Genomic DNA, 113596 nt, shown 5'->3' with positions numbered 1-113596 from the left:
CTCCACGTCCTGCAGGTCGGCAATCTGCAGCGGCTGGCCGTTGATGCTCAGATGGCCTTCGCGCAGCTGCACATGATCACCGGCCACTGCAGCCACGCGCTTGATCAGGCGGGTGCCGTCGGCCGGTGAATCGAACACCGCCACTTCACCGCGCTGCGGAACGCCGGTCGACATCAGTTCCTTGCCGGTGAACGGCAGGCGCAGGCCATAGGCGCGCATGTCCACCACCACCCGATCGCCGGGCTGCAGGGTCGGCTGCATCGAGCCGCTGGGCACCACGTAGTGGTTGGCGAGGGTATCGCGGGCGGCGGCGAGCAGGCCAAGCATCACCAGCAGCGGCAGCGCCTCCTTCTTCAGCCAGGCCAGCGCGCGTTCGGAAAAGGGAGGACGGGCAACAGCATCCATGACAGGCTCCGGGTGGTTGGTAGCGGTATCAGACCACATGCGGGCGCAGGAGGTTCCCGCGCCTGGAACCTGTAGAGCCGAGCCCATGCTCGGCTTGCTCTTGTAGCGTCGAGCTTGCTCGACTGAGGCGCAGAGCAGTCGAGCAAGCTCGACTCTACGTAACGGCAGCCGAGCATGGGCTCGGCTCTACAATACGGGTTACGCAGGTTTTACGCGCCGGCCCGGCCGCGGGCATCGCACCTTTACGGGCAGCACGCGCATCGTGTGCCCACCGCGCCACAGGGCGCATTCCGCAAGGTGTTGTATGACCCTCCTGGTGATCCGCCACGCGTCTTCGTCGGCGCCGCGCCCGCAGCTGCCGGCGCAGCTGAGCGGCCATCGCGTGCTGTGCAGCGACTGCGCCAGCCTGTCCGAAGTGCGCCAGTGCCTGTGCCAGCCGCAGGCGCGCTCGGCCGACTGGGTACTGCTGGATGTCGGCGCCGCCGACGAGGCGCAATGGCAGGCCGAAGGTGGCGCGCTGCAGGCGGCGCTGGAACGGCTGCCGGCGCAGTACATCGAGCTGCAGGCCCCCAGCGAGCCCGGCCTGGATGCGCGCCTGCGCCTGCAGCATGGCCCCGCCGCGGTGGTGGTGGACCAGCGCAGCCAGCAGGCCGGGTATCCATTGTCGCTGGCCATTGTCGGCCGCCGTCTGGCACAGGAGGGCTGAGCCATGTCGATCTTCATCATCCGTGGCCCGGAAGCGGCCGGTGCCCTGATCCGCACCGCGATGCCGCTGCCGGCACCGGTCCTGAAGTCACTGGTGCATCGCGCGATCGACGCCGGTACCAGCGTGGCGATCCGTGCCTGTGGTTCGGAACAGGAACTGCTGGACGCGCTGCGCGTGGCTGACCACAGCCGCGGCGAGGTGACCCTGCTGGATCCGGGTGCGTGTGCCAACAGCCTGCGCCTGCAGCGCCTGCTGCCGTACCTGCACAACGCCTACGTGGAAGTGCATGACGACGGCGCGGTGGCCGAGCCGTGCCTGCCGGCGGGTGTCGGTCAGCGGCTGGGCATCGCTGCTGGGTATGGCGCGCAGAGTTATGTGCTGGCGCTGGATATCGCGCTGGATCACCTGGGCCTGGCCGAGCAGGCGAACCGGGTGCACGTGGGGACGTAAGCCGCTTGTGTAGAGTCGAGCTTGCTCGACTGGCTTTTCGTGGAAAGACCGTCGAGCAAGCTCGACGCTACACAAAGAAAAACGGCGGGGTTCCCCCCGCCGTTTTCGCTTTCTTATTTCAGCCCGCGGAACTTCAGCAGCGGTTCCACCGACGGGTCCTTGCCGCGGAAATCGCGGTACAGGGTCGACAGCTCCACGCTGTTGCCGCGCGAGAGGATCTTGTCGCGGAACTCCTGGCCATTGGCCGCCGTCAGGCCACCGTGTTCGGTGAACCACTGGTAGGCGTCATGGTCCAGCACTTCGGCCCAGAAGTAGGCGTAGTAACCGGCCGAGTAACCACCACCCCAGATGTGGTCGAAGTAGGTGGTGCGGTAACGCGGCGGCACCTGCGGCAGGTCGACCTTGAACTTCTTCAGCGCACTGGCTTCAAAGGCGCCGACATCCTGCAGCGGCGCATCGGCCTTCTGCGTATGCCAGGCCAGGTCCAGCAGCGCGGCCGACAGGTACTCGGTGGTCGCATAACCCTGGTTGAAGCTGCGTGCCTTGAGGATCTTGTCGACCAGTTCCTGCGGCATCGCCTCGCCGGTCTTGTAGTGCTTGGCGTAGTTGGCGAACACCTTCGGATCCAGCGCCCAGTGCTCGTTGAACTGCGACGGGAACTCGACGAAATCACGCGAGGTGGCGGTACCGGCGATCGACGGGTACTTCACGTTCGAGAACATGCCGTGCAGCGCATGGCCGAACTCATGGAACATCGTGGTCACGTCGTCGAAGCTGATCAGCGCAGGCTGGCCGGTGGCCGGCTTGGTGAAGTTGCAGACGTTGTAGACCACCGGCTTGGCACCGGTCAGGCCGTCCTGCTCGACGAACACGTCCATCCAGGCGCCGCCGGACTTGCTGTCACGCTTGAAGTAGTCGGTGTAGAACAGGGCCAGCGAGGTGCCGTCCTTGTCGAACACTTCATACACCTTCATGTCCGGGTTGTAGGTCGGAATGTCGGTACGCGGCTTGAAGGTGATGCCGTACAGCTGGGTAGCGGCGTAGAAGACGCCGTTCTGCAGCACGTTGTCCAGTTCGAAGTACGGCTTGATCTGCGACTCGTCCAGATCGTACTTGGCCTTGCGGACCTGCTCAGCGTAGAAGTCCCAGTCCGAAGCAGCGACCTGGAAACCACCCTTCTGCGCGTCGATCACCTTCTGGATCTCGCCGGCCTCTGCGCGGGCCTTGGCGGTGGCGGCCGGCACGGTGTCGGTCAGCAGCTTGAGCGCGGCAGCCGGGGTCTTGGCCATCTGGTCGCCCAGCTGGTAGTCGGCGAAGGTGTCAAAGCCGAGCAGCTTGGCCTTCTGCGCACGCAGCTGGGCCAGGCGCTGCACGGTCTGCCGGGTGTCGTTGGCATCGCCACGCTCGGCGCGGGTTTCCGAAGCCTTCAGCACGGCGGCACGCTGGTCGCGGTCGCTCAGCGAGCCGAGCACCGGCTGCTGGGTGGTGTTCTGCAGCGGCAGCAGGAACTTGCCATCCAGCTTGCGGTCCTTGGCGGCGTTGGCGGCGTTGTTGATCGCGTCCTCGTCCAGGCCGGCCAGCTTGGCCTTGTCGTCGACAACGACGGCCGCAGCGGCGGTGGCGGCCACCAGGCGGGTATGGAACTGGGTGGAAAGGGTGGTCTCTTCCACGTTGAGCTTGCGCAGACTCGCCTTGTCGGCATCGGACAGCTGCGCACCGGCGCGCACCAGGCCGTCGTAGTAGTGCTCGACCAGGCGCTTCTGCACCGGGTCCAGCTCCAGCGTGTCACGCTGGTCGTACAGCGACTTCACGCGCGCGAACAGCTTCGGATCGAGGTTGATCTCGTCCTGGTGCGCGGCCAGCTTCGGCGCCACGTCTTCCTGGATCTTCTGGCGCGCATCGTTGGTATCGGCCTGGACCAGGCCGAAGAAGATGCGCGACACGCGGTTCAGCGTCTCGCCGCTGCGCTCCATCGCCACGATGGTGTTGTCGAAGGTGGCCGGCTCGCTGCTGTCAGCGATCTTGCGCACGTCGGCCAGGTGCTGGCGCATGCCTTCCTCGAACGCCGGCAGGTAGTCGCTGTCCTTGATCTTGTCGAACTGCGGCGCCTGGAACGGCAGCGTGCTGGCGCTCAGCAGCGGATTGGTGGAGGCTTCGGCCGGCTGCTGGGCCGGGGCTTTCTGGGCATCGGACACGGGGGTGGACTCCTTGCCGGAACAGGCCGCCAGCGCCAGGCTGATGGCGGCGGCCAGGACTACGGTACGCGACATGTAAAACACTCCTTGGGCAGACGGTACGGGATACCAGCCCTCCACCCTACTCCTGTCGCGCTCGCCCGGCATGTGCCGGACGTGGCGTCTATGCGGCGGCCTGCGGCCGGCTCAGACCGTACCGCGGGTCTTGCCGATCCAGGGCCGGTAGAACTCGCGGATGGCGGCCATGTCGGCGGCGTCATCGCCGGTCGGCGTGAACAGCGGGCCGATGCCGATGGTCTTCTCCGGGTAGTGGAAATACGCGGCCAGGATCGGCACGTCGGCCATCCGCGCGATCTTCAGGAAGCCGGCCTTCCAGTCCTTCACGGCCTTGCGGGTCCCCTCGGGCGTGATGGCGAACCACATCTTCTCGTTGTTGCGCAGCAGGTCCACCGCCTGGCCCACCGTCCCCTGCGGCGAGCTGCGGTCCAGCGGGATCACGCCCAGCTTGTGCAGCAGCGGGCCGAGCGGCCACCAGAACAGCGATGCCTTGCCCAGCACCTTCACCTTCATGCCCAGCGCGATCTTCGCGGCCATGCCCCACAGGCCGTCCCAGTTGGACGAATGCGGGGCGATGATGAAGACCAGCCTGGGGATGTCAGGCAGGGTACCGGTCACCTTCCAGCCGCCCATGCGCAGGGTGCAGCGCGCCAGCCAGCGCAGGAAGGCGTTGGGTTTGACCTGCGGCATCTGCGGCGGCACGGCCGGCAGCAACGAAGTCGGGTTGTTCAAGCAATCACTCCCAGTCACGTGATGAGCGCCCGCGCTTGATCTGCGCGCGCCCGCGTTTGGCGTCCAGACGACGCAGTTTCGACCCGAGGGTCGGCTTGGTGGCCTTGCGCGGCTTGGGCACGCTCAGCCCGGCCTGGATGAAGGCCGCCAGCCGATCGCGCGCATCCTCGCGATTGCGATCCTGGGTCCGGAAACGTTGCGCGTCGATGACCAGCACGCCTTCGCCGGTCATGCGCCGGTCACGCCGCGCCAGCAGGCGCGCGCGCAACGGTTCGGGCAACGAGGGCGAGTTGGCCACATCGAAACGTAGTTCCACCGCGGTGGAGACCTTGTTGACGTTCTGGCCACCGGCGCCACTGGCACGCACGAACCGCTCGACGATCTCGCCGTCGGGGATTTCAAGCTGCGCGCTGATGGTGACCGGTCCACTGCCCATCCGCGCATTGTAGCGGCAGCCACGCACCGGAGTGCGGCATCGCGCCCCGTATGCCGCCGATCAGGTACCGAACACGCCGCCTTCGCCTTGGCTGCGGGTATGCTGGCCGTCCCATGTACTGCAGGAAGCCCCGCATGACCCGCACCGCACCCGCCCTGCCGTCCCTGCTGCGCCGCGCCGCCCTGCTGCTGGCGCTGGCCGTGGCCAGCGTTCCGGCCCTGGCCGCGCCGCCGACCGATGGCGACATCAACCGCCTGCTGTCGGCGTCACGCGCGCAGAGCATGATCGACACCATGCTGCCGCAGATCGAGGCGATGCAGCAGCAGCAGTTCCAGCAGGTAGCCGCACAGCGCCAGCTCAATGCCCAGCAGCAGGAACAGCTGAAGCGGATCCAGGCGCGGACCAGCCAGACCCTGCGCCAGGCCCTGTCGTGGCAGCAGCTGCGGCCGATGTACGTGGACCTGTACAAAAAGACCTTCAGCAAGGAAGACGTGCTGGCGATGGCCGAGTTCTACGAGAGCGCGGCCGGCCAGAGCCTGCTGGACAAGACCCCGGCGCTGATGCAGAACGTGATGGTCGCGATCCAGGCGCGCATGCAGCCGCTGTTTGCGGACCTGCAGAAGGATCTGGAAGCGATCGTCAACGAGCCGGAAAAGAAATGAGGTAGTGCCGGCCGCTGGCCGGCTCCCCATTACATCTGGAATCACGCAGATGCCGGCCAGTGGCCGGCACTACCGTCAATCGGTATCCACCTGCCAACCGAACAGGTCCAGCGCCTTCTGGAACCCGCCGTCCAACGGCGCACGCACGTCCACCGTGCCACCGTCCGGATGCGGGAAGCGCAGGCGCTCGGCGTGCAGCAGCATGCGGTGCACGCCCTGCATGCGGAAGATGCGGTTGTGGCGGCCATCGCCGTGGCTGGTGTCGCCGATCATGTGATGCGAGAGGTGCTTGAGGTGCCGGCGGATCTGCCGGAAGCGTCCGGTCTGCGGCTGGCAGCGCAGCAGTGCGTAGCGCGAGCTGGTGAATTCACCGACCGGCACCGACAGCTCGCCGGTGGCCAGGCGCTGGAAGTCGGTGATCGCCGGCTTTTTCACCGGCTTGCCCGGGCCGCCGTCCAGATCATGATCGACCTGCCAGGTGAGCTCGGCCGGCCAGCCCCGGCAGATCGTCAGGTAGTCCTTCAGCACTTCGCCGCCCATCAGGGCCTTGCCCAGCGCACTGGCGGTATCGCGGTCGAAGGCCAGCAGCAGGCAGCCACTGGTGGCCCGGTCCAGGCGATGCACGAGGAAGATCGGGCGGCCCAGCTGCTCGCGCAGGCGGTCGGCCAGGAAGTCGTCTTCGCCACGGGCCAGCTTGCTGTCGTGGACCATCAGCCCGGCAGGCTTGTTGACCACGGCCAGGCGCTCATCCAGGTGCAGCAGCTGCAGGGGCGGGGTGTCGGTCTCGACCGCGGCGAGGGTATCGGGTTCGGTGCTCACGGCAGGATTATCGGGGCTGGGCACTGAATGGGGTAGAGCCGGCCGCTGGCCGGCTGTCTCCGGGCAGTCGGATGGCTGCGGTTGCCGACCAGCGGCCGGCAACCGCGTGCCAACCAAGGTTGGCACCTACCTGTAGAGCGGTCAGGCGCTGCGCACGGCCAGCAGCTCGCCATTGCCCACCGGCACCAGGCTGGTGCTGAAGTCCGGATCAGCGTCCAGCAGCACGCGCAGCGGTTGCATCTCTTCCGCATGCGAGGTGGCGTTGTCCACCACCAGCAGGCCACCGGGACGCAGCACGCGGCGCATCTGCGGCCACCAGCCGGCGTACTGCCCGCGGTCCGAATCGAGGAACAGCAGGTCGATGCAGGCATCGGCGGCCTGCGCCAGCCAGAGCCCGGCATCGCCATGGACCAGGCTGATGCGATCACCCAGGCCACTCCGTGCAAACGTGGCTCGCGCCATCGCCACCTTGTCGTCGGCGTACTCCAGCGTGGTCACGTGGCCGTCGATGGCTGTGGCTGCCTCGGCCAGCCACAGCGTGGAATAGCCGTTGGACGTACCGATTTCCAGCACCCGGCGAGCGTTGCCGAAGCGCACCAGCACCGACAGGAATTCACCGGTGTCGGGCGTGATGTTGAGCATGCGTCGGCCGCGCTCGCTTTCGCGTGCGTCGTTGTCGGCGCCGAAGCGGATCAGTTCGTCCTTGAGTGCCTGCAGCATGGGGCCTACTTCCACCACGCGCGCAGCAGCGCCACTGCGCCGACCGCACCGGACAGCCAGCTCCACGCCGGCACGTCGCCCCAGTACCAGCCCGGCGGCTGCAGCACATACATCAGTGCAGCGATGGCCAGCAGGCCGACACCGGTGATCGCGCCGACCGCATGCTTCTGCAGGCGCTGCACGCTGGCATCCAGTGCGGCCAGGTCGCGCGAACGCATCGACAGTTCGTGGCGGCCTTCCACCTGCTGGGTCAGCCAGGCGTGCACCAGGCGCGGCATGTCCGGCGCATGGGTCATGATTTCCGGCAGGCGCTTGCCGATCTCGCGTACCACCCGGCGCGGGCTGTAACGTTCGCGCAGGATCCTTGCCAGCACTGGCTTGGCCACCGCCCAGATGTCGATCTGCGGGTCGAGCTGGCGGCCGACGCCTTCGATGTTCAGCAGGGTCTTCTGCAGCAGGATCAGCTGCGGCTGCAGGGTCAGCTGGTAACGCTGGGCCACGCGGAACAGCTTCATCAGCACTTCGGCCAGCGAGATCTGCGACAGCGGCCGGGTGAAGTACGGCTCGCACACCGAACGCACGGCGGCCTCGAGGTCATCGATGCGCACGTTGTCCGGCATCCAGCGCGCCTGCACGTGCAGTTCGGCGATGCGGCGGTAATCGCGGTTGAAGATGGCCATGAAGTTCTCGGCCAGGTAGTACTGATCTTCCTGCGAGAGCTGGCCCATGATGCCGAAGTCCAGCGCGATGAAACGCGGGTTGGCGCGGCGCGCCGGATCGGTGTCGACCCAGATGTTGCCGGCGTGCGCATCGGCGTGGAAGAAGTTGTCGCGGAACACCTGGGTGTAGAACACCCGCACGCCCTTGGCGGCCAGCGCCTTGCGGTCGATGCCGGCCTTGTCCAGTGCGGCGATGTCATCGGACGGGATGCCCCACACGCGTTCCAGGGTCAGTGCCCGCTCGGCGGTGTGGCTCCAGATCACTTCCGGCACGTACAGATCGTCGCTGTTTTCCCAGAAGCGGCGCAGCACGCTGGCATTGGCGCCTTCGCGCTGCAGGTCCAGCTCGGCAGCCAGGGTGTTCTCGACTTCGGCCACCACTTCGCGCGGGCGGATCTTGTCGGCGCGCGGGTGGGTGCGCTCGACCAGGGCAGCCAGCGAATTGAGCAACGCGATATCGGCGTCGATCTGCTTCTCGATGCCCGGGCGCAGCACCTTGACCACCACCTGGCGGCCATCGGCCAGCGTGGCTGCGTGCACCTGCGCGATCGAGGCCGAGGCCAGCGGTTCGGTATCGAAGCTGGCGAAGGCCTCGCTGACCGGCAGGCCCAGCGCTTCCTCGACGATGCGACGCGCGGTCTCACCATCGAACGGCTTGACCCGGTCCTGCAGCAGGGTCAGTTCATTGGCCACATCCGGCGGCACCAGGTCGCGGCGGGTGGACAGGATCTGGCCGAACTTGACGAAGATCGGGCCCAGATCCTGCAGTGCCAGGCGCAGGCGTGCACCGCGCGACTGAGCAGCGATGTCGGCCGAGGCGCGCGGCACGAACGGCTTGGCCAGGCGCAGCCAGCGCTCGGCGGGAGTGCCCTGCAACAGGTCGTCGAGGCGGTAACGCAGGATCACCCGGCCGATGCGGCTGGCACGCAGCACGGCCTTCATGCGGCACCCCGCAGACGCTGCACACGGGCACCGAGGCGTTCGACGTCATCGCGCAGCACGTCCACATCGTCGTGGAAGGCATCCAGCTCGGCGCGCGGCACCACGTCACGCGATTCCTCGGTGATGAACTCGGCGGCGCTGTGGGCCAGGTCGATCGCGCCCTGGCGCGCATGCTGCAGGGCGCTGCGCAGGGTGTTGGCCACCTGCACGCCCAGCACTTCGCCGAACACGCTGACGAACGGCTGCTGCCAGTCAGGATCGAAGCCCTTGGCCAGCTGCTGCAGGCGACGCGCCAGTTCGGCATCACCGGCCACGCGCACGCGACCCTTGCCGTTGTTGTCGCCGCGCCGTGCGTTGGCCAGCAGCGGCAGCTGCGCCAGCACGCCGGCCAGGCTGCTGCGCACGGCCAGGTCGGCTTCCTGCGCGTCCACCGGGCCGACCCGCAGTGCATCACCGTCGACGCTGATGCGCATGGCCAGCGACGGCGCTTCCAGGGTCAGGTCGATGTGCCGGCCGTCGAGGCTGGCCAGTGCATGGCGGGTATCCGGATCCAGCGCCAGCGCGCGGTTCAGGGCGATCTGCAGGGCGCGGCCAGCGACCGGCTTGAGGGACTTGAGCAGGGAGAGAGCCATGTGCGCATTCTACCTGCGTGGGTGGGGGGCTTGGGCCGGGCTGCCGCCCGGCACCCGCAGATGCAACAGCAACGGCAACGGCAACAGCCGAAGCAACAGCGGGCATTCCGTGGGTAGGCGGGATGGGGCCGGTTGCGGGGGCCGCTGCAAGTCCCCCTCCGGGGCCCGGCCCAGCCGCTGGCGGCTGTGCGTTCGGGCGCTTGCGAAGCAGTGCTTCGCAAGCAAAGCGCCCTCACCCATGTAAGCTCGGTCGCCGCATGCTCGTGTGCGCTGTCCTGCGCACACGGCAAGACCGGGGTTGGGCGTCCTGCCCAACCCGCCCGAGGCATGCCTCGGGCCCATGCGGCTCACGCCCCCGCAACCGGACCCACCCCGCCTTCGACAGGTTCCTGCGATCTGCCGGAACGACTGGGGTCGGATCCCGTTGCTGCGCAACGGGCTCTGACCCAATGCTGATGGCATCTCGCGTTGGTGGATGCCGACCTTGGTCGGCGCTGGATTTCCGGGGGTGCCAACCAGGGTTGGCCGCTACTCGAGCCGGCCGTCAGGCGGTTCATCTGTGCCTCACCTGTGCGGCAATGGAAGGTTCATGCTGTACGGCCACGCAACGCACAGGACATCGCAACACCATGGCACGGACCCGGGTCGGCATCATCTTCGGGGGCAAGTCCTCCGAGCACGAAGTTTCGCTGCAGTCGGCGAAGAACATCCTCGATGCGCTTGATCGCGAGCGCTTCGAGCCGGTGCTGGTCGGTATCGACAAGCAGGGCCAGTGGCATCTGAGCCAGCCGGATACCTTCCTGATCAATGCCGATGATCCGTCGCGCATCGCGCTGCATCGGTCCGGTACGTCGCTGGCGGTGCGCCCGGGTGTGGAACAGGCACAGCTGCAGCCCTCCGATGCGGCCAGCGCGCTGGGCCAGATCGATGTGGTGCTACCAATCGTGCACGGGCCGCTGGGCGAGGACGGTGCGCTGCAGGGGCTGCTGCGCATGGCCAACCTGCCTTTCGTCGGTTCTCCGGTACTGGGCTCGGCGGTGGCGATGGACAAGGACGTGACCAAGCGCCTGTTGCGCGACGCTGGCCTGCAGGTGGCGCCGTGGCTGTGCATCCGACGTCACCAGGCCGCTGACGTCGATGTCGATGCGGTGATCGCGCAGCTCGGCCTGCCGCTGTTCGTGAAGCCGGCAAACCAGGGTTCGTCGGTGGGTGTGAGCAAGGTCAAGGATGCAGCGGGCTTCGCCGCGGCACTGGCATTGGCGCTGCGCTACGACCACAAGGTGCTGGTCGAATCGGCGGTGGTCGGCCGTGAGATCGAGTGCGCGGTGCTGGGCAACGAACAGCCGCAGGCCAGCCTGTGCGGCGAGGTGGTGGTGCACGACGAGTTCTACGCCTACGACACCAAGTACATCAACGAGGATGGCGCCGAGGTGGTCGTGCCGGCGGATATCGATGCTGCAACCCAGGCGCGTATCCAGCAGATCGCGCTGCGGGCCTACCAGGCGCTGGAGTGTGCGGGCATGGCGCGCGTGGATGTGTTCCTCACCGCAGACGGCGAGATCGTCATCAACGAGGTCAACACGCTGCCGGGCTTCACCCGCATCAGCATGTACCCGAAGCTGTGGGGCGCCAGCGGTGTGGACTACACCACGCTGATCACGCGCCTGATCGAACTGGCGCTGGAGCGCCATGAAGCTGATCGCGGATTGCACAGCGCCGTGTAGGGGCGCTCTGTGTCTCTGTAGAGTCGAGCATGGCTCGACGCTACAAAAAGGGCGTGCCGGCCAGCGGCCGGCACTACCCTGCGGTCTTCTAGCCGCGCTTGCGGAACATCGAAATCACTGCCAGTACCAGGAACACAACGAACAGGATCCAGGCGATGTTGCTGGCGGCACCGGCGATGCCGGAGAAGCCGAGCACGGCAGCGATGATGGCGATGACGAAGAAAATAACGGCGTAATGCAGCATGGTGCTCCTCGCAGATGTCCGGGCCGTTGGATGGCGTGGGTCCATCCTCCCGATCTGGCGGTGTGCAACCAGTGATGGCGACCTATGCGGCAGATGAAGCCTTCAGCCTGCGCAGCCCTTCTTCAATGCTGACCTGCGGCACGTAGCCGAAGTCACGGCGCGCCGGCTCCATGCTGTACCAGTGCGGCGTGCACAGCTGCTCGGCCAGGAAGCGGGTCAGCGGCGGCTCGCCACGCAGGCGCAGCAGCGGCCACAGCCGCTCGCAGACCGCACCGATGCGATAAGCGGTCTTGAAGCTGATCGCCTTGTCCACCGTTGGTGCCCCCACCGCGGACAGCAGCTTGTTGACCAGCTCGCGCATGGGCAGCGGTTCGCCGTTGGAAATGAAGTAGGCCTTGCCCGCACACGCGGCACCCGGTGCCAACGCTTCGAAGGCGAGGAAATGCGCGAGCGCGGCGTTGTCGATGTAAGTGGTATCCACCTTGTTGTTGCCATCGCCCACCAGACGCAGGCGGCCCTGCCGCGCACGTTCTGCCAGGCGTGGCACCAGTTGCTGATCGCCCGGGCCCCAGATCAGGCGCGGGCGCAGCGCCACCGTCGCCAACGAGGCGTCATTGGCCGCCAGCACGCGCTGTTCGGCAATCGCCTTGGTCGCCGCATACGGTGCCTGGAAATCCTCGCCGTACGGCACCTCATCAGCCCCCAGGCCTTCCACCGGGTGGGTCGCGCGGTGGGTCACGCTGGGCGTGGAGGTGTAGACCAGCCGGCTGATGCCGTGCGCGCGGCAGGCGGCGATCACGTTGTCGGTGCCGACCACGTTGGCCTGGTGGTAGCTGTCATAGCTGCCCCAGGCGCCGGCCTTGGCGCCGTTATGGAACACCGCATCGACGCCGGCCACTGCATGCAGCACGGCCTGCGCATCGGCCAGATCGCCACGGATCTGGCCCACGCCCATGGCCTGCAGTTCCGGGTAGTGGCTGCGGTTGAACGCCAGCACCTGGTGGCCACGTTCGACCAGCCCACGGCACAGCGCCTGGCCAAGGAAACCACCACCACCGGTGACCAGGATCTTCATGCGCGCTTCTCCAGTTCGGCGCTGGCCCAGACGGCGAGCTTCTCGCGGCCGATCTTGGCGTTGTGACGGATATCGACGGGGAACGCGGGGTGCATCAGTACGTGCTGCAGGTTCGCCTCGGGCAATCGCAGGGTGGCCTGGGCGCGCAGCGCCTCGCGCAACGCCGGGCTGTCGCTCTGGCCACGCTGCAGTTCCACGCACAGCACCGGCACCTGCGCACCCGCCGGGCCAACGCCAACCAGTGCCGTGCGCGCCACACCCGGCACGGTGTTGAACACCGGCTCCACCTGTTCGGTGTACAGCGGCCCCTGTGCGGTTTCCACGCGATGGGTCTTGCGGCCGCAGAACCACAGGCGGCCCTGCGCATCGAAGTAGCCCACGTCACCCATGCGATGCACCACGCGCGTGCTGCCATCGGCCAGCGTCTCGCGGATCTTCGCCGCCGCGGTGGCCTGCGGGCGGTTGAAGTAACTGTCGGTAGCGGTCGGTCCGGCCACGGTGATCTCGCCCACCTCGCCGGTGGCCAGCACGCGCGCCTGCGACCAGTCGGCCAACGGTGCGTCATCGATGGCGATGATGCGCACCTCATTCGGTTCAACCACGCTGCCCACGCAGGTACCGGCACCGGCCTCGGTGGCGGCACGGGTGCGCTCCAGCTCGCGGCCTTCCACCACCGCCACCGGCAGGCACTCGGTGGCGCCGTACGGGGTCCAGAACTGCGCATCGGCCGGCAACAGGCTGCGGATGGTGGCGACCACATCCGGCGGCACCGGCGCACCGGCCGAGGTCACCCGGGTCACCGTCGGCAACGGCCGGCCGTGACGGGCCAGCACCCGCATCAGCGCAGGCGAGCCAAACAGTTGGGTCACGCCGAAACGCTGGATGGCATCGTGCAGGCGTGCCGGGTCGGCCTGTGCCGGCCGGGTCGGGTCCATGTCCGGGATCACCGAGGTCAGGCCCAGCGCCGGGTCGAACAAGGCAAACGGCGGGAAGGTCGGCAGGTCCACCCCGCCCGCTTCCATGCCAAAGGCACTGCCCAGCAGCTGGATCTGGCCGACGAAATGACGGTGGCGGTAGACCACGCCCTTGGGCACGCCGGTGGAGCCGCTGGTGAACAGGATCGCGGCCATGTCCTCGCCATCGGTGGCGGCCAGCATCGCCCCCCCGTTGGCACCGGCGCGCTCCAGCGCGGCCAGCGTGGTCCCGCCCCAGCCGAGGCGGCGGCCGACGGTGACCAGGCGGGTCGCCGAGGGCGCCCAGCGCAGCGCCAACCGCGCCACGTGTGCCAGCGGAATGCCAATGAAAGCCTCCGGCTGCGCCTCATCCAGGCACTGCTTCAGCGCGCGTTTGTCGATGCCCGGGTCGACCAGCACCGGCACCGCACCCAGTTTGAACAGGGCAAACATCAACAGGAAGAACTCCGGCGACGGCCGCACCATCACCACCGTGCGCACCCCGCGACCGATCCCGTAGCCTGCCAGGCCAGCCGCCATGGCGTCGCTGCGGGCGTCCAGCTGGCGGTAATCCAGGGTCACGTCGTAGGCGGCCATGCCGTTGCCGGCGCCACGGCGGCCCGGGCAGCGGATGGCGATCTGGTCGGGCCGTTCACGCGCCAGTTCAGGCAAACGGGCGGCAATATTGCAGGGTCGGTTCATCCGTTCATTGTCGCCGCTTACGGAATTTCTTGCGCGGCGGCCAACTTCGTGGAAAATCCGCACCCTCGTTCCTGATTCCGACTGCCGCCCGAGGCGGCTTGCCCATGCAACATCCCTGCATGACCTGCGGCGCCTGCTGCACCCAATACCGCGTGGCCTTCCACTGGATGGAATCAGACGAGGTCACCCCCGGCGGCGTACCGCACCAGCTGACCGAGGTGCTGGACCCGCATCGCCTGTGCATGCGCGGCACCCACTCCAAGCCGGTACGCTGCGTGGCGCTGGATGCGCAGATCGGCGTGTATTCACGCTGCACCATCCACCCCAACCGGCCCAGTGTGTGCCGTGAGGTGGATGCGTCGTGGGAGTACGGCAAGGCCAGCCCGCAATGCGACAAGGCGCGCATCGCCTATGGCCTGGATCCGTTGACCCTGGCCGACTGGCGCTGGCGCGACGAAGCGGGCAACGACGACGACCACCCGGACGACAACGGCAACAGCCCGTCACCGCAGGCGCCGATCGCGGCGTAGTGGTAGTGCCGGCCGCTGGCCGGCAACCTCATGAACCCGGCGCGCATTGCGCGCTTGCCGGCCAGCGGCCGGCACTACCGGGAACCGATCAGATCGGGTTCTTGTCCAGGAACGCGCGGATTTCCGGCACCAGCACTTCGTGCTTGTCTTCCAGCACGTAATGCCCGGCGTCCTCGAAGGCATGCACCTGGGCCTGCGGCAGCGCAGCCTGGAAGCCCTTCAGGAAGTGGTGGTCGAACACGAAGTCGCGCAGGCCCCAGCCGAGGAAGGCCGGGCGGTCCGCGAACGACGGCAGCGCTTTGCCGGCACGCTCCAGCAGCGACCAGGCCTTGTCGGCCGGCGACAGCGGGATGTCCTGCATGAAACGGATGGTGCTGATGCGGTTGGCGTAGCTGTTGTACGGCGACACGTAGGCGCGGCGCACGTCGGCCGGCATCTTCCGCTCCACGCCCAGCCACGAGGCACCGGACGAGAACGCGTTGAAGGTGCGGATGATCCACTCGCCGATCTTCCAGTGGCGGCCCAGCGCGATCTGCCACGGCATCGTCTTCGCCGCCGGCATCGGGAACGCGGCGGTGTTGAGCACCACCAGGCGCTTCACCTGGTCGTGGTGCGACAGCGCCCAGCCGAAGCCGATCATGCCGCCCCAGTCGTGCACGGCCAGGGTCACCGGACCGGTGATGCCCAGGTGCTTCAGCAGCGCGTCGAGATCGTCCACGCGCGACTGCAGCGTGTACTCGTAGCGGCTGTCATCGGGCTTGTCCGACAGGCCCATGCCGATGTGATCCGGCACGATGCAGCGGTACGTGTCCGACAGGCCGGCCACCAGCGTGCGCCAGTAATAGCTCCACGACGGGTTGCCGTGCACCATCACCACCACTTCGCCATCGCGCGGGCCTTCGTCGAGATAGTTCATCGACAGGCCGGGGCGGACCTCGAAGCGCTGCGGGTGGGCGGGGTAACCGGGAAGCTGGGACATCGAATCGCACCTGTAGAAAGGGCCGGTAGAACCGGCCCCTGGACACTTGGAAAAATCATCGCTGCCCATCGTGCAGCAGGTCAGCGGTGACTTTGTTACCAGACCACTTCAGCCATCGAGCAGTTCAGGCCCGAGCCAATGCCCAGAAGCGCGATGCGATCGCCCTTCTTCAGCTTGCCCAGCTGCTTGAGCTTGCTCAGCACGATCGGCACCGAGGCCGGGCCGATGTTGCCGTGCTCGCCGAAGATGGTCATGACCTTCTTCGGGTCGATGCCGAAGTTCTTGATGAACGCAGCAGTGTGCGGCTGGCTGACCTGGTGGATCACGAACTGGTCCAGCTCTTCCACGGCCCAGCCCAAGGCGATCTTGGCCGCGGTGAAGGTCTTCTGGGCCAGCTTGATGCCTTCGATCAGCAGCAGGCGGGTGTCGGTGACCATGCGGTCCAGGTTGCCCAGGCACAGCTGGTTCCACTCGGTGGCCGAGCGGGTCACGCCACCCTTGTAGCGCGGGGCGTCCGGTACCAGTTCCGAGCGCGCCATCACCATCGCGGCGGCGCCCGAACCCGTGGTCAGGGCGGCCAGCTCGTTGCGGAAGTCGTCGGCGGTGACGTCCGGGGCGGTCATCCGCTCCAGGGTCTTCTCGTACACCAGGTTGGCGGTCTCGCCATCCACCACCAGCGCGTAGTCGATGTCGCCGCGCTCGATCATGCGCGCCGCGATATCCATGCCGTTGATGAAGGCCAGGCAGGCATTGGCGACGTCGAAGGTCATGCACTCGTCGCTGACGCCGAGGTTGCCCGACACGATGGAGGCGGTGGACGGCTCCAGGTAGTCGCGGCTGACCGAGGTGTTGACCAGCAGGCCAACCTGCGTTGCATCGATGCCCGCGTCTTCCAGCGCCTTGCGGCCGGCCATGGTGGCGGCATCGGACGCAAGCACGCCGTTGTCCCACAGGCGGCGGGCATGGATGCCGGCGATATCGCCGAGCACGTCGGTGCGGATACCGAGGCGATCCAACGTCGGCTGCAGCCGCTCGTTGATTTCCTTGGTCGTCAGCGTGTGCGGCGCATCAACGTGTGCCAGGCCGGCGATCGAGACATTCTTGAAGAGCATCGAGGTTAGCGCCAAGGCTCAGGCAAAAGGGGGCGCTATTCTATAACCCCCGGGGCCTTCACCGCATCTTTACGAATTCAGGCTTGGCCGTATGGTGAAGCGTTCAGCGCGGCGGGCACTGGAAAGCGGCGAAGCGCTGGCTGCCATCGGCCGGAGCGGCGGCAGCCTGTACGGCGTTGGCGCCTGCGCTCGGGGCCTCGTTGCGGGCCAGGGTTTCCAGCTCTTCCTGCACACGCAGCGGGTTGCGGTTGTAGAAGCCGACCTTGCTCTTCACGGTGACCACCACCTCGCCCTTGGCGATGCAGCCAGCGGGAACCGGGCCTGCCGGCAGCACGCGGGTCGCCTTGCCGGCCGGTTCGATCGGCACCCAGGTACAGGCGGTGACGGTGAGCAGCAGGGAGGAAAGCAGCAGAACGCGCATGGGCAGATCCTGGAAGGGTATGGGGGGATTCTGCCTGAACAGCCTGAATCGGGGGTAGCCGGTGGGTGGGGTCAGATCCCCCGCAGGGGAGCCTGACCCCGCCTTCGGGTCACGGAGTTGCCGACCAGCGGCCGGCACTACCACGGCAAGGTTGCCGGCCAGCGGCCGGCACTACCAGAGCAAGGTTGCCGGCCAGCGGCCGGCACTACCAGAGCAAGGTTGCCGGCCAGCGGCCGGCACTACCTGGGGAGGCCTGCCCGCGGGGGCGGGCAGGCGCATCCCTCATTTCTTGACCGGGTTGCCTTCGGCGTCGATCACCGTCACCTCGCCCAGGTTCAGCGCACGCACGGCCGCTTCGGTCTGCTTGAGATCACCCACCACCACCCAGGTCAGCGCCTGTGGCTTGATCTCGGCGGCGGCCTGCTGCACCTGCGCCGGGGTCATCGCCTCGATCTCGGCCTTGCGGCGCAGCACGTAGTCATCCGGGCGCTTGAACTGCACGATCGAACCGATGGTCGACGCCACCGCGCTGGCGGTCTCGTAGGCACCGGGCAGGCTCAGGGTCTGGATGTTGCGGATGCGGTTGACCTCGGCGGCGGTGGCCGGCTTGCTGCCGTCGGCGAACGCGGCGATTTCCTTGCGCATTTCCGCCATCGCCGGGCCGGTCTTGTCGATCTGCACCGGCGCGCTGGCCATCCACGGGCGCTGGCCCACCGAATTGATCGCGCTGCTGCGCGCACCATACGACCAGTGCTTGTCCTCACGCAGGTTCATGTTCAGGCGCGAGGTGAAGTCGCCACCGATCACGCCGTTGGCGATATCGAAGCGGGTCGAGCTGGTGGCGCTGGACGGCGCGACCACCTGGCCGGCGAACAGGTTGGCCTGCACCGCGCCCGGCTGGTCGATCAGGAACACACGCGGGCCCTTCGGCAATGCGACGTCGGTCGCCGCCTTCACCTGCGGAGCATCGCCGGCAGCCTTCCAGTCGCCCAGCTGCTTGTCCAGCAGCGGCACGATTTCCGCCAGCGTGGTATCACCGACCACGATCAGGGTGCCGTTCTGCGGGCGCAGCCAGTCGTGGTGGAAATCAACCAGATCTTCGCGGGTCAGGCCGCTGATCGCCGCCTCATCGCCACTGCCGGTGAACGGAATGGCATACGGGTGGCCCTTGCCATACAGCAGTGGCGGCAGCACGCGCATCGCCACCGCACCCGGGTTGACCTTCTCCTGCTGGATGCCGGCGATCCAGGTCGCCTTGACCCGGTCGATCTCACCCTGCTCGAAGCGCGGCTCGCGCAGCAGGTCGCGGTACAGCGCCAGCGACGGTGCCAGGTTTTCCTTCAGTGCCGACAGGTCCACGCTCATCGAGTCCAGGCCGGCCGAGGCATCCAGGCTGGCGCCCAGCGCATCGGCAGCATCGGCGAAGGCCAGCGAGCCGAGCTTGCCGGCGCCTTCGGTCATCAGGCTCATGGTGAAGTTGGCGGTGCCCGGCTTGCGGCCCTGGTCGGCGCTGAAGCCACCCGGGAACTGGTAGCTGAACTGCACCACCGGAATCTCGTGGCGCTCGGCCAGGATCACCTGGGTGCCGTTCTTCAGCGTGGCGCGCTGCAGCGCCGGGAACTTCAGCTGCGGGAACTCGCGGGTCTGCGGTACGCCGGCCTTGCGGTCGACCTGCTCGGGCAGCGTGCTGTACTTGGGATCCACCGCAGGAACGTTGAACGGCTTCGGCGCCTGGCTCGGGTCTTCCTTCAGCGCCACACGCTCACCCGGTGCGATCACCAGGGTGTGGCTGCCCTTGTCCAGCCACTGCGCACCCAGCCGGCTCAGATCAGCGGCACTGGCCTTCTCGATGTTGGCCAGCGAGGTGCGGAAGCAGCCCGGGTCGCCGGTGAACACCGCGCACTCGGCCAGTGCGTCGGCCTTGCCACCAAAGCCGCCGATGCGCTCGATGCCGCGGATGAAGCCGGCGCGGGCACCGGTCTTGGCGCGCTCCAGCTCGGCCGCGGTCGGGCCCTGCTTGATCAGGCGGTCCAGTTCCTCGTCGATGATCTTCTCGACCTTGGCCGGGTCCTGGCCCTGCTTGACCGTCGCCATGATCACGAAGTTCGAACCCAGCTGCGAGGTCGAAAGGCCCGAGGCGATGCTGTCCACCAGTTTGTCCTGGTGCTGCAGGCGCTGGCTCAGGCGCGAGGACTTGGCGCCGCCCAGGACCTGCGCGAACAGCTGCAGCTGATCGACATCGGTGGTGCCGACCTGCGGCACGTTCCAGGCGCGGTAGATGCGCGCCTGCGGCACCTTGTCGGTCATCGTCTCGCGCGTGTCGGCGCTGCGCTTGGCCACGTTCACTGCCGGCTGCGCCATGGTCGGGCCGGCCGGGATGCTGCCGAAGTACTTGCCGACCTTTTCCTTGGCAGTGGCCAGGTCGATGTCGCCGGCCAGCACCAGCACCGCATTGTTCGGGCCGTACCAGGTGCGGAACCAGGTCTTCACGTCATCCAGCGACGCCGCGTTCAGATCGTTCATCGAACCGATCACGCCGTGGTGATACGGGTGGCCTACCGGGTACAGCGCCTTGTTGAGCTGGTCCCAGGCCTGACCGTACGGCTGGTTCTCGCCCTGGCGCTTCTCGTTCTGCACCACGCCACGCTGCTCGTCCAGCGCCGCCTGGTCGATCGCACCGACCAGATGGCCCATGCGGTCCGACTCCATCCACAGCGCCATGTCCAGCGCGGTGGTGGGCACGTTCTCGAAGTAGTTGGTGCGGTCGGTATTGGTGGTGCCGTTCTGGTTGGTGGCACCGACCTGCTTGAACGGTTCGAAGAATTCGCCGTCGTGGTTTTCGCTGCCCTGGAACATCAGGTGTTCGAACAGGTGCGCGAAGCCGGTACGGCCTGCCGGTTCGTCCTTGCTGCCCACGTGGTACCAGACGTTGACGGCGACGATCGGCGCCTTGCGATCGGTATGCACGATCACGCGCAGGCCGTTGGGCAGGGTGAACTGCTCATACGGGATATCGACCTTGGCCGGTGCGGTCGGCTTGGCCGCCAGCGCATGGGAAGGCACAAGCGTGCCCAGGGCGGTGCTGAGGGCGACGGCCAGCAGTGCAGCGCGCGGGCGAAGGGCGAGAGACATATCCGGATCCTTGGTCACATAGGTGAACCCCGATCCTAGCCTGCGCACGCAGCGGCAGGAATCGGCCAGCAGTCACTGGGGGTGTTTGCCCCTGTGCCCCATCCGCAGCGCCGATCTGCGCTGCCTGACCGGTCACAAGCGCCCGCCAGGACCGTCCGGACAGTGTCCGCAGCACATCGAATGGACAGGTGTCCGCCTACCGGACACTTCTCGACCGAACAAAAACTCTTGCAAATCAACAACTAAAAGTTGGCACGGGGATTGCTTGGTACTTCCTGCGCCAGGAAGGGCTTCAGATGAAAGCTGACTGAAGACTGAACAAATGCAGGAAACCGAAAATTTTCCTTGCAAGCCCAGAATCGGTGTACTACATTACTACCACACCACTGATCACCAACACTAAACAGGCCCCGTCATGAACGCCAAGACCATTGCCATCGCCATCGCACTGATCGCCGGCACCGCGGTTGTTTCGTCGGTGCAGGCCTCCGAATCCATCCAGACCCTGGCCACCGTGCAGGTCCGCCCGGCCGCCGACCAGCTGGCCCAGCAGGCCTGGGAACAGGCCAGCGGCATCCCGACCCTGGCCACCGTGGAAGTGCGCCCGAGCGCCGACCAGCTGGCCGAGCGCAATGGCTACGTTGCCGCCCCGGTTGCTGCCGCGATGCCGATCACCACCCTGGCCTCGGTGGAAGTGCGCCCGAGCCTGGAACAGCGCGTCGCCCTGGCCGCCGAAATGGAAGCCCAGCGCTACGCCGCCACCCTGGCTGCTGCCGCCACCAACGTCGCCAACTCGGTCATCGTCAACCTGCCGGCCCTGCAGGTGCGCCCGAGCGCCGCCGACCTGCAGGCCCTGGCCACCGAAACCGCCCAGGTCCTGCTGCGCCCGTAAGCGGTGCCGCCCTGCCCAGCGCAGGGCGTGCGCCGTAAAGGCGGCGGTCGTCGCAGGTACACTGCGCCGATGAATGCCGCGCCCCAGTTCCATGTGATCCTGTTCCAACCGGAAATCCCGCCCAACACGGGCAATGTGATCCGGCTCTGCGCCAACACCGGCGCGCAGCTGCACCTGGTCGAGCCGCTCGGCTTCGCACTGGAAGACAAGCAGCTCAAGCGCGCCGGCCTGGACTACCACGAGTACTCGCGCCTGCAGGTCCACCCCGACCTGGACACCGCGCTGGCGCGGATCGCACCGAAGCGCTTGTTCGCACTGAGTACCCGGGCCAGCGTGCGCTACGACAGCGTGGCGTTTGAAGATGGTGATGCCTTCCTGTTCGGCCCGGAAAGCCGCGGCCTGCCGCAGGACGTGCTCGATGCCTTGCCCGATGGCCGCCGCCTGCGCCTGCCGATGCGGCCGGACAACCGCAGCCTCAATCTTTCCAACACCGTCGCCGTGGTGATGTATGAAGCGTGGCGGCAGCACGGGTTTGCCGGCGGGGCGTAACGCCACGCGTCTCTCTTCTGCCCAATTGCTGTGGCGGGCGCATGCGTTCATGGGCGTTACTTTTCTTTCCGCGCGGAAAGAAAAGTAACCAAAAGAAACGCGCCGCCATCCGCGAGCCGGTGCTGCGCACCGGTACCCTGCGCTCCTCGGCCCGCCGGGGGACGCCGCGGAACTCGCTGCGCTCAGACACCCGCGCCTCTTCGCCCCCGCCGGACCCGCGGTGCTCGGCTCGCTTCAAGGCGGACCCAACAGCCGCTCAGTAGATCCACGCCATGCGTGGATATCTTCCGCCTGGATCAATCAGGAGCGGGCGCCATCGCGTTGCCTGGAATGCGTACGATTGCCCGCAGAAGGAAACTCCAGACCATCAATATCAGCATGCGTGCCGCACAAGCCCAAGCCCATTGCCGTCGGGTCGATCCCGCCGGATGAGATTCTCAGCACACCTGCATGTTGCTCGATAGCCACTGTGCCTAGTTCGGACTGATGAATCAGCTTTCCGCCTTCTGGCTTCATATACAGCACGAAGGAGCAGACGTGCTGCATCGCCTGGGTACTGTGCAGCTCAACCCTATAGCCCAGTGATTCTTCGACAATCGACAGGCTGTCCCTGAACCCATCGCGGCAACTGCGCCCGCTGCCCGGTTCGGTACACAGATCGCTCGCCTGCGAATAGCTGCCTGTCCATGCCCCATGATCGCTGTCGCCTGCCCACGCCATCTGCAGCACGGAGGCTTGAAGAAGCAGCGAGAGACACAGCAGCCTTACAGCGGGATTGTTCTTCATTCAGCTTGCATCTCCGGATAGGCGTCTCATTTCGCCCACCCTACTCGGCAACGCCGGCCAGCGGCCGGCACTACCGGTGCACTCAGAACGCGTTGATGCCGGTCAGTTCGCGGCCGATCACCAGCTGGTGCACGGTCTCGGTGCCTTCATAGGTGATCACCGATTCCAGGTTCAGCGCGTGCCGGATCGCCACGTGCTCGGTGGTGATACCAGCGCCGCCCAGCAGATCGCGACACTCGCGGGCGATGTCGATGGCCATGCGGCAGTTGTTCCACTTGGCCAGGCTGACCTGCTGCGGCTGCAGCTGGCCGGCTTCCTTCAGGCGGCCCAGCTGCAGCGCCAACAGCTGCGCGGTGGTGATGCGGCGGGCCATTTCGGCCAGCTTGATCTGCGCACTCTGCGTGGCGGCCAGCGGGCGTCCGAACAGCACGCGCTCCTTGGCATAGCCCAGTGCTTCATCCAGGCAGGCAATGGCGGCACCGATCGGGCCCCAGCTGATGCCGTAGCGGGCCTGGGTCAGGCAACCCAGCGGCCCCTTCAGGCCCTTCACGTTCGGCAGGCGGTGGCTGTCGGGCACGCGCACGTCATCGAAGAACAGCGCGCCGGTCAGCGATGCACGCAGGCTCATCTTGTGCTTGATCTCCTGCGTAGTGAAGCCGGCCATGCCCTTTTCCAGCACGAAGCCCTGGATGCCGTCCTCGGTCTGCGCCCAGACGATGGCCAGGTCGGCCACCGGGCCGCTGGTGATCCACATCTTGCTGCCGCTGATGCGCCAGTCGCTGCCGTCACGCACCGCGCGGGTCTTCATGCTGGCCGGATCGGAACCGCCGTGCGCCTCGGTCAGGCCGAAGCAGCCAATCAGTTCGCCGCGCGCCATCGCCGGCAGCCACTGCTGGCGCTGTTCCTCGCTTCCGTAGGCATAGATCGGGTACATGCACAGCGAGCTCTGCACCGAGACGAAGCTGCGCAGGCCTGAATCGCCGCGCTCCAGCTCCTGGCAGATCAGGCCATAGCTGACCGCACCCAGGTCGCCGCCGCCGTACTCGGCTGGCAGGGTCGCGCCCAGCAGGCCCAGCGAGGCGATCTCCGGCACCAGTTCAGATGGGAAGCGGGCCTGGTCAAAGGCATCGCCGATGATCGGCAGCACGCGCTCGTTGGTGAAGCGGGCGACGCTCTCCTGCACCGCGCGCTCTTCCTCGTTGAGCAGGGAACGGACATCGAACAGATCGTACGGATGCAAAGCCATGGCACTCACGCGCAGTCAGGACCCGGCCATTGTCGGTCATCCGGGCAGAGCGTGCCGACCAAGGTCGGCACCCACCAGAGCGACGGCCCTACGCTGCAATGCAGCAATCCAGGTGTGAACATCGGCGATCTAGCTCGATCACGCGCGGCCCGGTACCCTGACACATTCAAACAACCGTTTCGCTCGTGGCTGCACGCGCGATTCCCAGGCACCGCCGGTGGCCCCGATGCCGGCCCTACCCACGAGTCATGCAATCGATGAGCGCTGAAGCCAACGCCCTGCCCCCGCGTGAAGTAATGGAGTTCGACGTGGTGATCGTCGGCGCCGGCCCCGCCGGCCTGGCCACCGCGATCCGCCTGCGCCAGCGCGCGATCGAAGCCGGCCGCGAACTGTCGGTGTGCGTGCTGGAAAAAGGCTCCGAGCCGGGCGCGCACGTGCTGTCCGGTGCGGTGATGGATCCGCGTGCGCTGACCGAGCTGTTCCCGGACTGGGCCCAGCGCGGCGCACCGCTGAAGCAGAAGGTCACCCGCGACGAATTCCTGTTCCTCAGCGAAACCGGCGCACGCAGCACGCCCAACGCGCTGCTGCCGGAGTGCTTCCACAACGAAGGCAACTACATCATCAGCCTGGGCGAAGTGACCCGCTGGCTGGCGCAGCAGGCCGAGGCGCTGGAAGTGGCGATCTTCCCGGGCTTTGCCGCCGCCGAAGTGCTGTATGGCGACAACGGTGAAGTGATCGGCGTAGCGACCGGCGACATGGGCATCGAGAAGGACGGCAGCATCGGCCCGGCCTTCGAGCGCGGCATGGCGCTGCACGCCAGGTACACGATCTTCGCCGAAGGCGCACGCGGCCACCTCGGCCGCCAGCTGATCGCGCGCTACAAGCTGGACGAAGGCAAGGACCCGCAGGCCTACGGCATCGGCATCAAGGAACTGTGGCAGATCGACCCGGCCAAGCATGAGCCGGGCCTGGTGGTGCACGCCGCCGGCTGGCCGCTGGACAGCGACACCTACGGTGGTGCGTTTCTGTACCACGCCGACGGCGGCAAGGTCGCCATCGGTTATGTGGTTGGCCTGGACTACAGGAACCCGTGGCTGAGCCCGTTCGAAGAGTTCCAGCGCTTCAAGACCCACCCGTCCATCCGCAAGCACCTGGAAGGCGGCACCCGCATCGGTTACGGCGCGCGTGCGATCACCGCCGGCGGCCTGCTGTCGCTGCCGAAGACGGTGTTCCCGGGTGGCGCGCTGGTCGGCTGCGAGGCCGGCTACCTCAACGCCAGCCGCATCAAGGGCAGCCATGCCGCGATCAAGACCGGCATGCTGTGCGCCGATGCCGCGTTCGACGCGCTGGCCGCCGACCGCCAGCACGATGAACTGAGCGCCTACCCGAAGGCGTTCGAAGCCAGCTGGCTGTTCACCGAACTGCAGCAGGCCAAGAACTTCAAGCAGTGGTTCAAGAAGGGCCAGACCGTGGCCACGCTGATGACCGGCGTGGAGCAGTGGCTGCTGCCGAAGCTGGGCGTGCGCAATCCGCCGTGGACCCTGCACCGCACGCAGCCGGATCACGTCTGCCTGGAGCCGGCGGCCAAGCACACCCGCATCGCCTACCCGAAGCCGGATGGCGTGCTGACCTTCGACCGTCTCAGCTCGGTGTTCCTCAGCAGCACCAACCACGACGAGAACCAGCCCAGCCACCTGACGCTGAAGGACCCCAGCATTCCGGTGAAGGTGAACCTGGCCGAGTACGCCGGCCCGGAAGCCCGCTACTGCCCGGCGGGTGTGTACGAGTTCGTCGGTGAAGCCGATAACGCGCGCCTGCAGATCAACGCGCAGAACTGCGTGCACTGCAAGACCTGCGACATCAAGGACCCGACCCAGAACATCGTCTGGGTGACCCCGCAGGGCGGTGGCGGCCCGAACTATTCGGGCATGTGATTGCTCCGGGCTGCGACCGCGTGTCGCAGCCCACCTGCCCCGCTGCGTCGCTATCCTGCCCGCCCATGCGTGCTTTCCGCCTGCTCATCACCATTGCTTTGACCCTGGCGGCCACGGCCTGCCAGCGCCCGCCTGCGGCACCGGCCACGCCGGAACAGGCGCAGCAGCAGGCCATGCAGCGCGCGTTCGAGCTGTGTGCCGGCTGCCACACCGTGCAACCTGGTGGCATCCACCGCTTCGGACCCAATCTGCACGGCGTGATCGGCCGCCGCGCTGGCAGCCTGCCGGACTATGGCTATTCCGACGGCATGCGCCGCGCCGATATCACCTGGACCGCGCAGACCCTGGATGCGTTCCTGCAGTCGCCCACCCACGTGGTGCCCGGCACGCGCATGTACAACGCCTTCCCCAGCGCCGAACGCCGCGCACTGGTGATCGCCTACCTGCAGCAGCAGTCGGCTCAGTGAGCCAGGCGCTGCAGCTGTCGCTGCAGCCGTGCCACAAATTCCGCCACTGCCGCGAACAACGGCGCCACATCGGTTTCCGCCGCATCCTGCAGACGCTCCACCAGCGCATTGGCCTGCCCGGCCAGCACTGTCGCTCCCACCGCGCCCAACCCACCGGCCTGGCGATGCAGGTGCAGTGCGGCCGCCTCGCGATCTCCAGCCTGCAGCGCGTGCTTCACGGCGGCAAGATCGCCTTCGCTGGCCTGCAACAGGCTGTCGCGCAGCTGCTCGGCCACCGCACGCGAGCCGAAGCGCCGCTGCAGGCTGTCCAGATCGGGCAGCGTCCCACCATCGTCGGCAGCGGACCCGGCCTGCGGCTCCTCGAACGACTGTCCCTGCGCCTGCGGCAACCAGCGCAGCAGTGCGGTGCGCAGCGTGGCCAGTGACAGCGGTTTGGCCAGCACTTCGTCCATGCCGGCCTCGCGGCAGCGCCGTGCATCGTCATCCAGCACGCTGGCGGTCAGCGCCAGCACGGTCAGCCGCGGCTGGCCGTTGCGGCCCTCGCGTTCGCGCAGCAGGCGGGTGAAACCGAAGCCATCGAGCACCGGCATCCGGCAGTCGGTGATCACCAGATCGAAACTCTCCGACGACAGCCGATCCAAGCCCTGCTGGCCGTCACCGACCATCACATGCGGCACCCCCAGCTGCTGCAGTCGCCAGGCCATCATCGCCTGGTTGGTCGGGTGGTCTTCGATCACCAGCACCCGCGCCTGGCGCAACGCCTGCGGCAGCAGCGAGGCCTGTTCCTGCTCGGCGACCAGCGCTTCCACATCACCGCTGCCGGCTTCCACCAGCGACAGCCGCACCTCGGCGAGGGTCCCTTCGCCCAGCGTGCTGTGCAGCTCCAGCTCGCCGTCCATCATCTGCACCAGGCGCTGGCAGATGCTCAGGCCCAGGCCGGTACCCCCATGGTCGCGCTGGATGTAGGCACCAGCCTGGGTAAACGGCGCAAACAGGTGCTGCAGCTGTTCCGGCGCGATGCCGATACCGGTGTCGGTGACGCTCAGGCACAGCGGCTGGCTGCCGTCTTCGGCGGTCGGCCCCAGCACGTCCAGCTGCAGCCGCACTTCGCCGCGCACGGTGAACTTGATGGCGTTGCTGAGCAGGTTGAACACGATCTGGCGCAGGCGCACGCCATCCACTTCGTGCGCGGCCGCCAGCTGCGGGTCGATCTGCACGTGCAGGTCCAGCCCACGTGCACTGGCCTGCGCCGACAACAACCGGCACACGCTTTCCAGCAATGGCCGCAGCGGCTGCGGCACCGGTTCCAGGCGCAGCGCGCCGGCCTCCAGCCGCGAGTAGTCAAGAATATCGTCGAGGATCTGCCGCAGCATCTGCGCCGAATCCTCGATCACCCCGAGGATGCGCTGCTGCTCGGCATCCAGCGGCGAATGCGCCAGCACTTCCAGCATGCCCAGCACGCCACTCATCGGCGTTCGGATTTCATGGCTCATGGTCGCCAGGAAACGCGACTTCGCCTCCGCCGCCTGTTCGGCGTCAGCCTTGGCCGCAGTCAGGGCCTCGGCCTGTGCACGCGCCTCGCTGACATCCACCCAGTATCCACTCCAGGTGACCACGCCCGCTTCCGCCGCATAGGGATGGGCCTGGCTGCGCACCCAGCGCGCGCCGGTGCCTTCAGGTCGCAGCCGGAACTCGAGAACAAGCGGTGCGAACTGGCGCGCCGCCTGCTCGACCGCATGCAGGATGTGCTCGCGGTCGTCTTCCTCGATGCGCTCCAGCAGGCACATTGCATCCTGTTCGGCCTGCTGCCGGCTGATCCCGAACAACGCCTGCAGGTCACCGGCAATGAACGGGAAGCTGAGGGTTCCGTCTGCCGCGCGGCGAGCCTGATAGACCACGGCGGGCAGGTTGTCGGTGACTTCGGCCAGGCGCTGTTCCAGGTGACGCCGTCCGGCCACCTCGCGGCGCAGCCGCCAATGCCCGATGGCGTGCACCAGCAGCGCGGTGAGCAGCACCAGCAGCAGCGGCACGCCCCAGCGCATCGCGCTGTTCCAGTCCAGGCCGTTGCGGTACTCGACGGCCAGCCAGTCCCCGCGCAGGGCCTCGCGCTTGCGCGGCGTCATCTGCAGCAGCAGGCGGTCGAAGGTGGTGGCCAGGGCGGCATGGCGGCGCTCAACCGCCAGCACCAGCTGATCGTTGAAACCTGCCGGTGCCGCCACCTGCAGGCGCCCCGGGAAGCGGTTGCGCAGCAGATGGTCAACCAGTGCCAGGTTGCCTACGTAGGCATCGGCGTCGCCATTGATCAGGCGCTGCAGGGCCTGTTCCGCGCTGCGTGCCGCGATGATCCGCGCCTGCGGCGCCTGCTGCAGCACATAGCCACGCACACGTTCCGGATCAGACAGCAGCACCCGCTTGCCCTGCAGGTCGGACAGGCCCAGCAACGCCGGGCTGTCACGCCGGCTGACGATCACGTTCGGCACGCTGATGAAGGGCTGGCTGAACACCCAGTCCGGGCCCAGGTAGCGAGAATCGGCAGGAATGCCCATCACCGCCTGCAGCTCGCCGCGACGCGCTTTCTCGCGCACCTCGTACCAGTCATGGCTGTTTTCCACCTGCAGGTTGGCGCCAGCCTGCAGCAGGCGCCGCAGGTATTCGCTGGCCAGGCCACTGGGGTTGCCATCCTGGTCCGCGAACGACAGCGGCGCCGCGTTCGGCGCGAAGCCGATCTTCAACGGCTGCTCCAATACCCGTTTTTCGGCCTGGCTCAACGCCAGCTGTGCCGATGCCGACCACTGCGGAGGTGGCAGCCAGCGCTGCACCAGCGCATCGCGCTGGGCCTGGCTGGTCGCAGCCAGTGCCAGGTCCAATGCTTCGGCCAACGGCTGCTTGCTGTTGGGAACACCGAAGTGCAGCCGTTCGGGCGGCAGATCGCTGGGGCGCAGCAGCACGACCCCCTGCAGGTCCTCGCGTGCGATCAGTTCGGTGGCCACGTAGGCATTGCCGATGTAAACGTCTGCCTTGTCGTCTCTGACCATCTCCAGCGCCGCCAACGAGCTGTTTGCGACAAGCTGTCGTGCCCGGGGAAAGCGCGCCCGCACCTGCGGGCCGGTCAGGAAGTCCTGCTCGATCACCACCCGCAGTCCATCCAGGTCGGGGATGTCGGAGGCACGCAGGTCATCCGGGCGTCCCACCAGGGCCAGCGCTGCCTCGCCATAGGCGGCGGTATAGACCATGCAGCGGGTGCGGTCGGCACTGAGACCGACATTCATCACTACATCGATCTCGCCACGACATGCCGCATCCAGCACGGATGTCCAGTCGGGATAGCGCCGCGCCTCCACCTTCACGCCCAGCTGACGGGCGAGAAGCGACAGATAATCCGGGCCCAGGCCGACCTGCTGGCCATCACGGAGGGACTCGAACGGCGGCCAGCCACTGTCATACTGGCCCACGACGATGCTCGGATGCGCGGCAAGGTACTCGCGCTGCAGCGGGCTGAGCGGCAACAGCCCAGGCACCGCCTGTGCCAGCGCCGCAGGCAGCACCAGCACGGCCAGCAGCAGGACCAGCCCGCGAACAGCCCAGCTACGCATCGGCGTTGATCTCCTAGAATCTGCCAGGAACCGCGATGGTCGCGGTCCGGCGTGCCCGGTGGCCATACTAGAGCATGAGCTTGCGCATCATCATCGCAGACGACCACCCGGTGGTCCGTATCGGTACCCGTGCCGTCATCGAATCGAGCGGGGTGGGCCGCGTGGTCGGCGAAGCCGACAGCGCGCAGGCGCTGATGGCCCTGCTCGGCAGCCAGCCCTGTGACCTGCTGGTCACCGACTACTCCATGCCGGGCAGTCCCCAGGCCGACGGCTTCGCCATGATCGGCATGATCCGCCGCCGTCATCCCGACCTGCCGGTGCTGATGCTCAGTGTCTCCAACAACCTGGCGATCCTGCGCATGGTGCTCGACAGCGGCGTGCTCGGCCTGGTCGACAAGAGTTCGTCGATGGACGAACTGCCACAGGCCATCCAGGCGGTCTACCGGGGCCAGCCCTACATCAGCCGCAGCCTGCGCGAGCGGGTCGAGGCCGCTGGCAGCTGGCGCATGCGCGAGGGCGACGGCAAGCCACTGTCGCCACGCGAGGTGGAGGTGCTGCGGCTGCTGGGCACCGGCATGACCGTGAAGGAAATCTCGCTGCAGCTGCACAAGAGCGTCAGTACCATCAGCCGGCAGAAGGGTGACGCCATGCTCAAACTGGGCCTCAAGGGCGACGCCGAGCTGTTCGATTACCTGCGCGACGGCAAGATCTGAGAGCCAGATCACACAAGAAGGGCAGCTGCCACCGCCCTCTTTGACCGGCCGCCGATCTGTGCCAAGATGGTACGGCATGAGTTCTCAATGCGAGGTCGAAGGAATCGACCGGCTCATGTCCTCGCTCCCGTCCCTGGTGGACGTGGCGCGGTTTCCTGCCGGCCGTCTGGCCCGGCAACGCTGACCATGGAGAGGCGCATGCATCATCCCCCCAAGCTACGTTGGACCCTGCCGTTGCGGCCTCTGCGCGCATTCGCGGCGTGCCTGCTCGTCTCTCTTTCCGCTGCCGCCTGCAGCGCCGCCGATCCGGCCCCCTCGTCCTCCCAGCCCGGCGCCCCTGCGCAGGCTGCCAATGCGCCCCGACAGGATGTTGCCCCGATGCAGACCCCCACCCCCGATGCCGCCGCCACCCCGCCCGACGCGCCGACCGTGATGTATTTCACCTACCAGGTGGACGGCGATGGCGCGACCTCCTATGAGGTCCAGAACGGCAGCGTGGCGACCTTCTGGTTCGGCCACACCTTCACTCTCGATGGCACCACGTACTACACGGGTTTCTCCTGGGATACCCGCGAGCACTACGGCAAGCCGGGCGAGCAGACGCCGGCCGGTCCGGATGACCGCGCCAACCTTGCCGAGGCCACCTTCGTGCTGGCCGGCACCGACGCCAGGAAGCCATGGAAGTTCCGTGGCCAGGAATGGACCATCGGCGCACTGGGCGCGTACGACAAGGCCGACGATGTCGATACCCGGCGCAAGCCGCTTGAACATCGCACGGCCGATGGTCGCCTGCTGCTGGCGGTGCCGACCAGCAGCTTCGACCGCGGCATCAGCAGCACCGGCTATGCGCTGCTGCTGTTCAACCCCAGGCGCAGCGAAGACGACGTGGACAGCAAGGTCTGGCGCTATGTCGGTTCAGTGCGCACGGGTGAGGACAACAGTGCCGCCTGCGACGACGGCAACGTGATGCCCTGCACCGACAGCGATGGCGAACTGGCCTTCGCTGCCGACGGCAACGGCCTGCCGCGACTGACCGTGACCTTCAAGGGCACCACCATCGAAGGCCCCGGCAAGACCCGCGCACTGGGTGCCGGCGACGCCGTGCACTACACCTTCGACAGCGCGACCCAGCAGTACGTCGCGCCCTGATAGCACCCGCCACGCGCGGGTTCCCTGTTGACCGACATGTTCTTGACTCACGGATGAGTCCGGTTGGCGATTCGCGGCACGCGCCGCTCCATCAACCCCGAGGAAAACGTCATGGCACAGCATGACTACAGCAGAAAGGAAGTCCTGGACATCGTCGAGCAGGTCGCCAGGCAGAAGGGCATCCCTGTGGATGACTTCATGCGCTTCGCGCACATCGAGACCGGCGGCACCTTCAACGAGCGCGCCCACAACACCTCATCCGGCGCCAAGGGCCTGTTCCAGTTCGTGCCCGGCTCCGCGCGCCAGTACCACCTGACCGGCCACGAGTTCGACCCCACCCGCAACACCGAAGCGGCCGCACAGATGTACCAGGACAACCTGGACTCGATGGCACGCCGCAACGAGCGCACCGGTAATCCCTACCTGTCCGGCGGTGAGGCCCCGACTGGCCTGGACCTGTACCTGGCCCACCAGCAGGGCAGCGCCGGCTATGGCTCGGTACAGACCGCGATTGCCACCGGCACCTTCGGCGTGGTCCGCAACAGCCACGGCGACGAGATCAACATGCGCCGCAACGTGCTGAACCAGATCGGCTCCGACGCGAAGGCGCTGACCGGCCACACCCTGGCCGAGATGCGCGGGATGAACGACGGCGACCTGGCGCGGACGTTCTCCAGCTATTACATCCACAAGTACGCAGCGATCAGCATTCCGGAAAAGAACATCGAACCGCAGGCGGTAGTGCAGGGCCAGGGCCAGACCCCGGCAGCACCTGCGCAGGCCAGCGCAGCCGTGGCGGCGGGTGCAGCCACGCTGGCGGCAACCGCAACGGCAGCTGCCACACCGAAGCCAGGCATTGAACTGCAGGCCGCCTACGAGGCCGGCGTGAAGTACGACGACGTCAAGTACGCCATCAACATTCCGGGCCACGCGCTGTACGTACCGGGCAAGACCGGCAAGAACGTGGAGCAGGGTTACATCGACTGTTCCGGCTGGGTCGGCACGCTGCAGAACCGGACCATGGACGAGATCAACCAGAAGGCCGGGCACGCGGTGTTCAGCAAGGCTGATCGCATCGACCTGGGCAACCTCGGTTCCGGTGGGATCGTGCGCAAGGCGTTCGACCAGTCCGGCGTGCTGCTGGACCGCGACGCGATCCTGAAGCCCGATGCGCTGAAGGAAGGCATGATCATCGGCCTGGATACGGCCAGGACCCGCCATGAGCACTGGAACGGCATCGACCACATCGTGATGGTGGTGCGCGACCCCAACACCGACAAGCTGCTGATCAGCCAGTCCACCGGCAGCAAGGGCGTGCACACCATGCCGGTCGAGGACTACCTCAAGCAGGTGAAGGACCACCCGAACTGGAAGCTGTACGCCTCCGATCCGCTGTCCAAGGCGCGCGACCTGCTGGAAAACCGCACCCAGTCGCACGAGCAGAGCCAGGGCAAGCCTGCGCCCGAGCACAAGGCCGCTGCCACGCCGCACGCCGAACTGTACAAGCAGGGCGCGCACAGCGAGGGCGTGCGCAAGGTGCAGGAGCAGCTGGGCCACCTGGGCTACGTCGGCGCCGACGGCAAGCCGCTGGTCGAAGATGGCCGCTTCGGCCGCAACACCGACACGGCAGTGCGCCAGCTGCAGAAGGACAACGGCCTGGTGGTCGACGGCATTGTCGGGGCGAAGACCCTGGAGGCAATCAAGGACGCACGCGAACGGCCGTTGCTGAACGACGAGCGGCACCCGCGCAATCCGTTGTTCATCCAGGCCAGCAAGGGTCTGGAACTGCTGCCGGCCGGGACCTTCAAGGACCGCCACGCGCTGGAAAGCGCTGCTGCGGCATTGACCAAGGAGGCGCATGCCGCCGGCCTGCAGCGCATCGACTCGGTGGTGCCCAGCCCGAACGGTGAGCGCCTGTTCGCCGTGCAGGGCACCATCGGCGACCCCGCCGCCAGCCGCGTGGCGGTGGAGACCCGTGCCGCCAGCGAGCAGAGCCTGGCGCTCAGCAGCGGTGCCGTGCAGGGCGCGCCGAACGTGCTGCATCAGCAGCAGGACGCCCAGCAGGAGCAGGCCCGGCAGGCGCAGAAGGCGATGGGCGTCTAAGCCCGCGGCGCCTTGGGAGAGAAGGGAGGGCCACGTCCGCGTGGCCTTTTCCCTTTCTGCCAGCTGAGCGGCCGGGGCCGCTTTCAGCCTTGCTTCATGCCGCCTGCCGCTAGATGAATGCGCAAGCCGCACGGTGGACCAGGCAATGTTCCGGCAATGTTGGAACGCCAGCGTGGACATCACGGCAGCCGGGGCGCCCCGCGCCCTCCCTGCCCAGCGTGGCATGCACCTCACAGGAGAACGAACATGCTCAGTACTTCCGCACTCAGCTTCCGTGGTCTGGCGATGGCCCTGGCACTGGTGGCCGGTGTCGCCGTGGTCAGCGATGCCAGCGCGATGTCGAGGAAGGACAAGCGCACCCTGGTCGGCGCCGTGGTCGGTGGCGTGGCCGGCAACCTGCTCTCCAACGGTGATCCCGCTGCCACTGTCGGCGGTGCCGTGGCCGGCGGCGCGATCGGCAACCTGACCACATCTGACCGCCGCGACCGTCGTTACTACGACAATCGCCGTTACGACAACCGCTACGATCGCCGTTACGACCGTGGCTACTACCGCAGCGGCTACTACGACCGCGGTGACGACCGTCGCTGGCAGCGCGAGCGCTACTACGACAACCGCTACTACCACGACCGCGGCCGCCATCGCGGCTGGTAATCCGGCGCGGCGGTACCGCCGATGACGATGTGACGACGGGCGGGTCGATGACCCGCCCGTTTGCGTTGCGGGCGGCCATGGCGTTGAATGCGCAGCCTTGGATGTGACTTTCCCCATTGGGGCTGCGGCATGACTTCTTCTTCCCACCGGGTGCAGGGCCTCAACAACGACGAGGTCGCTGCCGACTGGCCGCCGATCAGCACCGCAGACCTCGCGTGGCTGCGCCAGCGCTTTCCGCAGCTGGATGCGGGCAGCCAGCCGCACTGGCACAGTCCTCGACCGTTGTCGGCCGCCGCCATCGTCAATGGCACGCGCGCACCGGTGTTCATCAAGCGCCACCACCACAGCGTTCGCAGCGCCGCCTGCCTGGAAGAAGAACACCACTTCATCGCCCATCTCGCTGCCGCCGGCGTACCGGTGGTGCAGGTGCTGGCGGCAGCCGATGGCCACACCGCAGTCGAGCACGGCGAATGGACCTTCGAGCTGCATGCCGTGGGCGTGGGCGAGGACCTGTACCGCGATGCCGTGTCGTGGTCGTTGCTGACCGATGTCGCGCAGGCCCGCGAAGCCGGCCGCATGCTGGCCCGGTTGCACCGTGCCGCCGCCAGCTATCACGCGCCACAGCGCAGTACCCATCTGCTGGTCGCGCGCGACGATCTGATCCGCGCCGACGATCCCATCGCCGCGATCAAAGCCGAACTGCCCACACGACCGGGGCTGGCCCGCTATCTCGCGCGCATTCCGTGGGAAGCGCAGCTGCAGCGCGACGTGCTGCCGTGGCATGCCGGCCTGGCCGAGCGCCTGCGCGACGAGCCACGGCTGTGGGCGCACAACGACTGGCATGTCTCCAACCTGCTGTGGCGCGACGGGCAGGTCAGCACCGTGCTGGATTTCGGCCTGGCTTCGCCCACCAGCGCACTGTTTGACCTCGCCACCGCGATCGAGCGCAACGCAGTGGCGTGGCTGGAACTGGAGCGCGGCATGGAGGCGGTGCGCATCGATATCGCACTGGCCCTGCTCGACGGCTACCGCGAGGTGCTGCCGTTGTCGGCGGCACGCGTGCACCTGCTGGCCGAACTGCTGCCGATGGTCCATTTCGACTTCGCACTGTCCGAAGTGGAGTACTTCGAAGGCATCACTGGCTCCACCGCAAACGCGGATGTGGCGTGGCAGCCGTTCATGCTGGGGCATCCGGCGTGGTTCCACAGCGCGCCGGGACAGGCACTGCTGCAGGCGTTGCACGCGGCAGCCTGAAGGGCACCGGCTCGCAAATCCGTACCATTTGTAGTGAAATGGTCACCTGAAGCGGGGGTGCCTGGATCTGCCAGGCTGAGAGAGTCCCTTGGAACCTGATCCGGTTTGCACCGGCGTAGGGAGCTTTGAGCCGCAGCCACACCCCCGTCATGGGCCGGTGCACCTGCGCGCCGTCGCTTCGTCTCCCTTGTTGTCCGAAGACGAACCGAATGAACCGCTGCCTGCGCCCCACCCTGCTCTCCCTCGCCCTCTGCGCCGCCTTGCCGCTGCATGCCAGCGAGGCCGACGCTGCCACCGATGCGGCTGCCACCGGCGCCGAGCGCTCGCCCACCGAACTGGCGGCAGTGCGCGTGCAGGCCGGCAAACCCAAGGCCGATACCTCACGCGTGAACGCCTTCGGTGGTGGGTCCTGGAAGGACACCCCGGCCTCGGTGAACGTGCTCGAGCGCAACTACCTCGACCGCCGGCAGGTGCGTTCGCTGTCCGAGCTGGCCAGCAACGATGCCTCGCTGGGCGATGCGTATGCGCCGGTGGGCTACTACCAGAACATCGCCATCCGCGGTTTCGCGCTGGACGCCGCCACCGGCTACCGCTTCAACGGCCTGTCCATCGCCGGCGAACAGCGCCTGGCGCTGGAGAACGTGCAGTCGGTTGAGATCCTCAAGGGTGAAGCCGGCCTGGCCGCGGGTGTGATGGCGCCCGGCGGGATCATCAACTACATCGGCAAGCGCCCGGCCGAAGTGCGCACCGCCACGCTCGGTACCGACTCGGAAGGCTCGCGCTACGTCGCCGTCGATGTCGGCCACTGGATCACCCCGCGTTTCGGCCTGCGCCTGAATGCCGCATGGGATTCCAGCAATTCCTACGTCGAGCACGCCGATGGCCGTCGCAACTTCTACTCGCTGGCCGCCGACTGGCTGATCGGCGAGCGCGGCAAGCTGGAAGTGGATGCCAACTACCAGACCAGTTCGCAGCGTTCGGTGTCGGGCTACCAGCTGCTGGGCGCGCGCGAGCTGCCGCACGGCGTGGATCGCGAATTCCTGCTCGGCTACCAGCCCTGGCAGCGCCCGGTGGATATCGCCAGCACCAACATCACCGCCCTGCACACCTACGACTTCAACGATACCTGGCAGTCGCGCGTCTCGGTCGGCCACAGCCGCTCGGTCATCGATGACAACGTCGCCTTCGCCTACGGCTGCTACTACGCCGCGCAGTGCGCCGATGGCAGCGTGCCGGGCAACTACTTCGCGCCCAATGGCGACTACGACGTCTACGACTACCGCAGCCCGGACGACACCCGCCGCAACCAGCAGGCCCGTGCCGAGCTGCGCGGCCGCTTCGAGACCGGCAGCGTCGGCCATGAGTTGACCATCGGTGCCGACTACTTCCGCCGCACGGTAGACAAGCGCCCGAGCGTCAACGAGTACGTCGGCACCAGCAACATCCACGACGCACAGGTGCCGGTGTTCGCGCCGTCGCCGAAGATGCCAGGGCCGTCCGCACGACGCCTGGACAGCCGCCAGACCGCGTTCTTCGCGCTGGACCGGATGAGCTTCGGTGATGACTGGCAGTGGCTGGCCGGTGGCCGCTTCGTGCGCCTGGACGAGCACGCCTACGACAAGCGTGGAAACCCGCAGCGGCACAGCCGCCTGTCGCGCTTCCTGCCGCAGACCGCGGTGGTGTGGAAGGCCACCGACCAGCTCAACGCCTATGCCAGCTACGTGCGCGGCATTTCACTGGGCCAGGAAGCGCCGTTCTGGACCAGCAACGCCGACACCTTCCTGCCGTCGGTGCAGTCGCGGCAGCTGGAAGTGGGCGTGAAGTACGTGCCGGTCGAGGCGCTGACGCTGGGCGCAGCCGTGTTCCGCATCTCGCAGCCCTACCAGTACGCCAAGCCGGACAGCAGCGACGTCGGCTACACCTTCGTCGAGGAAGGCACGCAGACCCACACCGGCCTGGAGCTGACCGCCAACGGCCAGCTGACCGACGCACTGCAGATCGTAGCCAGTGCCAGCGTGCTGCAGGCGCGCGCGCGCGACACCGGCACCCCGGCCTATGCAGGCAATCAGCTGGTGAACGTGCCGAAGGTGCGCGCCAGCGTGCACGTGGCCTATGCGCTGCCGTTCGTGCAGGGCCTGGATGTGACCGGCGGCTGGCGCTATGCCGGTGCCAACGTTGCCCGCGCCGACGGTGGCGTGCGCGCACCGGACTACTCGGTGTTCGACGCTGGCCTGCGTTTCCAGCATCGCCTGCACGAGCGCGCGGTGACCTGGAACCTGTCGGTGGACAACGTGTTCAACCGCTTCTACTGGCGCGATACCGGCAGCAGCGGCGGTGACTACTACCTGTTCCCCGGCGCACCGCGACAGGCCCGCCTGTCGGTGACGTTCGCGCTGTGAGCGGCGTCATGCTCGAGTGGACCGCCGCGCTGTGCAGCATCCTCGGCGTCTGGCTGATGGCCAAGCGCCGGCTGGTGGCGTGGCCGGTCGGCCTGCTGTCGGTGACGCTGTACGGGCTGGTCTTCGCCGAGGCCAAGCTGTACTCGGACACCCTGCTGCAGGTCGCCTTCGGTGGCTTCCTGGTCTACGGCTGGCTCAACTGGCGGCAGCACGCCGCCGACGAGGGCAGCGTCCGCATCGTGCCACTGGCGCGCGGCAAGCTGCTGCGCGACCTGGCCATCGGCCTGTGTGGTGGCGTCGCGCTGGGTGCGGCCATGCACACCTTCACCGATGCCGCACTGCCCTGGCTGGATGCCATGCTGACCGCGCTGAGCCTGGTCGGCCAGTGGTGGCAGGCGCGCCGCCACGTGGCCTGCTGGTGGGTGTGGATCGCGGTGGACGTGGTGTACGTGGGTGCCTACCTGTTCAAGTCGCTGCACGTGACCGCAGCGCTGTACGTGTTCTTCCTCGGCCTGGCCGTGTTCGGGCTGCGCGCATGGAGCGCAGCTGCGCGTGAACCGCAGGTGGCAACGCAGTAGAGCCACGCCGTGCGTGGCCGGGGTTTACCGGTTGTCGCCAACCTTGGTTGGCACACGCCTGCCGACCAAGGTCGGCATCTACCAGGCCCATCCACGCATGGCGTGGATCTACTGCACCCGCAAGATCAGTAGCGCCACGCCATGCGTGGCTGGGGGCCTACCGGTAGTCGCCAACCTTGGTTGGCGTGCGCGTGCCGACCAAGGTCGGCATCTACCAGGCGCATCCACGCATGGCGTGGATCTACTGGGTAAGCAGCAGGCCCAGCCGCAGCGGCTGGCGCATATCGGCTGGTGGCGCGGCCTGCAACGGCGCGGACTGCAATGTCGCGCGCAGGTCGGCGTCGATCTGGGCGTCGCCCAGGCTGTCGAATTCGAGTTTCGAAATGCGGCCATCCGCCGCGATCCACACGCTCACCGGCAACGGCGTCGGTGCATCAGGGTGTGCCTGCAGCCATTCCAGCACGCGCTGCGCCTGCGGGTTCTGCTCCTGCTGCAGGCGCTGCTGCAACTGGCCGCCCACGGCGGCGGCATAGGCCATCCAGTGTGCGGGAGCCTCCTGCGCGGAAACGCTGGCACTACCAAGTGCGAGCGCACCGAACAATGCGGCCAACGGCCGCCACCAGCGGCGCACGCCGGTCCTGTTTCCTGCCATGGCCATCGCCCGTCTCCTGCGCCTCCATCCAACGGCTGATGGTCGGCGCGGTAGATGACAGGCAGATGGCGGTCGGCACTGCCCGGCGCGCTCAATCGCCCAGGTCGGCCAGCACCTTGCGCGAGGGCGCGAAGAAGGTCACGCCGGTGGTGGCGGTGGAGAAGTCGAGAATGCGGTCATGCAGCGGCGCGGGATTGCCGATGAACATGCGCTCGAGCATCTTTTCGATCACCCACAGGCGGCGCGTGTAGCCGATGAAGTAGGTACCGTACTCGCCACGCCCCGGGTTGGCGAACGGCATGTTGTCACGCAGGATCTCGTGCTCGCCGTCGGCGTCTTCGATGGTGCACAGGGTCTTGTGCGATTTCTGTGCATCGGCCGGTGCATCGTCCAGCTCGATGTTGTCGTGCTTGGTGCGGCCGATGATCGCTTCCTGCGCCTCGGTCTTCTGCGCGCGCCAGGCATCAAGATTGTGCAGGTACTTCTGCACCACGACGTAGCTGCCACCGGCATGCTCCGGATCTTCATCGCCCACGATGGTGGCTTCCGGCAACGACAGCCCTTCCGGATTGGCGGTGCCGTCGACGAAGTCGAGCAGGTCACGGCCATCGAAATAACGGAAGCCGGCCACATCATCGACCGTTTCCACCGCATCGCCGAACGCCATCAGCAGGTTGCGCTCGAATGCCACGATCAGGTCCATGGTGCGCGCACGGATGTGGTACAGCAGGTCGCCCGGCGTGGACACCGCGGTGTGGGTCGCGCCCTTGATCTCGCGGAACGGCGCCAGCTCACGCGGCGGGGTGGTACCCACCAGCGGCTGCCACACGCGGTGGCCAATGGCCACGTTGCAGGTGAAGGTGCGCTCGATCTCGCGGATGGCGGTGTTCTTGATCAGGTCGTCGGTGCTGGCCAGCACCTCGCGCGCCTTGGCGATCGACGCCTCGTCATCCTTCACTTTCAGCACCAGGAACGCCGCCGAATGGGTGAGCGGCGCGGTGATCTGCTGCGGCTCGTTGTCGAGCGTGTGGTTGAGGGCGGTGATCGGTGCGGGCTGGGAGTTCACGGCGGTTCCTGCTGGCTTGAGGCGGGCGCATCGCGCGTGGCGATGTGCGGGCGATCATAACGGAACCGCCTGACCGGGGACGGAGCGGTTCTCGTTCCGTCCACCGGCGAAGGTACGAAGACCTCAATCCATATCACTCCAGACCGCCAGCTCGTAGCCATCCAGATCGCGGAAGTGGAAGCGACGGCCACCGGGGAAGGCGAACACCGCCTGCACCACCTCGCCACCGGCGGCGACCACGCGCTGCTGTGCATCCGCCAGGTCCGTGCAGTAGAGGATCACCAGCGGCCCCCCGTGGGCACGCACCGCCGCGTCGGCCACGAAGCCACCTTTCAGACGGCCGTCGTCGAACTCGGTGTAGGCCGGGCCATAGTCGGTGAAGCGCCAACCGAACACCTCGCCGTAGAAGCGCGTGCTACGGTCAATGTCGGCGACGTTGAATTCGATGTTATCGATGCGGCGTTCGGCATCGTGGGGCGCGGCAGGATTCATGGCGAGGCTCCGTGGTGGGAGCCCAGCATCGATCAATGCAGCACAGTGGTCTTGAACAAAACGGCCATCATTGTCCCCACTCCAGGCGCAGCTCGCTGGCGGTCATGCCCGCCAGTTCACGCGCCTCGCGGCTGAGATGGGCCTGGTCGGCATAGCCGGCATCAGCGGCCAGCATCGCCAACGAATGCAGTGGCAGCGCGCGGCTATGGCGAAGAAAGCGTTGCAGGCGCAGGATGCGCTCCAGCGTCTTGGCGCCGTAGCCGAACTGCGACTGGCTGAAACGCCGCAGGCTGCGCGGGCTCAGGCCCAAGTGCGCCGCCAGCGTATCCAGCGTGGCGTGACCCCCGGCGAGCGCCTGGAACAGGACATGTGCACGCTGCGCCGGGGTGTCGAGTGCGGCCGCGCCCATATGCTGCTGCAGGCAGTACGCCATCCGCTGCAGGCGCTGCGCAGGCGCGGTGTCACCGATGGAAGCCGCAGCTTTCTTCGCCCACGTGCCCTTCAGATCGGCCAGTGGCACCGCCTGGCCGATGATCTCGGCCAAGGGCAGGCCAAGCGCGGCCAATGCCTGGCCAGGTCGGAAGCGTGCCCCCAGTACCTGTGCACCGGGTGCCAGTGCCGGATGTGCAGCCACCCGATCCGGGCCGACCACGAACAGCCCGCCGTCGCGCCAGAGGATATCCACGCAGCCATCGGGCAATACGGTGATGTGCCCATCGGCATCGGCAGGGAGCTGGCTCTGCCACAGCTGGCCGAAGTGGCCGCGCAGCGGCGCAGGCGCCAGATGCTCCTGGTAGGTCGTGCCGGTGCCTGCAAGAGAGGAAGGGTCGCCCATGCCGCATTGTGGCGCCACGGGGCCCATAAAAGTGAAGCCCGGCGCGAGGCCGGGCTTCGGTTGGCGTGTGGGAGAGAGAGAGAGTCACACGCCAGCACAACACGCACTAACGACAGGCGTTTGTTACCAGGTGAAGCGCGGGCCCACGAACCACTCGCGGTCGCCGGCCTTGGCCAGCTTCACTTCGCCACTCAGGCCCCAGTTCTGGTTGAACTTGGCGGTGGCGCCGACACGGCCATAGAACTCGCCGTCCGGGTTGATGCCGTGCTTCTTGCTGAAATCTTCGTAGCCGGCCATCACGTAGCCTTCCACGTACGGGTTGAACGCGGTGCGCACGCCCACTTCGGTGGAGTAGCCGTTGAAGTCCAGGCCGCGCTTCTCGTCGTACTTCTGGTACGCAACACGGGCCACCAGGTCGGTGTTCGGTGCGATGCCGTAGTTGTAGCCGACACCCAGGCGCCACTGGTCGACGTCATTCTTGAACTTGTCGGTTTCCTGGGCGCTGTAGTCGCCAAAGACGTGGAAGTTCGGGTGCACCGCAACGGAACCCTTCACCTTCCAGCCATCGGCGTCGCCGCCCTTGGCATCGGTGTTCACGTAGCCGCCTTCAACGTAGTTGTACGACAGGCCATCGGTTGCCGATGCAGCGAACGGCAGAGCAGCCAGAAGACCCAGGGCAAGCAGCGAATTCTTGTTCATCGGGACACACCTTTAATTATTTTGGTTTCGTCGACCGCCTCCCGGGAAGGGGGAGAGAGAGGAGGCGGTCGACAGGTGTGAATTATCCGTTAGGGGGTCTAATCAACCCTGAATATTGAACTGACTGGTGTATAAATAAGGCTGGCGTTCAGGGAACTCCGCATGGCATTGCTGTTAGACGAGCAACCATAGGTTTGCATTTTTGCTGGACCTATGGTTGCCCGATGGCTGAAAACCTATGGTTGCATTGGCTCGGGGGAAGGGCTGGCGTCCGCCGCTCATTTGCCCTCGTGGCGAGACGGGGGACCATTCCTGATGCCGGTCCGAACTTCTAGATTCTTAACAAATGGGAGCCCCCCACAGGTGGCCTGTGAGATATCGGGGCTATGGAGTCGGACGAAGCATTAGGCTCAGGTAGTTGCCCAAGGGGCAGTAGCAGCCGACATCTCTAGAGTAACGTCCGCTAGGGATCGGACACTGTCGTCCCGCTGATGGCTGCTTCCGGCCATCAGCAGACCGTTGCTCCTTCGCGAATCCAAAAACAAGCACACGCTACGAGGGATCCGCCCAGGTCTCACTCCCGATACTATCCCTTGACCAAACGCAAGTTGGCCCTCCTCGCAGCGGGCTCAGCCATTCTCGGCGCTCCACCCTTCAGTGCGTTGAGCATCAGCCCAAACGTAAGCTCGTTAATCTCGTCAGAAAAGATCGCTAGCTGTTGGGCAACATCCGCTTTCGACAAGCCTTCTTCGCGAAGTGCTCCGAATACCTTTTCAAGCACTAATGATTTCTCGTGCGGCACACCTTCAGGCTCCGACTTGCGGTAGCCCGCTTGCGCCAGCTGGATGCAAAGCGTGCGGTAGGTCCAGTCAGTTGTCAGGCCAAGGGCATGCATCCGGTAGTTCAGCGCTGCCAAGGAGACTGCCCAATGCTTCTTGTGCCGGATGAGACTCGATAGCGTAGGGGCACGCGGCGCCATGGCAAGCACGCTCGCCCGCGGCATGAGAAAAGCGGACGCAAACGCATTTGCCTCGCGCTCTAGGTCGGGACCATGGGGTTGGGCATGTTGGTGCAGCACCAGGTGGCCCAGCTCATGCGCGGCATCAAACCGGCAGTGTTCGGCCGACTTGAACGTATTGAGGAAGACGTAGGGCCGACCGCCACTCCACATCGAAAAGGCATCCACTTCCTTGGCATCGATTGCCAGGGAATAGACCCGGATGCCCTTGGATTCCAGCAGGGCAATCATGTTCTTGACCGGCAACTCGCCGATGCCCCAGTGAGCGCGCAACATTTCTGCCGCCGTCTCCGGGGTCTGGGAAGAAGACGATGTCGGATAGGCTTCTGGCTCTTGAGCGTGTTTGTGCACGCTAACGGGACGACTGTCCCCTCCCTCGCGCCCCAAATCCGGAACGTCAGGGTCTGGCAGGGCGAACCGCGCCTCAATCCATTCGTTCAACAGCAAGGCAACAGCGCCCGCACCAAGCGCGGTGTCGCGCTGGCTGGCTGTCATCTTCGAAAGCGAACGGAAACTCGCCACATCGGGGTGAGGAACTTCCGGGTCCACACCAAAGAAAAAGGCTTCGGGGAACCGAAGCGCTTCCGAAAGCTTTCTAAGCGTATTGGCCTCTGGCTCTTGGGAGCCCGTCTCGTAGTTGGAGACGGATTTCTCTGTTACCCCAATTTTTTCGGCCAACTCACGCTTTTTCATTCCTCGCCGTTTGCGGGCGAGGGTAAGCCGTAAAGCATTGAACATAGCAACCTCGTCACGCTTTCCGGCGGATCTCAATGTCGATGTCAGGACCACCCGGCTCGAGGATTTCCGTCAGGTCATCGTCAAACGGAATGCTACCGAGCACGATGCGTTCCGACCACGAAGTGATCTTGCCGTCATTACCGATTTCAGCCGGCAATGAAAGTTCAAAGCGGATCTCACCCTTGGACGTATCCGTGTGGTGCATCAAGATCCACGTCTGGTTGCCCTCGGCGTCGTCCTTGATCTCTTGCATGAACTCTTCGAAGAGCACCATCTGACGATTCGCCTCGATGGCCTCAACGGTGTTGCGACCCTTCTTCGAACGGTTCGACGGATGGGCATACGGGTTGCCCGTCCCCTGGTCTCCCGAGGCCACGGCGATAGCCAGGTCCAACGACTCGTTCACGGTCACCGGGAAGCTGCCGACATCCTGCCGGATCCAGTCCAGCGGCCTCAGCTGGTCCCTCAGGGCGGCAACGACCTCGCCCCACATGACCAAGCCCGGGAAGTTACGGGGGTGGTTAGGGGTCAATCGGGTGCGCTGCAAGTGTCCCTGATAGATGGCTTCGCGGAGCGCCACCTCGGTGACCCCCAACTGTTCCAGGCGACTGGCGATTTCTTCGGGAGCGTCGTAAAGGATGTTTGGGAGCATCGGGGTCTGCCTCAGGGGGACTTCCGATAATCCTCCCTCATTTGAGGAGGAAAAACAAGAAGTTTGTACAGTGCGCGGACCAGCACCCTGCCATGCTCCCATCGAACCCATCCTCCACACCAAGTAGGCCCAATTCAGGCGCGAGTGGCATAGCGAGAAGCGCCATAAATCTATGATACTCACCGTTTTCCGGCTTGAGCCTATCTAATCCATGAACGTGGAGCCTGACACAGCGCTGCAACTTCTCAGGGCGTTCTCCCGAATCGAGTTTGCCCTCAAGCAAATCCCAGAGTTCGTCAATGGCGCCGTCGGGGAAAAGCCGGACACGCAGTGGTCAGCGTTCTACGTCCATGTGCGCCGGCACATCCAGAATCAACTATCACAGGAAAACAAGGATCTTCTTTTGGGCGGCGGCCCCAATGACCCGCCCCCGATGAAAATGCAGATCAGCGCACAGCGCCGTATCGAGTTCGTGGATGCCCCGTTGGGTGACGGGCCTGAGGGCGATCGTTTAATGGATGCTGCTCGCCGGGTGCGCAACAACCTCGTGCATGGCGGCAAGGAGCATGATCGGCAACAGCGATACGCAGGCCATGACGATAAGCTGGCACGCGCCGCCATTGATGTCATGTTTTTGGCCATGGCATCGCATCCCGAAGTGTCCCAGCTCGCCTTTTACGACTGATGGCGGCGCTCGACCTTTCCCAGCCTGCTACGTGGCCCGGCGAGCTGCGCGAGGTCCTCAATGAGTTGCGCCCGGTGTTCCGCTCGTGGGAGTTGGACCTAGCCGACCGCGCCGCGCCCGCGTTCGATGCAGCTATCCGCACGCTTGGCGAAGCTCTCATGCCACATGCCATGCGTGGTTACCACTTCACCCGCTTGACCGAAGAAGAAGCGGGGCACATTCGTGAAAACGGGCTGGAGGTGCTCAGCCCCGGGCTGCTGGAAAGACGCATTGCGGCCCAAGTCACGCGAGGCGAGCTTGCCGAAGATCATGCGCAACGTTTGCTTGCGAACAACCAAGTGCGCGATCGCAACAGGTCCGGCAAGGCGTGGTTCTGCTTTTACCCAGCGCACGAAGCGCGAGAGTATGGCGTTCGCTCCCTGCTCGGGCACTGGGGCGGTGAAGCACTCTACAACTTCAACGCCGAAGACCCGAAGCTTGGCCGTGTTCTTAAATCCTTGGGAAGCCCTGCACTGGTTGAAGCGGTAGTGCCTGTGGCGTTCCTTTCCACGACGAATGGCTTGGCAAAAGCCGTTGCACGACTTGACCTCATTCACCAAGGCGTCAGGTCAAGTGAGTATCCGGACAAGTTTGAGGACTACTCCACACAAGCCTTGGAAGCCTCCATGGTGCGTCGCGTTGTGCTCCATCCTGGCAGCGAGTTCCTTGAGCTCACCCAGTGCCAACAATGGTATGAGCCGTTGACCTAGGACCAGGCGGGTCATCAGACCCGCCCCCTGACCGCAATCGAAGTCGTGCCAGTGCCGGCAACGATAAGGTGATCGAGTACCTGGCAGTCGATACGGAGGCGGTTCTTGACTGCGGCCCGACCGCGTTCCCGGACCGTCTCGGGGTCATTGCCAATGACGCGCCGCTGGAGCGCGTCTTCTCTTTCGATCCGGTACGGTTTGTCAGATGGCCCCTGCCGGGTGCGCAAGATACTTACCCGGGCCCAAGACTTTTGACCCAGCCTACCCTCGATAGATCTTCCTAATCCCCTAACCCGCCGGCGTCCGCTTCCGGCCAAAACCGGACACCTTGGCCGACCACGCCTGAAGCAACGTTGATCGGAGCGGGCTTGAGCGAGGCGTCCCTCGACAGCCAAGCCTTAATTGGAGCGGGCTCCAGCCCCGCAACTCAGGGTCTCGACAACCCAACTTGGATACGACTATTCTTCCTTCCATGTCCGCCTTCTCGGCCCGCCACCGTCGACTCATCCGGTTCAGCATTTTCGTGCTGATGCTGTTGAGCGTTGTTGTTCGGCCGATTGTGATCCAGCAGGGCGAGCTCCACACTGCTGAGCACGACATCGCTGCAACAGCGGAGCACGGACACTCACACGCCCCGGGAAATGGCGACAACGTAGATCCGAAGCATGCATCAGGCGTCCACAGCGTCCTTCACCAGGCCGACGTGAGCTTTGCCGGCATGCTGGTTTCCTCGAATCTGAACCTGGCTACGGTTCCGCCGGCATCTTTGTTGCCCGGCCTGCACTCCGTTGATGAGCCCTCTGGTCATCGCGGCTCACCTTTTAGACCTCCGATCATCTGACGACTCCTGCCGCGCTGTAGCGGCCTGAGCGCGCTGTCCACCAAGTGGTGGCCGGCAGCGCGTCGTCATGACCATTTGTCGGAGATTTTCCGTGAAATTACGTAGTTTGTGGGCGCTGGCTATTGCCGGCGCCTGCGGTGTGGCCGTGCCTGGCCACGCCGCTGAAGTGCTGCGCCTGGAGGATGCGGTTGCCCGTGCCCTAGGCACCCATCCCAGCGTGCAGGCAGACGCTGCTCAACTAGAAGCTGTCAGAAGCCGCGCGGGCCGGGATGCATTGCCTACGCCGCTCGTGCTGGGCGGCGAGCTTGAAAACGTGGCTGGCTCAGGGGGCCTGAGCGGCCTGGACGCCGCCGAATCCACCTTCCGCATCTCTAAGGTCCTGGAACTGGGTGGGAAGCGGGCAGCACGCCAAGCGCTCGGTGGCGCGGAGGTGGACGCCGCCCGAAGCGAAGCGGACGTCACCCGTATCGCTATCGCCACCTTGGCTGCGGGGCGCTTCGTCGATGTGCTGGCCGCCCAGGAGCATGTCGAGCACGCCGAAGAGCGCATCAAGATGGCCCAAGCCATGCGCCGTGAAGTGGCCCGCTGGGTAGCGGCCGCCCGCAATCCGGACTCGGACCTGAGATCTGCCGAGATTGCTCTGCTCGATGCCGAGTTGAAGCGGGAGCAGGCGTTGCAGGCGTTGGAAGGCGCGCGGATGTCGCTGGCGGCCACGTGGGGGGCGCCGAGCCCGGACTTCAGTTCGGTTGCCGGGGATACCGGAGTCCTTCCCCCTCTGGATGATTTCGATCATCTGAGCCTACGCCTCGCCACGACACCACAGCAGCGGACCATGGAGGCCCAGGCCGGGGTTCTGGGTGCAAGAAGGGAGATCGCCCGGGCCAGCGCCAAGCCGGATGTCAGCGTTGGCCTCGGCATTCGCCGACTGGAAGCCACCAAAGACAGCGGCCTGGTGATGTCCATCTCTGTCCCGTTGGGGAGCCGGCGGCGATCGGACTTCTCCGTCGCCGAAGCGGATTACGAGCTGACCTCGCTCAAGTACAGGCGCGAGGCGCAGATGCTGGAGATGCGTCAAGAGCTGTTTGGCATCTACCAGCAGCTCAAGCAAACGCAGTCCGAAGTGGAGTCGGTGCGCCAGCGCCAGTTGCCAAAGGCCCAGCAGGCCTTTGATCAGAGCCGCAGGGGCTTTGAGGAAGGTCGCTTCTCCTTCCTGGTACTCAGCCAAGCGCAGCAGCGGCTCTTCGACCTTCGCGAACGGGAAGTCGAATCCGCCGCGCGCTATCTCCGTCTCCTGGTCGAGGCCGACCGCCTCACCGCTTCTGCCTTGGACATCCGCCCATGAACCGATACGTATTCCTGATCCTGCTTCCGTTCGCCCTGGCTGCATGTGGCGGCAACGAACCGTCGCAGGGAGACAAGCCTGAAGCCACTGCTGCGGCCGCAGGCGACTACGAACGAGGGCCGCATCGCGGGCGCATGCTTCGCGACGGCGACTTCGCCCTTGAAGTGACTGTTTACGAAACCAATACCCCGCCGCAGTTCCGACTGTATGCCTATCGCAACGACAAGCCGCTGGCACCTGGCGAAGTCAAAGCGACGATGCAACTCAAGCGACTGGACGGCGAAGTCAACAACTTCAGCTTTGTTCCAGAGAACGATTACCTGGTGGGCAACGGGGAGGTGGTTGAACCGCACTCCTTTGACGTCAAAGCCGATGCAGTGGTGGGTGGGAAGAACTACACCTGGGCCTACGCCTCGTACGAAGGTCGCACAACCATAGATCCGAAAGCCGCTGCCGACGCAGGTGTCGTGGTTGAGTCCGCCGAACCAGGGGTCATCCGGGACACTGTCTCGCTTATGGGCAACGTCGCGGTCGACACCGGTCGCTTTGCTGCGGTGAAGGGACGCTTCCCGGGCGTGGTCCGCAGTGTGGCGGTCGAGATGGGACAACGCGTCTCGGCCGGTCAGACGCTGGCCACGGTGGAGGGCAATGACAGCATGCGGACCTACTCCGTAACGTCGCCCTTCAGTGGCGTGGTGCTCGCACGCAACACGGCGGTAGGAGATGTCGCTGCCGACAACACGTTGTTCGAGATTGCTGACCTTTCTGAGGTCTGGGTGGATTTGCGTGCGCTGGGAAGCGACGCCGAGCGCCTGTCCCCGGGCCAAGCGGTGACCATCCGTTCGGCAACAGGTGGTTTGGAAACAACGGGAAAGCTGCAGGGCATCCTGCCGCTGGCCAGCGCGGGCCAGACCGTGGTGGCACGCGTGGCCCTTGCCAACAGTGAAGGCAAGTGGCGACCAGGAATGGCCGTATCCGCCGATGTCGTCATCGCGGAAACGGAGGTTCCTTTAACCGTAAAAGAATCGGGCCTTCAGCGTTTCCGGGACTTCACCGTTGTGTTCGCCCAAGTGGGCGACAGCTATGAGGTGCGGATGCTTGAACTGGGTAGGCGCGATGGCGAGCGCGTGGAGGTTCTGAAAGGGCTTAAGCCGGGAACCCGGTACGCCTCCGAACAGAGCTACCTGATTCGTGCCGACATCGAAAAGTCCGGCGCAAGCCACGACCACTAAGGACGCCCCATGCTAGAGCGAATCATTCGCGCGTCCATCGCGCACAGATGGCTTGTGCTCGTTCTGGTCCTGGCCTTCTCAGGCCTTGGGATCTGGAACTACAGCAAGCTTCCCATCGACGCCGTTCCTGACATCACCAATGTCCAGGTGCAGATCAACACCGAAGCTCCCGGCTACTCACCGCTGGAGGCCGAGCAACGGGTCACGTTCCCCGTCGAAACAGCGTTAGCCGGGTTGGCAAAGCTGGAATACACCCGTTCCATCTCACGCTACGGCCTGTCTCAGGTCACGGTGGTGTTTGAAGATGGCACGGACATCTACTTCGCCCGTCAACAGGTCGCAGAGCGGCTTCAGCAAGCGGCATCCCAATTGCCCGAGGGACTCAAGCCCAGCCTTGGACCGGTAGCGACCGGCCTGGGCGAGATCTTCATGTACACCGTGGAAGCTGAGCCGGGTGCTGAGGAGACGTGGACGCCGATGGCGCTTCGTACGCTGCAGGACTGGGTGGTCCGACCGCAGATGCGCCACTTGAAGGGCGTAACGGAGGTCAACACCGTCGGGGGCTATGTCCGCCAGTTCCACATCACGCCGGACCCGAAGAAGCTCCAAGCCTACGGACTGACGTTGCAGGACGTGCTGGAAGCCGTGGCACGCAGCAACGCCAACGTAGGCGCCGGCTACATCGAGAAGAGCGGTGAGCAGTACCTGGTCCGCGTGCCGGGCCAGGTGGCCGACATGGCGGGCTTGCGCAAGATCGTTGTGGCCAACCGTGATGGCATGCCATTGCGCGTTGGCGATCTGGCGGACGTCGTGGAAGGCACCGAGCTTCGCACGGGTGCGGCAACCAAGGATGGCAAGGAAGTGGTCCTTGGCACGGCATTCATGCTCATCGGTGAAAACAGCAGGGACGTGGCTCAGCGAACCGCCGCCAAGCTCAAGGACATCGATGCCACCCTGCCTGACGGCGTGCGGGCGCATCCCGTCTACGACAGAACCGAACTGGTGGACCGGACCATCGAGACGGTGAAGAAGAACCTTCTCGAAGGCGCCCTGCTCGTCATCGCGGTCCTCTTCCTGCTTCTGGGCAATCTTCGTGCGGCGCTGATCACTGCGGCGGTCATTCCATTGACGATGCTGCTGACGATCACAGGCATGGTCCAGAATCGTGTCTCCGCAAATCTGATGAGCCTGGGTGCACTTGATTTTGGCTTGATCGTCGATGGGGCGGTCATCATCGTGGAGAACTGCCTGCGCCGCTTTGGCGAGCGGCAACATCTTCTGGGCCGTCTGTTGACCCGCGAAGAACGATTCTCCTTGGCGGCAAGTGCCAGTGCAGAAGTGATCAAGCCAAGCCTGTTCGGCCTTTTCATCATCGCGGCGGTCTACATCCCGATCTTTGCCCTCTCCGGCGTGGAAGGGAAGATGTTCCACCCGATGGCGCTTACCGTGGTCATCGCGCTTACCGGTGCCATGGCATTGTCCCTGACATTCGTGCCGGCCGCTGTGGCTCAGTTTGTAACGGGGAAGGTTTCGGAGAAGGAAACCAAGGCCATGCGCGGGGTCACCAAGTTGTATGGCCCGATGCTTGAGCGAGCTGTCAACGCACGCAAGGTCGTGGTGGCCTCGGCCGCAGTTCTCACAGTCCTGGCGGGCCTGCTTGCAAGCCGCCTCGGCACTGAGTTCATTCCGAACCTGGATGAGGGCGATATCGCACTGCACGCGCTCCGAATTCCCGGGACCAGCCTGACCCAGGCGATCGGAATGCAACGTCAGCTCGAAGCGGCAATCAAGCAGTTCCCGGAGGTGGACGAAGTCGTCGCCAAAATCGGTACGGCCGAGGTGGCTACCGATCCCATGCCCCCCTCCGTAGCCGACACCTTCATCATGCTCAAAGATCGGGATCAATGGCCCGATCCGCGCAAGCCGAAGGCGCAGCTTGTTGCCGAGCTCGAGAAAGTGGTTCGTGCCATTCCTGGCAACAACTACGAGTTTACGCAGCCGGTGCAGATGCGGATGAACGAGCTCATTGCAGGCGTTCGGGCTGAGGTTGCCGTCAAGCTCTACGGCGACGACCTGGGGCAGCTGGCAACCATCGGCGCTCAGGTGGAGGACGTTGCCAGTGGAATCAAGGGAGCGGCCGACGTGAAACTTGAGCAGATCACCGGTCTGCCGTTGATGACGATCACGCCCGACCTGGACGCACTTGCACGATACGGTGTAGCCATCGACGACGTGCAGAAGACCATCTCGGTGGCGCTGGGAGGTGAATCGGCCGGCCAGGTGTTCGAAGGCGATCGCCGCTTCGATATCGTGGTTCGTCTGCCGGAGAACCTGCGGCAGGACATCGGAACACTGGCGTCACTACCTGTTGCCGTCGCGCCGGGGGCCAGCACGGCCCAAGAACGTAGCTTCGTGCCCTTGGGCCAGTTGGCCAAGGTGGAGATCGCGCCCGGTCCCAACCAGATCAGCCGCGAGAATGGCAAACGCAGGGTGGTAATCACCAGCAATGTGCGCGGACGCGATCTGGGGTCCTTTGTCGAAGAATTGCGCAGCAAGGTCGGACAAGAAGTCCAGCTGCCCGAGGGCTACTGGATCGAGTACGGCGGCACATTTGAGCAGTTGATCTCGGCAAGCAAGCGCCTGTCCATCGTCGTGCCGGTGGTGCTGGTGATGATCTTCGGTTTGCTGTTCATGGCCTTCGGCTCGGGCAAGGATGCCGCCATCGTCTTCAGTGGCGTGCCGCTCGCACTGACCGGGGGCGTGGTGGCGCTGTGGCTGCGCGACATTCCCTTGTCGATTTCCGCAGGCGTGGGCTTCATCGCGCTTTCGGGCGTTGCCGTGCTCAACGGCTTGGTGATGATCAGCTTCATCAAGAACCTGCGGGAAGAAGGCATGCCCCTGCATCGCGCCGTCACCGAAGGTGCTCTTACCCGCCTTCGGCCGGTCTTGATGACGGCCTTGGTGGCGAGCCTGGGCTTCCTTCCCATGGCCCTGAACGTCGGTGCTGGCGCGGAAGTTCAGCGCCCGCTCGCAACCGTGGTGATCGGCGGAATCATCTCTTCAACGCTGCTGACACTGCTCGTGCTGCCGGCGCTCTATCGACTGATCCACCGCGAAAAACCTGATCTGGAAAGTCGCTCCCCATGAATCATCCATCTCCTTTCCGCACAAGGAACTCGTCTTTGACTTCCCCCACCAAGCCCTTTGCATGGCTTTCGATGCTTGCCGCAGTCCTCCTGCCGTTTGCGGCGTTCGCGCACGGCGTCAGCGAGGGCGACCAGGCCTTCCTTGAAGAAAGCACAGGTAGGCAACTGATCGCGTTCACCTACCTCGGCGCCAAGCACATGGTGACTGGATACGACCACCTTCTGTTCCTGTTCGGGGTGATCTTCTTCCTTTACCGCATGCGGGACGTGAGCATCTACGTCACCTTGTTCGCCATTGGTCACAGCACGACGCTGCTGCTCGGCGTGCTCGGCGGCTTTCACGTCAACGCCTATCTGGTCGACGCGATCATCGGCCTGTCGGTGGTCTACAAGGCCTTGGACAACATGGGCGCGTTCAAGCGGTGGTTCGGTGTGCAACCCAACACCAAGATTGCGGTCCTTGTCTTCGGCTTCTTCCACGGCTTCGGCCTGGCCACGAAGCTCCAGGACTTCTCGCTATCGCCGGACGGGCTGGTCGCCAACATGCTTGCGTTCAACGTGGGCGTTGAGCTCGGCCAACTGCTAGCGCTTGCCGGCATCCTGATTGTGATGGGCTTCTGGCGCCGACTGCCGTCCTTCAACCGTCAGGCCTACGGCGTGAACACCATCTTGATGATGGCCGGCTTCGTGCTCATCGGCATGCAGCTCACCGGCTACTTCGTTTCCTGATTTCTGACCGAGAACCATTATGTCGATCACCACCAATCAACCGCTCCCCACCACTGGCCGCCTGCTGAAGTCGACCCTTCTTGCCGCCGCCATTGCCGGCGCGCTTCTCATCACCGCCGTCCTGCCGGCGGAGTATGGCATTGATCCCACAGGGATCGGCCGGGCGCTGGGCTTGACTGCTTTGGCGGACGGCGGAAGCACCGCCATCGACCCGGCCACGCCGACGTCCTCGACAGCATCGGGCGCAGAGGCCACCTTGGCGGAGAAGGCCGCGGCCGCGTTCGGGGCGAACAAAGGGCAATCGCTTGATCCAGACGCGGTATCGCTCACCAACGGTGAGCTTCGCCAGGACGCGATGACGATCACGCTGGAGCCGGGCAAGGGAAAAGAGGTCAAGTCCCACATGGTTGCTGGCGCCGGAATGCTGTTCCGCTGGAAGGCAACCGGGGACGTGGCAGTCGATATGCACGGCGAGCGCCCCGACGTGAAGGGCGCATGGACCAGCTACGCCGTCGAAGGTGCGCAGCGGGAGGCACGCGGCACCTTCGTCGCGCCATTTGAGGGAACTCATGGGTGGTACTGGCAGAACCGAAGCGACAAGCCGGTGACCGTGAGCATCGAACTTATTGGCTACCAAGCCGACATCTATCAGCCGTAACACCCCGGCACTTTGCCGACCCAAACCGAGGAGAAACAACATGAAAGCTCATACCGCAGTAGTCGCCGGCCTGCTTCTCAGCATGTCCTTTTTCACCACGGCGTCCGCCCATGATCCGGCCCTTCATGCGAATCCAGCCCCCACGGCTGCCCCCAAGGCCAAGCCGACGACCTGCGAACAGCTTGCGGACCGTTCGAAGTTCAAGGTGGACCTAAATGATGCCCAGACCAAAGCGCTGAAGGAACGTTGCGAAGCGCAGGCAGCGTCGAAGAAGAAGTAAATCCAATCGCGTTTAGCGAACGACCCCGCCATGCCGGCGGGGTCGTCACCCCGACCCGAACAATGGTGGGCGTACACTCCGCCGGTCTGCCGCCTCTGTCCTGAAACCGGACAGAGGGGGCACACGGGTTGATTCCGTCAGAACGTTGATACCAGGACAATCCCATGCTCGAAGTACTGAGTCACCCGACGTTTCGCCGCCTGTTTGGTGCGCAGATAGTCGCCCTGGTCGGAACCGGCTTGGCAACTGTCGCCCTTGCCCTCCTGGCCTACGACCTGGCGGGCGCCCAGGCGGGGGCGGTGCTGGGCACCGCACTGGCCATCAAGATGGTCGTGTACGTGACCTTGGCACCCGTTTCAGGAGCGTTGGTCCCAGCACGACTGCGCAAGCGGGTGCTGATCGCACTCGACCTGGTTCGCGCAGCTGTGGCGGTCTGTCTGCCCTTCGTCACCGAGATCTGGCAGGTGTATGTCCTTATCGCTGTGCTGCAGTCTGCGTCGGCATGCTTCACGCCGCTGTTTCAATCCACCATTCCCGAAATTCTTAAAGAAGAGCGCGATTACACCCGCGCGCTCTCACTTTCCCGATTGGCATATGACCTTGAGAGCCTGCTGAGCCCGGCGCTTGCTGCCGCGCTGCTGACGATCATCAGCTTCCACGGGCTGTTCGCTGGTACGTCGGTAGGTTTCATCCTCTCGGCGGTGCTCGTCGCTTCCACCACGTTCCCCGCCCTCGCTGCAGTCACCTCCAAGGATGGTCCCTATGCGCGAGCCATCCGTGGAATGCGAATCTACCTTCGCACCCCGCGATTGCAGGGCCTGCTTGCATTGAACCTCTGTGCCGCAGCCGGCGGCGCGATGGTGTTCGTCAATACTGTGGTCATGGTCCGCACCGTTCTGGGCGGGGCTGAGGAACAGGTTGCGTGGGCGCTGGCGGCCTTCGGCGGCGGCTCCATGCTGGTAGCGCTTCTTCTTCCGAGAGTTCTGGACCGCATTTCGGACCGAACAGTGATGCTGACTGCAGGACTGTTCATGTCAGCTGTCCTGGTCACCTTCCTCGGCATTTGGTTTGCCCTGAAGGGAAATCTTGGATGGGCGGCGGTCATTCCGACGTGGACGCTGTTGGGCATGGCGTATGCCGGTCTGGTTACGCCCGGTGGACGGCTGCTGCGACGTTCGGCTGAGTCCGCCGATCTGCCATTCCTCTTCGCCGCCCAATTTTCCCTATCGCACGTTTGCTGGCTGATTGCATATCCGCTGGCCGGCTGGGTTGGTGCCCGCTACGGCCTGCATGTTGCCTTGGCCGCCTTGGGGATTCTGGCTGCACTCGGTCTGGTCGCCGCGTGGCGCAGATGGCCGGCGCACGATCCTGAGGAGATAGCGCATCAGCACGAACATCTTGCTGAGGACGACCCGCACCTCTTGGCACACCGCGACGCGGATGGCACGCACCGCCACCGGTTTGTCATCGATCAACTTCACACGCGCTGGCCAGGCTGACCAAGGCACCAGGCGGGCGGCGAGCACGGAGCCGCCTACTTGCGAGTTTGATCGCAGACGTACATGTCCATGTCGACGTCATATCGACACGCGCGCCCACATTCGTAAGAGCCTACATCCTCCGACCCAGGCACTGGAGGCTTGTCTCTGAGGGCAGCTACTGCAGCTGCCTGGCAACGTTCGAAGGTGTCGTAGTCGCCATAAACGGCGTGTCGGACTTCCTGAGTAGATGCGTCCGGCGGATAGACAAAAGCAGTCCAGCGCCCTTGGGATCCGCTGCAGGACACTGCGGCTAGGGCGACGCCGATGGCAACGGTTATGCGGCCCATCTCCATGGCCCAGATCCTAGCACCGCGGCCATCGTGGCCGTGACGTTTCGCCTATTCAGGTTTGCAAGCTGCTTTTCTGCGTACCGCAATGTCCGCTATCGGCCCAAAGCGGACATCCGCCCTACCCCCGATAAATCTTCCTAACCGCTCGGCGACCGCGCGCTCCGACATGGCGTCAATAGTCAATTTGCAACGCTCGTGAAATTTCACTCCCTACACGATGGCAAGAGATGGCTACGCTTGCGTCGTGGGAGGCTACCAGGCGCCTCTCCGGGCTCTAGGACGCTCGGCTGCGCAAACGCTTAGCCTTCAGCATAGCCATTGGACTAACGGTCGGGACCGGGACGAGAAAAGTCAGCTGTTCTTCCAAGCCCAACGCTTTAAGGGTGGAGATCAGCGTGTGGACCGTTGATCCTTGCCCGCTCTCCAGTTGCACCAATGCTCTGCGAGAGATCCCTGCTTTGTCGGCCAACGCCGCTTGCGAAACGTTGGCCAGAAGGCGGCGCGCCCTGATCCGCTTTCCTAGGGCCTCGGCAATTTCCTCAGGGGACTGGATCGGCATGTGACTCATTTGCGCGCAAATGTGCTCATTAGTGGTGACTTCTTCCGTTGTGCGCGGAAAAGCGCGCAACTCTGGCACTTCCATAACTCATCGTAATGACCTGAAATCTCCCGCAGAATAGAATTCTAGATAGAGAGATCCTACATACCTGCAGGTGTCATGCGCACAACTGGCACCAGACTGTGCTCAATTGCTGGGAAACATCATTGCCGCGGTCGGACCAACAAAGATGTTCGGCGTTGGCGTTCTGGAGCAACTGATCGTCGTCAGTCAGCGGCAGCTACGTTGCGCGAACCGCTCGGAACTGCGCCACGGCTACGGGCAGAACTTAGCAATCTCGACGACTGGATGAGAATAACAACGATGCCCGCAAACTTGTGGCTCCTGCGGTACACCTGATGGCTGTGCGCGCCACGTTCGCGCCGGGAGACGCACTACCGTGCGTACCAGTAGGCTCACACGGTAGACAGCGATCAGCCAAGAGGGCAAGGTTGCGCGCTCGCACCAACGATAGAGGCAGCATATGAAGCCGACGATCTTGGCACTTGACCTTGAGGGAACGCTCATCTCAAACGCAATCAGCCAGATTCCCAGGCCCGGACTCTACCGGTTCCTTGAGGAAATCCAAGCGCTGTTTGATCAGCTGACGATGTTTACTACAGTTCCCGAAGATCGCTTTCGCAGCATCGCCGCGTTGCTGGCTCGCGAAGGCAGTGCCCCGGCCTGGTTCGTGGAGCTGCCCTACATCAGGTGGTCGGGAAAGACGAAAGACCTACGTCTCGCCTCGCCAAATCTGGGCGAGGCACTACTACTCGATGATCACTGCCCCTATGTCCATCCCGGGCAGGAGCAACTATGGGTGCAGGCCCCGTTGTTCGGTTCTCCCTATTCATCAGACGATGATGGCCTCAACCTGGTACTCCACCGTTTGCTTGATCGCACCCGCAATGCGGACGCTGACTTGCGCCCCCTAGCCCGGAGCGGAGACGCGTAGCCATGCGCAATCCATCTTTGATTCAGCTCAGGCTCGCATGACTCGCTCCGTGCCCCCACGAGAGATCCTGGATGCCGCCGCAGCACGGCGCGAAAGTCTCGCCTCACAGTGGTTCAGTGCAGCACAGGTCAATGCCGGGCTAGACTTGAAGCTCGGCAGCGGCTGCCACAGTGCAAGCGAGTTGCGACGTCAGGGGAAGCTGCTGGGCGTGTATGTCACGCACCCCATCGGCAGCTACCGCTACCCGACCTGGCAGTTCCGCCCAGATGGCCAGCCCGTTGAGCGACTAGCCGCGATCCTAGCAGTGTTGCGGGACTTTGGTCCTTTCCAGCGTGAGCCGGATGGTCTGCGTCGCAGTACCGGTTGGGGCGAGGCCGAGTGGTTCTTGTCGCCGCACGCGTTGCTTTGGGGCGCGGCACCGGCCGCGATGCTGAGTGTAGACCCAGCCCGCGTGTTGTATGCAGTGCACTGCGAGTTCGAAGAGGATGTCTGAGAGGGGCCTTACCGAGATGACTCAACGCTAGCGTCTGCCCGACATCCTTCAATGAAACTGAGTCTGGCAGTGCGGAACTAGTTGAGAGCGAATACGCGGAAGCCTACAGTCTGGCGGCTTGCAGGCCTCCAGCAATCCATGGCTATGCTCACTTGGTAACGATGCAGCATCCGCCAACCGCCGAGACAGAGGCTCAGCCAAGTTTGTGCGACGCGTACATCGAGGACAATCGTAGGGTGAATGTCGAAGCTTCCCCTTAGTTGAATCCAGGTCCATTGCAAGAACAGCGACTCTTATTCATCCCCCGTGATCTCATACGACGGAGACTGATGGGTCCAGGTCTGCATAAACCTGGTCAACCTCATCGACTTGTTACGCAGCCCAAGGTGAATGGCACCCCCTTGTCTAGGTGATGGCGTCCTGCCCGTCCAAGTAAGATCGCACATCCCTAAGTTCGCTCAAGCCTCCGCGGCAAAGAAACTCCAGTACGGTGTTCCCAGCAAACATGGGTGCCATGTTCGGCCGCCTTATCCAGCCATCCGCCTGAATGGAGTCCGGCAGAAGGATATGAAGAGCTTTGTAGATGCCAAGTAGATAGCTAATCCGTATCAATACGTCGTCATCGATATGCTCGTAAGCGCCTCGCACCCATGCCTCGTAAGAAGCATCAGGGGGACTTCCAAGCAACGTTCTCTGCTGGAGTCCCGACAGATCCCACCTCGCAGCGAGTTTGAAGAAGGCTCTTAATGCCGAGCCTGAAAGCTCTTCGCGACTGAGCTGATCTGTAGGGATGCTCATCATGTGCTCATCTTCCAATCGACTTCTATTAGAAGCACATCGTGGCGTGCCACAACCCCACGCCTACAAATGCGCCGTCATCTCATTCAACGGCCAGCAGCATGCCCATCCTATCGCAATCCACGAACTGCATCTCGTGCTGAGTTTTCTGACATGGCAACCGCTGTAGCGGTATGCACATCAGATTATCTGATACGTAATCAGATAATCTGTGCACCACAAATATGAGAATGTGCTATCTGTTTGCAATATGAAGGAGAGTGAGTGATGCTCGCCTACATGGTGCCCTTGTCGATACAAACGCTCGCACTTCGCGCAACGACTCCTGACCAGCTCGCCGAGCAGGTGGCGGAGGAGTACGGGCTTTATGTCCGGCTCTCAGAAGTCTGGATGCTGCTTGGCTACAACAGCATCGGCGCGGCCAGGCGCGCGGCATATGACAACCGACTGGGTATAGCGACCTCAACCATCCCTGGGAGGAAGGGCCGCATGATCCGCTCCAGAGATCTCGCGCAATGGCTGTTCACCGCAGCACGCGGCGCGGAGACCGTCAGCAATCGGCAGGCCACTCAATGATCCCGATCTTCCCATGGAGGATCTCCAAGTGAGCTAAGAACACTCTCTGGGGCAGAAAAGACAAACCCCGGCTGGCAGGCCGGGGTCTGTTTGAGGCGCAGCGATGAGTACCGCTATGCCGAATCTACCCCCTTACCCCGATAAGAATCAACCCCTAGGCATTCCGGGAGGGAGGCGGCTGCCCGCTTCCCAGTAGATAGGCAGGGATCCATGAATCAAGAAGAACTGGCCCAGCGTCTGCGGGAGCAGGAGGGCCTAACTGTCGAACAGCGACAGCACATCCTTGAGATGGCTAGCTCGAGTCCAGCGCGGAAGCCAGGAAAGGGCGCGCTGAACAACGTTGTGACCCACTTCAATTCAGTGAAATGTGGCCAGCTGATCACGCTGGAGAGTCATACCGTTGAACATCTGTTCGCGCTGACTCTGGAGCTGGATCCGGATGTGCTTGGCTACTTCCCGCAGGTCGCCTGTAAGGGAGTGAGACTTGGCAATCATGTAAGGAGCGGCACCTTGGATTTTCTGGTCGTCCGCACCCGTGGCGTTGAGCTGGTCGAATGCAAGGCCGGCTCCGCTCGTGACAGCTTGCTTACGGCAAAGTCCGGTGAATGGATCGATGTCGATGGAAATCTTCAGAACCTTGCCTATGGTCCTTGGGCAAGGCAGCGCGGCATGGAGCACGTCCTGTGGCTCAGTCCCTCCCGCGTCGACACGCCACTCCGGAACCTGCAGGTCATCTATAACGAGGTGCGCATGGTACCTGCCAATGAGGCTCAAGTCTTGGGCAGGCGCATCCATGCGCATCTCGCCGACGGCCCCAAGAGCCTCGATTGGATGATCGAGACTATCGAGGGATTCAACGTGAGCCAAGCGGCGCTTCTGCTTGGAACCCGCTGGGCCTTCGGTCCAGTTGAGCATGTTCCGCTTACGGACACGAGCAACTTCTTTTTGACCTTGAGTCAGGCTCAGGCTATTGAGATAGGAGGCAACTTCTTTGAGGTTGCCAGGCAATCTCGCAATCAACTGAACTCGGCGTTCGCAACGGCGACGCTAGTCGACGCCACCAACGCCGAAAAGCGGCTCGCATTGATTCAATCCGCGCATGCGAAGGGTACAGCCGTCCCCAAACACCTGCGTGGGGTAGCGCGGAATGTGGCCGAGGCGCGAAGCAGAGGTGACAACGAACTCGAGCAGTGCCTTACCAGGTTTCATGCAAGCGGCAACCGAATGAGCCGGCTTACCCCCGTTCAAGAGAAGAGGACGGCTGAGGCAATTCGCGCATACGCCGCAGGCAAGTATTCACAGAAGAAGGACGCATACGCTGCGCTCAAGGAGGCCTGTGAATCTGACGGCGAGTCGCCACAGAGCCGCCAGGCCTTCGAACGCAAGCTCGCTGATCCGCGCCTGGAGCTGCGTAAGGTCCTTGCAACGCAGGGAATGCGTGGCTACCAAAAGCAACGGCCGCGCTCGGACGCGCGCGACCGGTCGGGTACAGCCTTAGCCAAACATGCAGTCCTGCACGTCGACAGTACCAAAGTTGACGTCAGGGTGGTGCGCGACGATGGAATGAGTGCAAGCGCAGAGTCCCCTCTGATTTATCTAGGAACAGATGAGGCGACTGATTTGCCGATGGCGCATTCCGTTGTCTTCGGGCCAGCACGGCGCGATGGTTTGGCCATCCTGATACGGAACTACGTCCGCAGACATGGACGACTCTTCAACAGCATCTTTGTCGATCGGGGAACGGAGAATCAGTCGCACTTTCTCATAGCTCTGGCTTTGCGATATCAATTCTCAATCCATATCTGCCCAACGGCAGGTTCGAGGTTCAACTCGAACGTAGAGCGATACTTTGAAAGGTTCAATTCCCAAGTCAGCCATGAGCTTGTCGGCAGCACCGATCCCGACAAGGCGGGTCGGGGCGTGGACGGGAAGTTCAAGAGCTACAAAACTGCCAGGCACTGCTTTGAAACCGTTCATACGGTGGCCAAGGAAACGCTTTATGAGCACTTCCCGAGCGTTCCTGTACAAGGCTTCGCAAGTCCGGCCGAACGTGCAGCCCACGCAGATCTTCTCTTTCCTAGTGCCGGCCTGCACGCAGTGGTTGATGAAGAATTCCTCTTCAGAACCGCGATCCCGCACAGCAATAACAAGTATGTACCCGGACGAGGGTTCGAGGTGAATGGTCGGTACTTTCACTCCAGTGAACTGAGGGAGCTCGACACGTCATTCGATGTTGAGCAGCTTCGAACAGACCCGGAGGACCCGAGCTTCATTTGGGTTAGGACGAATCGTGGACTGTTCAAGGCGTTCTGCAACTTGATCGGGCCTCTAGCTAATTCCACCCTGATTGAGCGGTCGTTCAGGGGTATGTATGACCAGCTCTACGCGCCATCGCTCCGCGAAGCAAAGCAGACCGCGAGGCACGCTCAGGCGATGCGTACGGCAGCCGCGAACGCGAAGCCCATCACCGCGGCTCATCCCAAACCGGGTGAGGCGGACTCGGGTAGCCTCGATTCGCCATCAGATGATGCTCTTGACGAACTGGATCTGCGCGGGATCAAGAAACGCGCGGTGGATGACTTTGACTCCATTGAAGCGCCGTAGCTTGTTCCATTGAAGGCAAGACCAAGCCAATCATTCAAATTCATAGGAAGCGACAGTGGTCAGCAACTCTGGAATCCCTTTTGTGAACCATAGCCGCATGAAGACGGCCTATTCCGAGCTCCTGAACGCCATCCAAAGTGCGCGCTCAGGTACGTTCGTTTGGGCGCTAGCACCTTCTGGATCGGGTAAGAGCGAAATCCGGCAAGCTATTCTTCCTGCACTGGCCGGGAAACAGAGTTGCTGGCCAGCCGGTACCCTACCTTTGATATCGGTGCGAGCAATGGCCAATGATCGGGGAAAGTTCAACTCCAAGGACCTTACGCTTCGCCTGCATCATGCCGTGGTGGCGCCGGATTTCGGCTGGCTCGAGTCCAAGGATCGGTCAATCAGCACTGATGCGCACCATCTCCAGGCCGAGGTGGAGGTGAATAGTGAATTGTGGAGGAAGGTAAGGGCAACGCATTCGCAACCGAGACTGCAGCACAGCTTCGAAGCGGTGGCGAAGCAGCGTCAGCTGAAGTACATCTTCCTTGAAGAGGCGGCTACTTTGACCATGGTGCATCTTCATCAATCCAGCTATGGCTATATGTCGAACCTGGTGAGACTGATAGAGGAGATCGGTTGCGTCATGGTGATGCTGGCTAACCACACGGCAGAGAGCCTGTGGGCGGGACATCCCGACGTCTGGAATCGATCTCGGTTCGTTTATATCCGTCCGTACAACTTGAGCAATCCCCAGGACGAGCGCGACTTCGTTGCAGTTCTCAAGGGTATGGGTCAGAGCTTCCGTCTGGAGGATCCTAAGGTTCTCGTTAAGAACGTCGATCTGATGTATGCCAATGGTGCCGGCGTGTTTGGACCCACTATCGATGTTGTACATCGCGCTGAGCTTCGCCGAAAGAATGAGGGCGCAAGCACCATTACGGAAGCGCATCTGCACGCAAGCTCCTCCAGTGAAAGGGACCTGGGAACGGTGTGGAGCAGTGTGCACGCATTCAACAAGCTTGCTGATCAGAAGCCTTTGAACGGCGCGAAGAGAATCGCTGACTTCCTCAAACGAGTCGGTACTGGCGGTCCAGAGTCATGACGAGCATGACAAACACGGGGTACCGGTGGACCACTCTTCCGCCACTTGCGCCCATCGATGGAGGCACTGCCCAGACTGAATCCCTTGGGGGATACTTCCAGAGGATGTGCGAGATTACCGGGTTCACCAAGACACATCTCGCAGGAGTGCTTGACAAGATTGCAGGTCAGCCAGTCAATGGTCTGCTACAGCGGAACAGCTTCGTGGGACCAGGACAGGTGAGCCTGAACCGCGCGCGCGCGCTAGAGCAGTTGACCAATCAACGGCTGGTGGGCTGCACCCTCTCGCCTTTCATCAAGGTTCTGCAGATGAGGGATGGTGGCCTTACCCGTATAAATCGCCGCTGGTGTCCTGAATGCCTACTCGAGGCAGGCGAGAGTAATGGTCTAAGCGAAAGGCTGATCTGGAATTTCCTTCACTACTCACATTGCTCGTTGCACTCAGCCAGAATCGTTGATCGTTGCCCAGATTGCGGGAACATCCAGCAGTTGCGAAGGGTCAAGGCGGCCTTATGCGCCTGCTGCGGTGGCAGACTAGCGCGCGCAGCCACCCACGAGAGGCCCAGCGCGCTTCAATCGTGGGCTAACGCCTCAATCGAGGACGTTGTGGGCTGGACGGCGACCAACCCCGATGTGGTCATTCCTCCAGAGAACTATCAGCGCTTCTTTGAAGGGCTTCGCCAAGATGGGACATTGGACAGGCTGAAGCTAGTTCACAACAGATTCTGGAGGGACGCAATCCGCTTCAGGCGATCTACTACCACGTTCAGAACACTCCTCAACTTATCTGCGATAAAATCTGTAGACATCATCGGAATTCTGACCAATCCAGTTCCGGCCTCATCGACGTCGCTGTTTCCAAACCATGAAGTGGACGGTGAGATCGCCTTTGATCTTGAGGACTGGGGAGCGCACGCAAGAAAGTTCGAAGTCGTGCTCCAAGCGCTTTGCAAGTTTAATACGCGCGTGTTTCCGAGTCAGGAGTTCCTCGGCGTACTGTTGGTTTCGAGGTCAAATAGTTCTATCCACCGTGCACCCTCGTTCCGGGTCTACAGGGATCTCCAGATGCGGCCTGGGCAGGATCTCTTGGCGGGTCGGGGAGTGACAAAAGCGATCATGGACCTCTCCATGACCCGCCTCGCAGCCGGCGCACGAGAGCGGGGCGTCGCCAGCGAACTCGTGAAGAGATTCGCTATTACGGCAGAGGCAGCTCGAGAATGCGCTCGGACGGCGATGATTATTACCAAGGCCATGCGCTCTCGAGCCTTCTCGGTTGCTGGTGATCCCGTCGCGTCCTCCGGAAGGAAGACGCCCCATTCCCATAGGGGCTAGAAAGGGAACAGTGGCCGCCAGGCTTGTTCCCTTGGCGCTCGCTTGGCCACCTACTCGGACGGGCGTATTCAGCGATCTGCCGGACGCTTCGATTGAGTCCAGGGGTGTTCCGATTCGTGCTCAGACCTCTCCGCCTAGGCCATAGCTTATGGCTAGTACGTGTCTACAAAAGGTTGGACGATTCAGATCAGCGAACGCGAGGTGGCACGCCAACTGCTAAATAGACTTCCTATGACCGAGGATGTTGCCAGGGAATGCGCCCGGACGGCAGTGGTCCTTGTAAGGGCGATGAGCTCTCGAGCCTTCTCAGTTGCTGGCGATCCCGTCGCGTGCGAGGGAACGAGGTCGCGACCATCCCGGAAAAGGTGATGAGTGCGCAGTCACTGCCCGGCCTACATCCCCCGGGTAGTCTGCGCCCGGTAACAGGCGATCAATCCACGCCTGCGGTGTGCTGCCTGCCGTGAGCCGGTACCTCGGCGACTGCTCTGTGCACCGACGGTCGCCATAGCGTCCGCCGGGCGCATTGGAGTCCCCGGCGTTCCTTGGCCATTCGGCGACCTCGGCGGCGGTCTTCACATTTCGAATATTGCCGATACCTGTTCCAAGCGCGATGTAGCCATCGTCAGCGTTTCCCTCCAGCATGCCGATCCGCAGTCCAGCCAAGGTCCCGGGCAACCTAAAGCGATGCGCGAATGAGGGCGAGGGGACCGTCCAATACCCATGAATTGAGTAGAATCGGTGCAGGTAGATAGGTGCTGTCAGCCGGCCGTCATCGTGCTGCAGCTATGGACAGGAGGGCGGCTACACCGCCATGAGCACAAGGAGACCTTAGGGTGTATTTGGCCGAGCTGACTATCTCGAACTTCCGCAAGATCAACAACGCAGTCCTGCACTTCCAAAGCGGACTGAACGTCCTGGTTGGTGCAAATAACGCGGGTAAGACTGCCATTGTCGATGCGTTGAGGTCGCTCCTTGCCGGGCACGACGAACCTTACCCGCGGCTGGACTCGGAGGATATTCATCGGCCGAAGACGGGATCGCCTAGCGGCAGCATCGTGTTCAAGTACATATTTCGAGGCTTGAGCCCCGATGATGAAGCTGACTTCATGACTGCCCTGAAGCCTGCTAAGGATGGGCAGATGGAGGCGCATATCACCATCAGCTTCTCCGAGGCGGACAAGACGGGGCGACTTAGAGCAAAGCGCTGGTGCGGAGACCATGATGATGTCGGCCTGACAGCGGACATGATGGAAAACCTTCGTGGGGTCTATCTACAGCCCCTACGTGATGCATCTCATGCCCTAAGACCCGGCCGCACAAGCCAGCTGTCCCGATTGTTTCAGCTGCTCGTTGATGACGATGGCAAGATCGAGATCAATAAGGCACTTAAGCTCCTGGATGATGAGCTCAAGACGAAAGCGCCCATTGTGAGTACCCATAAGGCCATAACCACCCGCCACTCCGAGATGCTGGGGCCACAGCTATCTCAGCTGCTCGGGCTCGGGGTTAGCGTCAGCGATTTCCAACGTCTGGCTTCGCGTCTCTCCCTTACCGTGGACCTGTTCGAGCTTGAGCAGAACGGGCTCGGATTCAACAATCTTATCTTCATGGCGGTCGTTCTCAGCGAGCTGACCAAGAACCCAGAAGCCAGCTATCGAGGCCTGATCATTGAGGAGCCCGAGGCACATCTGCATCCCCAATTGCAGGCTGTTCTGCTGGGCTACTTTGAAAAGATCAAGGCAGTGGACAAGGAGAAGCCTGTCCAGCTGTTCGTTACCAGCCACTCCCCCAACTTTGCCAGCATCGCCAACCTCGACAGTTTGACTTGCCTGGTCGACACCGGAATCAAGGTGGAGACGTTCTTTCCCCGAGACATCAAGTTTGCTGTCGGAAAGCGTGAGAAGCTTGAGCGCTATTTGGACGTAACCCGGGCTGAGCTCTTCTTTGCACGCCGGGCCATCCTAGTTGAGGGTGCTGCGGAGTTGGTGCTTGTCAGTGTGCTCGCGGAGAGGTGCGGCCACGATCTACGCAAGCATGGTGTCAGCCTCATTAGCGTTGAAGGACTCAACTTCGACTCATTCATTCCACTGTTCGGCGAGAAAGCTCTGAAGATTCCTGTCTCCGTGCTTACGGATGCAGACCCAACGGGTCCGAGTGAAGAGGATGAAGAGCAAGAGGAAGAGGAAAAGGAAGAGGGCGATGGCAGCGCAGAAGCGGACGACCATGCGCCGGAAGATGTGACCTCCAGTGGAAAGAAGAAGGCTGCTCCTGTCTACCCTTCGATTGGCGACAAGGTGCAGGTGTCCGCCAATACCTTGAGTATGCTCAAGTTCGAGGATTCATATCTCAAGATCTTCCATGGGCTGAAGACGCTTGAGTATGACTTGGCCTTGTACGCCAGCAATCGCAAGATCATGCTTGCGGCGCTTAAGGAGCTACACCCGAAGATCTCTGCGAACCTGGAGAAGAAGGTGGACGCCGCTACGGGAGATGCAGAGAAGGCTCGCGCACTGTTCAGCGGAATGTTCGAGAGGAAGAACGGAAACGTCCAGAAGGGGCGCTTTGCACAAGCTTTGGCGTACCTGATCGCTAAGGCGAAAGAGGAAGACTTCACTGTTCCGGAGTACATCAAGTCTGCAGTCGAACACGCTTGCCAGCCTGGCCCGAAGAAGGCTGAGGGCGAATGAGCACGGATACCCCTTCAGTAGAACAGCGTCAGATCATCTCGGCTCCATTGCAACCCATGTCGGTCATCGCTTGCGCGGGAAGTGGGAAGACCTTCACGGCAGTACGCAGGCTGGCCCACATACGTCAATGCCTCGGTGATCACCGGGGCCGGGTTGCGCTCCTGTCCTTCTCGAACATCGCCGTGGAGACCTTCAGGCGCGAGTACCAGGCACTCGCAATGGGATCGCTCAAGATCCCTTCCCACCAGCGTGTTGAGATCGACACATTGGACGGGTTCATTGCGACAAACATTCTGCGACCCCACGCCCATCGGACGATGGGGTGTACCACGACCCCGTTCTTGCTATCAGGGAGCGAGTCATTCCTGCTAGGAAAGGACTATTGCTTCTGGGTGGAGTCGCCGAGAACCAAAAACTACCCAGTGCCACCAGGGCATATCCATCGCGTTGTCATTGGCCCTTCTGGGGCTGGAACGGACTTCTTTTACCAGAACTCCGGCATGCTGACGAAGATCAATAATGGTCCGAAGGCTGCCGCGGCCTTGGGAAAACTAGGGGCCTACACGCACGAGCTGGCACGCTATTGGGTCGACCTTACCCTCCGCAGCCAACCCGAGATCTTGCGAGTCCTCGCGCGTCGCTATCCCCACATCCTGATTGATGAAGCCCAGGATATCGGCATCCTGCACCAGGTGATCATTGAGAGGCTCAGCCAAGCAGGCTCTCAGATTTCCCTTATTGGCGATCCCAATCAAGGCATCTACGAGTTCATGGGCGCGACCGGCTCGTTCCTGTCAAGCTACCACAGCAAACCCGGTGTTTCTGCAGCCGCCCTGACCCGCAACTATCGGTCCGTACCGGCCGTGCTCGATCTTGCCAACGCAATCTCAGCGCGTACAGACGATCCGGATAGGACCGCGCCGTCTACGCTCCATGGGGCCTACTTCGTTCCGTACACGACCGCCGATACGAAGAAGGTTTTGGCTGCCTTCCAGGCAACACTGGTCTCCGCCGGGTTGGACCCTGGACGCTCGGCCGTGCTCTGCCGTGCACGCAAGTGGGCCGACGAGCTGGCTGGGCATGAGGGTGCGCCTGGCGTGGGAACGACTAAGATGCTTGCCCAGGCAGCCATGGTGCGCGATATCCACTCTGACTACTCAACAGCATTCAGACTCGTGGCAACTGCCATCATGGGTTTGACCGACAACGCGCCCAAGGGCATCGTTGCTCGCCTGACTCAGGCAGCCAGGTACCCAGAGGAACGAGCGCTTCGTCGTGTCATTTGGGCTTTCACGCGAGATCCGGTCTCGGGCCTGCCCAGCGCAGCGCTGCGCGCTGTTAGCGATTGGCAGCCGGCACTGTTGAAACGTTTAAGGGACCTGATGACCAATCTGAGCATGGCCCACGGACTCAATCACACCTCCTCCACGCTCGGTGCTCGGCTCTCGAAGAGAAGTTTGCCCAACTCGCCGCTAATGACCCCGCCGGACCTAGGTGCCGATCAGCCCCTGCGGGTAAAAATCAATACCGTGCACCAGGTCAAGGGCGAAAGTCTGGATGCCGTCCTCTACATGGCAACGAAGCCGCATGTGTCTGCGCTTCTAGACGGGGGTTGCACTGAGGACGGGCGAATTGGATATGTGGCTGTGACCCGGGCAAGGGATCTGCTGTGGCTGGCTGTTCCGGCGACAGCTTTGAAGAGCCTTCGTGCCGATCTTCAAGCGAAGGGCTTCAAGGACGCAACTGCTACGGTTTCGGCCCCTCCTGCCGGGCATGGCATCGGTGCCCCCTTGAGTGGGAAGACCGGATAAAAGCTCAGCCCGGCACCAGCAACTCAACGCCAGAAGACGAAGCTGAACGGGGGTAAGCAAAGGTCTTCTCCTAGATCGGACCTGAACGCGCATTCCTTGATGGAGTTGGTTCTGCTCGGTCTGAGGAGGGAACCTATGAGTGCTCAGCAACCATAGTTACGCCAATGGGGTAGAGAAATGGCTCGACCTATCGTTGCAGGTGGCGACTAACCTTTGGTTGCCCGTCTACTGTCGGCTTCTTACGCGCATCACGCTCGATGCCTGATGCGGGCACTGATCCTGATCGCCTCGCCGATCGCGCTGCTGCAGGCACAGGCGGCTGAGCCTGTCGGTCCTGCCGGGCACATCGTCGTACAGACAGACGATGTCACGCGCTTCTTCAAGGTGCTGGACGCCAACCATGGGCGCCCAAGCGCCGATGATCTGCAGCACGGCTATCTGGATGCGGGTACGGATGCCCTGCGCAGCTTCACCGACAGCCGTATCGGCTCGATGGAGCGGCTGGCCAGGGCCATCCAGGACAAGCCGGCATTGTTTGCGAAAGCGAGAACCTGCGCGACCGCATTGCCATCGATCCGCACGCGCGTCGCCGCTGCCGTCGATCAGCTCGGCGCCTTGTTGCCGTCTGCGCGCTTTCCTCCGGTCACCGTACTGGTGGGCCGCGGCAACAGTGGTGGCGTTACCACCGAAGCAGGTGTGGTCATTGGACTGGAAGCGCTGTGCAATGCCGACTGGATGCAGGCCGATGCAAGCGACCGCTTCGTGCACCTGATCGCCCATGAGTACGTGCACGTGCAACAGCCCGGCGCGCGCGTTGATGTCGAGCAGCCCAACCTGCTCTATCAGACGCTGCTGGAAGGCGGCGCCGAATACGTGGCCGAACGGATCTCCGGGCAACCGGCCAACGCGCATCTACAGCGTTGGGCGCAGGGTCGCGAGTGTGCGCTGGAGCGCGCGTTCCTGCAGGACAGCATGGGTACCGATCTTTCGAGGTGGCTGTACAACGGCCCCGGCGACGATACGCGCCGCGGAGATCTCGGCTACTGGATCGGCTACCGCATTGCCCACGACTATGTTGCGCGCGGGCCCGACACGCCCAACGCCATCGCCGAACTGCTGGATGTCCAGCCTGGAAACGCTGCAGCGCTGCTGAAAGCAAGTGGATGGCAGCCTGCGTGCGGAGCAGGCGAAAGCACACAGACGCACATGCCGTGATGCCGGCTTCATGCAGGTGAATGGGTGATATTGAACAGGCACAAGGCGATACGCCGGTGCAGATCAGCTCGCTTGATCCCGCTTGTTAAGGTTCGTTGATTTACAGGCCTTCACAGCCCATCCACGTACTCAAATTCCAGCTGAAAGCGCTTGGTAGCGCCGGGAACAAACGCCGCTATATTCCAGCTTCCCCAGACGAAGGAGGGAGTGGAATGAAACTGACCTCGCAACACATGAAGATGGCCCGTGCACTCAGCGTGGCGCTCATCGCCACCGTGAGCCTTGGCGCTTGCGCCTCTTACAAGAACGAGTTTGCAACGATCAACTCGCGTCTCGATCAGCTCGATGTAAAGGTGCAGGGCGCCGCCCAGAGTGCCGAGTCCGCCAACCAGTCGGCGCAGCAGGCCAACCAGCGTCTGGACCAGATCGAAGGTCGCGTGCAGCAGCTTGAAAGGGCACCAGCGGGCCGCAAGCCGCGCGGCTGATCGCTCCCTCACCGTTTGAACTGATCCACCTCTGTATCGGGAACCAGTGGCCTTCGCCGGCCACTGGCATCCTTCCACCAAGATTGCACTGCAAGGAGCCGTCCCATTCGTACCTCCTCCTCCCCTGCGCGCCGCGCCCTCCATGCCGCACTGGCCATGGCACTGGCCGTTGCGTGCAGCGGCGTAGCCAACGCCAGGGACAAGGACGCACCTGCACCCCCGGTCGCCGCAGTCGATGAACTGCCCGCTGACCAGAGCGTGTCCGAGACGGTGATCGAACTGGCCGGCTGGGTAGTCGCCAGCAAGGACAACCAGGGTTATCCGTTCGCGATCATGGACAAGGCGGCTGCGCAGGTACTGGTCTTCGGTGGAGACGGCAAGCTGCGCGGTGCCGCACCGGCGCTGTTCGGTTCGGCCATCGGCGATCACTCCGCACCCGGCGTTGCCAAGCTCGCGCTGAGTGCGATTCCAGGCCATGACCGCACTACCCCGGCGGGCCGTTTCATTGGTGGCTATGGCCCCTCCGACGATGCCGGTCGCGTGCTGTGGGTGGACTACGATTCCGCCGTGTCGATGCACCCGCTGCCGCCAGGCACTCCGAAAGAGAAGCGCGCCGAACGGCTGGCATCACCTTCGCCGGACGACAACCGCGTTACGCACGGCTGCATCAACGTCACGCCTGCGTTCTACGAGCAGATCGTGCAATCCACGTTCGAAAAGGGCGGCGTGTTCTACATCCTTCCGGACAAGGATTCGATCGCGAAGACGTTCCCGGAGTTCGCGCAGAGCCGGGGCGATGCAAAGGACGAAGACGAGAAAGGCGCGCGGCGCGCGAGCAAGTAACAGACGCTTTGCCTGCGGCCATGGCTGGTTGTGGCCGGGGTGCGGCCAGGCCTGTTGACGTTGCGAGCCTGCGCTGCAGGCAGAGGTTCCCGGGCACGCTCCTGGCAGGCCCCACCTGGACCCCACTCATCGCGGACGTCCCACCCTCGTGGCGCTGCCCATATGGACCGGATGAGGCATCGCGCTCCCACGACGTCAAAGAATCCTTGAGTTCATGAGGATTTTTTGGGCGCTGGACGCCTTTGCAGATAAATCCTTATTTCAATGAGGATTTTCTTGCATCCAGCTCTTTTGCCAAGAAATCCTCAAGACCGAAAGGATTCTAAGAAATCCTGGGCTTTGCGCGAAGAATCCTCACTGCAGTGAGGATTGTATGGTATAGACGATGGGTCGAATCCAGAGCGTCAGGCTCTGCTGGGGGAGTTCCCATTGAAGATCAGGCTTGAGAAGGCTGAGGCCTTGGGACCACTGGTGAGAGCCGCCCGCAAGCATCAGGGACTGCGCCAGGATGCAACCGCCGAAGGCATCGGGGTCAGCGAAAATTTCCTGGCCAAGGTCGAACGCGGCGGTACCACGGTGCAATGGGGCAAGTTGTTCACCGTGCTTGACGAGCTGGGGCTGCATGTCGAAATCGACGTGCCGGACGAAGCGATGGCCCTGCTGGCCAAACGTGCCAACGGGAAGGTGCCATGAGCGCCCCCCGTATCGATCTCAAGGACGTCATTACAACGACCGTCCTGTCTGGACTGCACTATCCGCTTCCACCACGCGAACTGCAGGTCAGCATCGACGAAGCGCCGGTGGGCCGCCTGACCGAAGCAGCAAACCTGTGGCGCTTCACCTATACGCCGGAGTGGCTCGGCAGCGCACATCGGTTTCCACTGGCGCCTGCGTTGCCACTGCAAGACACCGCCATCCTCGATGGCTCCAGCCAACGCCCCGTGCAGTGGTACTTCGACAATCTGCTGCCGGAAGAGCAGCAACGCACGCTGATGGCAACCGATGCCAGGGTGGATGGCGCGGACGCGTTCGCATTGCTGGCCGCCTATGGCGCGGAATCGGCAGGCTCGTTGACGCTGCTGCCTCCAGGCGAGCGCCTGCCACCCGGCGGCAGAAAACCACTACCCGATGCGGAACTCTCCACGCGTATCCAAGGCCTGCCACGCACGTCGCTTGCGGCGGGTGCCGCCAAGCGCATGTCACTGGCAGGTGCCCAGCACAAGCTGGCAATCATCGAGACAGGGGGAGAACTCTACCAACCTCTGGGCGCCGAGCCCTCGACCCACATCCTCAAGCCTGACAGCACCAGCAGCAGTTATCCCCACAGCGTGGCCAACGAGTGGTTCGTGATGCGCCTTGCACAGCGCTTGGGGCTGCAGGTGCCGAAGATCGAGCGCCGCTACGTACCGGAGCCGGTCTTCATCATCGAGCGCTTTGATCGCGAAATCACCGCCGATGCCATCCATCGCCGTCATGCCATCGACGCCTGCCAGCTGCTCAACCTCGACCGGCAGTTCAAGTACACGCTCGGCAGCATCGACACCCTGAAGGTCATCGTCGAGCAATGCAGAAGCAAGCTCAAGACGCGCGTCCGCCTGTTCGACTGGTTGATTTTCAATGTACTCACCGGCAACAACGATGCGCACCTGAAGAACCTGAGCTTCCTGGTCGACAGCAGGGGCATCGAACTGGCCCCCCACTACGACCTGCTGTCCACCGCATGTTACGAGACCCGCGCGTATGCCGACGAGGGCGCACGTTGGCCAGAACGCTCGGAACTGTCGTGGCCCATTCTCGGTGTCGCGCGCTTCCACGACCTTCGTTTCGAGCATCTGGTTTCTGCCGGTGAAGCCCTGGGCCTGGGAAGACCAGCCGCCACCCGGCAGCTGCGCCATCAGATCGACCGCATCGCAGGCGAAGCCCAGGCGCTTTACGCGGAGGTGCTGCAGGAAAACCAGCAATGGTTGACCCGTTTCGACATCGGCCCAACCCTGGAAGGCGAGGTGCATTTCCTGAGAACGCTGGTCCACGTGATCATCGCCGACATGGTGAGGCAGCTTTCACCCGCATGATGCGGCCGCCGGAACATCATCCGGCGTCACCACCGATTACTCGCAGGACTCGCCTTCTTCCTTCAGCATCGCTTTGTCCACCGGCTGCTCGCGCTCGATCAGCGCGCGCTGCTCGTCGCTGGGTTCACCCAGCCACCAGATTCTGCAGCGCGCGGTAAGACGGCCGACCATCTTCGACTGATCGGGCGAGTACAGCATCGCCAGCGCGGTGCCGGGGCAGTCGTGGGCCTGGCAGGCGGTGTAGAACCACCATGGCTCGCCCTGCAGCACCACCAGCTCGCCGGGCCCGCTGGGCCCGCTCAACAGGCGTTCGCGCAGCGACGGAATCTCCTTGTCAGCAGATTCGGCCGCGGCTGTGTTCTTCATCAGGGCGTTGAACGCGGCCAGCACCTTCGGGTCCTTGCGGCCGCAGTCGTCCACGGTGTTGCCGCCCACCAGGGTGAAGAAGTGGGTCGCCAGCGGGTTGTCCGCACAGGTGAGTTCTCCGCCGGCGCTCGGGTCTTCCGGTTCGCCTTCGTTGTCCCACACCGAAGGGTCTACGCCGTCTTCGATGGACGGTTCCTTCTCGACCACCGTTGCCGTGGCGGCCGGTGCTTCGGTGGCCGGTGCCGGTGCGGCTGGTGCTGCATCGGGTGCCGGTGCCTGCCCGCAGGCGGCCAGCAGTGCGACCGTCAGTACCATCCCTGTGATTCGAATCTTCATTCCGTGTCCTTGTCTGATCTGCGGTGCATGCAGCTGCGCGGGCGCCTCCGTGATTCTAACCAGCGCCGCGCTAGGATGCGTTCGTCGACTTCCTGTCATCCCAAGGGCCTGGACGCATGCGCCGCACACGACTCGCCGTGATTTTCTGCAGTGCCCTGCTGCTGGCAATTCCGGCAATCGCCCACGATGCCGAAAGCACGAAGGCGGCACAGCCGCTTCCCGATGCGGCCCTGCCCGCGACACTGGATCGCGTACTGCGCGACTACGAGCAGGCCTGGCGCACGGGCGATGCCAGGGCACTGGCTGCGCTGTTCGCCGAGGATGGTTTTGTGCTGCAGAGCAACCAGCTACCGGTGCGTGGGCGCAGCGCGATCGAAGTCGCGTATGCCGGCCAGGGCGGCAGCCCGTTGCGGCTGCGCGCGCTGGCGTACTCGGTGGAGGGCAGCACGGGCTACATCATTGGTGCCTACCGCTACGGCAACAACGTGGGGGACACCGGCAAGTTCACGCTGACGCTGAAGCGCGTGGGCGACGGGCCGTGGTTGATCTTCTCGGACATGGACAACGGCAACGCACCGCCGCGGGCGCGGTGATGGATTCCGCCGGGCATGGCCCGGCGCTACCGGGCGCCAATCAAGGTTGGCTGCTACCAGAAGCGGATTCCGGAGTAGATCCACGCCATGCGTGGATGGGGCGCACACATAAAAAAACCCCGGCACGTAGCCGGGGTTTTTCGATTCACTTGAACAGCGTATCCGGATACTCCGGTTTCTGTTCCCGCGCCAGCAGCGCGCGCAGGCCTTCCTCAGGCGTCTGCTCGCCGTGCAGCACGGCACGCACGCGGTCCGAGATCGGCAGGTCGATGCCATGACGGCGTGCCTGTCGCATCACTTCGTCGGCGGTCTGCACCGACTCGACCACCTGGCCGATTTCGCGCACGGCATCCTGCAGCGTCTGGCCACGGCCCAGGGCCAGGCCCAGGCGGCGGTTGCGCGACAGGTCGCCGGTGCAGGTCAGCACCAGATCGCCCAGGCCCGCCAGGCCCATCAGCGTTTCCGGCTTGGCGCCGATCGCCGCGGCCAGGCGCAGCATCTCGTTGAGGCCACGGGTGATCAGGCCGGCACGGGCGTTGAGGCCCAGCTGCATGCCGTCGGCCACACCGGTAGCCACGGCCAGCACGTTCTTCATCGCGCCGCCCAGCTCGGCACCGACCATGTCGTCGCCGGTGTAGGCGCGGAACGCCGGGCCATGCATCGCCTCGGCCACCGTCTGCGCGAACTCGGGCACGTCGCCGTGCACGGTGATCGCGGTCGGCAGGCCCTGGGTCACTTCCTTGGCGAACGACGGACCGGTGACGACGGCCAGCGGCACGTCCTCACCCAGCACTTCGCGCGCCACTTCATGCAGGAAGCGGCCCGAACCAGGTTCGAAGCCCTTGGTGGCCCAGGCCACGCCGGCACCGGCCGGACGCAGCGGCGCCAGCGCACGCACGGTTTCACCGAAGGCATGCGACGGGGTGACCACCAGGATCCAGGCGGCGCCCTCCACTGCCGACGCCAGGTCGGTGGTGGCACGCAGGCTGTCCGGCAGCGGGATGCCCGGCAGGTAGCGCGGGTTCTCGTGGCGCTGGTCGATGGCCTCGACCACGGCAGCGTCGCGCCCCCACAGCACGGTCGGGTGACCGTGCCGTGCGAGCAGGCTGGCCAGCGCGGTTCCCCAGGAACCGGCGCCAAGCACGGCGATCTTGTCAGCGGTAGTGCTCATCCGTGACGTCGCAGCAGGAATCAGGCGTTGCCAGCCGGCTCGGAGTCAGCCAGCGACGGTGCGTCGCCCTGCTCCTGGCGCTGGCGCAGGGTTTCTGCGTACAGGCCTTCGAAGTTGATCGGCTGCAGGAAGAACGGCGGGAAGCCGCCGGCCTGGATCAGGTCGCTGATCAGCTGACGCACGTACGGGAACAGGATGTTCGGGCACTGGGTGCCGAGCAGCACGTCGATCGACTGCGGGTCCAGGCCGACCAGGCCGAACACGCCGGCCTGCTTCACTTCGGCCACGTAGGCGGTGCGCTCACCGGCCTGGCAGGTCAGGGTCACGGCCAGCACCACTTCGAAGGCGTTCTCGCCCAGGCGCTGCACCTGCTGGTTCAGGTTGAGCTGCAGTTCCGGCTGCACCTGGTCATTGAAGATGGTCGGAGCGTTCGGCGACTCGAAGGAGACGTCCTTGACGTAGATCTTCTCGACGGTGAAAGCAGGGCCGGTAGCGGCATCGACCGGCGCAGCGGCGCCGTTGGTGATCTCTTCGGACATTTCCAGTAACTCCAGGTGAATGCAATGAAAACGATGGTCGAACTACTGCGATGGGGGCGGGATCAGGCCCATACAAGGCCGGATCCGCCACCTGCGGCAATCAGTTGCGGCCCTTGACCAGCGGCAGCTCGGCCTGCTGCCAGGCGGGAATGCCGCCGTCGAGCACGTAGACCTTTTCGAAGCCGGCCTTCTTCAGCGCCTTGGCGGCGGTTTCCGAGGCGTTGCCGCTGCGGCACACCAGCACCACCGGCGACTGCTTGGCGTTGGCCACCAGCTTGTTGTCCGGGCCGAAGGCACTGGCCTGGGCATTGCGGCTGCCGGCAATGTGGCCCTTCTCGAAGTCACCGCTGGCCGACAGGTCGACCACCACCGTGCCACCCGCGTTGATCAGCTGGGTCAGTTCGGCGGGCTTGATGCCCTTGAAGCCCCGGAACAGGCGGCGGATCTCGGTGACGATGATGGCCACGGTCAGGCCGACCAGGGCCGCGGACAGCATCGGGTTTCGGCCTGCAAAGGCCAGCAACTCTTCGTAATTCACTCAGGTCACGGGTCGATTAAGCGGGCGCCGATTGTCGCACAAGCCGGACGCGGCCCGTCACTGCCCCTTCCACAGGTCCGGCAGGCCGGCGGTCTGCCACCAGCGCTTGGCCTCCGGATCCCAGCGCCAGCGCTCGACCACCACCACGGTGCGTTCGGCCTGGGTGTTCTGGTTGATCACCCCGATTTCGACCCGGCGCTCGACCAGGCCGCCTTCCAGCGCGGCGCTGCTGCGCTCGCGGTAGGACGACACGCGCAGCTGCGCGTAGCGGTTGAGCTCGAACTCGGTGGGCGGCTTTTCCTTGCGCAGCTTGGGGTCCAGATAGCCGATGGCATCGTCCATGCTGCCCCAGCGGATGGTGGCGCCGTAGGCGATCTGGGTCTCTTCCAGCAGCTTGCGCTGCTTGCGGCTCAGGTCGTCGGCCGAAGCCACGGCGCTGGCCAGCAGCAGGGAACACATCAGGAACTGGATGAGGCGGCGCATCGGTGGTTTCCCCAGAACGTCAGCCTGCCATCCTACCCTTTGGCGAAGGCAACGAAGCGACCGCTGAACTCGGCGGCGGGCTTGCCATCGGCACCGGGCTGGGTGGCGATGATGCTGATGCGGGCCTTGCGGCGCTGGCGGAAGGTGTTCAGGAAGGCATCCCAGCCAGTGGCCTCGGCCGCTTCGGCATGGGCGTGCAGGTCTTCGTAGACCGGTGCCAGGTAGCGCAGGTTGCTGTCGGCCACGTAGACCTCGGCATCGTGGCCGGCCAGGCGCAGGCGCAGGCTGACCAGCGCCCAGCCGGACAGGGTCAGCACCGAGGCCAGGCTGCCACCGAAGGCGTTGCCCTTGTCGTTGACGTTGGCGGCCAGCGGCGCGGTGATGCGCAGCACGCCATCGGCATAGCCGTCGAGCTGGATCTGCATGGCGCGGACCGCCGGCATGCAGTCAAGCACGTCCTGCAGGGCGGCCAGCGAGGAAGTCAGAGCATCAACGGACATCGGAGCAGGGACCACGACAACGAAGGGCCCGCATAATGCAGGCAATGGCCGACCATACGATACCCACTGGCGCCGCCGGTTCCGAGCCGGGCTGGACCTTCATTTCGCTGCGGCCGCAGGGCCAGAATTCCGCGCTGCGCCGCGCCGTTGCTGGGCTGGGCGGGCATGTGCTGGCCCTGCCACCCTGGCGCCTGCAGCGCCTGAACGGCACGCCAGTGGTGCACCAGCTGCAACGCGCGCTGAACTGCGATCGGGTGGTGTTCACCAGCCCGGCCGCCGTTACCGCAGCCGCCACCCTGTTGCCACTGGCCGAGGCACAACGCAGCCCATGGCTGACCGTGGGCGAAGGCACCGCGCGCGCGCTGCGGGCGCAGGGTGTCGCCGAGGTGCATGCGCCGCAGCGGATGGACAGCGAGGGCCTGCTGGCGCTGCCGGTACTGGCGCACGTGCAGGGCCTGCGGATCGGCCTGGTCACCGCCCCCGGTGGCCGCGGACTGATTGCCGCGCAGCTGCAGGCGGCGGGCGCCACGATCGAACGCGCCGACGTCTACCAGCGCCGCCTGCTGCGCCTGCCTCCCCGCACGCTGGCTCGATTGGCGCATTCCGCGCAGCCGTGGGTGCTGGCGGTGAGCAGTGGCGAAGCGCTGCAGCATTTCTGGCAGCAGCTTCCGCCCGCATTGCGGCAGCGATTGCAGGCGCGCGCGACTGCGGTGGTGGCCAGTGATCGCCTCGGCGAACAGGCCCGGGCACTGGGCCTGCAGCACGTTGTGCGTGCGGCCGGCCCCACCACCGCGCAGCTGGTGGCAGCTGCACACGCCACGCTCACCGTCCCGGCAGCGACCTGAACAGGGACGTGGGTCACGCTTGCCGCTGTGGTCGGCAACAGTGATGCTGTGCACAACGCGGCCTGCCGGAACCTGACCGGCGACGGTGCCGACAAGGAAGCCCCATGAACGAGACTCCGCCCGTTTCCCCGCCCCGTCGACCCGTGCGCTGGCTGCTGCCGCTGGCCGGGGTGGTCGTGCTTGGCGTGGGCAGCTATGCCGGCTGGTACGTCTGGCAGCAGCAACAGCACGAACAGGAAGCGCAGGCGCAGACCACGGCCGTACAGCTGCAGGGCCTGCAGGCGACGCTGGATGCATTGCGCCGCGACCAGCGCGCAACCAGCCAGCGCCTGCAGGATGCGGCGACCACCAACCGCGTGCTGCGCGACGAGATGCTGGGCCTTTCCCAGCGCAGTGCGCTGCTGGAAGAGAACCTGGCCAAGCTGGCCGACAGCGCCAACCAGGGCCGTCAGGCGGTACAGCGCGATGAGGCCGAACTGCTGCTGACCCAGGCGGCGCAACGCCTGAACTACGCCGACGACGTGGAAGGCGCACGCCGCCTGTATGCACAGGCCGCCACCGCGCTGGCCGATCTGCCCGACAGCGACGGCCTGAACCTGCGCCAGGCACTGGTACAGGAACGCGATGCACTGGATGCGCTGGGCACCGGCCCGCGCGTGCAATCGCTGCAACGCCTGGATGCCCTGGCCAAGGCCCTGCAGGGCCTGCCCTCGCAGGTGACGGGTGGCACCGCGCCCGGCGCCGGCAAGCCCTGGTGGCAGGCCACGCTGGCACCGTTCGTGGATATCACCCCGAGCCGCCAGAATGGCCCGCTGACCGCCGCCGAACGCCGCAATGCCGACGATGCGCTGCAGCTGGAACTGACCCTGGCGCGTGCCGCAATCGAACGTGGCGACCGCACCGGTCGCGATACCGCGTTGGCGCGCGTGGAACACTGGGCACAGCGGCGTTGGCCGGATTCACCGGCCCTGCGCGCGCAACGTGCTGAACTGAAGGCCTTGCGCGAGCTTCCGCTGCAGGCCAGCAACAGCGTTCTTGGCAGCACCCTGCAGCAACTGCGCACCCAGACCGACCGGAGGTAATCCCCCATGAAACCCCTGCAATCCCTGGTCGTGCTGTTGCTGGCCGTGGCCATCGGCGTGGTGGCCGCGCAATGGCTCGGCGCCGATGACCTCAACCGCTTCGGCGAAGTGACCCTGCGCTACGGCGGCTACGACTACCACAGCAACCTGCCCAAGGTGGCACTGCTGTCGGTGATCGCGGTGCTGGTGCTGTGGCTGCTGTGGAGCCTGATAGCAGCACCGTTCCGCGCCTGGGGCCGCTACCGCCGCAAGCAGGGCCGGGTGCGCCTGATCGACGGCCTGCAGGCCTATGAGCACGGTCAGTGGCAGCGTGCCGAAAAGCTGCTGGACGGTGCCGCCAAGGATCCGGAAGTGAGCGCGGTGGCGCTGGCCAACGCCGTGCGCAGTGCGCAGGCACGTGCCGACGGCCCCGCCGGTGAAGCCCTGCTGCAGCGCCTGGGCGAGAGCGATGCCACCCTGCAGGCGCTTCTGCGCGCCGAACAGCTGCTGGCGCGCGATCTGCCGGTGGATGCGATCAACGCGTTGGATGTGGCGACGATCCAGCCGCTGCCGCCGCGCGGCCTGTGGCTGCGTACCGAAGCGCTGGCACAGGCCGGCCGCGCCCACGAGGCGTATGGCCAGCTGGGTGCACTGCGCCAGAGCAAGGTGCTGCCGGCCGACGCCAACAGCGAACTGGAAGCACGCCTGGCCGCACAGGCGCTGCTGGAAGCAGCCGACGTCAATGCGCTGGCCGCGCAGTGGGAAGCCACGCCGAAGGCGCTGCGGCCAACCCCGGACGTGGTGGGTGCGTATGCCAGCCGTGCGATTGCATTGAACTGGGACGAACCGGCGCTGCTGGCGTTGGAACAGGCACTGGACCAGCGTTGGGATGACGAACTGGTGGCGCTGTATGGCCGCCTGCCGGCCGAGCGCCTGGCCACGCGTCAGGCCAACCTCGCGCGCTGGCGCAACGTGCACGACAGCTCGGCTGCGCTGCGCCTGGCACAGGGCCGCGTGGCCCTGGCCCAGCAGCAGTGGGATGCCGCCGATGCGTTCCTGCACGAGGCCATCGCCGCGGGCGCCGGTGCCCCGGCGTGGGAGGCACTGGGTGAGCTGTTCGCACAGCGTGGCGAGCACGCGCTGGCCGCGCAGTGCCTGGCCAATGCGCTGCGACTGCAGCGTGGCGAGGACAGCGTGGAACTGGTGCGCGGCACCGAAGCGCCGCTGCGTGCCACGGTGGAGGAGCAGCCGGTTACGGTGCAGCCGCCGGTGTATGACGCCAACGAAGAGCGCGACGAATTCGGCAATCCACGGTTGCCGTGAAGCGTGCCGACCCACGGTCGGCACCCACTTGAGCAAGAAAAAACGCCGCCCGATGGGCGGCGTTTTCATCTATGGAACCCGGTAGTCGCCAACCTTGGTTGGCGCTCTGACATCTTCCGAACGATGACATCGCATGGCCGACCAAGGTCGGCATCTACCAAAGCAGATCCAGCGTGCATTCCCGGTAGTCGCCAACCTTGGTTGGCGCGCGGTCGCAACGATCAGCGCTCGACGATCGCCACTACGCCCATGCCGCCGGCGGTGCAGATCGACACCAGCGCGCGGCCACCGCCGCGTTCGGCCAGCTGCTTGGCTGCGGTGGCGATGACGCGTGCGCCAGTCGCCGCGAACGGGTGGCCAGTGGCCAGCGACGAGCCCAGCAAGTTGATCTTGTCCGGGTCGATGCGACCCAGCGGTGCATCCAGGCCCAGGCGATTGCGGCAGTAATCCTCGCTCTCCCACGCACGCAGGGTGCACAGCACCTGCGCGGCAAAAGCTTCGTGGATCTCGTAGATGTCGAAGTCCTGCAGGGTCAGGCCGTTGCGCTTGAGCATCTCCGGCACGGCCACGGTCGGCGCCATCAGCAGGCCTTCGCCATGCACGAAGTCCACCGCCGAGACGTGCGCGTCACGCAGATAGGCCTGCGGCTCATGGCCGTGGGCACGCGCCCACTCTTCGCTGGCCAGCAGCACGGCGGCGGCGCCGTCGGTCAGCGGCGTGGAGTTGGCGGCGGTGAGCGTGCCGCGGCCGGAAACCTTGTCGAACGCCGGCTTCAGCGTGGCCAGCTTCTCCAGCGAAGTATCCGGGCGCAGGATGTTGTCACGCTCGACACCACGGAACGGTGCGATCAGGTCGTTGAAGAAACCGCGCTCATAGGCGGCAGCCAGCTTCTTGTGCGACGACACCGCCCACTCGTCCTGCGAGTCACGCGAGATGTTCCATTCCTTGGCCATGTCCTCGCAGTGGTCGCCCATGCTCTTGCCGGTGCGCGGCTCGGCCACGCCCGGGAACTCGGGCTTGAGCTCGGAGAACTTGAAGCCAGCGGTCAGCGCGCGGATCTTGTCGCCAGTGCTCTTGGCACGGTTGGCGGCCAGCAGGCGCGCGCGCAGCTTCTTGCCGTAGACGATCGGCACGTCGGAGGTGGTATCCGAACCGCCACCGATACCCGATTCGATCTGGCCCAGCGCGATCTTGTTGGCAACCGTGATGATGCTGTCCAGCGAAGTGCCGCAGGCGCGCTGCAGGGTGATGCCCGGGGTCAAGGGCGACAGGCCGGAGGACAGCGTGGCTTCGCGGCCCAGGTTCCAGTCGCTGGAGTGCTTGATCACCGCACCCATCGCCACTTCACCCAGCTGCTGGCCATGCAGGCCGAAACGTTCAACCAGCGCGCCCAGCGTACGGACCGACATGCCGAGGTTGCCGACATCCGAATACGCGGTGTTCTGGCGGCAGAACGGAATGCGGACGCCACCGAGGATGGCGACGGGACGAGCGTTGGGCATGGAGATACCTGGCATGGATGAGGGTGTCTGCAACATGGCCTGCACGACGGAGCAGGCATAATGGAGCCAAGTGTAGCTGCCGCCCTGTGATGGGCCAACCGTGGAACCATGAGCAAACCCGACCCCGCGATGAATGCCCTTGGCGTGCTGGCCCTGGAACTGGCCGGCGGCGAAATCCCCCGCCAGGCGGTGCTCAGCGCCGAACAGGCCGGTGAACTGGCCGATCGCGTCGGCCGCGACCTGTCCAAGCTGGTGCCGCAGGTGGCCGAGCTGGACCTGGTGTTCGCCGCCGCCCATTTCGACCCGGCCGAAGTACTGCGTCCGGGCTGGCCGATCCATCGCCGCCTGGAAGAACTGCAGATGCGTGCGCCGGGCCGTAACCAGGGCCCGCGCCTGCTGGCCTTCGGTACCGACGCCACTGGTGATGTGCCGCTGCCGTTCCAGGCCGATGCCAGCCTGGTGGGCGGTGGCCTGCGCGTGGTGCCGTTCCTGCTGACCGGCAGCGACGTGGCGACGACCAATGCAGTGGCCGAGGCGCTGGAAGACACGCTGCTGGCCAACGGCATGGCGCATGCCGACACCGCGTTGATGGCGCAGAACACCTTCGGTGCCCGCATCGAGCATGCGCGCTATTTCACCGTGAATGATCTGGCCGCGATGATGTCGATGCAGTACGACAACCAGGGCCTGGCCGCGCTGTGGCCGCTGATCGAGACCGCGATCATGGCGCCGGGCGAGGACGAGTGGCTCAATGCCGCGCCGGAGCCGCTGCTGCGCTATACCCATGGCGAGGCACGCATGGCGCTGTTCGATCCGGCCGGCTGGTGCGCGCACTACAACCACGGCAAGAACGACTGCGACCGCCTGAAGGGCATCTACGAGCAGTTCCTGATGCGCCAGCGGCAGATGGCCGCGGTGCTGGAAGCGCACGGCGTGCCGGTGCTGTTCGTGCACTGCGAGGCCGGTCAGGACGCGCGCGAGTTGCTGGCGCGCTGATGCGGGTGTTGGTAGTGCCGGCCGCTGGCCGGCGACCTCCGGATCTGCGATTGCCGGCCAGCGGCCGGCACTACCGATAAAGAAAAAACGCCGGCTTGCGCCGGCGTTTTCTGATGGCTTACTGCGCCTTCTGGATCACTGCGCAGGCCAGGCGCGCACCGGCGTTGCCGGTCGGCTGGGTCTTGTAGTCATCCGCATCGGCATGGACGATCAGGCCGCGGCCGATGATGTCGAAGTCATCGCCCTTGCCGATGTTGACGTTGCTCGACACCGGGCCGTCGATGGTGGCCACGCCCTTGTCGTCGGCCTTGATGTTGGGCATGTCGCCACCGTGGTGCGGATCGGCGGACACGCTGCCGTGATCCTGCTTGCCCGGGTTGAAGTGGCCACCGGTGCTCATGCCGTCCGGCGCGCTGCAGTCGCCCTTCTCGTGGATGTGGAAGCCGTGCTCGCTGCCCGGCTTCAGGCCGCTGATCTGACCGGTCACGTGGACCTTGCCGTCAACCACCTTGAAGGTGACGCTGCCCTTGGTCTCGTTGCCCTGGGTCGGCGCCAGCTCGGCCGTGGCCGAGGCATCGGCAGCCGGTGCAGGTGCTGCGGCCGGTTCGGCGGTGGCGCCGTCGGCCGGAGCGGCCGGCGCGGTTTCAGCCTGCGGCGCGGCCGGCTGCTGGTTGCAGGCCGCCAGGCCCAGTGCAGCAATGGCTGCGAACAGCGAAGTGTGGATCAAACGCATGGAATCTCTCCCTGGATGATGCCTGCAGTGATCAGCGGACAACCCGGATCACGCCACAGGCGATGCGGACGCCGGCATTGCCGGCGGGCTGGCTGCGATAGTCGTCGGCGTTGGCATGCACGACCAGTGCACGTCCGGCGATATCGGTGGCGGCGCCTCCGCCAAGGGTAACGCCCTTGAGGTGGATATCGACGTTGGCGCGGCCCTGGGCGTCGGCACGCAGATTGTCCATGTCGCCCAGGTGGTGCTTGCCGGTGCCGGCGCGGCCATGCGCAGCGCCACCGGGATTGAAGTGATTGCCGGCACTGCTGGCATCCACCGCGCTGCAGTCGCCGCGCTCGTGGATGTGGAAGCCGGCCTGCTGCATCGGCTGCAGGCCACCGATCAGCCCGGTGATGTGGATGCCACCGGGCTCCACCATCAGCGCGATGCGGCCACTGACGATGCTGGCCGAGGCCGGCGACAGATTGGCCTCGGCCTGCTTGGCGGCGCTGACCACGGTCGGCGGTGGCGGGGTGGGTTCGGCCTTCTTCGGTGCGCTGCCACAGGCAGACAGCAGCACGGCGGCGGACAACGGCAGGATGGCAAAGGACAGACGCATCGAAGACTCCTTGCAGGTGACACTACGGACGGCATCGTCCATGAACGATCAACGGTTCGGCAAGCGGGCGCGAGGATCGCGTGCAGGGACCGTTCAATGGCCCCCGCGACGGCGCCCGGCGCCCAGCTTGCGGGTAAGGGTATTGCGGCCAAGGCCCAGGCGGGCCGCGGCTTCGGCACGGCGGCCATGGGTGATCTGCAGCGCGGCCTCCAGCAGGGCATGGTCGACCCGCTCACGCACCTGCGCGTGCAGCCCTTCCACGCCTTCGGCCAGCTGACGGCGTGCCCATTCGGCCAGCAGTGCCTCCCACTGCCCCGGATCGGCGTTGGTGGTGCTGCTGCGACGACCGCGCGTACGGTTGAGCGCGGTATCGACGTCGGCCACGCCAATGGTGTCAGCGGCGGCCAGCGCCGCCATCCGCCAGCACACGTTTTCCAGTTCGCGCACGTTGCCCGGCCAGTCGTGTTCGCGCAGCGCCTGCAGTGCGGCAGCGGTCAGGCGCTTCGGCGGCGTATCCAGCTTGCGTGCGGCGGCGGCCAGGAAGGTGCTGGCCAGTTGCGCGATGTCCTCGCGACGCTCGCGCAGCGGTGGCAGCTGCAGACGCACCACATCCAGGCGATGCAGCAGATCGGCACGGAACTTCCCCTGCGCGACCAGTCCTTCCAGATCCTGGTGGGTGGCGGCAATCACCCGCACGTCGACGCGGATCAACTCGCGGCCGCCGACGCGGAAGAACTCGCCCTGTGCCAGCACGCGCAACAGACGGGTCTGCAGCGGCAACGGCATATCGCCTATTTCATCGAGGAACAGCGTGCCGCCGTTGGCCTGCTCAAAGCGACCGGTATGGCGACGCTGGGCACCGGTGAAGGCGCCGGCTTCGTGGCCGAACAACTCGCTTTCCAGCAGCTCGGACGGGATTGCAGCAGTATTGAGCGCGACGAACGGCCCCTGCGCGCGCGGCGATTCACGATGCAGCGCATTGGCCACCAGCTCCTTGCCGGTGCCGGTTTCGCCGGTGATCAGCACCGCCAGCGGCGCCTGCGCCAGGCGGCCGATGGCACGGAACAGCGCACGCATCGGCGGGGTATCGCCCACCAGTTGCGGCGGCTGGTCGCCATGCGCTTCCGCCGCAGGTGTGGGCGCCGCGAGTGCCGGTGCAACGGCCGGCAGCACACGCTGCGCCAGCGCCACGGCGTCGTCCAGATCGAACGGCTTGGACAGGAATTCATGCGCGCCACCGCGGAACGCACCGGCCGTGCTGGCCACGTCGGTGTAGGCCGACATCACCACCACCGGCAGCTGCGGCAGCGCGGCCTTGAGCTTGTCCAACAGCACCAGGCCATCGTCACCCGGCATGCGCACATCGGTGAACAGCAGCGCCGGCGGCGGGCCCTCGCTCAGGGCCTGCAGGGCGGGGGCGGCGCTGTCGAAGTCGACAACCTGGTAGCCCGCCTCGCGCAGCGCGGTGCACAGCACGAAGCGCACGGCGCGGTCGTCGTCGACCACCCAGATGCGTTGTGCGGGAGTGGAGGCGTCAGACATCACGCGGGGCCTCCTCGGCCGGGGCGACGCCGCTGATGATCGGCAGCAGCAGGGTGAACACGGTATGGCCCGGGCGCGAGCGGTAGGTCAGCGTGCCGCGATGCTCGCGCGCGACCTGCTGGGCCAGTGCCAGGCCCAGCCCGGTACCCTCGGCGCGGCCACTGACCAGCGGCAGGAACAGGTGTTCGGCCAGTTCCTCGGGCACGCCACGGCCGTCGTCGGCGATTTCCAGGCGCAACGCCAGCGTGTGCAGTTGCTCGGCGATGCGCACACCATGCTCCACGCGGGTGCGCAGGGTGATGTTGCCGGCACCGGCCTGGATCGCGTTGCGCACCAGGTTCCACACTGCCTGGGTGAGGCGGTCGGCGTCGCCATGGAATTCGGGAATGCTGGGGTCGTAGTCGCGCTGCAGGCGTACCGCCCAACCGGCCTCGTTCTCGGCCAGGCGCAGCACGCGTTCCAGCGCGGCGTGGATGTTCAGTTCGGCATGCGGTGCGGCCGGGGCCGGCGACAGCAGCTGGTCGAGCAGGCCGTTGAGGCGCTCGATCTCGGACCCGATCAATTCGATCAGCTCACGTTCGCTGGCATCGCGTTGGGCCGCGCGGCGGGCCAGCAGCTGGGCCGCGCCCTTCAGCCCGGCCAGTGGGTTGCGCAGCTCGTGGGCCAGTCCCTTCAGCGCCGCACTGAGCGCGCTGGGCAGGGCCTGGGTCGGGTCGAGCCCGGGGAATTCATCAACCGGATGCGCCTCCAGCAGCCAACCGCCATCGTCGCGGCGGCTCATCCAGCCCTCGGCGAAGCGCGGGGCCTCGCCGGGCACCGCCAGCGCCAACCGGTTCAGGCGCAGGCTGTCGCGCTCATCGCGGGCCAGGAAATGGGCCAGTGCCTCGCCCTGCACTTCCAGTGCGGCCAGCGGCCGCCCCAGCAGGCGCCGGACGCTGACGCCCAGCCAGCGGGCGAAGGCCGGGTTGCAGCCGGCAATGCAGCCATCGGCCCCGGCCCAGGCCAACGGCGTGCCCAGGGCATCGAGGGACGGCGGGGGTGCGGGGTCGGACATTGCACCAATGTAGTGCAAAACGCGGGTCCGGGGTCGGATCCCTTTCCGTCAGGAAAGGGCTCTGACCCCTCAGGCCGAATGCGTCGTACGTGGTCGCATAACCCAATTTCCGCAGGCACACGGGATTGCCACACTGCTCCCAGCGTCAATCTTCTAAGCGATCCACCCCATGCGAACCGCCCCCTACCCCGCTCCCGGCAAGATCCTGTTGCATGAATTCCTGGAGCCTTTGGGCATCACCCAATACCGGCTGGCCAAGGCAATTGGCGTCTCACAACGCCGTATCGGCGAGATTGTCTCCGGTGATCGCGCAGTCACTGCGGACACCGGGCTGCGCCTATCCCGCTACTTTGGCGTTTCCGACAAGTTCTGGATCGGCCTGCAGGCCGACTTCGATGCCGCGATGACCAAGGAAAAGCTGGCCGACGTGCTTGCCCGGATCGAACCCTACAACGCGGCTGCCTGAGCCTTGGCCCGGGGGCAGAGCCCTTTCCCTGCGGAAAGGGACCCGAGCCCGGGCGGGCAGCGTTACACCGGATAGCCGGTGGCTTCCCGGGCCTTCTTCCAGGCACTTTCGAATTCGCGCGCGCTGATCTCGTCGTCTTCGTCGAAATCCAGGAACGACACCGGCTGGTCGGCCAGCAGGAAGCGGTCATCGCTGTGGGCATGCTCGTCGGCCCAGACCATCTTGGTGCCGTAGATCTCCACCTGGCGCACGATCTTCTCGCCACGGGCTTCCATCAGCACGTTGCCCTTGCCCAGGCCCGATTCGGCCCAGTGCTTGTAGTACTTCTTCGCGGCGGATTTCGCGCCGGGTTTTGCGTTGTGCTTTGCGTAGGTCATTGCAGAGGTCCTGGCCGCAGGCGCGGCCGGAAAGTTCGAAAAGGCCGCCGCGATGTGGTTCGCGGCACTGCCACAATTATCACCCAGTACGACGACCACCGCACTTTGAAGTGGCCATTTCCAAAACTCAGCTGGCTTTGGTCTCGGCCGCTAACCGACGGACAGAGGTGGCAGCCGCAGACACTAGTCCGCAACTGCAATGAAGTGGCCACTTCCCTTTAGCCCACGAAAGTCTCGGATCAAGTGCGTCTTGCCCGGCTTCGGATCGTGAACGACGAGCTCGTCCCTGCCTGCATCGAGGACAACCCAATGCCATCTCCGGCCCGACTGATAAGGATTAACTTTTACAATTGCATGTCGATCAATGGCCCGCCATGATCTGAAGCTCACGCGCTTGGTCGCGATACTGAACTGCGCCAGCATCTGCGCGATGTCAGTATGCGTAGTGAAGAAGCTGGTGCCTTTTGCCTTTCCCGGTAGCGTCCTGAATGCCTCAAGCGCTTCCTCATAGGAAACGCGCGCCAGCATGGCAACACACGCTATGCCGCAATCACCGTTGTTCCAGTCACGTTGGTGTACACGCCTCAGTGCGCTCATTGCTTAAGCTCCAATGGATGAGTAATGATTGATCAGGCATCACGGTCTCTGAGCCGGCAAGGCCATGCCCTTCGGCCACAGCATCCAGATGTTGCCCTTCTGCTTCATGTCGCCGGCCAGCTTGCCGGCGGCATCGCCGCTGCCCCAGTACAGGTCGGCGCGCACTTCACCGGCAATGGCGCCGCCGGTGTCCTGCGCGGCCACCGGGCGCACCACCGGGGTGCCGTCCGGGCGCGTGGTGGACAGCCACAGCAGGCTGCCCAGCGGCACCACGCTGCGATCCACTGCGACGCTGTAGCCGGCGGTGAGCGGCACGTTCAGTGAACCACGTGGGCCTTCCGGGCTGTCCGGGTTGCGCACGAAGAACACGTAGCTGGGGTTGCTGCGCAGCAGTTCCGGCACGCGCGCGGGATTGGCCCGGGCCCAGGCGCGGATCGCGTCCATGGTGACGTCTTCTTTCTTCAGCTGGCCCTGGTCGACCAGCCAGCGACCGATCGCGCGGTAGGGGTGGCCGTTCTGTTCCGCATAGGCCAGCCGCACCTGCGTGCCATCGGGCAGGCGCACCCGGCCCGACCCCTGGATCTGCAGCAGCTGCAGGTCCATCGGGTCGGTCAGCCAGGCCAGTACCGGCGCCTTGGCGCCCTTGGCCGCGATGGTGCCGGCGTCGTCATAGGGCTTGAGCACCTTGCCCTCGACGCGCCCGCGCAGGCGCTTGCCCTTCAATTCCGGGTAGACGCTGTCCAGCTGCACCACGATCAGATCATTCGGCGTGCCGTAAACCGGTACGGTGGCAGCAGCCGTGCGGGTGAGGCTGCCGGGGTAGATCGGCTCGTAGTAGCCGGTAATCAGCCCGTCGGCCTGGTGGCCGCCGGCACGCAATGCATAGACATCCAGATCGCGCTGCAGGAACTGGCGGATCGCCGCCGGGTCCTTGTCCGAAACCGTCGCGGCGGTGGCGCAGGGTTTGGCCCAGACCGCATCGTTCTTCAGGCGGGTGCAGCTGCTGCGCCAGGCGACGAAACCGGCCTGCAGGTCGCTGTCGGAGACCGGTGGCAGTGCACTCCATGCGGCCTTGGCATAGGTGGCAGCGGGCGGCGTGACCGGCGTCGGCACTTCGGTTCCGGTGCGGGGAGCGGTGGTGGAGCAGCCGGCGAGCACAGCCAGCGCAACAAGGCCCAAGCTCGTGCGGTTCAGGGGGGCAATGATGTCTTTCATTGCCCCAATGTAGAGGAAACAGCACGGTGCCGGACGCGCCGGGTGCCCGGCACCACGCTCTCCCTTCAGCGTCCGCCACTGCCCAGCAGGCCACTGTTGCTGGTGGCGAACACCGGCGGCGGTACGTCCAGCTCGGCATCGTTCACGCTGCGACCGGCCAGGAAGTCGACGATGCTGCGGGCAATGGCAGGATTGCCGGTCCACAGCTCGTGGTGATGGCTGGCGTTGCGCACCAGCAGCGAGCGGCCATGGCTGAAGCCTGGACGCAGCGCATCGGCGTTGGCCGGTGGCGTGCGCCCATCCAGCGTGCCGCTGATGAACAGCACCGGCACGTCGCTGCGCAGCGGCCCGCGGAAGGATTCGCCCAGATCGGCCAGACCCAGGCCGTTGCCGATGGCGGGGAACGGGAAGTTCAGGGCGTCGCCGAACAGGCTTTCGCGTGCCTGCGCCTCCACCCTCGCCAGGCGCTGCGGGCTCTGCCCGGAAGCCACGTCCATGGCCAGCCCCATCGCCGGGTACTGGGCGAACTGTGCGCGCACGATCAGCACCAGATCGGCCAGCGGGTCGTAGTTGCCGCGCTCGGCCTCGCGGAGTATCAACGGCAGCCACTGCTGGGTATGCCGCTGGCCAAGAGTATTGGCAATCAGGATCTGCGCATCGAATTCACCGATGGTCACCTGGCGACCGTCATGCATGCGGCTGCGACCCTGTCGCGGCTGCTCACGCAATGCCTGCAGCACGCGCTTTGCCGATCCGGCCAGATCGTCGAAGCCGTCCCTGCGGGCCAGTGGCGTCAGTTCCTGTAGCAGCGCATCGCTGCTGAGCGGCAGTTTCAGTGTGTCATCGGGGCCTTCGGTGCCCATCAGCACGACGCGTTCCAGATCTTTGCCGTGCAGGCGCACCGTCGCAAGCGCCAGGTGGGTGCCATAGCTCATGCCCCACAAGCTGATCCTGGGCACACCCAGTGCGCGCCGCAGATCATCCAGGTCATCGGCACTCTCGGCGGTCGTATAGGCGCCCAGATCGACGCCAGCCTGACGCCAGAATTCCACGCACTTGGCAGCCGTCGCCTGCAATGCGGCCAGGGCCGCATCGCGCTGCAGTGGTTGGCCATCGTCGAAGCGGGTTTCATGCGGACACTCCGGCGGTGGTTCAGACAGACCGGCACCTCGCTGGTCGAGCAGCAGCACGTCGGCTTCGCGTCGGACCTGGTCGAACACCGGCCAGCGCGGGCCGCGCGCGGTATCGATGCCGGAACCGCCCGGGCCACCGGCCAGATAAACCACGGGGGCGCTGCGGCCATCGCCGCCGGTTGCACGCAGGCGTACCACCTTCAGCCCCATGCGCGGTCCGTCCGGCTCGCTGTGTCGGCGCGGCACCTCCAGCACGGCGATCTCTGCAGGGATGGCGCCATGTGCTCTGGTCTGCAGCGTGTACGGCTCGAACACCAATGCCCTAGGCGTGGCCTGCGCCGGCATGGCCGCAGCGAGCGCCAGACAGAACGTGGCCACCGTGGCGACCAGGGCAGAGCGACGAGGATGGAGACTGCTGGACGATGTGCAGGCGTTGCGGCTCATGGTGGGCTCCAAAGGAGGGACGTGCGCGGTCAGCATCGGCTCGATCACAGGGCTGTGGGGGCACCCGCCTGCCGAACGTCTCCAAAAGGCGGTCCAATGGCTCCACGCAACCGATACGATGGCCGCCATGCAGATCCCACGTACCCTGGCTGTTCTTGCTCTGCTGCTTGCGGCGGTGGCCGCATGGCTGGTCGTGTCGACGCCACCCGCCGGCGAGGTATTCGTGCAGGGGGCGCAGATGGCACCTGCGGACGCCGGGGCATCCAGCCCCCTGCCTGCGCGGCCGCCGCAGGACCTGGCCTGGCGTCCGCTGGATCAGCAGCTGCTGGCGCAGTGGCGCGGCCCGTACTGGCTGCGCTGGCAGGTGCCGGCGCCAACCGGCACCGACGATCATGACCGCACGTTGCGGCTGTCGCTGCGCGCTGCCAGCCAGCTGTACTGGAACGGCACGCCCTGGATCAGCAATGGCGTCGTGGGCCGCACCGCTGAAGAAGAACAACCAGGACGCATCGACCTTGTCCACGTGCTTCCCCCCGCTTCTGGCAATGCCACCGATGAGCTGGTCGTGCTTGCATCCAGCCAGCGACAACATTTCACCCTGCATGGCGCCGACGCGATGGCACTGATCGCGCCCGCAGCTGTGCTGTATGGCCAGATCATCCTGCCATGGCTGGTTGCGGCCTTCGCCATCGGCGCACTGGCGGCAGCCAGCCTGTATTTCCTGGCGGTACTGCGTGGCCAGACCCGCACGCCCGGCGCTCGCCTTCTGCTGGCACTGGGCGTGGTGGGACTGGCGTTGCCTGCAGTGGAAGCGTGGCGCTCCCTGCTGGGGTATGACTACCCGTGGCATGTCCCGCGCCTGATTGCACTGCTGGCATTGCACGTAGCCGCGGCCATGCTCCTGCCAGCCTATCTGGCGCGGCGATTCCAGGTGGCGGTTCCGCGTGTCGGGTGCTTCGTCTATCTGTCCGTGATCGCGGTGCTCGCCATCGTCCTGCCTGGCTTTGACACCCGCTCGGCGGCAGTGCTCTTGTTGAGCCTGCTCGCTTCGGCATTGCTGCTGCTGCGTGCGCGCGGCGACACAGAGGATCGATGGCCGATCCTGGCATTGCTGCTAGCCGGCCTGCTGGCGTTGCTGGTCGCGCGCGGCGCCTTCCTTGACGGACCGTACTTCCTGCTGCTGGCGGTGCTGATGGTGTTCCTGCTGCTGCGTCACGCGGTACAACTGCAGGCACTGGACCGGCACAACGCGTTGTTGCGTGAAGAGCGCGCACGGCTTTCATTGCAGCTGTTGCAGCGAGGCATCCAGCCACATTGGCTGATGAACACCCTCACAAGTCTGCAGGAACTGATCGAGCAGGCACCTTCGCGTGCCAGCCGCCTGGTGGAGTCATTGGCCGATCAGTTCGATCGGCTGCGTGACAGCAGCAGCCGGCAGAGCATTCCGTTGCAGGACGAGCTGGCCCTGTGCCGCAGCCATCTGGACATCGTTGGCCAGGCACTGGGCCAGCCCCTGGTGCTGGACGTGGATGGCGAGGATGCGCCGCTGTTGCTGCCACCCGGCATCCTGCATGCACAGGTGGAAAACGCACTGACGCACGCCGGTGCGCTGGCATGCGCGCAGCACCCGTTCCGTCTGCGCGTGCAGCGCGGCAGTGGACGTTGGGTGCTGGAACTGCACAGCGCGCACGGCTCGTCCTCGCATCGCGGTCGCGGCACGGGCACGCGCTACATCGAAGCCAGTCTGGCGGCCGCCAGCCCCGGCGGATGGAGCTTCGTGCAAGGCATCGACGGCAACCAATGGTGCGGACGGATCGAACTGACATGCGCATCCTGATCGTTGAAGACGAACCGCTGGTACGCCAACGCCTGCAGCGGCTGTGCGCCGAGCTGGCAGGAACGCGCGCACGCTTCGATGCCGTGGCCGATCTGGAGGCAGCCGGCGACCGCCTGCAGCGCAATGTCTACGACGGCCTGCTGCTGGACCTCAACCTTGGGGGCGAGGACGGTTTCGAACTGCTGCGGCGTGCGGTAGCCGGCCGCTACCAGTGCGTAGTGGTGTCGGCCCACCGTGATCGTGCGCTGCAGGCATTTGAACACGGCGTGCTCGACTTCGTTCCCAAGCCCTTTTCGCGCGAACGCCTTGGTCAGGCGCTGGAACGCTTGTTCGATACCGGCGGTATGCGTTCAGGCCGGGCACGCTACCTGGGCATCTGGCGTGCGCAGGGAACGGCAACCGTCGAGCTCTCGGAAGTGATGTGGATCGCGGCAGATGGCGACTACAGCCAGGTGCGCATGCGCGATGGCCGCAGCGAACTGCATGACAAATCCCTGACTGCACTGGCCTCAGTACTGCCTCAGGATTTCGTGCGCTGCCATCGCTCGCACCTGGTCAACCTGCGGCACGTGCGTACGTTGCATGCCGGTTCCGGCAGCCGCTACTGGCTGGTGCTGAGCGACGGTAGCGAGCTGGTTGTTGGCCGCGCGCACATCGTGGCGCTACGCGATGCGTTGGGACTGGGGTGATCGCCAGAGGATGCCACGCACGGCCTGGCACTACCGGGGAGCGGGAGCCGCATGGAGATGCCTGCGCTGGAACGCGCCAGGCATGGCTCACGGCGTCTGCAGCAGCAGGGAATGCAGGATGCGGGCGTCTTCGGCATCCAGTGTCTTCGGCAGGTCGTCGCGGCCACGGAAACGGCGGTGGAAGGCGGCGACGGTGGCGTCCCGGTTGTCGAGCGGATAGCCGAAGCGGGCCAGCGCATTCCACGCGTCGAAGCCTTCCGGCGCAGCCCCGTCGGCGGCGCGTGGCCATACGCCGAATCCAGCCTCCGCCAGCTGCTGCCACGGGAAGAACCGGCTCGGATCCTGCTTGCGCGTCGGCGCCAGGTCGGCATGGCCGATGACCTGGCGCGGCGGGATGTTCAGGCGGGTGGTGAGATCGCGCAGCAGCACGATCAGCGATTCGATCTGCGCCGCACTGAACGGGCTGCGGCCATCGTTGTCGAGCTCGATGCCGATCGAGGCGGAGTTGAGATCGGTGATGGTGCCCCAGCGCCCGGCGCCGGCGTGCCAGGCGCGGCGCTCATCGGCGACCAGCTGGTAGCGATGGCCATCGGCACCGATCAGGTAGTGCGCGCTGACCGGTCCACCGCTGTTGGCGGTGCGCAGCGTGCGCAGGCTCTGCTGCACCGATTTCTGTTCGGTGTGGTGGATGACGATGATGACCGGCGTGCGCGCATTCTGGTTGGGTGACGACACCCAGGTGGCGAGCGGGTTGCGGGTTTCCTGCGGCGCGGAGGCACAGGCGGCCAGCAGCAGGCAGGCCGAGAGCATCAGGGCGGTGCGGATCGGGTGCATGGCCCGATTGTGCGCGATCAGGCGCGATGATGCATGCCGCCGTGCCGAGCAAGCTTGGCACCCACCAGAGAGGATGCAGTAGATCCACGCCATGCGTGGATGGGCTAGCCGCTGTGCCGACCAACGGTCGGCACCCACCAGAGCAGACCCAGACCCAGTGCCAAGCAAGCGTGGCACCTACCAGAGCAGTAGAAGTGCCGACCAACGGTCGGCACCCACAACATCAATGCAGCAGCTCGGCCGCTACTTCAGGCCTCGTACGCGGACTCGCCGTGCGAGGTCACATCCAGGCCGGTGCGCTCTGCTTCCTCGGTCACGCGCAGGCCGACCACGCTGCGCACCACCAGCAGGATCAGCGTGGTCACTACCGCCGACCAGACCACGGTCAAGCCGACGCTGACCACCTGCACCCAGACCTGATGGGCGATATCCAGATCGGCCTTGGTGCCGCCCAGCGACTGCGCGCTGAACACACCGGTGAGAATCGCGCCGACGATGCCGCCGACACCATGCACACCGAACACGTCGGCGGTGTCGTCCACCTTCAGCAGGCGCTTCAAACCAGTCACACCCCACACGCAGACCACGCCGGCGACGAAACCGATGATGATCGCGCCGAGCGGGCCGACGGTGCCGCAGGCCGGGGTGATGCCGACCAGGCCGGCCACTGCGCCCGAGGCCGCGCCCAGTGCCGACGGCTTGCCCTTGCTGATCGCTTCCACCAGCGTCCAGCCGAGCACCGCTGCGGCGGTGGCCAGCACGGTATTGAGGAAGGCCAGCGAGGCCACGGTATCGGCGGCGGCGGCGGAACCGGCATTGAAGCCGAACCAGCCCACCCACAGCAGCATCGCGCCGATGTAGGTGAACGGTACGTTGTGCGGCTTCAGCGCGGTCTGGCCGTAGCCCAGGCGCTTGCCGACAAACCAGGCAGCCACTAGGCCGGCAACGCCCGCATTGATGTGGACCACGGTGCCACCGGCGAAATCGATCGCGCCCATCTCACCCAGGTAGCCGCCACCCCAGACGATGTGCGCCATCGGGATGTAGCTGAGGGTGAACCACAGCGCCGAGAACAGCAGCACCGCACGGAACTTGATGCGCTCGGCGAACGCGCCGACGATCAGCGCGGTGGTGATGCCAGCAAACGTCGACTGGAAGGCGACGAACAGGTAGTCCGGCAGGCCCTTGATCGGGGTGTTGCCGACCGACTCCGGAGTGAAGCCCTTGAGGAAGGCGAATTCGGTGAACGAGCCGAAGAACGGGTTGCCCGTGCTGAACACCGCGCTGTAGCCATAGGCCACCCACAGCAGCAGCACCAGCGAGAACACCACCAGGATCTGGCTGAGCACCGACAGCACGTTCTTCGAACGCACGAGGCCGCCATAGAACAAGGCCAGGCCCGGCACCACCATCAGCAGCACCAGCAGGGTGGACGTCAGCATCCAGGCCACGTCGCCATGGTCGTAGGTCGCGGCGGCTTCAGCCGCGGCCGGTGCGGCGGCCGGAGCGACCGGGTCCTGCAGTGGTTCGACCGCCACGCTTTCGCTCGGCAGCGGCGAGATCTGGGCCTGAGCGTGGGCACTGCCCGGCCACGCACCGGCGGCCAGCGCGCTGAGCAGCATCAACAGGCACACGAAGTGGAACCGGGCTTGCCACCCGGTGAGAAGGCGCATCTTCATGGGGGAGTCTCCGGAAAGGGGTTACAGCGCGTCGGCACCGATTTCGCCGGTGCGGATGCGGATGACCTGTTCGACGGCGGTGACGAAGATCTTGCCGTCACCGATCTTGCCGGTGCCTGCCGACGACTGGATCGCTTCGATCACCGCGTCGGCACGCTCGTCGGTGACCACGGTTTCGATCTTGATCTTGGGCAGGAAGTCGACGACGTACTCGGCGCCGCGATACAGCTCGGTGTGGCCCTTCTGGCGGCCGAAGCCTTTCACTTCGGTCACGGTGATGCCCGACACGCCTGCGTCGGAGAGGGCCTCGCGGACCTCGTCGAGCTTGAACGGCCGGATGATGGCGGAGATCAGTTTCATGCGCATGTCCCGAGGGTGGATGGGGCCAGCGCGCCAGCGCGCGTTGGCATCAGGCAACCAGCGGCCATCAGGATGATGGCCGTGGCTGTTGCACCGGACACGTACAGGGCCGGGACGGCCGTGCCTCTCTCCTTGCACGACCGACGCGGGAGGGAGGGCGGCCCTGGTCGCGTATCCGGTCTCTCTTGCCCCTGTTTCAGCGGACTAACAGTCCGCTCTACTGCAGCGGGCCAGCGGCCCGCTCTACCACGGCGGGCCAGCGGCCCGCTCTACCACGGCGGGTCGGGGTCCGCTCTACCACGGCGGACCGGGGCCCGCCCTGCGGCTCCCCAGCCGCGAAGACGGAAGCGATGGCGGCGGGTGGGAGGGGGAAGCCCACCGCCATCGCCACCGGTCAGCTGGCGTAGTACAGCTGGTATTCCAGCGGGTGGGTGGCCGCGCGGAACTTGGTCACTTCCTGCATCTTCAGCGCGATGTAGCCGTCGATGAAGTCATCGCTCATCACGCCGCCGGCCTTCAGGAACTCGCGGTCCTTGTCCAGCGCTTCCAGCGCCTGGTCCAGCGAGGAGCAGACCTGCGGGATCAGCTTCTCTTCTTCCGGCGGCAGGTCGTACAGGTCCTTGTCGCTCGGTGCGCCCGGGTCGATCTGGTTCTTGATGCCGTCCAGGCCGGCCATCATCAGCGCGGTGAAGGTGAGGTAGCCGGACTGGATCGGATCCGGGAAGCGCATTTCGATGCGGCGTGCCTTCGGGTTGGACACCCACGGAATGCGGCACGAAGCCGAACGGTTGCGGGCCGAGTAGGCCAGCATCACCGGTGCTTCGTAGCCCGGCACCAGGCGCTTGTAGCTGTTGGTGCCCGAGTTGGCGAAGGCATTGATGGCCTTGGCATGCTTGAAGATGCCGCCGATGTACCACAGCGCCAGCTGGCTCAGGCCGCCGTAGCCGTCACCGGAGAACAGGTTGGTGCCGCCCTTGGACAGCGACTGGTGCACGTGCATGCCGCTGCCGTTGTCGCCGACGATCGGCTTGGGCATGAAGGTGACGGTCTTGCCGTTGCGGTGCGCGACGTTCTTGATCACGTACTTCATGCGCAGCAGTTCGTCGGCCTTCTGCACCAGGGTGCTGAACTTGGTGCCGATCTCGCACTGGCCGGCGGTGGCCACTTCGTGGTGCTGCACTTCCACTTCGATGCCGACCTGTTCCAGGGTCTTGCACATCTCGGCGCGCAGGTCGTGCAGGGTGTCGGTCGGCGGCACCGGGAAGTAACCGCCCTTCACGCCCGGACGGTAGCCGCTGTTGGCGCCGTCGTACTTGGCGCCGCTGTTCCACGCCGCTTCTTCCGAGTCGACCTGGAAGAAGGTGTGGCCCATTTCATTGGCGAAGCGGACCGAATCGAAGATGAAGAATTCCGGCTCCGGGCCGAAGAACGCGGTTTCGGCGATGCCGGAGGACTTCAGGTAGGCCTCGGCGCGCTTGGCGATGCCGCGCGGGCAACGGCCATACGGCTGCATGGTGGCCGGATCGAGGATGTCGCAGCTGATCACGATGGTCGGATCGGCGTAGAACGGGTCGACGTAGGCGCTGGCGGTATCCGGCAGCAGCACCATGTCCGATTCGGCGATGCCCTTCCAGCCGGCGATCGAGCTGCCATCGAACATCTTGCCTTCTTCGAACAGCGACGGCTCGACGATGCTGACCGGGAAGGTCACGTGCTGCTCGACACCACGCATGTCGACAAAGCGCAGGTCGACGAACTCGATCTGGTTGTCCTTGATCAGCTTCTCAACGTTTTCCACGGACATCGGTACGACCTCGGATGGGGATGAATGCCTGCTGAGGTACAGCAACGACCGTGCCAACTTTTCGCAGGCTGCAAGTCATTGATTTCAAAAAGGCCGCCCCGCAGCGGTGCAGAACCGTGCGCACCAAATGGGTGCAGCCGACAGCGGACGCACCCGTTTGGTGCGGCAGTGATCGTCTATCCTCTCGACCTTCTTCCTTCCTGCCGCGCGTGCCCGCACCGTCCATGTCCGACCTGCTCTCCGCCCTGCTGCTGGGCATCCTCGAAGGCTTGACCGAGTTCCTGCCGATCTCCAGCACCGGCCACCTGCTCATCGCCCAGCACTGGCTGGGTGCCCGTTCGGACTTCTTCAACATCGTCATCCAGGCCGGCGCGATCGTGGCGGTGGTACTGGTGTTCCGCCAGCGCCTGCTGCAGTTGGCCACCGGTTTCGGGCAGCGCGAGAACCGCGAGTACGTTTTCAAGCTGGGCGCGGCCTTCCTGGTCACCGCCGTGGTCGGCCTGGTGGTGCGCAAAGCCGGCTGGTCGCTGCCCGAGACGGTCAGCCCGGTGGCCTGGGCACTGATCATCGGTGGCATCTGGATGCTGCTGGTGGAGGCCTACACCGCGCGCCTGCCCGACCGCGACCAGGTGACCTGGACCGTGGCGATCGGCGTCGGCCTGGCGCAGGTGGTGGCCGGCGTGTTCCCCGGCACCTCGCGTTCGGCCTCGGCGATCTTCCTGGCCATGCTGCTGGGCCTGAGCCGCCGCGCGGCCGCCGCCGAGTTCGTGTTCCTGGTTGGCATTCCCACCATGTTCGCCGCCAGCGCCTACACCTTCCTGGAAATGGCCAAGGCCGGACAGCTGGGCAGCGAGAACTGGACCGAGGTGGGCGTGGCCTTCCTTGCCGCGGCCGTCACCGGCTTCGTCGTAGTGAAGTGGCTGATGGGCTACATCAAATCGCACAAATTCACCGCGTTCGCGCTTTACCGCATCGCGCTGGGCGCCGCGCTGCTGCTGTGGTTGCCGTCCGGCAGCTGAACAGCGCCGGGGCACGGTAACCCCGTTGCCGGCCCCACCCCGTTTCCCCCACGGTTCCCCAAGGAGAATCACCATGAACCGCAAGCTCACCCTGCTCCTCCCGCTGGCCCTGCTGGCCGCCTGCAGCCAGACCCCGGCCCCGGCCGGCACCGGCGGCGACGACGTGGCCCCGGCCGCGGCCGCGGCCAAGGCAGCAGACCAGCAGACGCTGGCGCACCTGGACGCGCAGCGCCTGCAGAGCCAGCACTGGCTGCTGCAGCAGGCCACTGCCGCCGACGGCAAGCGCATCGACGCGCTGTTCGCCCGCGAAGACAAGCCGGTCACCCTGGACTTCGCGGATGGCCGCCTGTCGGTCAGCAACGCCTGCAACCACATGGGTGGCGGCTACACCCTGGCCGACGGCAAGCTGACGGTCAGTGCGATGGCCTCGACCATGATGGCCTGCACCGACAAGGCGCTGATGGCGCTGGACGAGGCCGTGTCGAGCCGCCTGCAGGGCGAGCTGAAGGCCGAGCAGGATGCCGATGGCAAGCTGACCCTGACCACCGCCAAGGGCGACGTGCTGGTGTTCAACCCGGAACCGACCGCTGAAACCCGCTACGGCGGCGCCGGCGAAACCGTATTCCTGGAAGTGGCCGCCAAGACCGAGAAGTGCTCGCACCCGCTGATCCCGGACTACCAGTGCCTGCAGGTGCGTGAAGTGAAGTTCGACGACAAGGGCCTGAAGCAGGGTGAGCCGGGCAAGTTCGAGAACTTCTACGGCAACATCGAGGGCTACACCCACGAGGACGGCGTGCGCAACGTGGTGCGCGTGAAGCGCTACGAAGTGAAGAACCCGCCGGCCGATGCGCCGTCGCAGGCGTACGTGCTGGACATGGTGGTCGAGTCGGCCATCGAGAAGAAGTAAGACGACAGAAGGGCGCCCGCGAGGTCGCCCTTCTTCGTGGTGGGTAGAGCCGGCCGCTGGCCGGCTGCCCCTTTTCATGGTGGCTCGACGCTACAGAAGCAAAGCCGGCCAGCGGCCGGCTCTCCCCATCGTGCCGCTCAGCCCAGCGCCGGGTTCAACGTATAGGTGCCATGCAGTGCCGCTTCGGCCAGCACGTGGCCGTGCATGGCGCGATATGCGTCGGCGGCGGTGAAGCGCGCCGGAAGCTCCAGCGAGGCCACATCCAGCGCGAACACGCGGAAGAAATAGCGGTGCACGCGTTCGTCGTTGAACGGCGGATACGGGCCGTCATAGCCCAGGTAATCGCCGGCCATGTCCGGGTTGCCCGCAAACCAGCCGGTGAAGTCGTTCAGGCCCTGGCGGCTGCCCGCCGGGCCAGCCGGTGCGGTCTTGCCCTTCACCACGAAGCCATCGCTGCAGCTGCCGGCGGCGATCTCCTGCACCGAGGCCGGAATATCGGCCATCACCCAGTGCACGAAGTCGCAGCGCGGCTGGTCGCGCGGCACGGTCATGTCGCTGCGGCCGACCGTTTCCGCAACGGTCGGCACATCCGGGTCCACGCACACCAGCAGGAACGAACGCGTGCCTTCCGGTGCGCCGTTCCAGGCCAGGTGCGGATTGCGGTCCGGCGCGAAGCCGGTGGCATCGCCGGCGGCGAACTCGCGGTCGATCGGCGCGCCGTTGGTCAGGCTGTGGCTGCTCAGTTGCATCGGCTTCTCCTTACTCTTCCGGGTAACCCAGGCGCACCGCAATCGGGGTGAGCTTGGCAAAGGCGGCGCTCATCACGTCGCGGTAGTTGCGCCAGTGGCCCGGCGGGAAGCGCGGTGCGCCCAGCTGTGCGGCCGGCGGCATCTGCCGCTCGAACAGGCGTCCCAGCAGCTCGGCCATCGCGTGCGGATCATTGCCGATCTGGTCGATGCGCAGCAGCACGTGCGGATACAGTTCTTCCTCATGCAGGGTGGCAACCTGCGCCAGCCCGCGCGCCAGCCATTCGCTGGCTTCAGCCAGCGAGGTCATCGCCAGCGGAGCGGCAGCGCCGTAGGCCACCCAGTCCAGCAGCATGTCGCGCGGGTCACGCAGCACGAGCACCAGTCGTCCCTGCGGCAGCTGCGGGCGCAGCGCCCACAGCAGGGCGTTGTCCCACCACAGCAGCCAGTCGATGACGGCATCGCCCTGCAGGCCACGCGCCGGCAGCTGCTCGCGCCAGCGCTGCACCAGCCGCTCCGGGGTCAGCACGCCGGAGGCGAGGTCCTGCAGCGTGTGGTAGTTCTGGAATGCATCATCCGGCGGATTGCTGGTGTAGCGGTCGCTGCGCAGCACCGGGCTGGCGGCCGCCAGGCCGGTCGCAACCCGCTCCACACCCGAACCCGGCGCACCCCACAGGAAGATCGGCGCGGAGCTGGCATCACTGTCGATCTCGCCCTTCTCCGGCCAGCTCGGCGGCGCCTTGGCCTGCGGTGGAAGCGGCAGGCGCTGCGGTGCCTGGTCGGCCTGCAGCGCCATCCACGTCTGCAGCGCCTGTTCCGGCTGGCCAGCGCGGTCCTGGATTTCACCCAGCCAGGTACGCAGGTCGGCGCGATGGCCGTCCGGCGCCCTGTCGATCAGCGCCTGCACGCGCGCGATCGCGGCAACCGGATCACGCTGCAGCAGGCCTTCGACCAGGCGTGTTTCGCCACTGACGCGGCCCGGTTCGAGGCTGACGATACGTTCGGCGATGGCTTCGGCCTGTTCGTGTTCGCCCACCATGTCATGCAGGCGCAGGCGTGCTTCCAGTGCCGGCAGATGACCCGGCATCGCGTCCATCCAGCGCTCCACGGTCGCCGCGGCGGTCGGGCTGCCGACTTCTTCCACGGCCAGGCGTGCCAGCCACAGGTCGTGCAGCTGCGGATGCTGTTCCAGGGCCGCGTCCAGGCGCGCGCGGGCCTCGTCTTCGCGGCCCAGGCGCTGCCAGGACATCAGCAGCAGCTGCAGCACCTGGCGGTCGTCGGGGATCGATTCCAGCAACGGCAGCAGATGGTCCAGCGCCTGCAGCGGCTGGCCGCCGCGCAGCGACAGTTCACCGGCCAGGCGACGCATCGACGGCGTATCCATGCCTTCCTGCTGAAGCGCGATCTGCATCGCTTCGGCAGCCGCCTCCAGGTTGCCCTGGCGCAGCGCCAACTGCACTACCAGGCCATGCAGCGAGCTGATGGCCGGGTTCAGTTCCAGCACGCGGCGGAACGCCTGCTCGGCGAAGGCCAGCATGTCCTTGCCCAGGTAGGCGAAGCCCAGTGCGTACAGCACGCGGGTGTCGTTGGGCTGCGCCTGGTTGGCCGCCGACAGCAGCGTCAGCGCACGATCCGGGTCGTCGCGGCGCAGCGCGATCATGCCGTCGATGGTCAGCAGTTCCGGGTGGTCCGGCTCAACGCGCGAGGCCAGCGTGGACAGGCGCTGGGCTTCATCGAAGTCGTTGCGGCCGATCGCCAGGTGCGCCTGCATCAGATAGGCGGCGAATGAGTTCGGGTCAAGCCCGGTGGTACGTGCCAGCGCTTCGTCAGCGCCCTGGTACTGGCGCAGGGCGAGCAGCAGGCCAGCGTGCTGCAGGTGCAGCTGGGCATCATCGGGGGCCAGCTGCAACGCCTGCTGCAGCGCCTCCATCGCATCCTCGGCCTTGCCCTGCTGCTGCAGCGCAAGCGCCAGCCAGCGGTGGGCTTCGGCCTGGCCGGGTTCATCACGGGTCCACGCCTGGGCCAGCTGCACGGCCTGGTCGGCCTGGTTCTGGCGCAACGCTTGGATGATCTGGTCTTGCATGGCGGTCCGGTTCAAGTGCAAACCCGCATTGTAGCGGTCCACGCACCGGTGCCGGTTCAGCCCGCCAGCACCCGCTGCAGGCGCTGCGCCACCCAGCGCTCGGAGAAGCCGTCGCCGCGCCAGTTTTCGATGAACCCGCAGTGGCCTCCCCAGCAGGCGGTTTCCAGGTGCGCCTGGCGCGGCAGCTGCCAATCGCTGAAGGTCGCGTACGGGATCACCGGGTCGTCCTGCGCCATCAGGATGTCGGCCGGCACCTGCAGGGCGGACAGGCGGTCACCGGCAATCGAATAGCCATCGAAATAGGCCTGCAGCGAGCCGAAGGTGGTGTGCCGTTCGACCAGCCAGGCAGTCAGTGCACGGATGTCCAGCTTCAGCACGCGGTCGTCGCAGTCGCTCAGCTCGGGAAACAGATCGCGCTTGCGGCGCAGCGAGCCGGCCCATTTGCGGCGGAAGTACCAGTCGTACATCGCCGGGCCGTTTTCGATGCTCTCCATCGTCAGCCCCGGGTCCAGCACCGGGCACACCGAGGCCACCCGCAGCAGCGGCACGCCGGCAGCCGGCGCGCGCAGGGCCAGGCGCAGCACGAAGTTGCCACCCAGCGAATAGCCGGCGGCCACCAGCGGCAGCTGCGGCCAGCGCTGGGCGATGTCACCCGCGGCATGCACCACTTCATCGATCAGGTTGGAGTGGAAGATGCCGGGGTTCAGATGGTGGGTGTTGCCATGGTCGCGGAAGTTCAGCCGCACCACATCGAAACCCTGTTCGATCATGCGCGCGGCAGCCATGCGCATGTAACTGGATTCGGCACTGCCCTCCCAGCCATGCAGCAGCAGGGCCATGCCCTTCGGTTCGCGGCCTTCGACATGGCTGTGCCAGCCCTGCAGGCGCACGCCATCACCGCCGTCGAGGATCAGCTCTTCGCTGACCGCACCGGTGGCGGCCAGCAGCAGCAGGCCGCGCTGCAGGCGCATGCGGCTGGAGCTGAGCATCGACTGCAGGTGCGGATTGCGCAGCCAGCGCGGCGGCTGGTAGTCAGTCGCATGCAACGTCGGTGTACCGGCGTCCAGGACGGGTGGCGGGACCAGGGCCACCGTGCCCTCAGCCGGTGCTCATGGCCGCCACGATGCGCGCGCGCGAGGTTTCCGCGATGCGTCGACGGCCTTCCAGGTCCTGGGTACCGATCGGCTCCAGGAAATGCACTTCGGTATGCCGCGCCGGCTCACCCAGCAGGCGCAGGAAATTGGCGGCGAAACTCTCGCCCGGGCCGAATGCCACGATGGTCTGTGCGTCACCCTTGAACCCATAGACCAGCGCCACAGGCTGCACCGGAACACCGGTTTCGACCGCGGCCTGGAAGATGCGGGCATGGAACGGCCCCACTTCATGGCCACCGCGGGTGCGCCCTTCCGGGAACACGCCTACTGCCTTGCCGGCACGCAGGCGATCGGCCATCACCTGCATCACGCCACCGAGCGATTCGGTGTTGCCGCGCTGGTGGAAGATGGTCTGCCCGCGCGCGGCGAGCCAACCGACCAGCGGCCAGCTTGCGATTTCGCGCTTGGCGACGAAGCCCATCATGCGCTGGCTGTGCAGGATGGAGATGTCGACCCAGCTGACGTGGTTGGCGACGAACAGCACGGCACCGGGCAAGGGCTGGCCCACCCGTGACAGGCGGAAGCCGAAGATCCACATCAGGCCGCCCTGCCACCAGTTCACCACCTTCGCCCCGAAGGTATCCTCGCCCACGCGCAGCTCGCCCCACGGCGGGAGCATGCCGATCAGGATCAGCGGCAGGAACACGGTGATGTGGACCAACAGCAGCGGTACGCGGTACAGGTAACGGCACACACGCGCCACGCCGCCACGGGGGGCCGGAGTGGGGGAAGTCATCCGCGCACGATACCGGAGCGCCGCAGCAGCTGCCAGCCGATTTAGGCCATAACCGCCATTGACCGGGGCAATCGGCGGGGAACGCTGGGTTCTGCCGCCGTCAACACGCCCGCCGGGGGCTCAACCGTGGCCGGCGGCCACCACCGCCAGGGTCAGCCGAGAGATGCACACCAGCCGGCCCTGCTCGTCTTCGATGCGGATCTCCCACAGCTGGGTGCTGCGGCCGACGTGCAGCGCGCGGGCGGTGCCGGTGACCGTGCCCGAGCGCACGGCGCGCACGTGGTTGGCGTTGATTTCCAGGCCCACGCAGATCTGCTTGCCGGTATCCACGCACAGGTTGCCGGCACTGCTGCCCAGGGTCTCGGCCAGCACCACCGAGGCACCGCCGTGCAGGATGCCGTACGGCTGCCGGGTGCGCTCGTCCACCGGCATGGTGGCCTGCAGCCAGTCTTCGCCCGCAGCGCTGAAGACGATGCCGAGGGATTCGATCGCCGTGTTGCGGCTGAGCGCGTTGAGCTGCTCGATGGAAACGGCTTCGCGGAACACCTGGGTCATGCGGGCACCTTCAGAGGATGGGAACGAGGCCGGCGCCGAATGCAGTCAGCATGCGCACCAGCAGCCACTTCGGGCCGACGTTGACTTCGGGGAAGTCGCCGACGGCGACGTAGCAGTTGTGGAACGCCGGGTCCTGCCGTGGCAGCGGCTGCGGGCAGTCCGGACCGGGCTTGAACTCGTAGTCGGTGGCGTAGCGCCACGGCCAGAAGTCGAGGATCGGCAGCGCTTCGGAGGCTTTGCCGACGCTGTAGTTCAGGCCCGACAGCACTGGCGGCTTGGCCCGCGGCGCCACTGTCCACGAGTTCTGCGGATGGGTATCGCGCAGGATGCTCTCGGCCAGCTGCTCGGCAAACACCGGATCGTCGATGATCACCGCGCCTTCGGTGTTGTAGTTCTCGCTGCGTGGATCGAAGTTGTGGGTGCCGACCACGCCGATGCGGCGATCGACCACCAGCGACTTGGCGTGCAGGCCCATGCGGGCGCCCTTGCGGGTGACCGGCAACGGCTTGTTGACCGCCTTGCTGCCCAGGAACGACGGACGCGTCTCGGTGCGCAGCAGGCGCGTTTCCACCTCGCTGCCGGCGGCGCGGCGACGTTCGCGCGCGTTCTGGTAGGCACTGCCGGTACGCGGATGATGCACCGCCACCTGCTTGCGGGGCACGGCCAGATCCCCGTCGCTGCCACCACCGGCATTGCTGCCAGCGGCGCTGCCGCCGATCAGCGGATTGCGCCCACCGTCGTCGTCGCCTCCGGGCGCGGCGATCGGGTCGGGCAGCAGATTGCGGTAGTCGACCGGTGCATCCAGCGGGAACGGCTTGTATTCGAAGATGTTGAAGCCCAGTTCGCGCATGTTGCGCCGCTTGTACTTGTACGACAGCGCATACACGATCGGGTTGTCGGTGGCCGCCAGGCTGTTGCTGGACACCACCACGCGCGGCGGCTGCGGGCGCTTGCGCAGCTCGCGGAACAGCTTCTGCGCCGGCTTGGACAGCACCAGGTACGGCGTCTGCAGGATCACTTCCTTCTGCGCACCGGCAATGAGTGCGTCCAGCTGCGGCTCGGTCACATGCTGGCCGGCCAGCGGGGCATCGGCCTTCTCGCGGCGGTGCTTGCGCGGCAGGTCGGCGACGTAGCGCACCGAGGCCACCGGCAGCGCGGTATCCACGAAGGAACGGGTGATGAACTCCATGTCATTGGCTTCAGCGCTGACCCGCTGCACCCGCTCCGGGCGGCGGAACGTGGCGGGCGGCAGCACCGGCACGCCTTCGCGCAGCAGGGTGCGGCCCACGTCATTCAGGCGCTCGGCCGGCACGCTGCGCTTGGCGCGCCAGAACGCATCGAAGTTGGCCGCCATCGCCCGCGCTTCCGGGCCGGCGATCATGACGTCGCGATCGCGGAAGTTGTACTCGCGATCCCAGTCGTAATAGTCGTCCTGGTAGTTGCGGCCGCCGACCACGCCGATCGCATCGTCGATCACCAGCAGCTTGTTGTGCATGCGCTGGTTGAAGCGACGGAAGCAGCACAGCACGCTGCCGGCGTAATCGAAGTAGTTCAGCCGGGCCTTGCCGAAGGTCGGGTTGTAGACCCGCAGCTGGAAGTTCTGGTGGGCGCCGGACAATGCGCCAAGGATCTGCAGGTCGGAGATCGCCGAGAGCTGGTCGATCAGCACCCGCACCTTCACCCCGCGCCGCGACGCGGCCAGCAGTTCGTCGATGACCAGCCGCGCGCTGTCGTCCTTGTCGAAGATGTAGGTCTGCAGGTCGATGCTGCGGGTGGCACTGCGCAGCAGGTTCAGGCGCGCCACCAGGGCGCCCTCCCCCTCGTCCAGCAGGGTGGCGTAGTGGCGCGGCTGCTCCGGGGTGGATTCGGTGAACGCCCGGCCGGCCAGCGCCCGCAGCGGCGAATCCTGTGCGCAGCGGTCGGCGCGCTGACAGTCGACCTGGATCGAGCGCGCCTGCACGGCGATCGCTTCGGCGCGATCGCGCTCGGCATTGGACAGCGATGCACAACCGCTGCCCAGCAACACGGTTGCCAGCGCCAGTACACGCAGCAGGAGGTTCACGGTTTCGGCGCCTCGCTCAGGCGCGCTCGCAATACGAAGGTCACTCGGTCACTCAAGGCAAGCTGCCAGCTGTCCATTCCATACCGGCCTCGCTGCACGGTACCGCGGCTGACGACGTCGCAATCATAGCCGGGTCGGGCGCAATCCGCTTTCTCGACCTTCAGTGTCTCGGGGTGGCTGATCCCGCGCAGGGTCAGCCGCCCGTTGATGTCGCCCCCGTCTTCCACGGTCTCCGGCCAGTACGGCAGCGAGTCGAACTCGACCACCGGGTGGCGGCCTGCGTCGAAGAACTCCTCGCCGCGCATCCAGCCGGTGTAGCGCGCCTTGCCGGGGATCTCGACCGAACGCGTGAACATCTTCAGGTGCACCTGATGGCGGCCGTCGGAGAGGATCTCGATGCGACCCTCGAAGTGCGGGAACAGGCCTTCGATGCGTTGCCCGAAGCGGGTGCGCACCTCGAAACCGATCTGCGAGCGCTGGGCATCCAGGTGCAGGACCCGGTGCGCTTCAGCGACCACCGGCGGCAAGGGCGTTGGCGGTGGCGCGGCAGCCCAGGCCGCGCCGGAAGCCAGCAGCACGGGCAGCAGAAAGCGGCTGCGCCGCGCCAGGCTCATTGGATCACGGCCACCAGAACGCGTTCAGGCTGGCCACGCCCGGCTCGATCGAGGCCTCGCGCGGGAAGCCGAGCACGGCAATGCCGGCCGGCGGCATGCCGCGATAGTCGCTGCTGGTGCCTTCCGTCATCAACGCCACCAGGCGCTCCAGGCCGGGGTTATGGCCGACGATCAGCACCCGGTCGAGGTCACGGCGGTCGTCCACCAGCGCCGCCAGGGTGCCGGGGGTGGCCTCGTAGATGCGGTCTTCCAGGCGCTTCTCGACATAGCCGATGGTGCCGAGCACGGCTTCCAGGGTCTCCCGGGTGCGCCGCGCCGGTGAGCACAGCACACAGTCCGGCAGCAGGTTGTTCTCCTTCAGCCACTTGCCGGCGGCTTCGGCTTCGGCGAGCCCCACCGGCGACAACGGCCGGTCGAGGTCGGCCTGGCCGGGGGTAGCCGGTTCGGCATGGGCATGGCGCAGCAGGATCAGTTCACGCATCGCGGGTTTCCATGAAGAAGAGGATGCAGCAGAAAGAGTGACGCAGGCATCAAAGCTTCAGCCAGGACAGCAGCGGCTCCCAGTCGGCCTGGTGCTCGCGCACCTGGGCCGAGCGGTAGTCGAACAGGCTGCGGCCCAGGCCGGTCATGACCACATAGCTCTGGCTGTCGCGCAGCTGCGCGACCACCGGGTACGGCCATTCACCCAGCATCTGCAGCGCCTGCTGCGAGGTCTGGGTCCATGGTTTGGTACGGTTGAGCACCAGCCCCGCCGGCAGCTTGCGGCTATGGACGCGCGGGTTCTGGGCCAGGCTGTTGAGGAAGCCGACGATCGCTTCGATGTCCAGCGCCGAGGGCAGCACCGGTACCACCACCGCGTCGGCAGCGTCGAGGAAATGGGGAATATCGTCAGCCAGGGCACCGGCCGGCGCATCGATGATGACGGTGTCGGTGCCGTCGGGCAGCTTCTGCGCCCACTGCTTCTTCCGGTACACGTCGATGGGGAGCACCGCGCTTTCCAGCCCGGCACGGCGTTGTGCCCAGCGGGTGCTGGAACCCTGCGGGTCGGCATCGGCAATCACCGTGGCCTTGCCCTGCAATGCCGCGTACGCGGCCAGGTGGGTGGCGACGGTGGTCTTGCCCACCCCGCCCTTGGAACCGGCCACCAGGATCGTCTTCATGCCAGCCTCGCTTCCGGGTACGTGCCCCGAGCGTACACCGGTGATGGTGACGGGAGGTAGCGTCGTGCTGAACCAGCGGCCATCGCCTTTGCTATCGTGGCGCCCCCGAAGGATCGAACCGGCATGAGCGAACTGCAGGATCTGAGCGCGTTGATCCGCGCCAATACCCCACTGATCGTCATCGAGACCCAGGACGAGGGTCGCATCGTCGAGCTGTTCCGGCAGACGCTGATGCACGTATGGCGGGCGCTGCACCGCTGGTCGATCACCGAGGGCCTGCGCCGGATCGACCTGGACAGCGAGGACCCGCCGGTCGGGCCACCCGATGCCAGCGCGGCCCTGCAGATGATCCGCCAAGCCGACCAGCGCGGCGTCTACCTGCTGCTCGATTTCCATCCCTACCTGGGCTATGCCAGCCACCAGCGCGCCCTTCGCGACCTGATCCAGCGCCGCCACAGCGAGCCGCATGTGCTGGTGCTGATCGGTGCCAAGGTGGAACTGCCGGCCGAGCTGGAAGCACTGGCCGTGCGCTTCAACCCGCGCCTGCCCGATGCCAATGCCCTGCTGAAGATGCTGCGCGAGGAGGCCGACGCCTATGCGCGCGAGCATGGCGGCCGCCGGGTTGAAGTCGACAGCGAGGCGGTGAAGAAAATCCTGAAGAACCTGCAGGGCCTGAGCCTGGTCGATGCCCGGCGCATCGCGCGCCAGCTGATCTACGCCGATGGCGCACTGCGCGACGACGACCTGCCACAGCTGGCGCGGCTGAAGTTCGAGCTGCTCAACCGCAGCGGCCACCTGTTCTTCGAACATGACAGCGCGCGCTTCGGCGATGTGGCCGGTGCCAACCGGCTCAAGCGCTGGATCAACCAGCGGCGGGTGGCGTTCATTGCCGGCTCCGCCCCGGCCGGGCTGGACCCGCCGCGCGGCATGCTGCTGCTGGGCGTACAGGGCTGTGGCAAGTCGATGCTGGCCAAGGCCACCGCCGCCGGCTTCGGCGTGCCCCTGCTGCGCCTGGACGTGGGCGCGCTGTACAACAAGTACCACGGCGAGACCGAAGCCAACCTGCGCCAGGCACTGGCCTCGGCCGAACAACTCGCGCCCTGCGTGCTGTGGATGGACGAGATCGAGAAGGGCCTGGCCAGCGGAGGCGAGGACGGCGGCGTGTCACGCCGCGTGCTCGGTTACCTGCTGACCTGGATGGCCGAACGCAAAGCGCCGGTGTTCATCGTCGCCACCGCCAACCAGGTGCACGAGCTGCCCGCCGAGCTGCTGCGCAAGGGCCGCTTCGACGAGATCTTCTTCGTCGATCTGCCCTCGCCCGACGTGCGCGTGGAACTGCTGCGGCTGCACCTGGGCCGGCGCCAGCTCAACGCCGACGACTTCGCACTGCCCGCGCTGGCGGCGGCCGCCAATGGTTTTTCCGGCGCCGAGATCGAGCAGGCGATCGTGGCTGGCCTGTATGCGGCGCATGCCGAGGGCCGGCCGCTGGACACCGAGCTGCTGATGACCGAGATCCGCGCCACCCGGCCGCTGTCGGTGCTGATGGCAGAGCAGGTGGAAGCACTGCGTGCGTGGGCGTCGGGGCGGACGGTTTCCGCGGACGACTGAGGGGTTTCCAGCGAACGGCGCAGCCCCTCGTGGCGGCTGGTTGACTGTGAACATCAAAAGCCGCGCTTGGCCGGGCGGGATGGATTCGCGGGGGACGCCGTCAACCCGTCCATGGGGGCTTGGCCGCGGCATCCATGCCGCGGACACCCCCGCGAACCCACCCCGCCCGGCCTCTGACAATTTCCGAGTGCGTCCGCCACGGAAAAGAAAAAAGAAGAGCAGAAGCAAAGGCAAAAGCGCTTGGCCGGCCGCTCTTTGTAGAGCCGAGCCCACATTCGGCTGCATTTCGATCAGATATCGAATAGTCGATTCCGTTACAGATTCATCCACGCATGGCGTGGATCTACCGTGTCGACCAAGGTCGACACCTACCAACAGCTGCCGGAATCTGTCGAAGGCGGGGCACTGTGGGTTTGCAGGGTGTGAGCCGCATGGATGCGGCGACCAAGCCCCCAGGACGGGTTTACGGCGGCCCCGCAAACCCACAGTGCCCCGCCATCCCGCAGGAAGCCCGCTGTTGCTTCGGCTGTTGCTGTTGCTTCCGCTGTTGCCTCTGCGGGTGCCGGGTGCAACCCGGCCGAACCCCTTCCCTCAGGGCCAGGCAGGTGGTGCGGCCGCCCAGGCCTGCTGCACCTCGGCCAGCGACGCGCGCTCATCCTCACGCCACTGCGGCAGCAGCTGCCCATAGTTGGCCGTGGTACTCCACTGCGTCGGCTCGGTGCGTACCGCAGCCGCATACCACTGCACCGCCTCCTGCTTCTGCCCCATCCGCCACAATGCCAACGCATAGGTCGGTGGCACCCAGGTGGGCTTCGTACGGGCGTTGCTGGCTGATACCAGCCACTGTTCCAGCGCCGCCTCCGGCTTGCCCTGGCGCAGCAGGTCCCAACCGTAGTTCCAGCGCACGCTGCGGCCGCTGCTGCTCTGTGCCGGCGCCTCCTTCATCGCCTCGCCATACAGCTGCTCGGCCAGCTCGCCACGGCCCTGCGCGCCGGCCACCGAGGCCAGCTGCACCGTCGCTTCCACCGCGCGGCGGCCGCGCTCACGCAGCTTGACCAGCTGGGCCACCAGCTCATCGCCCTCGCCCTGCACCGCCACCATCGGCGTTGCCGCCAGGTCGTTGTCGAAGTAGAACTCCTGTGGTGCCGGCACGGCCGGCGCGGCCCACGCAGTGGCCACTCCCGAGGCCAGCAGCACGCTGGCCAGGATCTTTCCTGGAACTGACATCCCTTCTCCCCAGGCCGCAACTGCAGCCTCCCTCTCTCTCCCCGATCCTAACCCCAGCACCGCCGCGGGCGCGAGTGCCGGGGCCTCGCGGCCCCGCTGCTACAATTCGCGCCTTTCCCGCCGCGTGCCTGCACGCGGCCGGTGCCAGCCGATCCTACCGGGCCAGCCATGACCAGTACCGCGCAACTCACTTCGCCCTCGTCCGCCGACCTGCTCGACCGTGATTACACGCTCGACCACAAG

At 65.3% G+C, this 113596-nt stretch carries 107 protein-coding genes and 1 riboswitch (2 of these 108 only partly in view); of the genes, 51 read left to right on the top strand and 56 right to left on the bottom strand.

Annotation, left to right across the window (positions count from 1 at the left end):
• Positions 1-405: the 5' portion of a signal peptidase I gene (lepB, locus tag ACZK3J_RS00980; protein ID WP_049461671.1), read on the bottom strand. 222 nt of this gene lie to the left of the window's left edge; the window shows 405 of its 627 coding nt (coding positions 1-405); its start codon is at positions 403-405; the stop codon falls past the left edge of the window.
• Between the two features lie 304 nt (positions 406-709).
• Here lepB and ACZK3J_RS00975 point away from each other — a divergent pair, with 304 nt between their 5' ends.
• Positions 710-1111, top strand: coding sequence for a hypothetical protein (locus ACZK3J_RS00975; RefSeq protein ID WP_049461672.1), 402 nt, complete (start codon positions 710-712; stop codon positions 1109-1111).
• Between the two features lie 3 nt (positions 1112-1114).
• Positions 1115-1561 carry a 3-dehydroquinate dehydratase gene (locus ACZK3J_RS00970; RefSeq protein ID WP_004153636.1) on the top strand — a complete coding sequence of 149 codons (447 nt, stop codon included), beginning with the start codon at positions 1115-1117 and terminating at the stop codon, positions 1559-1561.
• A 113-nt stretch (positions 1562-1674) separates the two neighbouring features.
• Here ACZK3J_RS00970 and dcp read toward each other — a convergent pair whose 3' ends face one another.
• The 3 genes from dcp to arfB all read right to left on the bottom strand — a co-directional run bounded on the left by dcp (position 1675) and on the right by arfB (position 4981).
• Entirely contained in the window at positions 1675-3831 is a 2157-nt protein-coding gene (gene dcp / locus ACZK3J_RS00965) for a peptidyl-dipeptidase Dcp (protein WP_478476297.1), read from the bottom strand.
• A gap of 111 nt (positions 3832-3942) precedes the next feature.
• A complete protein-coding gene (locus tag ACZK3J_RS00960; protein ID WP_223276957.1) occupies positions 3943-4503 on the bottom strand; it encodes a lysophospholipid acyltransferase family protein in 561 nt (186 codons plus the stop codon).
• A 46-nt stretch (positions 4504-4549) separates the two neighbouring features.
• On the bottom strand, positions 4550-4981 hold the full coding sequence (gene arfB / locus ACZK3J_RS00955; RefSeq protein WP_032130467.1) for an alternative ribosome rescue aminoacyl-tRNA hydrolase ArfB: 432 nt from the start codon (positions 4979-4981) through the stop codon (positions 4550-4552).
• Positions 4982-5115: 134 nt separating this feature from the next.
• Between arfB and ACZK3J_RS00950 the strand changes: the two genes are divergently transcribed.
• A complete protein-coding gene (locus ACZK3J_RS00950) occupies positions 5116-5643 on the top strand; it encodes a DUF2059 domain-containing protein (RefSeq protein WP_010487093.1) in 528 nt (175 codons plus the stop codon).
• Between the two features lie 75 nt (positions 5644-5718).
• Here the strand turns inward: ACZK3J_RS00950 and ACZK3J_RS00945 are convergent, their stop codons facing one another.
• The 4 genes from ACZK3J_RS00945 to ACZK3J_RS00930 all read right to left on the bottom strand — a co-directional run bounded on the left by ACZK3J_RS00945 (position 5719) and on the right by ACZK3J_RS00930 (position 9475).
• Positions 5719-6486 carry a pseudouridine synthase gene (locus tag ACZK3J_RS00945; protein WP_414574500.1) on the bottom strand — a complete coding sequence of 256 codons (768 nt, stop codon included), beginning with the start codon at positions 6484-6486 and terminating at the stop codon, positions 5719-5721.
• A gap of 117 nt (positions 6487-6603) precedes the next feature.
• The gene (locus ACZK3J_RS00940) at positions 6604-7182 is read right to left on the bottom strand and encodes an O-methyltransferase (protein ID WP_049461675.1); all 579 of its coding nucleotides are present in this window, start codon (positions 7180-7182) and stop codon (positions 6604-6606) included.
• Positions 7183-7187: 5 nt separating this feature from the next.
• Positions 7188-8843, bottom strand: a complete 1656-nt coding sequence (gene ubiB / locus ACZK3J_RS00935; RefSeq protein WP_049461676.1) for a ubiquinone biosynthesis regulatory protein kinase UbiB — start codon at positions 8841-8843, stop codon at positions 7188-7190.
• Complete coding sequence (locus ACZK3J_RS00930; RefSeq protein WP_049420999.1) at positions 8840-9475, bottom strand: ubiquinone biosynthesis accessory factor UbiJ; 636 nt, start codon at positions 9473-9475, stop codon at positions 8840-8842. The genes ubiB and ACZK3J_RS00930 overlap by 4 nt, the downstream gene beginning before the upstream one ends.
• Positions 9476-10104: 629 nt before the next feature.
• On the opposite strand from ACZK3J_RS00930, the gene ddlA reads away from it, so the two are divergent.
• Positions 10105-11199: a D-alanine--D-alanine ligase gene (gene ddlA / locus ACZK3J_RS00925; protein WP_049462577.1), complete on the top strand. Its 1095-nt coding sequence runs from the start codon at positions 10105-10107 to the stop codon at positions 11197-11199.
• A gap of 88 nt (positions 11200-11287) precedes the next feature.
• Here ddlA and ACZK3J_RS00920 read toward each other — a convergent pair whose 3' ends face one another.
• The 3 genes from ACZK3J_RS00920 to oleC all read right to left on the bottom strand — a co-directional run bounded on the left by ACZK3J_RS00920 (position 11288) and on the right by oleC (position 14173).
• Entirely contained in the window at positions 11288-11443 is a 156-nt protein-coding gene (locus tag ACZK3J_RS00920) for a DUF1328 domain-containing protein (protein ID WP_004153593.1), read from the bottom strand.
• Positions 11444-11525: 82 nt separating this feature from the next.
• Positions 11526-12518 carry a 2-alkyl-3-oxoalkanoate reductase gene (oleD, locus tag ACZK3J_RS00915; RefSeq protein WP_032130147.1) on the bottom strand — a complete coding sequence of 331 codons (993 nt, stop codon included), beginning with the start codon at positions 12516-12518 and terminating at the stop codon, positions 11526-11528.
• Positions 12515-14173 (bottom strand): olefin beta-lactone synthetase, encoded by a 1659-nt coding sequence (gene oleC, locus ACZK3J_RS00910; protein WP_049421105.1) that lies wholly within the window; start codon positions 14171-14173, stop codon positions 12515-12517. The genes oleD and oleC overlap by 4 nt, the downstream gene beginning before the upstream one ends.
• A 104-nt stretch (positions 14174-14277) precedes the next feature.
• On the opposite strand from oleC, the gene ACZK3J_RS00905 reads away from it, so the two are divergent.
• Complete coding sequence (locus tag ACZK3J_RS00905; RefSeq protein ID WP_004135417.1) at positions 14278-14703, top strand: YkgJ family cysteine cluster protein; 426 nt, start codon at positions 14278-14280, stop codon at positions 14701-14703.
• An 88-nt stretch (positions 14704-14791) separates the two neighbouring features.
• Here the strand turns inward: ACZK3J_RS00905 and ACZK3J_RS00900 are convergent, their stop codons facing one another.
• From ACZK3J_RS00900 to ACZK3J_RS00885, 4 genes are all read right to left on the bottom strand, one after another.
• Entirely contained in the window at positions 14792-15682 is an 891-nt protein-coding gene (locus tag ACZK3J_RS00900; RefSeq protein WP_329914674.1) for an alpha/beta fold hydrolase, read from the bottom strand.
• A gap of 95 nt (positions 15683-15777) precedes the next feature.
• A complete protein-coding gene (locus ACZK3J_RS00895) occupies positions 15778-16794 on the bottom strand; it encodes a 3-oxoacyl-ACP synthase III (protein WP_014035559.1) in 1017 nt (338 codons plus the stop codon).
• A gap of 103 nt (positions 16795-16897) precedes the next feature.
• Positions 16898-17215, bottom strand: coding sequence for a DUF4156 domain-containing protein (locus ACZK3J_RS00890; RefSeq protein WP_005407628.1), 318 nt, complete (start codon positions 17213-17215; stop codon positions 16898-16900).
• Positions 17216-17497: 282 nt separating this feature from the next.
• The gene (locus ACZK3J_RS00885) at positions 17498-20347 is read right to left on the bottom strand and encodes a M16 family metallopeptidase (RefSeq protein ID WP_478476296.1); all 2850 of its coding nucleotides are present in this window, start codon (positions 20345-20347) and stop codon (positions 17498-17500) included.
• A gap of 415 nt (positions 20348-20762) precedes the next feature.
• On the opposite strand from ACZK3J_RS00885, the gene ACZK3J_RS00880 reads away from it, so the two are divergent.
• Positions 20763-21239 (top strand): XAC0231 family protein, encoded by a 477-nt coding sequence (locus tag ACZK3J_RS00880; RefSeq protein WP_032130143.1) that lies wholly within the window; start codon positions 20763-20765, stop codon positions 21237-21239.
• 69 nt (positions 21240-21308) lie between these two features.
• Positions 21309-21788: a tRNA (cytidine(34)-2'-O)-methyltransferase gene (locus ACZK3J_RS00875; protein WP_005407625.1), complete on the top strand. Its 480-nt coding sequence runs from the start codon at positions 21309-21311 to the stop codon at positions 21786-21788.
• A gap of 300 nt (positions 21789-22088) precedes the next feature.
• Here ACZK3J_RS00875 and ACZK3J_RS00870 read toward each other — a convergent pair whose 3' ends face one another.
• Complete coding sequence (locus ACZK3J_RS00870) at positions 22089-22574, bottom strand: hypothetical protein (RefSeq protein ID WP_478476295.1); 486 nt, start codon at positions 22572-22574, stop codon at positions 22089-22091.
• Between the two features lie 82 nt (positions 22575-22656).
• Positions 22657-23820 carry an acyl-CoA dehydrogenase family protein gene (locus ACZK3J_RS00865; RefSeq protein ID WP_032962241.1) on the bottom strand — a complete coding sequence of 388 codons (1164 nt, stop codon included), beginning with the start codon at positions 23818-23820 and terminating at the stop codon, positions 22657-22659.
• Between the two features lie 257 nt (positions 23821-24077).
• On the opposite strand from ACZK3J_RS00865, the gene ACZK3J_RS00860 reads away from it, so the two are divergent.
• Positions 24078-25754, top strand: coding sequence for an electron transfer flavoprotein-ubiquinone oxidoreductase (locus ACZK3J_RS00860; protein WP_478476294.1), 1677 nt, complete (start codon positions 24078-24080; stop codon positions 25752-25754).
• Positions 25755-25819: 65 nt separating this feature from the next.
• Positions 25820-26221, top strand: coding sequence for a c-type cytochrome (locus ACZK3J_RS00855; RefSeq protein WP_032130140.1), 402 nt, complete (start codon positions 25820-25822; stop codon positions 26219-26221).
• Here the strand turns inward: ACZK3J_RS00855 and ACZK3J_RS00850 are convergent.
• On the bottom strand, positions 26215-29814 hold the full coding sequence (locus ACZK3J_RS00850) for an ATP-binding protein (RefSeq protein ID WP_049461850.1): 3600 nt from the start codon (positions 29812-29814) through the stop codon (positions 26215-26217). The two genes, ACZK3J_RS00855 and ACZK3J_RS00850, sit on opposite strands and share 7 nt — an antisense overlap.
• 74 nt (positions 29815-29888) lie before the next feature.
• Between ACZK3J_RS00850 and ACZK3J_RS00845 the strand changes: the two genes are divergently transcribed.
• The 7 genes from ACZK3J_RS00845 (at position 29889) to pnuC (ending at position 38664) form a co-directional block, all read left to right on the top strand.
• On the top strand, positions 29889-30527 hold the full coding sequence (locus ACZK3J_RS00845) for a response regulator (RefSeq protein WP_032130138.1): 639 nt from the start codon (positions 29889-29891) through the stop codon (positions 30525-30527).
• Positions 30528-30905: 378 nt separating this feature from the next.
• Positions 30906-31676 (top strand): hypothetical protein, encoded by a 771-nt coding sequence (locus tag ACZK3J_RS00840; protein ID WP_049398613.1) that lies wholly within the window; start codon positions 30906-30908, stop codon positions 31674-31676.
• Positions 31677-31787: 111 nt separating this feature from the next.
• Positions 31788-33779 carry a peptidoglycan-binding protein gene (locus tag ACZK3J_RS00835; protein ID WP_049461854.1) on the top strand — a complete coding sequence of 664 codons (1992 nt, stop codon included), beginning with the start codon at positions 31788-31790 and terminating at the stop codon, positions 33777-33779.
• A 246-nt stretch (positions 33780-34025) separates the two neighbouring features.
• Positions 34026-34433 carry a glycine zipper 2TM domain-containing protein gene (locus ACZK3J_RS00830; protein ID WP_071228796.1) on the top strand — a complete coding sequence of 136 codons (408 nt, stop codon included), beginning with the start codon at positions 34026-34028 and terminating at the stop codon, positions 34431-34433.
• Positions 34434-34562: 129 nt separating this feature from the next.
• Positions 34563-35687 carry a phosphotransferase enzyme family protein gene (locus tag ACZK3J_RS00825; protein WP_049461852.1) on the top strand — a complete coding sequence of 375 codons (1125 nt, stop codon included), beginning with the start codon at positions 34563-34565 and terminating at the stop codon, positions 35685-35687.
• Positions 35688-35730: 43 nt separating this feature from the next.
• Positions 35731-35826: riboswitch (TPP riboswitch) on the top strand.
• Between the two features lie 70 nt (positions 35827-35896).
• Positions 35897-38086, top strand: coding sequence for a TonB-dependent receptor (locus ACZK3J_RS00820; protein ID WP_049461853.1), 2190 nt, complete (start codon positions 35897-35899; stop codon positions 38084-38086).
• 8 nt (positions 38087-38094) lie between these two features.
• On the top strand, positions 38095-38664 hold the full coding sequence (gene pnuC, locus ACZK3J_RS00815; protein ID WP_012509709.1) for a nicotinamide riboside transporter PnuC: 570 nt from the start codon (positions 38095-38097) through the stop codon (positions 38662-38664).
• A gap of 241 nt (positions 38665-38905) precedes the next feature.
• Here the strand turns inward: pnuC and ACZK3J_RS00810 are convergent, their stop codons facing one another.
• The 7 genes from ACZK3J_RS00810 to ACZK3J_RS00780 all read right to left on the bottom strand — a co-directional run bounded on the left by ACZK3J_RS00810 (position 38906) and on the right by ACZK3J_RS00780 (position 44816).
• Positions 38906-39322 (bottom strand): hypothetical protein, encoded by a 417-nt coding sequence (locus ACZK3J_RS00810; protein ID WP_049460947.1) that lies wholly within the window; start codon positions 39320-39322, stop codon positions 38906-38908.
• 85 nt (positions 39323-39407) lie between these two features.
• Positions 39408-40382 carry a Dyp-type peroxidase gene (locus tag ACZK3J_RS00805; RefSeq protein ID WP_049460946.1) on the bottom strand — a complete coding sequence of 325 codons (975 nt, stop codon included), beginning with the start codon at positions 40380-40382 and terminating at the stop codon, positions 39408-39410.
• Between the two features lie 123 nt (positions 40383-40505).
• On the bottom strand, positions 40506-40874 hold the full coding sequence (locus ACZK3J_RS00800; RefSeq protein WP_049460944.1) for a VOC family protein: 369 nt from the start codon (positions 40872-40874) through the stop codon (positions 40506-40508).
• A 67-nt stretch (positions 40875-40941) separates the two neighbouring features.
• Entirely contained in the window at positions 40942-41709 is a 768-nt protein-coding gene (locus ACZK3J_RS00795) for a helix-turn-helix transcriptional regulator (RefSeq protein ID WP_049460942.1), read from the bottom strand.
• Positions 41710-41832: 123 nt separating this feature from the next.
• The gene (locus tag ACZK3J_RS00790) at positions 41833-42408 is read right to left on the bottom strand and encodes an OmpO family porin (RefSeq protein WP_043034956.1); all 576 of its coding nucleotides are present in this window, start codon (positions 42406-42408) and stop codon (positions 41833-41835) included.
• Between the two features lie 586 nt (positions 42409-42994).
• Positions 42995-44119, bottom strand: a complete 1125-nt coding sequence (locus tag ACZK3J_RS00785) for an ImmA/IrrE family metallo-endopeptidase (protein ID WP_017355552.1) — start codon at positions 44117-44119, stop codon at positions 42995-42997.
• 55 nt (positions 44120-44174) lie between these two features.
• Positions 44175-44816, bottom strand: a complete 642-nt coding sequence (locus tag ACZK3J_RS00780) for a hypothetical protein (protein ID WP_017355551.1) — start codon at positions 44814-44816, stop codon at positions 44175-44177.
• A 211-nt stretch (positions 44817-45027) separates the two neighbouring features.
• Here ACZK3J_RS00780 and ACZK3J_RS00775 point away from each other — a divergent pair, with 211 nt between their 5' ends.
• The 10 genes from ACZK3J_RS00775 to ACZK3J_RS00730 all read left to right on the top strand — a co-directional run bounded on the left by ACZK3J_RS00775 (position 45028) and on the right by ACZK3J_RS00730 (position 55977).
• Complete coding sequence (locus ACZK3J_RS00775; protein ID WP_017355550.1) at positions 45028-45501, top strand: hypothetical protein; 474 nt, start codon at positions 45028-45030, stop codon at positions 45499-45501.
• Positions 45501-46250 carry a hypothetical protein gene (locus ACZK3J_RS00770; RefSeq protein ID WP_017355549.1) on the top strand — a complete coding sequence of 250 codons (750 nt, stop codon included), beginning with the start codon at positions 45501-45503 and terminating at the stop codon, positions 46248-46250. The genes ACZK3J_RS00775 and ACZK3J_RS00770 overlap by 1 nt, the downstream gene beginning before the upstream one ends.
• A gap of 448 nt (positions 46251-46698) precedes the next feature.
• On the top strand, positions 46699-47091 hold the full coding sequence (locus ACZK3J_RS00765) for a hypothetical protein (RefSeq protein WP_238378116.1): 393 nt from the start codon (positions 46699-46701) through the stop codon (positions 47089-47091).
• Between the two features lie 91 nt (positions 47092-47182).
• Positions 47183-48433: a TolC family protein gene (locus tag ACZK3J_RS00760; RefSeq protein WP_026070690.1), complete on the top strand. Its 1251-nt coding sequence runs from the start codon at positions 47183-47185 to the stop codon at positions 48431-48433.
• A complete protein-coding gene (locus ACZK3J_RS00755; RefSeq protein WP_017355546.1) occupies positions 48430-49665 on the top strand; it encodes an efflux RND transporter periplasmic adaptor subunit in 1236 nt (411 codons plus the stop codon). The genes ACZK3J_RS00760 and ACZK3J_RS00755 overlap by 4 nt, the downstream gene beginning before the upstream one ends.
• A gap of 9 nt (positions 49666-49674) precedes the next feature.
• A complete protein-coding gene (locus ACZK3J_RS00750; protein WP_017355545.1) occupies positions 49675-52812 on the top strand; it encodes an efflux RND transporter permease subunit in 3138 nt (1045 codons plus the stop codon).
• A complete protein-coding gene (locus ACZK3J_RS00745) occupies positions 52809-53540 on the top strand; it encodes a HupE/UreJ family protein (protein ID WP_026070689.1) in 732 nt (243 codons plus the stop codon). The genes ACZK3J_RS00750 and ACZK3J_RS00745 overlap by 4 nt, the downstream gene beginning before the upstream one ends.
• A 19-nt stretch (positions 53541-53559) precedes the next feature.
• A complete protein-coding gene (locus ACZK3J_RS00740; RefSeq protein WP_017355543.1) occupies positions 53560-54198 on the top strand; it encodes a hypothetical protein in 639 nt (212 codons plus the stop codon).
• Positions 54199-54238: 40 nt separating this feature from the next.
• Positions 54239-54478, top strand: a complete 240-nt coding sequence (locus ACZK3J_RS00735) for a hypothetical protein (RefSeq protein WP_026070688.1) — start codon at positions 54239-54241, stop codon at positions 54476-54478.
• A 164-nt stretch (positions 54479-54642) separates the two neighbouring features.
• The gene (locus ACZK3J_RS00730; RefSeq protein WP_017355541.1) at positions 54643-55977 is read left to right on the top strand and encodes an MFS transporter; all 1335 of its coding nucleotides are present in this window, start codon (positions 54643-54645) and stop codon (positions 55975-55977) included.
• A gap of 606 nt (positions 55978-56583) precedes the next feature.
• On the opposite strand, the gene ACZK3J_RS00725 is transcribed toward ACZK3J_RS00730, so the two are convergent.
• The gene (locus ACZK3J_RS00725) at positions 56584-56868 is read right to left on the bottom strand and encodes a helix-turn-helix domain-containing protein (RefSeq protein ID WP_100442932.1); all 285 of its coding nucleotides are present in this window, start codon (positions 56866-56868) and stop codon (positions 56584-56586) included.
• 523 nt (positions 56869-57391) lie between these two features.
• On the opposite strand from ACZK3J_RS00725, the gene ACZK3J_RS00720 reads away from it, so the two are divergent.
• Both ACZK3J_RS00720 and ACZK3J_RS00715 read left to right on the top strand, forming a co-directional pair.
• A complete protein-coding gene (locus ACZK3J_RS00720) occupies positions 57392-57862 on the top strand; it encodes an NIF family HAD-type phosphatase (RefSeq protein WP_017355539.1) in 471 nt (156 codons plus the stop codon).
• Positions 57863-57899: 37 nt separating this feature from the next.
• Entirely contained in the window at positions 57900-58355 is a 456-nt protein-coding gene (locus ACZK3J_RS00715; protein ID WP_017355538.1) for a hypothetical protein, read from the top strand.
• Between the two features lie 405 nt (positions 58356-58760).
• On the opposite strand, the gene ACZK3J_RS00710 is transcribed toward ACZK3J_RS00715, so the two are convergent.
• Positions 58761-59156 carry a hypothetical protein gene (locus tag ACZK3J_RS00710; protein ID WP_017355537.1) on the bottom strand — a complete coding sequence of 132 codons (396 nt, stop codon included), beginning with the start codon at positions 59154-59156 and terminating at the stop codon, positions 58761-58763.
• A 264-nt stretch (positions 59157-59420) separates the two neighbouring features.
• Here ACZK3J_RS00710 and ACZK3J_RS00705 point away from each other — a divergent pair, with 264 nt between their 5' ends.
• The 11 genes from ACZK3J_RS00705 to ACZK3J_RS00655 all read left to right on the top strand — a co-directional run bounded on the left by ACZK3J_RS00705 (position 59421) and on the right by ACZK3J_RS00655 (position 73864).
• Positions 59421-59729, top strand: coding sequence for a hypothetical protein (locus ACZK3J_RS00705; protein WP_017355536.1), 309 nt, complete (start codon positions 59421-59423; stop codon positions 59727-59729).
• Positions 59730-59939: 210 nt separating this feature from the next.
• Positions 59940-62333, top strand: a complete 2394-nt coding sequence (locus ACZK3J_RS00700; protein WP_180837885.1) for a transposase — start codon at positions 59940-59942, stop codon at positions 62331-62333.
• A gap of 97 nt (positions 62334-62430) precedes the next feature.
• Entirely contained in the window at positions 62431-63420 is a 990-nt protein-coding gene (locus tag ACZK3J_RS00695; RefSeq protein WP_238378118.1) for a transposition helper protein, read from the top strand.
• On the top strand, positions 63417-64751 hold the full coding sequence (locus ACZK3J_RS00690) for a TniQ family protein (protein ID WP_082316366.1): 1335 nt from the start codon (positions 63417-63419) through the stop codon (positions 64749-64751). Before ACZK3J_RS00695 ends, ACZK3J_RS00690 begins: the two co-directional genes overlap by 4 nt.
• An 833-nt stretch (positions 64752-65584) precedes the next feature.
• A complete protein-coding gene (locus ACZK3J_RS00685) occupies positions 65585-67438 on the top strand; it encodes an ATP-dependent nuclease (RefSeq protein WP_100442899.1) in 1854 nt (617 codons plus the stop codon).
• On the top strand, positions 67435-69249 hold the full coding sequence (locus ACZK3J_RS00680) for a UvrD-helicase domain-containing protein (protein ID WP_168759576.1): 1815 nt from the start codon (positions 67435-67437) through the stop codon (positions 69247-69249). Before ACZK3J_RS00685 ends, ACZK3J_RS00680 begins: the two co-directional genes overlap by 4 nt.
• Before the next feature lie 264 nt (positions 69250-69513).
• The gene (locus ACZK3J_RS00675; protein ID WP_478476293.1) at positions 69514-70464 is read left to right on the top strand and encodes a DUF2268 domain-containing putative Zn-dependent protease; all 951 of its coding nucleotides are present in this window, start codon (positions 69514-69516) and stop codon (positions 70462-70464) included.
• Positions 70465-70676: 212 nt separating this feature from the next.
• Positions 70677-70949, top strand: a complete 273-nt coding sequence (locus ACZK3J_RS00670) for a hypothetical protein (RefSeq protein WP_012509703.1) — start codon at positions 70677-70679, stop codon at positions 70947-70949.
• A gap of 156 nt (positions 70950-71105) precedes the next feature.
• Positions 71106-71792: a L,D-transpeptidase gene (locus tag ACZK3J_RS00665; RefSeq protein ID WP_032130168.1), complete on the top strand. Its 687-nt coding sequence runs from the start codon at positions 71106-71108 to the stop codon at positions 71790-71792.
• Positions 71793-72263: 471 nt separating this feature from the next.
• Entirely contained in the window at positions 72264-72485 is a 222-nt protein-coding gene (locus ACZK3J_RS00660; RefSeq protein ID WP_200881082.1) for a helix-turn-helix domain-containing protein, read from the top strand.
• Complete coding sequence (locus tag ACZK3J_RS00655; RefSeq protein WP_080356542.1) at positions 72482-73864, top strand: HipA domain-containing protein; 1383 nt, start codon at positions 72482-72484, stop codon at positions 73862-73864. The genes ACZK3J_RS00660 and ACZK3J_RS00655 overlap by 4 nt, the downstream gene beginning before the upstream one ends.
• 36 nt (positions 73865-73900) lie before the next feature.
• Here ACZK3J_RS00655 and ACZK3J_RS00650 read toward each other — a convergent pair whose 3' ends face one another.
• Complete coding sequence (locus ACZK3J_RS00650; protein WP_049462217.1) at positions 73901-74566, bottom strand: Ivy family c-type lysozyme inhibitor; 666 nt, start codon at positions 74564-74566, stop codon at positions 73901-73903.
• Between the two features lie 116 nt (positions 74567-74682).
• On the opposite strand from ACZK3J_RS00650, the gene ACZK3J_RS00645 reads away from it, so the two are divergent.
• Positions 74683-75159 carry a YybH family protein gene (locus tag ACZK3J_RS00645; protein WP_049462218.1) on the top strand — a complete coding sequence of 159 codons (477 nt, stop codon included), beginning with the start codon at positions 74683-74685 and terminating at the stop codon, positions 75157-75159.
• 145 nt (positions 75160-75304) lie between these two features.
• Here the strand turns inward: ACZK3J_RS00645 and ACZK3J_RS00640 are convergent, their stop codons facing one another.
• The 5 genes from ACZK3J_RS00640 to ACZK3J_RS00620 all read right to left on the bottom strand — a co-directional run bounded on the left by ACZK3J_RS00640 (position 75305) and on the right by ACZK3J_RS00620 (position 78390).
• The gene (locus tag ACZK3J_RS00640) at positions 75305-76330 is read right to left on the bottom strand and encodes an NAD(P)H-dependent glycerol-3-phosphate dehydrogenase (protein WP_005407597.1); all 1026 of its coding nucleotides are present in this window, start codon (positions 76328-76330) and stop codon (positions 75305-75307) included.
• 20 nt (positions 76331-76350) lie between these two features.
• Complete coding sequence (gene secB / locus ACZK3J_RS00635; protein WP_005407596.1) at positions 76351-76869, bottom strand: protein-export chaperone SecB; 519 nt, start codon at positions 76867-76869, stop codon at positions 76351-76353.
• 100 nt (positions 76870-76969) lie between these two features.
• Positions 76970-77407: a rhodanese-like domain-containing protein gene (locus ACZK3J_RS00630; protein WP_004134671.1), complete on the bottom strand. Its 438-nt coding sequence runs from the start codon at positions 77405-77407 to the stop codon at positions 76970-76972.
• A gap of 57 nt (positions 77408-77464) precedes the next feature.
• Positions 77465-77890, bottom strand: a complete 426-nt coding sequence (locus ACZK3J_RS00625) for a hypothetical protein (RefSeq protein WP_049462220.1) — start codon at positions 77888-77890, stop codon at positions 77465-77467.
• Positions 77891-77922: 32 nt separating this feature from the next.
• On the bottom strand, positions 77923-78390 hold the full coding sequence (locus tag ACZK3J_RS00620; protein WP_005407593.1) for a YiiD C-terminal domain-containing protein: 468 nt from the start codon (positions 78388-78390) through the stop codon (positions 77923-77925).
• Positions 78391-78425: 35 nt separating this feature from the next.
• Between ACZK3J_RS00620 and ACZK3J_RS00615 the strand changes: the two genes are divergently transcribed.
• From ACZK3J_RS00615 to ACZK3J_RS00605, 3 genes are all read left to right on the top strand, one after another.
• Positions 78426-79235, top strand: coding sequence for a uroporphyrinogen-III synthase (locus ACZK3J_RS00615; RefSeq protein ID WP_478476292.1), 810 nt, complete (start codon positions 78426-78428; stop codon positions 79233-79235).
• 104 nt (positions 79236-79339) lie between these two features.
• Positions 79340-80317 (top strand): uroporphyrinogen-III C-methyltransferase, encoded by a 978-nt coding sequence (locus tag ACZK3J_RS00610; protein WP_478476291.1) that lies wholly within the window; start codon positions 79340-79342, stop codon positions 80315-80317.
• A gap of 6 nt (positions 80318-80323) precedes the next feature.
• Positions 80324-81619: a heme biosynthesis HemY N-terminal domain-containing protein gene (locus ACZK3J_RS00605; RefSeq protein WP_478476290.1), complete on the top strand. Its 1296-nt coding sequence runs from the start codon at positions 80324-80326 to the stop codon at positions 81617-81619.
• Positions 81620-81840: 221 nt separating this feature from the next.
• Here the strand turns inward: ACZK3J_RS00605 and ACZK3J_RS00600 are convergent, their stop codons facing one another.
• On the bottom strand, positions 81841-83136 hold the full coding sequence (locus ACZK3J_RS00600; protein ID WP_099551602.1) for an acetyl-CoA C-acetyltransferase: 1296 nt from the start codon (positions 83134-83136) through the stop codon (positions 81841-81843).
• Positions 83137-83229: 93 nt separating this feature from the next.
• Here ACZK3J_RS00600 and ACZK3J_RS00595 point away from each other — a divergent pair, with 93 nt between their 5' ends.
• Positions 83230-84117 (top strand): hypothetical protein, encoded by an 888-nt coding sequence (locus ACZK3J_RS00595; protein WP_032130160.1) that lies wholly within the window; start codon positions 83230-83232, stop codon positions 84115-84117.
• Between the two features lie 118 nt (positions 84118-84235).
• On the opposite strand, the gene ACZK3J_RS00590 is transcribed toward ACZK3J_RS00595, so the two are convergent.
• The 4 genes from ACZK3J_RS00590 to ACZK3J_RS00575 all read right to left on the bottom strand — a co-directional run bounded on the left by ACZK3J_RS00590 (position 84236) and on the right by ACZK3J_RS00575 (position 88047).
• The gene (locus tag ACZK3J_RS00590; protein WP_478476289.1) at positions 84236-84850 is read right to left on the bottom strand and encodes a superoxide dismutase family protein; all 615 of its coding nucleotides are present in this window, start codon (positions 84848-84850) and stop codon (positions 84236-84238) included.
• Between the two features lie 31 nt (positions 84851-84881).
• Positions 84882-85451, bottom strand: a complete 570-nt coding sequence (locus ACZK3J_RS00585) for a superoxide dismutase family protein (protein ID WP_014035519.1) — start codon at positions 85449-85451, stop codon at positions 84882-84884.
• A 93-nt stretch (positions 85452-85544) separates the two neighbouring features.
• Positions 85545-86993, bottom strand: coding sequence for a nitrogen regulation protein NR(I) (ntrC, locus tag ACZK3J_RS00580; RefSeq protein WP_478476288.1), 1449 nt, complete (start codon positions 86991-86993; stop codon positions 85545-85547).
• Positions 86986-88047, bottom strand: a complete 1062-nt coding sequence (locus tag ACZK3J_RS00575) for a two-component system sensor histidine kinase NtrB (protein WP_478476287.1) — start codon at positions 88045-88047, stop codon at positions 86986-86988. Before ACZK3J_RS00575 ends, ntrC begins: the two co-directional genes overlap by 8 nt.
• Positions 88048-88216: 169 nt before the next feature.
• Between ACZK3J_RS00575 and ACZK3J_RS00570 the strand changes: the two genes are divergently transcribed.
• Positions 88217-88513, top strand: a complete 297-nt coding sequence (locus tag ACZK3J_RS00570) for a HigA family addiction module antitoxin (protein ID WP_423162687.1) — start codon at positions 88217-88219, stop codon at positions 88511-88513.
• Positions 88514-88575: 62 nt separating this feature from the next.
• Here the strand turns inward: ACZK3J_RS00570 and ACZK3J_RS00565 are convergent, their stop codons facing one another.
• The 4 genes from ACZK3J_RS00565 to ACZK3J_RS00550 form a co-directional block, all read right to left on the bottom strand.
• Positions 88576-88890 (bottom strand): hypothetical protein, encoded by a 315-nt coding sequence (locus ACZK3J_RS00565; RefSeq protein ID WP_032130155.1) that lies wholly within the window; start codon positions 88888-88890, stop codon positions 88576-88578.
• Positions 88891-89073: 183 nt separating this feature from the next.
• Complete coding sequence (locus tag ACZK3J_RS00560; RefSeq protein WP_081352330.1) at positions 89074-89487, bottom strand: cysteine peptidase family C39 domain-containing protein; 414 nt, start codon at positions 89485-89487, stop codon at positions 89074-89076.
• A gap of 39 nt (positions 89488-89526) precedes the next feature.
• Positions 89527-90702, bottom strand: a complete 1176-nt coding sequence (gene mltA, locus ACZK3J_RS00555) for a murein transglycosylase A (protein WP_478476286.1) — start codon at positions 90700-90702, stop codon at positions 89527-89529.
• Positions 90703-90767: 65 nt separating this feature from the next.
• Positions 90768-92279, bottom strand: a complete 1512-nt coding sequence (locus ACZK3J_RS00550) for an alpha/beta hydrolase (protein ID WP_478476285.1) — start codon at positions 92277-92279, stop codon at positions 90768-90770.
• A 127-nt stretch (positions 92280-92406) separates the two neighbouring features.
• On the opposite strand from ACZK3J_RS00550, the gene ACZK3J_RS00545 reads away from it, so the two are divergent.
• Both ACZK3J_RS00545 and ACZK3J_RS00540 read left to right on the top strand, forming a co-directional pair.
• Positions 92407-94116: a histidine kinase gene (locus tag ACZK3J_RS00545; RefSeq protein ID WP_164080639.1), complete on the top strand. Its 1710-nt coding sequence runs from the start codon at positions 92407-92409 to the stop codon at positions 94114-94116.
• Positions 94104-94805 (top strand): LytR/AlgR family response regulator transcription factor, encoded by a 702-nt coding sequence (locus ACZK3J_RS00540; protein WP_164080640.1) that lies wholly within the window; start codon positions 94104-94106, stop codon positions 94803-94805. Before ACZK3J_RS00545 ends, ACZK3J_RS00540 begins: the two co-directional genes overlap by 13 nt.
• Positions 94806-94892: 87 nt before the next feature.
• Here ACZK3J_RS00540 and ACZK3J_RS00535 read toward each other — a convergent pair whose 3' ends face one another.
• From ACZK3J_RS00535 to glnA, 4 genes are all read right to left on the bottom strand, one after another.
• Positions 94893-95639, bottom strand: coding sequence for an N-acetylmuramoyl-L-alanine amidase (locus ACZK3J_RS00535; RefSeq protein WP_189720335.1), 747 nt, complete (start codon positions 95637-95639; stop codon positions 94893-94895).
• Positions 95640-95887: 248 nt separating this feature from the next.
• Positions 95888-97318: an ammonium transporter gene (locus tag ACZK3J_RS00530; protein ID WP_049462231.1), complete on the bottom strand. Its 1431-nt coding sequence runs from the start codon at positions 97316-97318 to the stop codon at positions 95888-95890.
• Positions 97319-97339: 21 nt separating this feature from the next.
• Complete coding sequence (locus tag ACZK3J_RS00525; RefSeq protein WP_004134334.1) at positions 97340-97678, bottom strand: P-II family nitrogen regulator; 339 nt, start codon at positions 97676-97678, stop codon at positions 97340-97342.
• Between the two features lie 394 nt (positions 97679-98072).
• Positions 98073-99482, bottom strand: a complete 1410-nt coding sequence (gene glnA / locus ACZK3J_RS00520) for a type I glutamate--ammonia ligase (RefSeq protein WP_004153533.1) — start codon at positions 99480-99482, stop codon at positions 98073-98075.
• Positions 99483-99706: 224 nt separating this feature from the next.
• Here glnA and ACZK3J_RS00515 point away from each other — a divergent pair, with 224 nt between their 5' ends.
• Positions 99707-100501, top strand: a complete 795-nt coding sequence (locus ACZK3J_RS00515) for an undecaprenyl-diphosphate phosphatase (protein WP_012509682.1) — start codon at positions 99707-99709, stop codon at positions 100499-100501.
• 73 nt (positions 100502-100574) lie between these two features.
• Positions 100575-101408, top strand: a complete 834-nt coding sequence (locus ACZK3J_RS00510) for a DUF4377 domain-containing protein (protein ID WP_478476284.1) — start codon at positions 100575-100577, stop codon at positions 101406-101408.
• 137 nt (positions 101409-101545) lie between these two features.
• On the opposite strand, the gene ACZK3J_RS00505 is transcribed toward ACZK3J_RS00510, so the two are convergent.
• The 9 genes from ACZK3J_RS00505 to ACZK3J_RS00465 all read right to left on the bottom strand — a co-directional run bounded on the left by ACZK3J_RS00505 (position 101546) and on the right by ACZK3J_RS00465 (position 110518).
• Complete coding sequence (locus tag ACZK3J_RS00505) at positions 101546-102157, bottom strand: YbhB/YbcL family Raf kinase inhibitor-like protein (RefSeq protein WP_049398185.1); 612 nt, start codon at positions 102155-102157, stop codon at positions 101546-101548.
• Between the two features lie 10 nt (positions 102158-102167).
• Positions 102168-104237: a tetratricopeptide repeat protein gene (locus tag ACZK3J_RS00500; protein ID WP_049398186.1), complete on the bottom strand. Its 2070-nt coding sequence runs from the start codon at positions 104235-104237 to the stop codon at positions 102168-102170.
• 56 nt (positions 104238-104293) lie between these two features.
• Entirely contained in the window at positions 104294-105283 is a 990-nt protein-coding gene (locus ACZK3J_RS00495; RefSeq protein ID WP_478476996.1) for a YheT family hydrolase, read from the bottom strand.
• A 52-nt stretch (positions 105284-105335) separates the two neighbouring features.
• The gene (locus ACZK3J_RS00490) at positions 105336-106127 is read right to left on the bottom strand and encodes a lysophospholipid acyltransferase family protein (RefSeq protein WP_032128720.1); all 792 of its coding nucleotides are present in this window, start codon (positions 106125-106127) and stop codon (positions 105336-105338) included.
• Between the two features lie 120 nt (positions 106128-106247).
• Positions 106248-106682, bottom strand: coding sequence for a hotdog fold thioesterase (locus ACZK3J_RS00485; protein WP_032128719.1), 435 nt, complete (start codon positions 106680-106682; stop codon positions 106248-106250).
• A 10-nt stretch (positions 106683-106692) separates the two neighbouring features.
• The gene (locus ACZK3J_RS00480) at positions 106693-108744 is read right to left on the bottom strand and encodes a phospholipase D family protein (protein WP_478476283.1); all 2052 of its coding nucleotides are present in this window, start codon (positions 108742-108744) and stop codon (positions 106693-106695) included.
• The gene (locus ACZK3J_RS00475) at positions 108741-109358 is read right to left on the bottom strand and encodes a YceI family protein (RefSeq protein WP_478476282.1); all 618 of its coding nucleotides are present in this window, start codon (positions 109356-109358) and stop codon (positions 108741-108743) included. The genes ACZK3J_RS00480 and ACZK3J_RS00475 overlap by 4 nt, the downstream gene beginning before the upstream one ends.
• 4 nt (positions 109359-109362) lie before the next feature.
• Positions 109363-109839 (bottom strand): SixA phosphatase family protein, encoded by a 477-nt coding sequence (locus ACZK3J_RS00470; protein WP_005407539.1) that lies wholly within the window; start codon positions 109837-109839, stop codon positions 109363-109365.
• A 49-nt stretch (positions 109840-109888) separates the two neighbouring features.
• Positions 109889-110518, bottom strand: coding sequence for a nucleotide-binding protein (locus tag ACZK3J_RS00465; RefSeq protein WP_329842700.1), 630 nt, complete (start codon positions 110516-110518; stop codon positions 109889-109891).
• A gap of 123 nt (positions 110519-110641) precedes the next feature.
• Here ACZK3J_RS00465 and ACZK3J_RS00460 point away from each other — a divergent pair, with 123 nt between their 5' ends.
• Positions 110642-112126, top strand: a complete 1485-nt coding sequence (locus tag ACZK3J_RS00460) for an AAA family ATPase (RefSeq protein ID WP_049398189.1) — start codon at positions 110642-110644, stop codon at positions 112124-112126.
• Positions 112127-112717: 591 nt separating this feature from the next.
• Here the strand turns inward: ACZK3J_RS00460 and ACZK3J_RS00455 are convergent.
• A complete protein-coding gene (locus ACZK3J_RS00455; RefSeq protein WP_032128715.1) occupies positions 112718-113353 on the bottom strand; it encodes a tetratricopeptide repeat protein in 636 nt (211 codons plus the stop codon).
• A gap of 168 nt (positions 113354-113521) precedes the next feature.
• On the opposite strand from ACZK3J_RS00455, the gene ACZK3J_RS00450 reads away from it, so the two are divergent.
• On the top strand, positions 113522-113596 hold the beginning of the coding sequence (locus ACZK3J_RS00450; RefSeq protein WP_478476281.1) for an indolepyruvate ferredoxin oxidoreductase family protein. The gene runs 3612 nt beyond the window's last position; only the first 75 of its 3687 coding nucleotides appear in the window; the start codon lies at positions 113522-113524; its stop codon lies beyond the right edge, outside the window.

It is taken from the genome of Stenotrophomonas sp. 86428_Sma (genome assembly GCF_056481585.1).
The sequence above is the reverse complement of the archived record's forward strand: the minus strand, read 5'-3'. Positions and strand labels throughout refer to the sequence as shown.

Coding starts and splice junctions, on each gene's coding strand:
- ACZK3J_RS00975 (WP_049461672.1), top strand. CDS start 710: ATGACCCTCCTGGTGATCCGCCACGCGTCTTCGTCGGCGCCGCGCCCG.
- ACZK3J_RS00970 (WP_004153636.1), top strand. CDS start 1,115: ATGTCGATCTTCATCATCCGTGGCCCGGAAGCGGCCGGTGCCCTGATC.
- dcp (WP_478476297.1), bottom strand. CDS start 3,831: ATGTCGCGTACCGTAGTCCTGGCCGCCGCCATCAGCCTGGCGCTGGCG.
- ACZK3J_RS00960 (WP_223276957.1), bottom strand. CDS start 4,503: ATGCCGCAGGTCAAACCCAACGCCTTCCTGCGCTGGCTGGCGCGCTGC.
- arfB (WP_032130467.1), bottom strand. CDS start 4,981: ATGGGCAGTGGACCGGTCACCATCAGCGCGCAGCTTGAAATCCCCGAC.
- ACZK3J_RS00950 (WP_010487093.1), top strand. CDS start 5,116: ATGACCCGCACCGCACCCGCCCTGCCGTCCCTGCTGCGCCGCGCCGCC.
- ACZK3J_RS00940 (WP_049461675.1), bottom strand. CDS start 7,182: ATGCTGCAGGCACTCAAGGACGAACTGATCCGCTTCGGCGCCGACAAC.
- ubiB (WP_049461676.1), bottom strand. CDS start 8,843: ATGAAGGCCGTGCTGCGTGCCAGCCGCATCGGCCGGGTGATCCTGCGT.
- ACZK3J_RS00930 (WP_049420999.1), bottom strand. CDS start 9,475: ATGGCTCTCTCCCTGCTCAAGTCCCTCAAGCCGGTCGCTGGCCGCGCC.
- ddlA (WP_049462577.1), top strand. CDS start 10,105: ATGGCACGGACCCGGGTCGGCATCATCTTCGGGGGCAAGTCCTCCGAG.
- ACZK3J_RS00920 (WP_004153593.1), bottom strand. CDS start 11,443: ATGCTGCATTACGCCGTTATTTTCTTCGTCATCGCCATCATCGCTGCC.
- oleD (WP_032130147.1), bottom strand. CDS start 12,518: ATGAAGATCCTGGTCACCGGTGGTGGTGGTTTCCTTGGCCAGGCGCTG.
- oleC (WP_049421105.1), bottom strand. CDS start 14,173: ATGAACCGACCCTGCAATATTGCCGCCCGTTTGCCTGAACTGGCGCGT.
- ACZK3J_RS00905 (WP_004135417.1), top strand. CDS start 14,278: ATGCAACATCCCTGCATGACCTGCGGCGCCTGCTGCACCCAATACCGC.
- ACZK3J_RS00900 (WP_329914674.1), bottom strand. CDS start 15,682: ATGTCCCAGCTTCCCGGTTACCCCGCCCACCCGCAGCGCTTCGAGGTC.
- ACZK3J_RS00895 (WP_014035559.1), bottom strand. CDS start 16,794: ATGCTCTTCAAGAATGTCTCGATCGCCGGCCTGGCACACGTTGATGCG.
- ACZK3J_RS00890 (WP_005407628.1), bottom strand. CDS start 17,215: ATGCGCGTTCTGCTGCTTTCCTCCCTGCTGCTCACCGTCACCGCCTGT.
- ACZK3J_RS00885 (WP_478476296.1), bottom strand. CDS start 20,347: ATGTCTCTCGCCCTTCGCCCGCGCGCTGCACTGCTGGCCGTCGCCCTC.
- ACZK3J_RS00880 (WP_032130143.1), top strand. CDS start 20,763: ATGAACGCCAAGACCATTGCCATCGCCATCGCACTGATCGCCGGCACC.
- ACZK3J_RS00875 (WP_005407625.1), top strand. CDS start 21,309: ATGAATGCCGCGCCCCAGTTCCATGTGATCCTGTTCCAACCGGAAATC.
- ACZK3J_RS00870 (WP_478476295.1), bottom strand. CDS start 22,574: ATGAAGAACAATCCCGCTGTAAGGCTGCTGTGTCTCTCGCTGCTTCTT.
- ACZK3J_RS00865 (WP_032962241.1), bottom strand. CDS start 23,820: ATGGCTTTGCATCCGTACGATCTGTTCGATGTCCGTTCCCTGCTCAAC.
- ACZK3J_RS00860 (WP_478476294.1), top strand. CDS start 24,078: ATGAGCGCTGAAGCCAACGCCCTGCCCCCGCGTGAAGTAATGGAGTTC.
- ACZK3J_RS00855 (WP_032130140.1), top strand. CDS start 25,820: ATGCGTGCTTTCCGCCTGCTCATCACCATTGCTTTGACCCTGGCGGCC.
- ACZK3J_RS00850 (WP_049461850.1), bottom strand. CDS start 29,814: ATGCGTAGCTGGGCTGTTCGCGGGCTGGTCCTGCTGCTGGCCGTGCTG.
- ACZK3J_RS00845 (WP_032130138.1), top strand. CDS start 29,889: ATGAGCTTGCGCATCATCATCGCAGACGACCACCCGGTGGTCCGTATC.
- ACZK3J_RS00840 (WP_049398613.1), top strand. CDS start 30,906: ATGCAGACCCCCACCCCCGATGCCGCCGCCACCCCGCCCGACGCGCCG.
- ACZK3J_RS00835 (WP_049461854.1), top strand. CDS start 31,788: ATGGCACAGCATGACTACAGCAGAAAGGAAGTCCTGGACATCGTCGAG.
- ACZK3J_RS00830 (WP_071228796.1), top strand. CDS start 34,026: ATGCTCAGTACTTCCGCACTCAGCTTCCGTGGTCTGGCGATGGCCCTG.
- ACZK3J_RS00825 (WP_049461852.1), top strand. CDS start 34,563: ATGACTTCTTCTTCCCACCGGGTGCAGGGCCTCAACAACGACGAGGTC.
- ACZK3J_RS00820 (WP_049461853.1), top strand. CDS start 35,897: ATGAACCGCTGCCTGCGCCCCACCCTGCTCTCCCTCGCCCTCTGCGCC.
- pnuC (WP_012509709.1), top strand. CDS start 38,095: ATGCTCGAGTGGACCGCCGCGCTGTGCAGCATCCTCGGCGTCTGGCTG.
- ACZK3J_RS00810 (WP_049460947.1), bottom strand. CDS start 39,322: ATGGCCATGGCAGGAAACAGGACCGGCGTGCGCCGCTGGTGGCGGCCG.
- ACZK3J_RS00800 (WP_049460944.1), bottom strand. CDS start 40,874: ATGAATCCTGCCGCGCCCCACGATGCCGAACGCCGCATCGATAACATC.
- ACZK3J_RS00795 (WP_049460942.1), bottom strand. CDS start 41,709: ATGGGCGACCCTTCCTCTCTTGCAGGCACCGGCACGACCTACCAGGAG.
- ACZK3J_RS00790 (WP_043034956.1), bottom strand. CDS start 42,408: ATGAACAAGAATTCGCTGCTTGCCCTGGGTCTTCTGGCTGCTCTGCCG.
- ACZK3J_RS00785 (WP_017355552.1), bottom strand. CDS start 44,119: ATGAAAAAGCGTGAGTTGGCCGAAAAAATTGGGGTAACAGAGAAATCC.
- ACZK3J_RS00780 (WP_017355551.1), bottom strand. CDS start 44,816: ATGCTCCCAAACATCCTTTACGACGCTCCCGAAGAAATCGCCAGTCGC.
- ACZK3J_RS00775 (WP_017355550.1), top strand. CDS start 45,028: ATGAACGTGGAGCCTGACACAGCGCTGCAACTTCTCAGGGCGTTCTCC.
- ACZK3J_RS00770 (WP_017355549.1), top strand. CDS start 45,501: ATGGCGGCGCTCGACCTTTCCCAGCCTGCTACGTGGCCCGGCGAGCTG.
- ACZK3J_RS00755 (WP_017355546.1), top strand. CDS start 48,430: ATGAACCGATACGTATTCCTGATCCTGCTTCCGTTCGCCCTGGCTGCA.
- ACZK3J_RS00750 (WP_017355545.1), top strand. CDS start 49,675: ATGCTAGAGCGAATCATTCGCGCGTCCATCGCGCACAGATGGCTTGTG.
- ACZK3J_RS00745 (WP_026070689.1), top strand. CDS start 52,809: ATGAATCATCCATCTCCTTTCCGCACAAGGAACTCGTCTTTGACTTCC.
- ACZK3J_RS00740 (WP_017355543.1), top strand. CDS start 53,560: ATGTCGATCACCACCAATCAACCGCTCCCCACCACTGGCCGCCTGCTG.
- ACZK3J_RS00735 (WP_026070688.1), top strand. CDS start 54,239: ATGAAAGCTCATACCGCAGTAGTCGCCGGCCTGCTTCTCAGCATGTCC.
- ACZK3J_RS00730 (WP_017355541.1), top strand. CDS start 54,643: ATGCTCGAAGTACTGAGTCACCCGACGTTTCGCCGCCTGTTTGGTGCG.
- ACZK3J_RS00725 (WP_100442932.1), bottom strand. CDS start 56,868: ATGCCGATCCAGTCCCCTGAGGAAATTGCCGAGGCCCTAGGAAAGCGG.
- ACZK3J_RS00720 (WP_017355539.1), top strand. CDS start 57,392: ATGAAGCCGACGATCTTGGCACTTGACCTTGAGGGAACGCTCATCTCA.
- ACZK3J_RS00715 (WP_017355538.1), top strand. CDS start 57,900: ATGACTCGCTCCGTGCCCCCACGAGAGATCCTGGATGCCGCCGCAGCA.
- ACZK3J_RS00710 (WP_017355537.1), bottom strand. CDS start 59,156: ATGATGAGCATCCCTACAGATCAGCTCAGTCGCGAAGAGCTTTCAGGC.
- ACZK3J_RS00705 (WP_017355536.1), top strand. CDS start 59,421: ATGCTCGCCTACATGGTGCCCTTGTCGATACAAACGCTCGCACTTCGC.
- ACZK3J_RS00700 (WP_180837885.1), top strand. CDS start 59,940: ATGAATCAAGAAGAACTGGCCCAGCGTCTGCGGGAGCAGGAGGGCCTA.
- ACZK3J_RS00695 (WP_238378118.1), top strand. CDS start 62,431: ATGAAGACGGCCTATTCCGAGCTCCTGAACGCCATCCAAAGTGCGCGC.
- ACZK3J_RS00690 (WP_082316366.1), top strand. CDS start 63,417: ATGACGAGCATGACAAACACGGGGTACCGGTGGACCACTCTTCCGCCA.
- ACZK3J_RS00680 (WP_168759576.1), top strand. CDS start 67,435: ATGAGCACGGATACCCCTTCAGTAGAACAGCGTCAGATCATCTCGGCT.
- ACZK3J_RS00675 (WP_478476293.1), top strand. CDS start 69,514: ATGCGGGCACTGATCCTGATCGCCTCGCCGATCGCGCTGCTGCAGGCA.
- ACZK3J_RS00670 (WP_012509703.1), top strand. CDS start 70,677: ATGAAACTGACCTCGCAACACATGAAGATGGCCCGTGCACTCAGCGTG.
- ACZK3J_RS00665 (WP_032130168.1), top strand. CDS start 71,106: ATGGCACTGGCCGTTGCGTGCAGCGGCGTAGCCAACGCCAGGGACAAG.
- ACZK3J_RS00655 (WP_080356542.1), top strand. CDS start 72,482: ATGAGCGCCCCCCGTATCGATCTCAAGGACGTCATTACAACGACCGTC.
- ACZK3J_RS00650 (WP_049462217.1), bottom strand. CDS start 74,566: ATGAAGATTCGAATCACAGGGATGGTACTGACGGTCGCACTGCTGGCC.
- ACZK3J_RS00645 (WP_049462218.1), top strand. CDS start 74,683: ATGCGCCGCACACGACTCGCCGTGATTTTCTGCAGTGCCCTGCTGCTG.
- ACZK3J_RS00640 (WP_005407597.1), bottom strand. CDS start 76,330: ATGAGCACTACCGCTGACAAGATCGCCGTGCTTGGCGCCGGTTCCTGG.
- secB (WP_005407596.1), bottom strand. CDS start 76,869: ATGTCCGAAGAGATCACCAACGGCGCCGCTGCGCCGGTCGATGCCGCT.
- ACZK3J_RS00625 (WP_049462220.1), bottom strand. CDS start 77,890: ATGCGCCGCCTCATCCAGTTCCTGATGTGTTCCCTGCTGCTGGCCAGC.
- ACZK3J_RS00620 (WP_005407593.1), bottom strand. CDS start 78,390: ATGTCCGTTGATGCTCTGACTTCCTCGCTGGCCGCCCTGCAGGACGTG.
- ACZK3J_RS00615 (WP_478476292.1), top strand. CDS start 78,426: ATGCAGGCAATGGCCGACCATACGATACCCACTGGCGCCGCCGGTTCC.
- ACZK3J_RS00610 (WP_478476291.1), top strand. CDS start 79,340: ATGAACGAGACTCCGCCCGTTTCCCCGCCCCGTCGACCCGTGCGCTGG.
- ACZK3J_RS00605 (WP_478476290.1), top strand. CDS start 80,324: ATGAAACCCCTGCAATCCCTGGTCGTGCTGTTGCTGGCCGTGGCCATC.
- ACZK3J_RS00600 (WP_099551602.1), bottom strand. CDS start 83,136: ATGCCAGGTATCTCCATGCCCAACGCTCGTCCCGTCGCCATCCTCGGT.
- ACZK3J_RS00595 (WP_032130160.1), top strand. CDS start 83,230: ATGAGCAAACCCGACCCCGCGATGAATGCCCTTGGCGTGCTGGCCCTG.
- ACZK3J_RS00590 (WP_478476289.1), bottom strand. CDS start 84,850: ATGCGTTTGATCCACACTTCGCTGTTCGCAGCCATTGCTGCACTGGGC.
- ACZK3J_RS00585 (WP_014035519.1), bottom strand. CDS start 85,451: ATGCGTCTGTCCTTTGCCATCCTGCCGTTGTCCGCCGCCGTGCTGCTG.
- ntrC (WP_478476288.1), bottom strand. CDS start 86,993: ATGTCTGACGCCTCCACTCCCGCACAACGCATCTGGGTGGTCGACGAC.
- ACZK3J_RS00575 (WP_478476287.1), bottom strand. CDS start 88,047: ATGTCCGACCCCGCACCCCCGCCGTCCCTCGATGCCCTGGGCACGCCG.
- ACZK3J_RS00570 (WP_423162687.1), top strand. CDS start 88,217: ATGCGAACCGCCCCCTACCCCGCTCCCGGCAAGATCCTGTTGCATGAA.
- ACZK3J_RS00565 (WP_032130155.1), bottom strand. CDS start 88,890: ATGACCTACGCAAAGCACAACGCAAAACCCGGCGCGAAATCCGCCGCG.
- ACZK3J_RS00560 (WP_081352330.1), bottom strand. CDS start 89,487: ATGAGCGCACTGAGGCGTGTACACCAACGTGACTGGAACAACGGTGAT.
- mltA (WP_478476286.1), bottom strand. CDS start 90,702: ATGAAAGACATCATTGCCCCCCTGAACCGCACGAGCTTGGGCCTTGTT.
- ACZK3J_RS00550 (WP_478476285.1), bottom strand. CDS start 92,279: ATGAGCCGCAACGCCTGCACATCGTCCAGCAGTCTCCATCCTCGTCGC.
- ACZK3J_RS00545 (WP_164080639.1), top strand. CDS start 92,407: ATGCAGATCCCACGTACCCTGGCTGTTCTTGCTCTGCTGCTTGCGGCG.
- ACZK3J_RS00540 (WP_164080640.1), top strand. CDS start 94,104: ATGCGCATCCTGATCGTTGAAGACGAACCGCTGGTACGCCAACGCCTG.
- ACZK3J_RS00535 (WP_189720335.1), bottom strand. CDS start 95,639: ATGCACCCGATCCGCACCGCCCTGATGCTCTCGGCCTGCCTGCTGCTG.
- ACZK3J_RS00530 (WP_049462231.1), bottom strand. CDS start 97,318: ATGAAGATGCGCCTTCTCACCGGGTGGCAAGCCCGGTTCCACTTCGTG.
- ACZK3J_RS00525 (WP_004134334.1), bottom strand. CDS start 97,678: ATGAAACTGATCTCCGCCATCATCCGGCCGTTCAAGCTCGACGAGGTC.
- glnA (WP_004153533.1), bottom strand. CDS start 99,482: ATGTCCGTGGAAAACGTTGAGAAGCTGATCAAGGACAACCAGATCGAG.
- ACZK3J_RS00515 (WP_012509682.1), top strand. CDS start 99,707: ATGTCCGACCTGCTCTCCGCCCTGCTGCTGGGCATCCTCGAAGGCTTG.
- ACZK3J_RS00510 (WP_478476284.1), top strand. CDS start 100,575: ATGAACCGCAAGCTCACCCTGCTCCTCCCGCTGGCCCTGCTGGCCGCC.
- ACZK3J_RS00505 (WP_049398185.1), bottom strand. CDS start 102,157: ATGCAACTGAGCAGCCACAGCCTGACCAACGGCGCGCCGATCGACCGC.
- ACZK3J_RS00500 (WP_049398186.1), bottom strand. CDS start 104,237: ATGCAAGACCAGATCATCCAAGCGTTGCGCCAGAACCAGGCCGACCAG.
- ACZK3J_RS00490 (WP_032128720.1), bottom strand. CDS start 106,127: ATGACTTCCCCCACTCCGGCCCCCCGTGGCGGCGTGGCGCGTGTGTGC.
- ACZK3J_RS00485 (WP_032128719.1), bottom strand. CDS start 106,682: ATGACCCAGGTGTTCCGCGAAGCCGTTTCCATCGAGCAGCTCAACGCG.
- ACZK3J_RS00475 (WP_478476282.1), bottom strand. CDS start 109,358: ATGAGCCTGGCGCGGCGCAGCCGCTTTCTGCTGCCCGTGCTGCTGGCT.
- ACZK3J_RS00470 (WP_005407539.1), bottom strand. CDS start 109,839: ATGCGTGAACTGATCCTGCTGCGCCATGCCCATGCCGAACCGGCTACC.
- ACZK3J_RS00465 (WP_329842700.1), bottom strand. CDS start 110,518: ATGAAGACGATCCTGGTGGCCGGTTCCAAGGGCGGGGTGGGCAAGACC.
- ACZK3J_RS00460 (WP_049398189.1), top strand. CDS start 110,642: ATGAGCGAACTGCAGGATCTGAGCGCGTTGATCCGCGCCAATACCCCA.
- ACZK3J_RS00455 (WP_032128715.1), bottom strand. CDS start 113,353: ATGTCAGTTCCAGGAAAGATCCTGGCCAGCGTGCTGCTGGCCTCGGGA.